A 107063-nucleotide genomic window follows, 5' to 3' on the forward strand; every position below is an offset into this window, starting at 1 on the left:
GAGGAAAAATCCAGATTTTTATCTTTCACCGTGTTGTTTCCTTTAGTTTTGTCTATTCCTTTAATATTGTTAGGATTACTTTTTTTTGATGATATTTTATTCTTTGTAACAAAGAAAAACCCGGTAGTTAAGGATTTCATTTGGCTTATTCCATTTGTAGGGTTATGCATGGCTTATTTCGAAATTTTTTATGCTTGGGCCAAAGTTCACATGCATTCGGTTTTTGGTAATTTTGTGAAAGAGGTAGGATTGCGATTGTTTTCATTATTTGCGTTGATTGGCGTTTATTACAGATGGATAACAGTTGTGGAGTTCGTTTACGTGACTGCAGGAATTTACTTTTTGGCATTAGTTATTACAATGGGTTATGCTTATTATATTAAAAAGCCTGATTTCCAATTTGCAATACCTTCTAATGTAAAAAATATAATGGAGTATACTTTTTATATTATTTTATCAGGTAGTGTAGCTAATTTGCTGTTGGATGGGGATAAAATTATGCTTAACCAATACATGATTATTGAGAATATAGCCTATTACTCCGTTGCTACTTATATTGCTTTGGTTATTTCTGTTCCAAGTCGCGCGATGCACCAAATTGTCTATCCAATTACGGCCCGACTGATGCATGATAACAAATTTGAGGAATTAAATATTTTGTATAAAAAGACATCCATTAATTTACAAGTCGTGGGTGGATTTGTAATGTTGGGTATATTTGTTAATATCAATCAGTTATATGAAATGGTTCCCAAAGAGTATAGCGGTGGTATTTTAGTTGTATTTATGATTGGATTGTCTAAATATTTTGATTTAATATTAGGGAATAATAATGCGATAATTTTTAATACAAAATATTACAGAGCAGTGTTGTTCCTCGGTGTTTTTTTAGTTGCTTTAGCGATTGGATTGAACGCGATTTTTATTCCTTTGTACGGGATTATGGGATCTGCGTTTGCAACATTATTATCAATAACATTATATAGCATAGCCAAGTTGCTTTTTGTGGTGAAACGTTTGCATTTGTATCCATTTACAAAGCAAACATTGTATTCTCTGGGAATCACATTGCTATTGTTTCTTTTGTTTTATTTTTGGGAATTTCCTTTTGACCCTAAAATAGCAATAATATTAAAATCAGTTTTATTAACTATTTCTTACATTTACATTAATTATAAATTTGTTATTTCGGTCGAAATTAATCAAGCTATCGATGTTGTTTTGAAAAAGCTAAGATAAATTAGGAGCGTTTCTGTTGGATAATAAAAAAAAATAACTGTTTCATTTCCTATTACTTATCGAAAGTTACTTTAGCTTTTTTAACAAAAAGAAATCAAATATCACTAAAAGTGGGTATTGTGGAATTTTAAATTTACTATTATTTTTGCAAAGTCAGTTTTAATAAAGACAGCAAAAAAGTATTTAAATTTCAATGATAAGCATGAATAGTAATAAAAGTACAAGCGATGATAATTTAATCAAATTTTTATCTATTATAGCCGATAAAACCAATGATGGGTTTGTAGTATTAGAGCGAAACGATAAGTTACCTTTTGTCGTTTTATTGAAAAAGAAAAAAAAGGTTGATCATGTTTTTAATTTTTGCATCTTTTGCGCTACTCTTGGACTTTGGTCTATAGCTTGGATTTACATTTCGCAAGTTTCATCAAAAGCTAAAAAGATTTTAATAGCAATTGATGAAGACGGAAATCCTTTTGAAGAAAAATGTTATATGGGATAATATTTATAATTTATCTTTCAAATATTTTCCCGTAACAGATTCTTTTATTTTTACAACTTCTTCCGGAGTTCCTACTGCAAGTAATTTGCCACCATTTTCCCCACCCTCGGGACCTAAATCTATGATCCAATCCGCGCACTTTATTAAATCAAGGTTGTGTTCGATAACAATAATCGAATGCCCTTTATCAATTAATGCATCGAAGGAAGCTATTAGTTTCTTGATGTCATGAAAGTGCAATCCAGTTGTAGGTTCGTCAAAAACAAATAAAGCTTTATCTTTTGTAGCTCCTTTTACCAGGAATGAAGCGAGCTTTATTCGCTGTGCTTCTCCTCCGGAAAGTGTAGAAGACGATTGTCCTAATTGCACATAACCCAAGCCCACATCTTGCAAAGGCTGCAATTTTTGAGTGATTTTAGTCTGTTTATTTGCTATAAAAAAGGCAATAGCATCATCGATTGTCATCGTTAGTATATCGTGAATGTTTTTACCTTCAAAAGCGACTTCGAGAATTTCTTTCTTAAATCGTTTTCCGTTACAGGTTTCACACGGTAATTGTACATCAGCCATAAAAACCATTTCTACGTTTATAGAACCTTCTCCTTTGCAGGTTTCGCATCTTCCGCCATCAACATTAAAAGAAAAATGTTTGGCCTGATACCCTCTTATTTTTGATAGTTTTTCTTTGGCATACAATTCCCGAATGTCATCATACGCCTTAATGTAAGTCACAGGATTTGAACGGGAACTTCTTCCTATTGGGTTTTGATCAACGTATTCAATGTGTTTAATTTGCGAAAATGAACCTTTCATTTCTGTAAACTGTCCTGCTTTTTCACCTACGTTTTCCAATTTTTTTTGCATGGCCGGAAAAAGGATCTTCTTAACAAGAGTACTTTTTCCACTTCCAGAAACTCCTGTAATTACCGTCAATACATCCAGCGGAAAAGTAACATCAATATTTTGTAAATTATTTTCTCGTGCTCCTTTTATGTCGATAAAATTCTTAAATAATCTTCTTTTTTTAGGGACGGTAATTTCTAAATCACCATTTAGATATTTCGCTGTAAGTGAAGTCGATTTTAATATTTCGTCGTAGGTTCCCTGAGCGACTAAATTCCCGCCTAAAGTTCCTGCCTCCGGCCCAATATCTATAATCATGTCAGCAGCTTTCATGATGTCTTCATCGTGTTCTACAACGATAACCGTGTTTCCTAAATCACGTAAGGAAAGTAATACTTTTATCAGGCGTTCTGTATCTTTTGGGTGTAAACCAATACTTGGCTCATCCAAAATATACATGGAACCAACTAAACTGCTTCCAAGCGAAGTTGCTAAATTAATACGTTGCGATTCTCCTCCGGAAAGTGTGGCTGAATTCCTGTTTAATGTCAGATAATCCAATCCTACTTCAGTTAGAAAAGACAAACGGTTGTTGATTTCCACCATTAGTCGTTTGGCAATTTGTTTTTCATAAACATCTAAATCAATGTTTTTGAAAAAAGTAACTAAATGTTTTATCGGTAAATCAACTAAATCAGAAACTGTTTTTTCATTAATTTTCACGTATGAAGCTTCAATTCTCAGGCGTTTTCCTTTGCAGGAATGACATTTAGTTTTTCCTCTGTAACGCGAAAGCATCACTCTGTTTTGGATTTTATAATTCTTTTCTTCCAATTCTTTAAAGAAATCATTCAATCCTTGAAAATAGGTATTTCCATTCCAGATTAATTCTTTTTGGTCTTCAGATAATTGGTAATATGGTTTGTGTATTGGAAAGTCAAATTTGTACGCCTTATTTACTAGTTCGTCACGAAACCAACTCATGCTTTCTCCTCGCCAAGGGAAAATAGCATTTTCAAAAACGGATAAAGTCGTGTTTGGCACTACTAATTCGGCATCAATACCGATAATATTTCCATAACCTTCACAAACGGGACATGCTCCGTATGGATTATTAAAACTAAATAAATGAACGTTTGGTTCCAGAAATGTAATGCCGTCTAATTCAAAATTATTAGAGTAGGAATACTTTTTATCAGAGTTTAATTCTTGTAAATGGCAAATTCCTTTTCCTTCAAAAAAAGCAGTTTGAACCGCATCAGCAAGACGATTGTAAAACTCTTCTTCTGCGGAAGTGTCGTGATTAACCACTATTCGGTCGACTATTAAAAAGATTTCTTTTTTATCTAATGAGTCTGGTAAATCGTCTAAACGAATCATTTCATTATTTACCAATATTCGGGCAAATCCTTGTTGCAAAAGGACTTTTAGTTTGTCTTCCAATTTTCGTCCTTCTTCCAAATGAATAGGCGCAAGCAACAACCATTTGCTATCCAATTCAAAATTTTTCACATCGGAAACGACATCAGTGACGGTATTTTTTTTGACTTCACGACCGGAAATTGGGGAATAAGTTCGTCCTATTCTGGCAAAAAGTAATTTTACGTAATCATATATTTCTGTTGAGGTTCCTACCGTCGACCGCGCGTTTGTCGTATTCACTTTTTGTTCGATAGCAATCGCAGGAGCAATTCCCTTAATATATTCTACTTTTGGTTTGTCCAATCGTCCAAGAAATTGTCTCGCATACGAAGATAAACTTTCTACATAACGGCGCTGTCCTTCGGCATATAAAGTATCGAAGGCCAAACTTGATTTTCCTGAACCCGAAAGTCCTGTGATAACCACTAATTTATTTCGGGGAATAGCAACATCAACATTTTTTAGGTTATGTACCTGTGCACCTTTTATGATGATATTTTTCCTTGGATCCAATTTCGAAAGGTCAACTTGCATAAAAATGATAATTTTTACAAAAGTAATCAATTTTCAACAGAGAAAAGGGAATGAACAACTCACAAATAATCATTAAAAGCACGGTTGAAAACTGATTTTTCTTCTGGTATAGTTTTTATGTTTTCCATGCAATAAATAAATGCTATTTTTAGGTTTATTTTTGAAAAAATTAACATCAACATTCCATTGAAAACAAAACTGTCCATTTTTCTTTTTTTAATGTCTTTCTGTGCTTTTTCGCAAGAGTTACCGCCAATTGTAAAATATCCCTCTACCACTTATGGTGCGGGAAATCAAAATTGGATGATTTCTCAAGATCAAAATCATTATGTTTTCTTTGCAAACAATGAAGGATTATTAGAATTTAATGGATCAAACTGGGAATTATACCCATCACCAAATGAAACTATTGTTCGTTCTGTAAAAGTCATTGGAAATAAGATTTTTACGGGTTGTTACATGGAATTTGGTTTTTGGGCACGTCAAGAAAATGGAAAACTAAAATACACTTCATTAAGTAAAACATTAAAAAATAAGATTCTTGATGACGAGCAATTCTGGAATATTTTAAATTATGATCAATGGGTTATTTTTCAATCCCTGAACAGAATTTACATTTATGATACTCAAACCGGAGGTTTCAAAATTATAGCGCCGAAAAATAATATAACAAAATCGTTCCGTACCAAAACTGCGATTTACTTTCAAACAATCAATGAGGGACTTTTTGAAATTGAAAGCGGAAAAGGACGTTTGGTTTCTAACAATCTAATTTTACAAAGCAATAAAATTGTCAATCTTTTTTCCATCGATGAAGGACTTTTGATCCAAACACAGCAGAATGGATTTTATAAACTCATAGGAACCGCTTTGACAAAGTTTTCTACTGAGGCTGATTCGGAATTAGCTGCCAGTAGTGTGTACAGCAGTCAATTACTTTCAGATGGAAGTTTTGCTTTGGGAACAGTTTCTAATGGAATATTTATCTTAAATAATATCGGGAAAATTAAATATCACATCAGTCAAAATAAGGGATTGAGTAACAATACAGCGCTGTCTTTGTACGAAGATGCCGATAAGAATCTTTGGGTAGGACTGGATAACGGAATCAATTGCATAAATCTGCAATCTCCGATACAAAATTTTGTTGACGATACAGGAATTCTTGGTACAGTTTATACTTCAAAACTATACAATGATAATTTGTATGTGGGAACCAACCAAGGTTTGTTTTATAAAAGTTATCAGAGTAACGATGAATTTAAATTTGTGACTGGAACAAAAGGACAGGTTTGGTCCTTGTTTGAGTATGATGGAACTCTTTTTTGTGGTCATGATTCAGGAACATTTGTCATAGAAAATGCTGTGGCAAAAAATATATTTTCAAGATCAGGAACTTGGAAATTTGAAACCATACCCAATCAAAAAGGACTTTTACTTCAAGGGAATTATTACGGAATTTCAGTTTTGGAAAAAACGAACAGTCAATGGGGTTTTAGAAATAAAATTGACGGATTTGATTATTCTTCAAAATATTTTGAAATCACAAACAACTTGAATGTGTTCGTTAGCCATGAATACAAAGGCGTTTACAGATTAGAGTTAGACAGAAAATTGTTAAAAACGAAAAATTTTGTAAAATATAATACACCTACAAAAGGGAAAAATGCCAGTTTGACAAAGTTTTATAACACCATTTATTATGCGAATAAAGAAGGTGTTTTTAAACTGAATGCGAAGACAAATCAATTTAGTAAAGATCATTTATTAAGTTCCGTTTTTGAAAAAGATGAGTATACCTCGGGGAAATTAATCGAGGATAACTCCAAAAAAATATGGCTGTTTTCAAAAAATTACATTCATTATTTCTCATTGAGTAAATTAAGCAGTCAATTGAAGCAAAATGTAATTCCTATTCCAGCATCACTGACCAATTCGATGTTAGGCTACGAAAACATTACTCAAATTTCTAATTCTAATTATTTGATAGGAACAACAGATGGCTATTATATTTTAAATCTTAATGATTTGAGTTTTAAAAACTATAGTGTTTTAATATCGGCGATTACAACAAATAAACTCAATGAAAACTCCGAAAACCGTTCTATTCTAAAAGAAGGCAGTTTTAAATATGATGAAAATAATATAACTATCAATTATACGGTTCCTGAATTTAATAAACACATCAATGCTGAATTTCAATATTTATTAGAAGGATTTCAAGAAGAGTGGAGCGAATGGAGTGCCAAATCAACAGTGAATTTTAAAAACTTGCCTCCAGGAGAATATACTTTTAGAGTTAGAGCTAAGTTTGCAAATTCTCCTTTGGAAGATGTAGCGGTATATACTTTTACAGTCCAAAAACCGTGGTATTTAATACATATTGCACTATTTGTGTATTTGATTTTTGTGATTATATTGGCTCGATTTATCCATAAGGCCTATAAAAGTTATTATCAAAAACAAAAAGAAAAATTGATAGAAGAGAATAATCTTTTATTGGAAATTAAAGAACTTGAGAACGAGCAAGAATTGATGCGCATCAGAAATGAACAACTTTCAAAAGATGTAGATACTAAAAATCGGGAGTTGGCTGTTTCTACAATGAGTTTGAATAGTAAAAACGAGTTTCTAACTTTTATTAAGGATGACTTAAAGAAAACACCGAACGATGGTTATAGAAGTATAAAATCAGTCATTTCTTCAATTAATAAAAACATTACCGAGGGCGATAGCTGGAGTGTTTTTAAGGAAGCTTTTGATAACGCCGACAAAGACTTTTTGAAAAAAATGAAAGTAGCTCATCCATCCTTGACTCCAAATGATTTGAGATTATGTGCCTACTTAAGATTAAATCTTTCCTCGAAGGAAGTAGCTCCCTTATTAAATATTTCTGTACGAAGCGTTGAGATAAAAAGATATCGTTTGCGTAAAAAAATGGAATTAACACATGAACAGGGACTTGTTGAGTATATTTTAGCTGTATAGTTCTCTACAATTTCTATAAATAGAACTATACAATACCACAACATTAACGTTATTGTTGTGGTTTGTTCCTTTTAAATATAATTAGAGTATCACAATTTCTTCTTAATTTTCAATGCTTTTTTAAGTATTGTAAATTAAACCAATAATTTTTTGCATTGTATGTTTTTTGTTGAGGTTCCTTTTGATTTATTATTTGAGGTTCCGATTAATTTTATAATTCACAAAAAACATAAATTATGAAGTCAAACTATTTATTAATCCTTTTTCTATTTCTGTCCTCTATTGGTTTTGCCCAAGGATATTATATGGCAGGAGTTGTTAAAGAAGCAGGTTCTGGTTTACCGATACCAGGAGTAAATGTTCAAGTTAAAAATTCAACAGTTGGGACATCTACAGATATGGATGGTCGTTTTTCTCTAAAAGGAGTTTCCTCTGGTGCAACTTTAGTTTTTACTTATTTAGGATTTAAAAATTTAGAATATAAAGTAGTTTCATCAATTAGCACTCTTTCTATTTCGTTGCAAGACGATTCTGAAATATTGGATGAAGTTGTAGTAATTGGATACGGAACTCAGAAAAAGCGAGAAATGACAGGAGCAGTTTCTGTTGTGGACAGCAAAACTTTAGAGGCTTTAAAACCAATTAAAATTGAACAAGCGTTGCAAGGAACTGTGTCCGGGGTGAATGTGACTACTACTTCTGGTGCTCCAGGTGCCGCTTTGGATATTCGTATTAGAGGTATTGCAACCAACGGTGAAAACAGACCTACAACAATCATTGATGGCTATGTTGGAGAACTTGGATTATTAAATCCAAATGATGTCGAGTCTATAACCGTTTTGAAAGATGCTCAAGCTGCTATTTATGGCACTATCGGTGCTAATGGAATTATTCTTATCACAACTAAATCGGGGAAAAAGAATTCGAAATCAAAAATTAGTTACAACACCTACACAGGTTTTCAGGAAACTTCACGAACATTACCGATGTTGAATGCCACCGAATACGCCTTATTATTGAACGAAAGTTATGCTAACGGCGGTAACACTATTCCTTTTCCTGATGTTTCCGGTTTAGGTAAAGGCAAAAACTGGCAAAATGAAGTTTTCAGCACTAGCGTTCCTGTAATCAATCACGATATCTCTTTTTCTGGTGGATCGGATAAAATTACTTACGCGGTAAGTGGTTCTCATTTGGATCAGGAAGGAATTATTGGCGAAAGTAAATCTGGTTTTTTACGAAATACTGCACGAGTTTCTGTAGGGGCAGATGTTACCGAACGATTAAAATTGAAAACAAACGTTATCTACACTTATTTTAATAGAAAATCATTAAACGAAGGTGGTTTAGGTTCTATTTTGTTCAATGCATTAAATATTCCATCAACCCTAACACCTTATGATGCGAATGGTGATTTTACAAAAGTGCCTACAAATACGGGATTAGGAATAGAAATTATAAATCCATTAGCTCAGATCGCCAATACGTATAATGACTATAACTTCAAAAAAGTAAATGGTAATTTTGGATTGGATTACAAGGTTTTTAAAGATTTTGTCGTTTCGAGTTCTATTGGTTTTAATACATCAAACAGTGAGTCTAAATCGTTTGCCAAGCAAATTTTATATTGGATAAATCCTTCAGATAAAGTATTCGATGTTTTGAGAAGTTCGGTTTCCCAAAGTGCAATTAATGATAATGACTATTCGTTTGATTTATTTGGAACTTATACTAAGAAAATTGGAGACAACCACAATGTTGTAGCCACAGTGGGAAATACTATTTTCAAACAATACGGAAACGGATTGTTTGCAACTGGATTTGATGTTCCTTATAATTCATGGGAATTTGCGGATATAGCCTTGACCAGAGGAATTTCTGAAACCGTACCAAACGGTTCTTACAATTATGATGAAAGAAGACTTTCTTATTTTGCGAGAGCACAATATGATTTTAAAGGTAAATATCTTTTTTCTACAATGATACGCCGTGATGCTTCGACAAAATTTGGACCTGGAAACAAAGTGGGATATTTCCCTTCTATTACAGCAGGTTGGGTAATTTCTGACGAAGGCTTTTTTGGAAAAGACAAACTCGTAAATTTTATGAAATTAAGAGGGAGTTATGGTATTTTAGGAAATGACCAAATTCCAAATAATGGTTATGTGTCTCAATTAAATGGGGAAGCTACCTATGTTTTTGATGATGTTTTAGTGAATGGTTTGGCAACAGGACAAATTCCAAATACAAATTTGAAATGGGAAGAAGCCAGAAAATTTGACGTTGGTTTAGACCTTAAATTAGCAGATAATAAGGTTTCTGTAGTTGCCGATTATTTTATTGACACACGAGCAGACTTACTAATCCCATTTATACCGGTTTCAGGAATCAACGGAACTGCAGCTCCAGGCGCAGGTTCTCCAACGGTAAATGCAGGAACAGTAAGAAATTCAGGTTTAGAGTTTGCGATAGATTACAAAAATAAATTCTCCGATGATTTTTCGATGAATGTGGGATATAATGTTACTTTCCTTAAAAACGAGGTATTAGAGGTTAACAACGGTATAGGATATATTGAAGGAGGTTCCTTCGGCGTAGGCCAGCAAGCGCCTTCGAGAATGGAAGTAGGATTGCCGATCGGTTATTTTTATGGTTATAAAACCGATGGGATTTTTCAAAATCAAGCAGAAGTTGCTGCACATCCATCTCAATTATCGTTAGGTGCTGATGCCAGTCCAGGTGATCTTCGTTTTGTAGATGTAAACGGTGACGGAGTTCTTAATGCGAGTGACAGATCGAATATTGGAGATCCAATTCCAGATGCCACAATGGGATTCAATTTACAAATGAACTACAAAAGTTTTGATTTTGCAGTCTATACTTTTGCTTCAGTAGGAAATGATATGGTACGAAATTACGAAAGAAACCTAACGGATGTAAATCGTCTAAATTATGTTTTGGACCGTTGGACCGGCGAAGGAAGCACGAATGCTACTCCAAGAGTGACTACAGGTGCTACAGGAAATTCTACTTTCTCCAATTATTTTGTTGAAGATGCTTCGTATTTAAGAATCCAAAACATACAATTGGGATATGCAATAAATCCTAGATATTCTGAAAAAGCGGGAATTACGAAACTACGATTGTATGCGGGTGTAAATAACTTGTACACGTTTACAAAATACAAAGGTTTTGATCCGGGCGCTTCTAATGGAGCTCCAATAGGAGGAGGAATTGACTATGGTTTTTATCCAATCCCAAGAACCTATTTGTTAGGTTTAAACATTAATTTTTAATTTGTATAAAAATGAAAAAGTATTTATTTATTACGCTCATAACGATAACAATCTTCGCAACGGTAACCATTTCTTGTAGTGATGATTTTGTGGATCGACCTATAGAATATTCGATTGATTCTGAGAATTATTTTAATTCAAAATCAGATTATGACAATGCTTTAATTGCAACCTATGATTTGTTGCAAACCACGTACCTCAATTCAATTTTGGGTGAGATAGCCTCAGACAATACTTTAGCAGGAGGAGAAAGTCAATCAGATACTCCTGGTTTTCAGCAAATTGATGACATGATTCATACGCCTGTTAATAGCAATCTAAAAAACTTGTGGGACTGGATGTTTGCTGGAGTTCAAAGAGCCAATTACATTTTGGAATTCAAAGACAAAACTAATTTTGAAGGAAAAAATCAAGTAATCGGTGAAGCTCGTTTTCTGAGGGCTTATTATCATTTTGAATTAGTAAAATGGTTTGGAGGTATTCCGTTGAAAGGGGATGCAAGATTTAATCCAGGGGACGAGAAAATAATTCCGCGTTCATCCGTTTCAGAAGTTTATGCTTCTATTGAAGCTGATTTAATCTTTGCTTCTGAAAACTTAACTGCGACCGCAGCACAAAAAGGAAGAGCAACTAAAGGTGCTGCATTAGCGTTATTAGGAAAGGCTTATTTGTACCAAAATAAATATGCACGAGCGGCTGCAACTTTCGAAAGTTTAATCGGATTTTCCACCTATTCGTTGGTTTCAGATTACAATACTATTTTTGAAAATGCAGGAGAAAATGGTTTAGAATCGGTTTTTGAAGTACAGTACACGGATGTGGAAGGAGCAGGTTTTGGATGTCTCCAATGTAGCGAAGGAAATGTAGCTGTTGGTTTTAGTGGACCAAGAAATTATTCAGGCGATTTATTTACATCAGGTTTCAGTTTTAATGTTCCAACTCAGAAAGTGGTAAACGCATTTGAAGCAGGAGATAGAAGAAAAGCGGTTGCAATATTAGACATTCAAGCTTGGGCGACCGCAACAGGCGCAACTTTTGGAAAAGGTTACGAGCACACCGGTTTTTTCAATAGAAAATATATTCCAAGAAAAAGAAGTGCTGGTGCACAAGGAGATTTAAACCTTACAAATCCTAATAATTACAGAGCCATCCGTTATGCAGATGTTCTTTTGATGGCAGCAGAGGCTTACAGTCGCGGTGGAATTGATGATACCAAAGCAAGAGGATATTTGAACCAAGTTCGAAGACGCGCTTTTGGTGATTTGAATCATGATATTTCATCTTCTGGAGCGGCTTTGACTGACTTTATTTTAGCAGAAAGAAGAGTGGAATTAGTTGGGGAAGGACACCGTTTCTTCGATTTAGTTCGAATTGGTAAAGCAGCTCAGGAAATTACTGGATTTAAAGCCAACAAAAATGAATTGTTTCCAATTCCTATCGAGGAAATTCAATTCGCAAATGGAAATTGGAAACAAAATCCTGGATATTAAAAACTAATATTATTTAAATATGAAAAACTTAAAATTAATACTAAGTCTTTTTGTTCTAACTATCTTTTTGGGATGTTCAGACGAAAATAATGACGTAGATCTTGCCGGTGTAAATGCACCTTCAAATATATCTGCCCTGACGACCATTATACAAGATAACTCAGGAAATGTTACTTTTTTACCAAAAGGAGAAGGAGTTACTCAATTCGAAATTTATTTTGGTGATGCAATTACAGCTCCTGTTTATATAAATCCCGGAGCCACTATTACCCACAAATATAAAGAGGGTAAATTTCAGGCCAAAATTATTGGGGTAACTATAAATGGAAAAAAAACAGAAACTATACAAGTGGTAACGGTTTCTTTTTTGGCACCAATAAATTTTGAACCAACCATAACTATTGGAAGTAATCTTTCGATTAATGTAATTGCGAAAGCAGAATTGGAGACTTTTTTTCAAGTTTATTTTGGAGATGTCTCGAATGAAGTTCCAGTAGATTTCATGGAAGGTGAAGTGATTACGCACACGTATTTAAATCCGGGAACGTATCAAGTGAAAGTGGTAGCCCTGAGCGGTGGCGTTGCTACAACTCAAAAAACGCAAAGCGTAACTGTAACTAATTTATTTGCCGCTCCAATTCCAACGATTCCTGCTGCGAATGTTATTTCCATGTTTAGTGATAGTTACACAAATGTTGCTGTCGATACATGGAGAACTTCTTGGTCACAGGCAAATCTGGAGGATATTGATATCAGTGGTAATAAAACTAAAAAATACAGTGCCTTGAATTTTGTAGGTATTGAAGCGACTGCTACTCCCATCAATGCGTCGGCAATGACCTTTTTTCATATTGATATTTGGTCATCAAACTTAACGGAATTTAAAGTTAAATTAGTCGATTTTGGAGCTAATGGAGTCTTTGGCGGCGGAGATGACAAAGAGCATGAAATCACGATTGCAAATCCTGTAAAGGAAAAATGGGTAAGTTTAGATCTTCCATTAAGTGACTTTGCCGGACTAACAACGCGTTCTCACATAGCACAATTAATTTTAGTTGGTGCACCATCAGGAAATACTACGGTTTATGTTGATAACGTTTTCTTTTACAACAAAGCCGGTTCTGTCACAGCAGCGCCAATACCAACTTTAGCGGTATCTAAAGTGATTTCTATGTTCAGCGACGCTTACACAAATGTACCTGTTAACACTTGGAGAACTTCTTGGTCAAGCGCCACATTGACGGATATGAGCATTAATGGAAATGCGACAAAAAAATACAGTGCATTGGATTTTGTGGGTATAGAAGCGACTACAAGTCCTATTAATGCCACAGCAATGACGCATTTTCACACGGACGTTTGGTCATCAGATTTTACTCAATTCAAAATAAAATTAGTTGATTTTGGAGCTAACGGTGCTTTTGGAGGAGGCGATGACGTAGAACATGAAATAACTATTCTGTCGCCAGCTAAAGGTTCATGGGTAAGTTTAGACATTCCGTTGAGTTCTTTTACAGGATTAAACACGCGAGCGCACATTGCACAGTTAATTTATGTGGGTGCGCCTGCTGGAAATAACACCGTTTATATTGATAATGTTTATTTTCATAATTAATAAAAGATAGATAAAATCAATTCTTTACAAATTTAAAATGAGTTTGTATAAAACGAGTATCACAACTGGATTTTTTAAAAAATAATAAAAATGAAAAAAATAATAATAAACATAGTATGCGTTTTTGTCCTTCTTTTAATGGTCAATTGTCAGGAGGATAATTTAGGTTTTGGAGCTTTAGATACACCAACAAATCTTCAGGTTACAACAGAAATTACAGGTAAATCGACAGCCTTTCCAAACGGAGACGGTTCTGGGAAAGTTAAATTTACCAGCACGGCAGAAAATACTATTTCGTATAAATACATTTTTAGCGATGGAACTTCTAAGAATTCGCCAAGCGGGATTCTTGAAAACACTTTTGCAACACCAGGTACAAATACGTACACAGTAACTGTTATTGCTTCTGGGGCAGGAGGAGTTGCAACAAATATGACATTGGAAGTAACTGTTTTCAGTGATTTTAAAGATGAACAAGCGGTACAATTCTTAACGGGTGGTGCGTCCAGAAAATGGTATTGGGCAAAATCTGAAGATGGTCATTTGGGCGTTGGTCCAAATGTAGCGTGGTCCGACCCTACCTTTGGAACAAAAAATTATTATCCGGATTTTTATTCCGCAAAAGCAAATGAAAAATCAGCGACCTGTTTGTACAATAGTGTAATGACTTTTTCTTTAGTTGGTCAACAAATGAAATTTGAATTGGATAACAAGGGGCAAACATATTATAACGGTGCTTTGAAAGGCGGTGGAGATGATGCCTGTTATAACTTAAACACCAGCGGTGCTAAAACAGTAACTTTAAGCAAGTCAGATTCTTTTATAACAAAGAATCCGAATAGTGCGACTCAAACGAGAGGAACTACAATGAATTTTGCAGAAAATGGTTTTATGGGGTATTTTGTTGGAACAAGTTCTTACGAGATTCTGTCAATTTCGGATAACCGGATGGTTGTTCGCGTGATACAGTCGGGAAATCCATTTTTGGCATGGTACCACACTTTTACCACTTCGCCTCCCGGAGCAATTGTAACGCCAACTCCTACAGTAAATTATACTGTTTTAAAATTTGCTGATGAATTTAATGTTGACGGTGCTCCAGATGCTACAAAATGGGGATATGACCTTGGCGCTGGCGGTTGGGGTAATGGCGAAGCTCAAACCTATACTAATGCTGCTGATAATGTAATTGTTCAGGGTGGAAATCTAAAAATTACGGCGAAGAAATCAGGAACAGGCTTCACTTCTGCACGATTGAAAACAGAGGATAAATATGAATTCACCTACGGTAAAATTGAGGTGAGAGCGAAATTGCCGGTTGGTAGTGGAACTTGGCCTGCAATTTGGTCTTTAGGACAAGATTATAAAACAAATGCATGGCCGAAATGTGGTGAAATTGATTTCATGGAACACAGAGGAAATGATCCAAATGTAATTCACGGGACATTACATTATCCAGGTAATTTTGGTGGAAACGCAAACACGGCTAAAACAACAATAATAAATGCAGCTACAGAATTTCATCTTTATAAAACTATTTGGAGTCCAACTTTAATTCAGTTTTATGTAGATGATAAACTGTTTCATTCTTTTGCCAATAGTAATTCAGTGCCTTTTAACAGTGATTTTTTTATGATTTTGAACGTGGCAATGGGAGGAACTTTTGGAGGAGCGATTGATCCTGCTTTTTTGCAGTCTTCAATGGAGATTGATTATGTAAGGATTTACCAGTAAAATACGTAATGGATTTATAAAGGTCGGTTTTTTACCGGCTTTTTAATTATGATAAAAAGTGTAGAGATGAGAAATAAATTCCTGTTAGCGTCCTTTGTAATAGCAGCTTTAATAGTTGCCGGGTGCAGTAATAAAATCTTGAAATCGTCTGTTTCTTACTCCAAAGAAAATGTTCTGGACACTAAAGTAGATTCGGTTCTCCAACTGATGACTTTGGAAGAAAAAGTCGGTCAACTTAATCAATATAATGGTTTTTGGGATATTACAGGTCCAGCTCCAAAAGAAGGTCAGGCAGCCAAAAAATACGAAGACCTGAAAAAAGGTTTAGTCGGATCGATGCTGAATGTAAAAGGGGTAAAAGATGTTAAAGCCTTGCAAAAAATAGCGATTGAACAAACCCGATTGGGGATTCCGTTACTCTTTGGGTTTGATGTGATTCACGGTTATAAAACGATTAGCCCAATTCCGCTGGCAGAAGCCGCAAGTTGGGATTTGGAAGCGATAAAAAAGTCGGCAGCAATAGCCGCTGAAGAAGCAGCTGCTGTAGGATTGAACTGGACTTTTGCTCCTATGGTTGATATTTCCAGAGACGCCCGTTGGGGACGCGTTATGGAAGGAGCGGGTGAAGATCCATTTTTAGGAAGTAAAATTGCCGTAGCTCGTGTACAAGGTTTTCAAGGCGAAGATTTAGCCGATACGAATACTATTTTGGCTTGCGCCAAACATTTTGCAGGATATGCTTTTGCAGAATCAGGAAGAGATTACAATACGGTTGATATAAGCGAAACCGTGTTACAAAACACTATTTTTCCGCCTTTTAAAGCGGCAGTTGATGCTGGTGTACGAACGTTTATGAACTCTTTCAATGAACTAAATGGAATTCCCGCAACAGGAAATGCCTATTTGCAAAGAGAAGTTTTAAAGAGAGACTGGAAATTTGACGGTTTCGTAGTCTCGGATTGGGGATCTATCAACGAAATGATTACACATGGTTATGCGAAAGACAGTAAACAGGCAGCTGAAATAGCCATCAATGCCGGTTCCGACATGGATATGGAATCCAGTGCGTATGTGGAGCATTTAGTGGCGTTAGTCAAAGAAGGCAAAGTCAAAGAGAGTGTCATTGAAGATGCGGCAAGACGGATTTTGAAGGTAAAGTTCGAATTAGGTTTGTTTGACGATCCGTATAGATATTGTGATGAAAATCGAGAATTGCAAACCTTAGGAAAACGGGAATTTCAAGAAGGAGTTTTGGATATGGCCAAGAAGTCGATCGTGCTTTTGAAAAATGAAAAGGAATTATTGCCTTTAAAAAAATCAGGTCAGAAAATTGCATTAATTGGTGCTTTGGCAAATGATAAAACGAGTCCTTTGGGAAGCTGGAGAATCGCTGCTGATGATGATTCGGCAGTTTCAGTTCTGGAAGGATTACAAAAATATTTGGGTAATCAACTTACTTACGCAAAAGGAGCTAATGTAACCGAGGGACGAACCCAGTTCATTTGGGAAACTAAAATCAACATGACGAATAAGAGTGAATTTGCAGAAGCCATTTCGGTTGCAAAACAAGCTGACATAGTAGTTATGGTTTTGGGAGAACACGGTTTACAATCAGGTGAGGGAAGAAGTAGAATTGATATTGGTTTACCCGGTGTCCAACAAGAATTATTGGAAGCAATTTTTAAAGTCAATCCTAATGTGGTTTTGGTTTTAAATAATGGCCGTCCATTAGCCATTCCTTGGGCAGATGAAAACATTCCTGCAATTGTTGAAGGCTGGCATTTAGGAACACAAAGCGGTAACGCAATTGCGCAGGTTTTATACGGGGATTACAATCCAAGCGGAAAACTGCCAATGACTTTCCCCAGAAATGTAGGTCAGATTCCTATTTATTACAATTATAAAAATACCGGAAGACCAGTAATGAACGAGCCCGAAAGTGTATTTTGGTCGCATTATGTTGATGAAAAGAACACACCTTTATATCCTTTTGGTCACGGACTAAGTTATTCTAAATTTGAATACTCTAATTTGCAATTATCATCAAAGACATTTGTTAAAAACGGTACAATTGAAGTTTCTGTAAACTTAAAAAATACGGGAAAAGTTGCTGGAAAAGAAGTCGTTCAATTGTATATTAGAGATTTGATAGGAAGTATTACTCGACCCGTAAAAGAGTTGAAAGGATTCGAAATAATCGAATTACAACCCAACGAAACCAAAAAAGTGATATTTACAATTGATGAAAAAACAATCGAGTATTTCACTGCCAACAGAAAATGGGAAGCAGAAGCTGGAGACTTTAAAGTATTCATAGGAGGAAGTTCAGTAACAAAATTGGAAGGTGATTTTCAATATTCTAATTAAAATAAAATGAAAAAAATAGCAGTATTATTACTTGTGATCAATTTTTCTTTTGCACAACAGAACAAACAAAAACTGGTTTGGGAAGAAAATTTTGTAGGGCAAACTTTAAACGAAAAGAGTTGGAATTTTGAGCTCGGCAATGGTTGTCCTAATTGCGGTTGGGGAAACAATGAAAGACAATTATACACGAAACAAAACCACAAGATTACTAAAAATAAGTTAGTCATCACTGCAAAAAAAGAAGGTGATAAATACACTTCCACACGGATTACTACCAAAGGTAAAAAGGAGTTTCAATACGGTCGTTTTGAGGCGAGAGCAAAGTTGCCTGTTGGACAAGGAGTTTGGCCGGCTTGGTGGATGTTAGGTTCTAATATCAGTGAAGTTGGTTGGCCAAAATCTGGTGAAATTGATATTTTAGAATATGTTGGTAAAGAGCCCAATATGGTTTTTACTTCTTTGCATACACAAGACAGCCACGGAAACACTATAAATACTCAGAAAACAAGATTTAATGCTATCGAGGAAGGTTTTCACATTTACGCAATGGAATGGACGAAAGACAAAATTGATTTTTTTGTGGATAATACATTAGTGTACACGTTTCAGCCTGAAAGTAAAACAGAAGCGATTTGGCCATTTAACCAGCCCTTTTATTTTATTGTCAATATGGCAATAGGAGGAAATTTTGGAGGACCAGAAGTGGATGATACCATTCTTCCGCAGGATTTTATTGTTGATTACATCAGAGTATATCAATAATTTGATTTTTTGAATGATTAAGTGAAACTAAAATAAAGTGTTTGTTTATTCGAATGAATAAATAAGCAGACCTTATTTTAGTTTTATTTTTATTAGAATTTTTAGATTAAATTAACTCTTTCTTAGGCATCGGCATGCTATTTGTGTGGTAAATGTGAAAAAAGAAGATAAATTTTAACAAATTTAAATTTTGAAATGTTAATTTTTATTAATTTTACTTGCATGGTAAAATAATAATTAGTTAAATTTGAAAACTGAACAAACCTAAACACACTTTAGCCTATAATAAAAAACTACTTTTTAGAGAAAACTCTCCAATTTTAATTAAAAACTAAAAAGTATTATTATGGTTAATATACAACTCCCAGACGCGTCATTAGTTAAGGAATATGTCGCAGGTAATGAGGATGCCTTAGCTAAACTAATAAAGAGGCATGAGGGAAAAATATATGGATTTATTTATTCTAAAATCCCGGATAGAGATATTACCAACGATATTTTTCAAGATACCTTTATCAAAGTAATAAAAACTTTGAAATCAAACTCTTACAATGAAGAAGGTAAATTTTTACCGTGGGTAATGCGTATATCCCATAATTTAGTAGTTGATCATTACCGAAAAACCAAAAAAATGCCAATGTTCAGGGAAACAGAGGAATTTTCAATTTTCTCTATTATGTCTGATAATTCCTTGACGATAGAAAATAAAATAATATCTGAACAAGTTGAAATGGATTTACAAAAGCTAATTGAAGGACTTCCTGCTGATCAAAAAGAAGTTTTAGTCATGAGAATGTATCAAGACATGAGTTTCAAGGAAATTTCGGAAATAACTGGAGTGAGTATTAATACTGCATTAGGAAGAATGCGTTATGCTTTGATGAATTTGAGAAAGGTAATTGATAAGCACCAAATTGTTTTAACCAATTAATAATATTTTGAAAAGTGCTGCGTTGTAATGTAAAACAAATACATATTACTTTATGGCAAAAACTTACTCAAAAAAATCATTATTTTCTCAAGTAATGAAACCAAGTAAAGAAACAATTTCTTTTTTATTAGGCTATTCAAAAGCGTTAACCATAATAGAAATAGAAAATATAAGTTTTGAAATTATATCAAATTAGAATCTATATAATTCCAAAAGAAATAAATTTTAGTAGCCCAATTCGGTAATGAAAAAAAAACCACTGATTTTAAATAGAATTAGTGGTTTTTTTGTTTGTCTTCAGTTTATTTTTTATAATATGCATCGAGTACCGTTTTTCGGCCAATTGTTTTGGTAATACTATCCTTTTCTAAATCCCAGCCCCGAGCCGGAGAATATTGTCTTCCGTACCAAATAATCTGAAGATGCAGGTCATTCCAGATTTCTTCAGGAAAAATGCGTTTCGCATCTTTCTCCGTTTGAACTACGTTTTTTCCATTGGTTAAATTCCATCGATACATTAAGCGATGAATGTGTGTGTCAACAGGAAACGCAGGAACTCCAAAAGCTTGCGACATGACGACACTAGCCGTTTTATGTCCTACGGCAGGTAGTTCTTCCAAAAATTCAAAGCTTTGCGGAACTTTTCCATCGTGTTTATCAATTAATATATGAGACAAACCATGAATACCTTTTGATTTCATTGGAGATAAGCCACAAGGTCGAATGATTTCCTTTATTTCTTCCACAGACATTTTTATCATATCATGCGGATTATCTGCTTTTGCGAAAAGTAAAGGCGTAATTTGATTCACGCGCACATCGGTACATTGGGCAGAAAGTAAAACCGCAATCAATAAAGTATAAGGATCTTTATGATCCAATGGAACTAGAATTGTAGGATAAAGTTCTTTTAACGTATTTATAACAAAAGTTACACGTTCTTGTTTATTCATTATTAGTTAAATTTGATTTGCAAAGAAAAACAATTTCAATAGCAAAAGCAAAGTGCAACTTTAATTCAAATAAATAAAAAAATATAAATAATGACAACATTAAAAAAAGGAGACAAAGCCCCTAATTTTTCTGGTCTAGACCAAGAGGGAAAATCACATCAATTAGCAGATTACGCAGGAAAAAAACTGGTGGTTTTCTTTTATCCCAAAGCAAACACGCCAGGTTGCACAGCTGAAGCTTGTGATTTGAGAGACAATTTCGAACGTTTTCAAGCCAATAATTACGCATTGTTAGGCGTAAGTGCAGACAGCCAAAAAGCACAGGCAAAGTTCAAAGACAAGTATGAATTTCCTTTTCCATTACTTGCAGATGAAGATAAATCCATAATTCAGGCTTTTGGTGTTTGGGGACCTAAAAAATTCATGGGTAAAGAGTATGACGGAATCCACAGAACTACATTTGTAATAGGCGAAAACGGAATTATTGATGAGGTGATAGCTGATGTAAAAACCAAAGCACATGCTGCGCAGATACTAAAATAAGCGTTCAGTTACTACTCGTTTCAAATTATGTTTTCATAAACTGAATTTAAATTAGAAAAGACAAAAGAAAGTCCAGAGTTGAGGTTAAAATTGACCGCAGTTCTGGACTTTTTTTATAACTTGAATCATAATTCAATCCTGATTCTGATGTTAATGAGAGTTAAAACTGATTATTGACTATTATCAATTAATTGCTTTCATTCAAGACTTTATGTGGATCAAAGCCAAAAAGTCTGTGTTCTTTAATTATTTCTGCAATACCAGATGGAAGCATTTGTTCCCAGCCCGGTTTTCCATGATTTATCATATTCAAGACTTCACGGGAGAAAACCTCTAAAATCGTAGGATCATAATCATCAATATCAACTACTTTTCCGTTGAATTTAAAGAATTTATAGAGTTCTTTCATTCTTGGATGTACTTTTAAATTCTCGGATGTAATAATTTCTCCATTTTCTCCGATCATTGGATATAGGAATACTTTCATATCGCGATAAAATAATTTTCCAAAAGCTTCCAGAATTCCACCACTTAAATGACGGTAATATTTTTCGTCAAAGATATCTACTAAATTATTTACGCCCATGGCTAATCCCATTCGGGCTTTGGTATAATTAGCAAAATACTCGACCACTTTATAATATTCTTGAAAATTAGAAATCATAACTGTTTGTCCAAGAGAACACAATAATTCAGCTCGATCCATAAAATCCCTTTCGTCTATTTCTCCATCAGAACGCAAGTTGGATAATGTAATTTCAAAAACAACTAAAGTATTTTCGGCATTTACCTTATTTTCATTCAGGAACATTTTCAATGATTTCTCATACATGTCCATATTTACTTTTGTAACGGGACGGAAACTCCCTCTAAAAGCTAAAATGTTTTTCTTATAAAGTATGGCTGCAGGAAGAATGTTTTTTCCATCAGGATTAAACATTACAGCATCAGTCATTCCATTTTTAACTAATTGTAAACTCATCAAACGATTGTCTACATCAGCAAAACGGGGTCCTGAGAAATTAATTGTATCTATTTCTAATTGGTCTTTGTCTAAATGATCATATAAATAACGCAATAATCGCTTAGGGTCATTGTATTTGTAATACGCACCGTAAATCAAATTTACGCCAAGGATTCCCAGTGTTTCTTGTTGTAAACGAACATCAGTTTCTTTAAAGCGAATGTGAAGAATAATCTCGTTGTAATCCTCATCCGGTTCAATTTGATAACTGATTCCAACCCAGCCATGTCCTTTAAATTGTTTAGCAAAATCAATAGTAGCTACGGTATTGGCATAACTAAAAAACATTTTGTTGGGATGTTTTTCTCTGCTCAGTCGTCGTTCTATAAGATTTACTTCATGAGAAAGCATTTTTTTTAATCGGCTTTCCGTTACGTATCGGCCGTCTTCTTCTATTCCATATACAGCATCACTGAAGTCTTTATCATAGGCTGACATTGCTTTTGCAATTGTACCTGAAGATCCACCAGATCTAAAAAAATGTCTTACAGTTTCCTGTCCTGCTCCAATTTCTGCAAAAGTTCCATAAATATTTTCGTTCAAATTGATACGGAGCGCTTTATCTTTAGTAGAAGGAATTTGTTCGATGATTTTATCACCTTTTAATTTAATTTCTGTATCCATTTTCTTTTAATATGGCTAATATTTGTCAAAGTTAATGAATTAGGTTTCTAATGAAAGAGAATTAATCCTATTTTTGTAAACAAAATCAAGAAAGTTGAAGGTATATTTTTTAGGAACTGGTACGTCACAAGGGATTCCCGTTATTGGGAGTAATCATCCCGTATGCAAAAGCACTGATTTTAAAGACAAAAGACTACGCGTTTCTGTATGGATTTCTTGGGAAAATTATTCTTTTATTATCGATTGCGGACCTGATTTTAGACAGCAAATGCTTTCGTCTAATTGTCAAAAGGTGAACGGCATTCTTTTTACCCATGAACATTCAGATCATACTGCTGGAATTGATGATATTCGACCTTTTAATTTTAAACAAGGAGAAATACCAATTTATGCACACCAGCGAGTGATACATAATTTAAAAAAGCGTTTCGATTATGTTTTTGAAACGGTTAATAAATATCCCGGTTCCCCTTCCGTAAAAACAATTGAAGTTATTAACGACCAGCCATTTGCTATTGGAAACAAAACTGCTGTTCCAATAAATGTTTTGCATGGAAATCTTCAGGTTTTTGGGTACCGAATTGATGATTTTGCTTATTTAACAGATGTGAAAACTATTGAAAAAACAGAAATAGCCAAGCTAAAAAATTTAAAAGTTTTGGTTGTGAATGCGTTACGGGAAGAACGGCATGACACACATTTCAATTTGAAAGAAGCGTTAGAATTCATAACTTTGGTGCAACCAGAAAAAGCGTATCTCACGCACATCAGTCATATAATGGGATATCATGAAGAGGTTCAAAAAAATCTTCCCGCAAATGTTTTTCTTGCCTACGATAATTTAGAAATTAAAATTTAATTTTATTAAAAATGAAACGATCATTATTCCTTTATCTCACTATTCTAGCTGTTCTTTCTTCAATTTTTACGTATATGTTTTTGAGTAAACAAGTAGCTTTCGAACAAAATAGATACAAAAAAACAACAACAAAGTTAAAGGACAGTTTAGCCTCGGTTACTAAAAAATTAGCGGATGCCAACTATTTTTCTTTGGAAAAAAATGAAAATGCGCAAAACTATTTTGATTCTGCAAGTTCTGAAAAAACAATCCAATACGAGAAATTAATTCCTTACGTCACTGAAAAATTATTAGATTTTAATTCCAACCCAAAAGGAAATCCTTATACTGGTCAAGATCAAATTGGTGCCAATAAATTTATTATCAATAAGGCAAAAATACTAAATCACAGATGGATTATTGCTGACTTTAGTGATGGTGAAATTTGGGGTGAGGTTTTATTAAAATATTTTGTAAATGCAGATGACAGTATTTCATTTGAAGTAAATCAATCCTTATTATATCAAAAATAAATATTCAGTCGCAGCTTTCAGAAATTGTCAGTATTGAAAACTGCGACAGCTTACTGAATACTACTTTTCCTGAAGCCAATTTTTAAAGTCATAAAAATTTTGTGGAGCTACACCATGACCCACAGGATATTCTTTGTACGTGATATTTATTCCTAAATTTTCTACTATTGCAGGTGTTTTCCTGGCCCATTCCACTGGGATTACTTGATCTACAGTTCCGTGTGAAGCAAATATTTTCAAGTTTGTAAAACTATTTTTAAGATAATCATCAGCCATAATCTCTAAATTCAAATATCCACTCATAGCTACTACTTTCTGAACTTTTTCTGGGTATGAAAGTGCCACAGCATAACTTAGGATGGCGCCTTGGCTGAAGCCAACTAAAGCAATTTGTTTCTCATTAATTGGATAATTAGCAATTAGCTCATCAATAAATCCAGCAATTACATCCCTTGAAACTTTAGCTTGTTCGTGGTCAGAAAATTTGTTTTCATCCGCATCGAAGTTGATTGCGTACCACGCAAAAGCACCGTATTGCATATCATAAGGCGCACGTGCCGAGATTATGTAATATTCTTCCGGAAGTTCAGTAGCAAATGAAAATAAATCATCTTCATTGCTGCCGTACCCGTGCAATAAAAGGATAAGCGGATTTTTGTCTAATTTTATTTTAGGTTCTCGTATTTTGTATTTTAAGGATAAGTTCATTGTAATTATGATATGTTTGATAACCATTTTTGATAATAAGTTCCCAGTAAAGGAACTGGTTTTGTTTCTCCTTTTATAGCAGTAGTAATTCCATAAGACCACAAAACAAAGACGAAAATCCACATTGGAGCCGAAATCAGTAAGCTGTCAAAATTACTGATGATTAATCCCAATGATATAAAAGTTAACGTGAGTCCAAGTCCTTGGCGAATGTGAAAAGAAGCAAACTCATTTTTGTCTTCGGAGTTCATGGACATCGCTATAAAAACACCAATTCCTAAAATATAACTGGTTATGGCAGCGGTCTTTCCTGACTCTGAATTGTTATTATTATTATTATTATTATTATTATTCATTTTTTTTTGATAAAATTAATTTTCCTTGATTGATAATCCCATAAACTTTTCCTTTCATTTCTGTTTGCAGAAATGCGGAGTTTTTTGATTTTGATAAAATTGATGATTTTGTGAAAATGCTTTCTGGTTCCGGATTAAACAAGGTAATATTTGCTTTAGACCCTTCACTAATCTTTTCTGTTTCGATACCAAAAGTTGTTTTTCCGGATGTCAATTTATCTACTACGATTTCTAAAGGTAAGACTGTCATTAAAGCACTAAAAGCACTTTCCAATCCAATTGTTCCATTTTTCGCACAATCAAATTCCATTTTCTTGTGTTCAATATCTATCGGATTATGGTCGGATGTAATCATATCGATCGTACCGTCTTTTATTCCTTTCAACAATGCTTTTCTATCAGTTTCAGTTCTAAGTGGCGGCGAAACTTTATAGCGGGTGTCAAAACCTTCCAGTTTTTCATCGGTTAAAACCAAATGATGCACTGCTACGCTACACGTTACATTAAGTCCATTGGCTTTAGCGTCTTTGATTAATTGAACTGATTTTTTAGTCGAAATTGTTGGAATGTGTAGTTTTCCGCCGGTATATTCTAACAAAAATAAATTTCTGGCAATTTGTAATTCTTCAGCAAGATTTGGAATTCCTTTTAGTCCTAATCGGGTAGAAACAATGCCTTCATTCGCCACTCCGTTTCCTTTTATATTTTCGTCTTGTGAAAAAGCGATGAGTAATCCATCAAAATCCTGAACGTATTGTAAAGCAATTTTTAGCAAATTAGCATTGTCTAAACTTTTATTATAATCTCCAAAGGCAACTGCTCCAGCTTTTTTCATATCATACAATTCAGCCATGTCTTTTCCTGCACTCTCTTTGCTCAAAGCGCCAATAGGGTAGAGTTGTGTTGCAAATCCTTGTGCTTTATTTAAAACAAAATTCACTTGGGATTGATTGTCAATAACAGGGAAGGAGTTGGGCTGTAATGCGATTGCCGTAAAACCGCTTTTGGCAGCTACATTAAGTCCGTTCGAAATGGTTTCTCTATCTTCAAAACCAGGTTCTCCAAGCGAAACGCTACTGTCAAACCAGCCTTGTGATACGTGAAGATTGTCAAGTTGTATTTCGTCTGCTTTATCTGGATTTGGAATCGAAGTTCCAATTTTTTTTATAAAACCATCAACAATTAAAATATCTAGAGTCTTGTTATGAAAGGGACTTTTCGAATCGATAATTTTGGCACCTCTGATAATTAATTTCATATATAGATAATATTTGTTTTTTTGATGGAATATGAAATTCGCAGAGCTGTATTAACTCTTACGACCAATTGATGGTCATGCTTATTTCATATTAATTTTTTAAATATCGGAACTTCGTTATTCACTTTACGAATCGTATAATTGCCATTTCGGCTATTACAAATAACAGCGCAAAGATAATAAACCATTTCCAAATTTGATTATCAGTTCTGTCAGTTTGTAAAGTGTCAAATAGCGATGAAATAGATTCGGTTGTTTTATATTTCGAAAGAATATTTTCATTGGCTGAAGCCAAATCACTTTCAGTTCTGTTGTAATTGAAACTGATGTTTTCAATCCATTCTTTTTTATTATAAATGCTGAAATTTCCGGCTTGTTCAGGATAATCATTGAAAGTCATTTTGACTTTATTATTCAGAATTTGTTGGATAGGAATAAATTGTTCGTCCAAACCTTTTACAGTTAAAATAGCGTCTTTGTTTAATGATGCTTCTGTCAAATGCGGGTTGTTATTTCCTATTATCAAAGCATTTACGCCGTTGTTACGATTGTTCATCGCCATCTTGTAAAATGTAGGCACAATTAATGGCGATTGCTGGAAATTTGAATTTTCGATGTTGATAGGAGCTGCAAAAACAGCAACAGTTGAAACCGAATTCGCTATCGAAGTCAAAAAAATACTTTGATCTTCATAGGACAAAGCCGCAGGACTGGAACTGGATAATAAAAACGAACTTTTTGTCTTTGGATATTGGAAATTAGTCACTTTATTTTCAAAAACACCTGTAAATATAGGATGATTAAAGTTGATTTTAGTTATCAGCTTTTCTCTGTTTTCTAAAGAATTAAATTTTAGATTCCCAAAATTCGATACAAAAGAATTCATACTAGTGGTTGAAATTATTGCCGAAGGAATTACAATTAAATTACCGCCTTTTTCTACAAAAGATTTCAAAGTGGTAGCCAAAGCTTGCGGAATTTCATCCAATTCATTTAAAACAATCGCATCTTGTTCTTCCAAATTATTGTAATCTAACGCGCTTAAAGTATAATTGTTATAATTGAATTCTTCACTGGTGTAAATTCGGGAAAGGAAATTGCTTTTTGTCGGTTCTCCAATGCTGATTATGCTGGTTTTATTAGTTTTAGAAATACTAAAAAACAACGTATTGTCATAAGATAATCCATTGTCAACTATGGAAAAATAGCCATGAAAAGCTTGTTTTGGAATCGTAAAATTCAGCTTTTTTTTCTTGCTGTTCAATGGTACTATTGTCTTTGCAATAAGCTTGTTTTCATTGTACAAAGAAATTGGAATCGGGTTGAAATCATTTCCATAACCGGATATTTGGACACTGATTTCATAAAAATTGTCTAATGTTTTATTGATGAAAACACTATCAATAGAAACGTTGTTTTTTTGTTCTGCTTTTGGGATTATAAAGAAAAGAGAATTAGTAGCATCACTGTTTTTCAGTTGTTTTTCATTCAGACCTACAGCATCGGTAATGACAATGATATCTTTTTTAAAAGCTGATTTATGCGCTTTTAACTTCGCTAACATATTGTCTAATTGAAAAGGAGTAGCACTGTATTTTAGATTTTGCAAAGCACTACGAACAGACTTAATATCTGTGTTCCAATAATTTTCGGAAGTGGTGAGCAAAGAGAAATTCACGTTTTCCGGAGTTTCTTCGAGTAGTTCCTGAACGGCTCTTTTCAGCAATTCACCTTTTTTACCTTTGGCTTGCATGCTAAAAGAATTGTCCAAAATAATGTAAAGTTCATTACTGGCATTTTTGCTGTCTTTTGACTCAAAGAAAGGTTGTGCAAATGCTGTAATGATAAACGTTAGCAATAATAATCGGCAGGCGAGAAGTAGCCATCTCTTGATTTCAGAACTTTTTCTGGTTTGAATCGAAAGTGCTTTTAAGAAACGAACATTGGTGAAATATTCTTTTTTGAAACGGCGTAATTGAAATAAATGAACCAAAATTGGAACAATCAACAAGAACAGAAAGTAGAAAATTTCGGGATGTTTAAAATGCATTCTGAGCTTGAGTTTACTTCACTGAATTTGGTTTTCAATGGAATTCATTGAACTTCGTGAGTCAAAAATACAAATTTGTTGACAGTTTTAGATGAAGTTGTTAAAAATTTTCAAAGGAATAAACAATTGAAATTCTTTCTGAATATAATGTGTATTTTAGCTGTACAATAAAATTTAAAGACATGAAAAAACCATTTGCTGTTGTTCTATTAATTTTCATTTTTACAAGTGTTCAATCACAAAAGAATAGATTTAATCTACTGATTGGAACCTATACCCAAAGCTGCGATAGTAAAGGAATTTATGTGTATGAATTTGATTCAAAGACAGGTGATTTCAGTTTTAAAAATGCGACTGAAAAGGTTATAAATCCAAGTTATTTGTCAGTTTCAAAAGATAATAATTTTGTTTATTCCGTGAATGAATTTGGGGCTGAAAGTACCGTAAGTTCTTTTAGTTATAATCCAGCAAGCGGAAAATTAGACTTAATTAACAAACAAAGTTCAAAAGGTGCTAATCCTTGTTACATTATAAACGACGACAAAAATGTAATTGTTGCAAACTATTCTGGCGGGAACATCTCCGTTTTTAATAAAAACAACGACGGAAGTCTTGCTGAAGCAAAGCAAGTTATTCAACATTATGGAAAAGGTACTAATGCGCAAAGACAAGAAGGTCCTCATGTGCACATGGTTCATTTTTCTCCAGATAAAAAGTTTGTTTTGTCCAATGATTTAGGTAATGACAAATTATATTCATATGCTTACAATCCTAATGCTGCACGTACTGTTTTAGAAATTAAAGATAGCATTTCAGTGAAGTCTGGAAGTGGACCGAGACATTTGACGTTCAGTAAAGACGGGAAATTTGTTTATCTATTACAAGAACTTGACGGAGCTTTAACCGTATTTAGGTACTCAAACGGAATATTAAAAAAGATTGATGAAACCACTGTTCTTGCAAAAGACTATAAAGGGAATTTTAGTGCTGCGGATATCCATATTTCGCCGGACGGAAAGTTTTTATATGCTTCTAATCGCGGGGAAGCCAATAACATTACAATTTTTAGAATTCTAAAAAACGGAAAATTACAATTGAAGGGACAAACCAGCACTTTAGGAAAAGGACCTAGAAATTTTGCCATTGATCCAAGCGGCAATTTTCTTTTGGTAGCACATCAATTTACAAATGATATTGTAATTTTTAAGAGAAATAAAAAGACTGGTTTACTTGATGATACTGGTAAAAAGATTGCGTTGTGTTCTCCGGTTTGTTTGGTTTTCACAAAGAATTAAACTAAAAAATTCAATAAAATTCATAGAAAAAGGGTTGGGAAATGATTTCTATTTTCCAACCCTTTTTTACTATTTGTTTTTTGTCTTCCAATTTCAGAAAAAAAAGAGGACAAAGAAACGAAACACTAAAAACGGAATACTGATCGTTATTTGTTCTTGTCTTTTCTCTTTTTGTCTCTGGTTTTTAGCATGTTTCTGTTTACAGAACCGTGTGTTTTTTTCTTGGTAACACCAGGTCCTCCCAAATTGACTTTCTTATTCTTTTTACTTTTCTCTTGAAAAGCACCATCTCCGTCAAGTTTCTGTTTTTTCATCATAAACTTAATCGGTTGTCTGTCTTTTTCAGGCTCGATTAATTTGGATGAAACTTCAACGCTTTCCGGGAAAGACTCAATCGCCACTTCCATATTCATAAGTACTTCAACCTCTACTTTAAATTCTTCCTCACGTGGCGCGATAAAACTTATGGCGATTCCTGAAGCATCAGCACGACCGGTTCTACCAATTCTGTGCATATACAATTCAGGCATTTCGGGCATTTCAAAATTGATAACGTGGGTAATATTCGAAATGTCTAAGCCTCTAGCCATAATATCAGTGGTAATCAGACCACGCAAATTTCCTTCTTGAAAGGACGCCATCGTGCTCAAACGATAATTTTGTGATTTATTAGAGTGAATTACTCCAAACTGACCGTCAAAATCTTCCTCGATTCGTTCGAGAACCATATCCGAAATCTTTTTATTATTGACAAATACCAGAACACGACTCATGTCTTCGTTGTTTTGCAACAAGTGTTTTAGAAGGTTTATTTTGGTATTGAAATTAGGAACCTTGTAAGATAATTGTTTGATGTTTTCTAATGGAGTTCCTGATGCTGAAAGTGTAACTTCTTCTGGATAATCAAAATAATCATTCAAAATTGCATCTACTTCATCGGTCATTGTAGCGGAAAAAAGAATGTTTTGACGCTTTTTAGGCATCATCGCTAAGATAGCTGTCAGTTGGGTACGAAAACCTAAATTAAGCATTTCATCAAACTCATCGATGACCAGCTTTTGCATTTCTTCAAAACGAATTACATTGTCCAGCGTTAAGTCCATGATTCTTCCCGGGGTTCCCACCAGTATGTCGCAACCTTGATAAACAGTCGTTTTTTGAGTATTAATATTGACACCACCAAAAATCCCAATAGTTCGAACCGACATGTATTTTGTCAGTTTTTCTACTTCCTCAACTACCTGAACCACAAGTTCGCGAGTAGGTACCAGAATAACTATTTTTGGAGTATGTCCGAGTGTGAATTTATATAATTTTAATAAAGGCAATAGGTAAGCAAATGTTTTACCGGTACCCGTTTGAGCGATTCCCATCATATCTCTTCCGGACATTATCACAGAAAAGGTTTTTTCTTGAATAGGAGTGGGTGTTGTAAATCCTAAATCGTCGATCGCTTTTTGTACGGATTTAGGAAGGTTGAATTGCTCAAAAGTAGTCATTTGCTTAAATTTTTTGCAAAGATAGTCTTTTTGAAAGTAAAACTATAAAATCTACTCTATTCAAGGAACGAGCAATTTGTTTTGCACTATTTTATTTGAATTTTAAATCCCACGATAGAGCTAAGGAATAAATCCAAAAGAAATTCCCTTGGTCAAATATTATTTCTTGGTGTGAAACCGCAAATTGTGCACCCCAGGCGTTTTGTTTATTTGCAGAAGTAAAATAATAGCCCAGATTGATTCTCTGAGATTCTAAATCAACAAATTTGGCTGCATTTTCATTGATATTGAATTGATTAATTTCCGGTGAAAAACCCACACTGACAGCTACACCTAAATAATTATCAGCATCACTTCGGTATTTTCGATAGGTTAAAGTCCCGGATTTGCTAATTCCTGTTTCTCCTGGAGTAAAATAGGGACGGAACGATAAATAACTATTTCCGGTGTACCAGCCTATTGATCCAGTGTAGATATTGGTGGTAGTATTGTACTTCAAGGTCCGGAATCCCAATGAAACTTCGAAGCTTTTAGGCAACGATTTGAATAATTCAGCACCATATTTTACGTCAGGAAACAGAAAAGTATTAGCAATACCAACATTTACATAGGCGTACAGTCCTTTTGCAATTTTTGGGTACAAATCCACTTCATATTGCAATCCATTTTCGTTAAATCTCCTATTGAAATTTACTCTTCCTATAATACTTCCATATTTTGTTTGTCTCCTGTACGTCAACGCATAATACTGCATTGGGTCAAAAACATCGGAATAAATATCCACTGAAGAGGTTATTCCAATCGCGTTTCGGCTCAAGCCATTGTTTAACGTCGCTTTATAATCTTTGGCTTTCTGGTCGTCAGGATTTTGATCCAACACGAATTGAATCGTACTTAATGCTTCTAATGGATTATTTGTATTTTCTTGCGCACTTGCTTTCAATAACAATAACTCGGAGTCATTAGGGAACGTTTTTAACGCGTTATTCGTCATTTCTATTGCTGCAAACGGCAAGTCACCCCACAATTCATTTTTTATGGCTGCCATCCAAATAGTTTTATTCTCTTTGTCTTTCTCCAGAACATAATTAAATTCTTTTCTGGCTTTTTTATATTCACCGTCCCAAGAGTATGTCGTTGCCAAAAATGATCTTACGTCATGGTAATCAGGATATTTTGTCAGGATAAATAATAAGGTGTCCTGCGCTTGTTTCCGCTTAAGGTTGAATGCTAGATTACGAGCATTTTCGAAAGAAGCATCCGGATCACCATCAAATTTAATTTCTTGTCCGGACACTTGAAAGCTGCCAAAAAGTACGAACATAAAAGTTAATTTTATAATTATTTTTGCCATCATTTTTTTAAGGAATTTTTAAAATTTGAGTATTCTTTATTTTTAGGATATAGCACCAATAGGCTATCCATAATTTTGTTTGAATCTTTATAATTCTGCATTCTATTGTATGCCTGAGCCAATTTATAACCCAATTCGGCATCATTTATTTGATTGCTTAATGCTTGTTTGCCAATAGCCACTGCTTTTTTATTTTGGTTTGACCACCAATACACATCAATCAGCGCTAAATAGGAATCACCAAAAAAAGGGGTTCTGTTGATTACTTCCAACAATTCTTTTTCCGCATTTTTATAATCGCCATCCCAAGCTAATATTCGCCCTTTCAGAGTTCTGACGTCGCCATAATTAGGAAGGTCATTCAGAACATAATTGCATAATAATCGTGCTTTTTCGCGCTCTTTTTTGAATGCTAAATCTCGTGCTAAAAAGAAAATGCGGTCGTGATCCAGTCCTTTTGTTAATTTCTTAATGGTCGAAAATTCTTCAGCAGTAAACGTATATGTCGGTTTCTTATACCCTGAAACAGCGTTGGTGATTTTGTTTTTTGTTGTCAAATAAGCATTTAATTTTTTAAAATCCGTGAAAGAGCTACTTACCGTTTCCGTCATATCGTTGTCCGTTTCAATCAGATTGAAATTTTCATCAATTTTAAACAAAGTCCCATCAGAATAGAAATAATCTTTATAAATATAATCATTGATGCTTCCTTTGTATCGCATCAAAGGAATATTGTGAATATTTCTAAATTGTTTCACAGTGTCGAGTCCCTTACCAAGCCAGGTTGTTTTTTCTAATACATTGAATTTGTGATTATTTGTTAAGAAAGAAACTAAACTTGGCGTTACATCACTGTGTGAAGAAATAGATTTGAATTTTGCCGTTTTTTTCAGCATAGGGCTGTAAATGTAAAAAGGAACATGAAAACGCGATAAATTATCTTTTTGCGGTACCGGAATTAGCCTGTGATCACCTGTAATTATAAAAATGGTATTTACATAATCAGGTCTTTTAGAATAGGCTTCCATGAAATTTTGGATAGAATTGTCCGTGTACAACAAACAGGCAAATATGTCTTTGTATTCATTTAGTTTGTTTTTCTCAAAATATGATTTGTTTTTTAAAATGTGTTCCACTTTTTCTAAATACACTTTTTTAGAAGGGAAATCAAAAGGTTCGTGATTGGTGAGCGTCATTATAATATCCAGACTAGGTTGCTTGCTACCTTTTAACTCAGTTAATGCTTTACGATATATTTCAGCGTCGGGATAACCCCATGAAAATCCACCGGAATTTTCTTTTGTTTTAACGTATCCGGGGCCAAATTTATTGATATCTATTATTTTATCGATACCATTGTATTCTAAGAAATTACTTTTTCTGTCAAAACTGGATTCATCACCACAAAAGTAATTGGTAGTGTATCCGTTTGATTTCAGTATACTGATAAGTGAATTGTGTTTTGGTAACGGATTTAATTCCATAAAGCCATTTTCGCCAAAAGGCAACGAACCTAATAACGAGGGCAGTGCGCCAAATGTTCGACCAGAAGTACTTACGAAATTCTCCCAATAAAGGGATTTCGAAGTCAACGAATCCAAGTACGGCGTGAAACCTTTGTACTCACCGTCATCCGTAAAATCACTACCAAGTCCTTCGACAATTATAAAAACAACATTTGGTTTTTCTTTGCTGATGTTGAAAAATGGCGCCAGAACATCTTTAGTGTTTTCTGAAGATTGTTCTAAAGGGTATTCTTTTCTAAAAGTGGGATTGTCCTGAGTAGCCAAAGATTTATCATTTTCAGCACGAATGATGTCACTTAACAAGAAATTCAATTTGTTTTGAGTAGCAGGTTTACCGCTTCCGGCAAGTACTAAATTTAAACTTCCAAAAAAGAATACAGCTACAAGTAAAATTTTAGAGTTGATTTTATGTCCAAAAAAATGCAACAACCAGGTCATTCCCAAATAAATAACAGGCAAAATTATCAACGGTAAAAATAGAAGGAATGAAATGGATATAGATGCAGTAACAGTAGTGTAGATATCACTCAAAGAATACCCTAAAAGATCTGCACCAAGATTAATATGAGTGGTTAGGCTGTATCCTATTAGTCCAAGTTGAATGAGCGCAATAATAGAGAATAATATTTTGATGACAATTATTCCCACAGAATTTTTAATGTATTTTAAAACTAAATACAATGGAAAAAACAACAATCCAATTAACATACCGGTGAAAAAATCATTTAATATTCTATACGCAAATGACAGTTTATCAAAATTTTTAATTACTTCAATAAAACTCAACAGGCAAAAAACAAGGATTAACGAAACCGTTGCATATAGGTATTCTAAAATGTCTTTATAAGTAAATTTCATTTTCATTGATCTGTGGTTTATTATTTTATCCTTTCGTCATTCCTTTTCGGGTCATTTCTCCCCATTTCTTATTTTTGTTAAAATAGTAATCTATATTTCCTCGAATTGCCGCATATAATATAAAGGGATGAGTAACGATTGGTTCTAAAAAAGCAATCCGTAATAAGCGAAAACCCGTTCCTTTCTTTTTATACTGATGATAGGTTAATTCTTCAGTAACTAAAGCTATCAGCGAAAAGAAAACGGTAAATAAATAGGCTAAAGTAATAAAGGCAATTGAATAATCCCATCGTACTAGATTCAGCAAAATAAGGATTCCAAAATAAAACAGACCAACCACTTCAATTACCGGTGCCAATCTTTCGAAAAAAAACCAATATGGATAACTCAGCATTCCCAGCGCTTTATATTTTGGATTAAAGCCAATTTTACGATGTCTTCTTAAGGTTTCAATAGTTCCGCGCGTCCATCTGTTTCTTTGGGAAATAAATATTTTATAATTATCAGGAGCTTCGGTCCAGCACAACGGATCAGGAATATACGCTACTTTATATTTTTTTTTCAGCTCCTCCATGTGGCCTCTCATTCTCACCACAAGCTCCATATCTTCTCCTACAGTTTTAGTGTCGTAACCGCCAACCCTAATTGCAATTTTTTTATCAAAAAGACCAAAAGCTCCAGAAATAACTAACAAACCATTGAGTCTGCTCCAAGCCATTCTTCCTAATAAAAAAGCACGAATGTATTCTAGAATTTGTCCTTGCTCTAATAGTTTTTTAGGAAAATTAACGTCATGTAATTTACCGTCGATGACAACACAGGAATTCGAAATTCTGATCACTCCACCGGCAGCAATAACTCTCCTGTCAGTGGTCTCCAGAAATGGCTTTATCATTTTTTGAAGAGAATCTTCTAATAATAAGCAATCCACATCGATACAAGCTACATATTTACTGTTGCTTATATTAAGTCCCATATTCAAAGCATCAGATTTTCCTCCGTTTTCTTTATCAACGATAATCAGTTTTTCAAATGCGGGATTTATTGATTTGTAAATTCCTTTTCTAAGGGGTTTGGTCGGAATTTGTTCGTTGATGAGATAATCTACCAGTACCAAATCATAAACTTCAATCAGTTTTTCCAAGCTATCATCTTTACTTCCGTCGTTTACTATGATTACGTTGTAATTTACATAGTGATTAGACAATAAGGAACGCACGTTTTCAACAATATTTAAGCTTTCATTATACGCCGGTGCGATGATAGAAATTGAAGGTGAAATGTTTGAGGACATTATTTCTTTGTAATTGACAAAACTGTTTTTTCTTTTGTATTCAACCGTCTCCACACCAGAAATGGCGGCAAGTAAAAGATAAGATCCTATTGCCGCAATGCTGTAAATAAAAAATAAATAATGAATTACCTCAAGAATAATTTGATATGTAGTTACACCCATCTTTAATTGTTTTCTATAAAATTAACAATTCTCAAAAATTTTGGCTCTGAAGATTCGAATTTAATAAGATTGAATCTTTCTCTGTTAAGTACTTTTAAAATTTTTAAAGTAGAAACTTTAATTTCAAAAATTTCGTGATGGATGTATTTCACTACAAAAGATTCATCCGTTTGTTCATACAAATCCTCCATCATTTTAAAAAATGCAATTTGTTCCTCCGGACTGCGTTCTTCTATATTATTTTTCAAAATTTCTTTGGCTTCCAGAGCATTCAAATAACTTAATACATGTATTGCCTCCAGTCTGATTTTTTTATTAATGTGGTACAGCAAAATAATCAGTTCATCTTTTGCCTCGAACTGATTGTAAATTTTTGCAAGTTTTAAAGCAAAAATGATAACGGAATCATTATCGGAATTCAACCAAGATTTAATATTAGAAATATTTTGGTTTTCCATTCGTTGCAATACTTCTAATAATTGAATCTGGTCCCACTCTGATAATTGCGTTTCTAAAATATCTAAAAAATCAAGTCCTTCAAAATAAAATAAATTGACCATGTACAATTGCATTTCTTTTCGGACTTCTTTTCTGTGATGATTGATGTGAACAATAACTTCATCATGTGCTTCCTTGACATGAAATTGCTTTAGTTCGCGAATTCCTTTAGCTATGACGTACCATTTTTTATGTTTTAATCGTGATAAAGCAAAATTGACAAGACCGGTATGAAAGTACAGTTTCTGAATAGATTCAGCAATTTCCCCTGAAACTTCATTTTTTAATTTTAACAAAACAGCAATTAAAATTTTTCGTCTGAAAGGGTCTGGAATACATTCTTTTAATTGATTAATAATTACTTTTTGCTCTGCGCTTATCTCCTCTTCGTCATTTCCAGAATACAAATATTTAATAAGAGACGATTCGTAATCATTCTCAAATTCAGCAGTCACTCTCTCTTTTTTTCTTAAATGTCCTCTCAAAAATTTTAGATAAAGAATCAATGGAGTGAGAATTATAAAAAACACACCACTAATGCTCCATGCTACTTGAATAATAGATGGCGATTCATGAAAATAATCAATCAAATAGTAATTTGTATTCATAGTGTAATATCTGGCAATTTAAATTATTACGGCAGTAATCTTTTTATTCTAATGACCAGTTCATTAGGGCTTAAAGGTTTACTCATAAAATCAGTAGCACCTAAATCAAATGCTTTAAGGACTATTTCCTCTTGACCGGCTGATGAAAAAACAATAATAGGAGTTTGCATGTTCAGTTTATTTCTTACATGACTAATGACTTCTAATCCGCTGATGAAAGGCATCATAATATCGGTCAAAATTAATTCTGGACTGTGTTCTTCAATTAATTCAATTGCTTCTTTGCCATTTACAGCGGTCAGAATTTTATAACCTTCTTTTTCTAACCTAAATTTTAACAACAACAAAAAAATAGAATTATCTTCTGCTAAGACAATTTTTTTGGCATCAATCATGGTACATTAATTTTAATTCTAGTAAAAATGTATACGACTGCTTCTTTAAAATTAATTGGTAGAAATTTATGACTTCTGCAATTTTATTTCGTAGTTTTTCTCTGAGTAATTTTTTTGTCATAAAGTGAATCTCTAATTTATTCTACTTGGGAATGCCAAATAGGAATGATTGGTCTAATACCTAACATTTATATCTACGAAAAGTCATCAACAATGGTTTCTGACTTATGATAATTTAATGAAGTTATTTAAAACTTGTTGATTTCAGTAAATTATCAAAGTACGTAAACAAAGATTACACCCATTATGATGAAAGCTTATTTATAATTTTTGTTACAAACTAATACAATCTATGTTAAAAAAAGACTTGTTTTGACGACATCATTAAATATGTCTTTGTTGTCAAATCCATTATTTTTTAGATCTAGTAACAGCTTGAAGCTTGGAAAGATAAAAAGCAAGTTGTGTTTGATAAAATGCCGAATCAAATTACTAGGTAATTTGAGTTTATAAAAAGAATTATTGGGAAAATTAAATTCAGTTTTTAATTTTTTTAGGCTATTGAAAAATATTAATTCAGCTCGGAAAATAATGTTGACGTCAATATTATCTCGCAGCAAAACATAGAAGTAGGTTTTCATGTTTTTGTTCAGTTTAAGTTCAATTTTTGTAAAGGCATTTGTCGTAAATAAAATAGCGGGAACTGTTCTAAAACAACTTTCGGTTTAAATATATAAATAAAAATTACACAAACAATAAAATACCGTTTCAGGAAGTCAAAATCCTTCGAAAACCCCTAATCCAAATAAAGCAAAATCGTACTTTACGGGATCTTTTGCATCAAATTCACGAAGTTTTAAATCCAATTCTGACAAAGCTTTGCCGTCATTTTGTTTTCGTGTCAATATTGCTAATTTGCGTGCCACATTTCCGGAATGTACGTCCAAAGGGCAAGATAATGAAGCTGTTGAAATACTTTTCCAAATTCCTAAATCGACTCCTTTGTTGTCTTGGCGAATCATCCAACGAAGATACATGTTGATTCTTTTTGCTGCCGAATTATTCAGCGGATCCGAAATATGTTTTTGGGTTCTGTACTGGTGTGGAATTTCGAAGAATATTTTCTTGAATTCATGGATGCTTTTTTGCATCGAATGGGTTTCCTGATGTTTGCTGAACACTGCTTCTAAACCGCCATGATTGGTGTAGATGTGCTGTAGACTTCTAATAAAACTGGCAAAATCGATTCCGTTGAACGTGCGATGTACAAAAGTTTCCAATCGTTCCAAATCATTTTCGGTGTGCGACATGACAAAATCAAACGGGGCGTTTCCCATTAAATCCATCATACGATGTGAATTATTTATAATCATCTTGCGATTTCCCCAAGCAATAGTGGCACTGAGAAAACCGGCAATTTCAATGTCTTCTTTTAGTGAGAATAAATGTGGAATTTGTACCGGATCACTTTCTATGAAGTCGAGTGTGTTGTATTGCAAGACTTTTTCGTCGAGAAAATCTTTAAGTTCTGATGGATTCATTATTGATGATGACTTATGATACTAATTTTTTTTAGGAAGTACAGCTTGTTCTTGCAAGGTTTAGCCCAGATAGAAACGGCATCCTTTTTATTTTTTCTTTTAAAATAAAAAGATATAGTGAATAGCTGGAAATAGCTCCTAATTACTAATTAATCCGTCAACCATTATTAGTTTTCTATCGGCCATATTGGCTAAATCTTCATTATGAGTAACAATGACAAAGGTTTGTCCCAATTCATCTCGCAGTTTGAAAAATAATTGATGCAGGTTCTCAGCGGAAGCCGTGTCGAGATTTCCGGAAGGCTCATCAGCAAAAATGATGGCTGGTTTATTAATCAGCGCTCTGGCCACCGCCACACGTTGTTGTTCCCCACCAGAAAGTTCATTTGGTTTGTGGTTCATTCGATGTGAAAGGCCAAGATATGTCAATAATTTTTTGGCTTCGACCTCAGTTTCCTCTTTGGATTTATTAGCAATAAATGCAGGAATACATACATTTTCCAGTGCGGTAAATTCAGGCAATAATTGATGGAATTGAAATATAAAACCTAAATTTAGGTTCCTGAATTTAGATAAGTTTTTGTCATTCATGGTCAGAATGTCTTCATTGTTGATGCGCAATTCGATTCCGTTTTCAACGGTTGGCTTGTCTAAAGTACCGAGAATTTGCAAAAGTGTCGTTTTCCCGGCACCGGAAGCACCTACTATGGAAACAATTTCTCCCTTTTGAATATGCAAATCTACTCCTTTTAATACGTGAAGTTGATCATAATATTTATGTAGATTTTTTGCTTGGATCATTTTAAAACTGTTTTGACAAAGAAACAAAGATTTTAGTGATTATTGAAAGCATCATAGTAAATTTTGATTTGACAAAGTATAAACTTTAGTTAAGAGGGAATATTCGAAGGATTTTAATGAATAACTTTGACTTTAAATCATATATAATGAAAAAAATAATTGGGTTTTTTTTGGCGCTGTTGCCTTTTTCATTTTGTGCAAAAGAAAAGAATGTTATTTTGCCTAAAAGTATAGAAACTAAAAATATGGAAATACAAAACGAAATTGAAGTTGCAACCTTTGCGGGAGGTTGTTTTTGGTGTACTGAAGCAGTTTTTTTAGAACTGGACGGTGTTAGTAAAGTGGTTTCAGGATACATTGGAGGAAACACGGTAAATCCTACGTATCAGGAAATTGGTACTGGAGAAACCGGCCATGCTGAGGCGATTGAGATTACATTTGATACTAATAAAATCAGTTTTGGTGAGCTTTTGGAAATATTTTTTGCTACACACGATCCCACGACATTGAACCGTCAGGGGAATGATATCGGGACACAATACCGCAGTGAAATTTTTTACCATAATTCTGTCCAGAAACAAATGTCCGAAGATTATATGGCTTTAATGACTACTGAAAATACGTTTGGCAAACCAATTGTTACCAAAGTTTCTCCAGCCCCCAAGTTTTATGTTGCGGAAAATTACCACCAAAACTATTACAATCAGAACAAAATGCAGGGATATTGCAGCTATGTTATCACGCCCAAAATTGATAAGTTGAAAAAATTATATCAAGCTAAGCTAAAAAAATAATTGGCATTAGATTTGTAAGTAGTTTGAAAATAATAATCAAAATACCATGACAGAACAAGTGTCCGTTAGTGCAGTAAATAACAAAACTAGAGATTTGGTGTTGGGAATTCTGTTTGATTCCATTGGAATGCTTTCATTTACCGTCCCCTTAATCGGTGAATTTTCAGATGTAATTTGGGCTCCTTTAGCCGGTTTTTTGATGACTTGGATGTATAAAGGAACAATAGGTCGAGTGGGAGGAGTAGTGACATTTCTGGAAGAAATTTCACCATTTTCGGATTTTATACCAACGTTTACCTTAACCTGGATTTATAATTATGTAATTAAAAACAAAAATGCCTCGTAATTCGAGGCATTTTTAGTTAGTCGTTAAAAAGAAATCCTAATCCCATGCGTTTCAGCAATTTTTTTTCGAAAGCCCAAAAGAATCTGAACTGTCCAAATAAAAAACCAATTAGAACCAAAAGTACTTGATAGATTGGGAAAATTAAAATTAATCTGATAGGAGTGAACCAATAGCTTAAATCTTCTTTTGTAATTCCAAGCCAAAAACAAAACGGTTTTGAAAGCCATGCCGATGCCGATCCGGTTATTGCAAAAACAATAAATATTAGGGTAAGTTGAAAATTAGTTTCAATTCCCCATCGCTGTTTAAGTTTGTTCATTTTTATTTATAATGAATACAAATATAGCAACATTATCTGATGGGGACAAAACCAAAAAGTTTTTGTTTGTACGTGTTTTGAAAATAAATCATATAATTGTATATCAAATAATTTACCTCGTACCCATAATCAATATTAGGGTCATAATTGATTGTCATTTCGTACAAATTGGGATCATATCGTTGCGGTTGCAACACCCGACTGTTCCATTCACTCACATAAAACTGGTTTTTGTTTTCAAAAAAAGATTGAGAATGATATTGTCGTGGGAATGCTCTTGAATTGAGCCAGGTATTAAAACCGGGATCAATAATAATCACTTCATATTCCAGTTTGTCATTGGCAATTCTTACCGTATCGCCTTGAGCCGCAACTGATTTTTCAGTATTTGGAAAAGCAGACTTTGAGGTAGTACAGCCCAAAAGCAAACAAAAAATGACAATTATTATGTAGTAGCTATTCTTCATGATAATAAAATTGAATTATAAAGTTACATAAAACAAATCATTGATTGGTATACTGTTAAGTAAAAAAAGAGGCTGTTTTTATCAAACAGCCTCTCATTAAATATTTAAGAAGGAAAAATTAACCTAATATACTAATAATTTGTGAGGCTAATTCAGTACCAATTCTATCTTGGGCTTCTCCTGTTGCCGCTCCAATGTGTGGAGTCAACGAGATTTTATGATTCATCAAAATAGCCATTTCAGGAGTTGGTTCGTTTTCAAAAACATCTAGTCCAGCAAATAATACTTTTCCGCTGTCTAATGCTTTTACTAATGCAACTTCGTCAATAACGCCGCCACGAGCGCAGTTTACAATACCTACACCGTCTTTCATTATAGCCAATTCTTTTTCTCCAATGATGTAACCATCTTGTGCGGGAACGTGTAACGTAATGAAATCAGCTTCTTTGAATAAAGATTCCAATGATTGAGAAACGATATTTGTTGTGATGGATTGTCCGTCAAAAAATTCAACTTTAACATCAACTTGCGGGATAAAACTATCGGCAGCAATAACTTTCATTCCTAATCCTAACGCCATTTTAGCGGTAGCTTGACCAATACGGCCAATTCCAACTATTCCAAGTGTTTTTCCTCTTAATTCGATTCCGTTTGCGTATGCTTTCTTCAAACCATCAAAGTTGGTATCTCCTTCAAGCGGCATGTTTCTGTTCGAATCATGTAAAAAACGAACACCAGAAAATAAGTGTGCAAAAACTAATTCTGCAACTGATCCTGAGGATGAAGCTGGAGTGTTTATTACGTGAATCCCTTTGCTTTTCGCATAATCCACATCAATATTATCCATTCCTACACCGCCCCGACCTATAATTTTCAATCCTGGGCAAGCATCAATGATATCTTTACGAACTTTAGTCGCACTACGAACCAAAACTACGCTTACATTATTTTCATTAACAAAATTAGCCACCTGTTCTTGCGCTACTTTAGTCGTTATAACTTCAAATCCACCTTTTTCTAAAGCTAATATTCCACTTTTAGAAATTCCGTCATTGGCTAATACTTTCATTTTTTATGTCATTGCGAGGAAAGAAGCAATCTAGTCCTCATATTATTTTTATTTTATTTTTCTGAAGCTATTTCCCGCTATCCGTTACAATCTTTCTAGTCCTGAACTTGTTTCAGGATCCTGAAACAAGTTCAGGACTAGAAAGGATTTTCACTGCTATCAGGGCTAGGAATCCAGAATTCAATTGCTATTTTGTATAACTGAAAAGTGCGGCTAAAAACTAGACTTTGGCTTCCAATTCTTTCATTACATCCACTAACACCTGAACACTTTCTAACGGAAGCGCATTATACATAGAAGCTCTGTAACCACCTACTGAACGGTGCCCCGGTAATCCAGATATTCCCGCTGCTTTCCACATTGTATCAAATGTCTCTGCATGCGCTTCGTCATTCAATAAAAAAGTAGCATTCATGTTCGAACGATCTTCAACAGCTGCAGCTCCTTTGAATAATGGGTTTCTGTCAATTTCTCCATAAAGCAATGCCGCTTTAGCATTGTTTATTTTTTCAATAGCAGCAATTCCACCAAGGTTTTTCAACCATTGTAGCGTCAATAAAGATGCGTAAACAGGGAAAACAGGCGGTGTATTGTACATGCTTTCGGCTTTGATATGTTTGGCGTAATCCAGCATACTTGGGATTATTCTACCATTTTTACCTAAAATTTCTTCTTTTACAACAATCAAAGTAGTTCCTGCGGGACCCATATTTTTTTGTGCTCCTGCATAAATCAAATCAAATATAGAAAAATCCAATTCTCTTGAAAAAATATCAGAACTCATATCGCATACAAGTGGCATATCAACTGATGGAAATTCTTTCATTTGCGTTCCAAAAATAGTGTTATTACTGGTGCAATGGAAATAATCAGCATCTGCTGATATTGTATATCCTTTTGGAATATGATTGTAATTTTGTTCTTTTGAGGAAGCGACAACAACTGTATCTCCAAAAAGTTTTGCTTCTTTTATAGCTGCTGCTGCCCAAGTTCCTGTATCAAGATAAGCCGCTTTTCCGCCTTCACTCATCAAGTTATAAGGAACCATTAAAAATTCTAAACTTGCTCCGCCAGCAAGAAATAATGCTTGATATCCTTTGCCTTCGAGACCTAAAAGTTCAAGAACGATGGCTCTCGCTTCATCCATTACCGCAACGAAGTCTTTGCTTCTGTGCGAAATTTCTAAAAGTGATAATCCGGAATCGTTAAAATTTAAAATTGCTTGTGCTGATTTTTCAAAAACTTCTTGCGGTAAAATACAAGGTCCTGCGCTGTAGTTGTGTTTTTTCATGGTGTAGTTTATGTCCAAAAAATTAAAATGCAAATTTCGACAATAGGAGTTTAAAAAGCGTTAATTTATTCGGAATAATTGAACTTTTTTTGGCTATATCGTTAACATAAATGAAATTGTATCTGTGTTATCTGCGTAATTCCATAATCGGGGATTTTGAGTTTGTCCAAATGTCACGCTGTTTTCTATAGTTTCATCAGCAACAATACATTGTAACAGTTCATTTTCAGACTTTAATCTCATTTTTAATTCATTTAGATCATCGTAAAACTCATAAAAAACACTCGAAATAGGCGAGGCATGACTTTGATCTTCTTTTAAAGTCAGAAATCCATTATCCAATAATTTAAAATTACTCATCAGGAAAACGGCTTTGTTGTAATCGTAATTGTTAGCGTATTTTTCGTAATGAATTACGTCTTGGTAGGCAAATATCGCTTCAAAAAAAGGAACAAAGGAATATCCTTTCGGCACAAAAAGTTTAGAAACATTGCGGCAACCTAATCCAAAATAGCGAAAAATATCTTCGCCCAAAGCAGTAAGTTGTTCTTTGGTTTCATTTCCGGTCAAAACCGCTACTGAATTTCTGCTTTTTCGAATAATGGAAGGTTTGTCTTTAAAATAATATTCAAAGTAACGAGCTGTGTTGTTACTTCCTGTAGCTATTACGGCATCAAAATTTTCTAATTTTCCATCTACGAAAGTGATAGTATTAGCAAATTCAGGATTAACCGCAATAATGTATTTCGCTAAAAAAGGCAATAAATGCTGATCGTTTGATGATGTTTTTACCAGCACATTATTTCCTGTAATCAAAACCGAAAGGAAATCGTGAAAACCTACCAAAGGAATATTACCGGCAAGAATCAACGCGACATTTTTAGGATCTCGGATCGGAATTGTGTAGCTTGAAAGCCATTTATTCAGATTCTCTTCTGTTAAAGCTTCTGCCCAAGAATGTATAGAGAAATAGACGTTTTCAGGAGTGTACCAGCCATTGTGCGATTGTGATAAATGTATTAATTCAACAAAAGCATCAAAAAACGTTTCGTTGCGCAAAACGGCCGGATTTTTTAAAGTGTTATTTTCAGAAAACTGACTTAAAAATTTTCCTAATTCAACAAAAACACTTTTTTTTGTTTCTAATGTCATAATGTTTGCTTATCAATAGTTTTGATTGTAATTTTGCACAAAAATAAGCTATAAAACGTATAGTTAAAAGATTAAAAGAGGAAAGATATGAGAATCTTAAATCCAAAATCTTATTTCCTTAATCCTAAATTAAAAAGATGGCAATTATAATTACAGACGAATGTATCAATTGTGGTGCTTGTGAACCCGAGTGCCCAAATACAGCAATATACGAAGGAGCGGACGATTGGAGATATAAAGACGGAACAAAACTAAAAGGGAAAGTGATTTTACCTGACGGAACCGAAATTGATTCTGATGAAGCTCAAACTCCCATTTCTGACGAAGTGTATTATATTGTACCGGGAAAATGTACTGAATGTAAAGGTTTTCATGATGAGCCACAATGTGCGGCTGTATGTCCTGTAGATTGTTGTATTCCGGATGACAATCACGTCGAAAGCGAAGAAACGTTACTGAATAGGCAAGCGTTTTTACACAACGAATAAAATAGTATTTGTTAGTACATCAAACCAAGAATCCTGAGTTTTACGCTCGGGGTTTTTTGTTTTATTTTTGTAGTGTGATCATACTACGCTAATCGGTAGCATATATTTTCCGTCAATAATAGCGGTTAGTATGAATTTAATTTTGGGAGAGTAAGCGAAATAAAAAAAGGGCTGTCATTGACAGCCCTTTTATAATCATTGGATAATTGAATTAGAAATTAAATCCCAATCGAGCATAATAATAGGCACCACTGAATCCCATTTGTACTGAATCCCAATATCCTCCTGCTTCAGTATTTCCTTGCTCATCTTGTTTGTCAGGGTAAATATTGAAAAGGTTATTGCTTCCAATGCTTAATTTTAATTGCTTCGATAATTTGTAGCCTAAAGTTAAATCAGTAACCGTTTTTGCGTTGTATACGTCATCTTCATCAGCATAATCCACAAGAACTACTTTACTAAAATGGGTGAAAGCTAGACCAGCATCGAATTTATTTTTAGAATAATTAAGATTTAAGCCAAATTTACTTTTTGGCGCTGAAGCCAATAAGAATGCTTTTTCACGTTTTCCAAAAAAAGTACCTTCGTCTAAACTTCCGTTTTTCACATTGTCAATTTTCATGTCATTAATATTTCCAACCAACGTCGCTCCCAATCTTGAATCGCCAAATGTTTTTTTCCATGCAAAAACTAAATCTAAACCAGCTGTTCTTGTATCAACACCATTGGTAAAAAATTGGGCAGCTGAAACACCAAGATTTAGTTGGCTTGCATCAAAATAGCCAGTTAAAACAATTCTGTCTTTTACCTTAATATAATATCCATCGACTGTAGCTGTAAAATCTCCAAAATTTGAAGTAAAACCTAATGATGCATTAACTGCTTTTTCCTCATTTAATTTCCCGATTCCAAATGCTTGCGTTACAGGGCTATTGTTTGGTGAGAGTAGCACTTCTGTTGCTCCTCCGGCATTAAAATTAGTAAAACGTAAGTTGTAGTAAATTTGTGCCAATGAAGGTGCTCTAAATCCTGTGCTTAACGAACCTCTAAAATTAATGTTTTTCGAAGCTTTAAGTCTAGTCGCTATTTTTCCATTAACAGTACTTCCAAAATCACTGTAGTTTTCAAAACGAACCGCTGCACTTACTAAAAAACTATCCGTTATATCAAATTCTGTATCCGTATATAAAGACAAGTTCGTACGACTTTTATCAACGACATTTGCGGGACTATATCCCGGAAACCCTTGAGAACCTCCTGGTCTTGGCTCTCCGGAAATAGGATCGATTGGAGCAGATTGAGTTGCAGGATTAGTTATAGGAAATCCATTGGTGTCATAAGTAGCGTAAGAACCTTGTTCTCCGGCAAAAATGTTGAATTTTTCAGTTCTGAATTCTGCTCCAAATGCAAGATTCATTCCTGATAAAACGGAACTGTAGTTTTTTGAAAAATCAAAATTAGTTGTGTTTTGGCTCAAACTATGCCCTCCGGCATCAAATTCTGTTGGAGAAGCATCTTCCACTGAAGCATTGATAGTTCCTTTGATGAAATAATGGAAAAGGTTTTTTCCAAATGTATTGCTAATGTCTATTTTCCAACCACTTGCCGTTTCAGTTCTAAAACCTGCAGCAATAGAGTTGTCAATAATATTTGACGTAATTCTAGGGGTGTAACCTCCAGGATATACGGATTCTACTACTCGTTCACCATCATTTCTTGTAAAAGCATATGCATCCGTATCTCTATAGTTTCTTCCGCCAAAAGCGTAAAATTCAGTTTTATCGGATACAGGAATAGCCATGTTTCCAAAAAAATTGAATCCTTGAATTTCTGCTTCACCAAAACCTTTTCTGAAATCATATCCAGGGCGTAAGGTTTTATTTTTACTTAAATATTCTGTGGTAAAATTAGCAAAACCGCCTTTTTCTCCAATCGCAACACCATAATTAGCTGCTACTTTTATAGAACCACCATCAAAACTTTTATTTTTGCCTTTAGAATTACCGAAACCATTTTGGTCTAATCGATTGCCATCTGTATTAGCGGTTCCGGGAAGAAAATCTCCTTTTGCATTTGTATTATAGGCACCGTAAGTTACGGCACCAGTTAATTCATTTACATTGTCATTCATAACAATATTGATCACTCCTGCTATAGCGTCAGATCCATATTGTGCAGCAGCACCATCTCTCAAAATTTCAATTCTTTTTATTGAAGATGCCGGAATCGCATTCAAATCTGTTCCGGTATTTCCCCTTCCACGAGTTCCAAAAAGATTGACAAGAGACGATTGGTGTCTTCTTTTTCCGTTTATCAAAACGAGCGTTTGATCGGGGCCTAAACCTCTTAATGAAGCTGGGTCAACATGATCTGCACCGTCGGAACCTGATTGTTTACTGGCATTGAATGAAGGTGCAACATATTGAAGTAATTCATTAATTTCTAATTTTCCGCTTTGTGTCGTTACGTCTCTTACGTTAATGATATCAATGGGGACCGCTGAATTTACCACCGTTCTTTTTGAGTTTCTGGAACCCACAATTACAATATCTTTCAGGACTTCTCCGCCCTCTTCTGATAAAACAACCTTGATAAAAGTGCCTGTAACCAATTTTTCGATAGTAGAGAATCCTACATAACTAAAAACTAAAGTGGCACCTTCTTTCACTTTTATTTTATATCCTCCATCGCTGTCGGTGGAAACCCCGTTGTTCGTTCCTTTCTCGATGATATTAACACCTGGTAATCCAGCACCAGTATTATCTTGTACTACACCCGAAACTTCCTTTTGGGCAAAAAGAAGCGTGACGTTTAATAGGAATAATAATAATATAAATTTTTTCATAATAAGATGTGTTTAGTCCTTTGTTTAGTTTTAAATTATTCGCAATATAATTTTTTTTAACAAAATATTAGAACATAATTTATTTTTTTTTTAAAAATGTATGATACCTGTTTAAACTGCGATTTTTATCAATTTAAATATTATTAAAATCTTATCTTTGCAAACTTTTGAGCGACCGCTGAATTCACAAATAGCGTGTGATACGTAAAAAAAGTTTCGTAAGATCGGTTGCGAAATAACAACAGGTTCACGACACAATATTCCATTAAAAATAAAATATTATCCACATATGAAAGCAGGAATTGTAGGATTACCAAATGTTGGAAAATCAACATTATTCAATTGTTTATCCAATGCAAAAGCGCAGAGTGCCAACTTTCCTTTTTGTACTATTGAGCCGAATATAGGTGTTGTAAATGTACCAGATCCGAGAATTGAAAAATTAGAAGAATTGGTGAAACCGGAACGCGTTCAAATGGCAACGGTTGATATCGTTGATATCGCAGGATTGGTAAAAGGTGCCAGTAAAGGAGAAGGATTAGGGAATCAATTTCTTGGAAACATCAGAGAATGTAATGCCATTATTCACGTTTTGCGTTGTTTTGACAACGATAATATCGTACACGTTGACGGAAATGTAAATCCAATTCGTGACAAAGAAACGATTGATATCGAATTGCAGTTGAAGGACTTAGAAAACGTTGAAAAACGTCTGGAAAAAGTAAATCGTGCCGCAAAAACAGGCAACAAAGAAGCGCAAACCGAAAAAGCACTTTTAGACCGAATCAGAGAGACGTTACTTCAGGCAAAATCTGCCAGAACGGTTACTCCTCAAAATAATGATGAGGAAATTTTGATGGAAGGGTTTCAATTGATTACGGCAAAACCAGTATTGTATGTTTGTAATGTGGATGAAAATTCAGCCGTGAGCGGAAACAAATATGTTGATCAGGTTCGGGAGTTGGTAAAAGATGAAGATGCCGAAGTGATTATCCTTTCGGTTGGTGCTGAAGCTGATATTACCGAATTAGAAAGTTACGAAGAGCGTCAGGTTTTCTTAGAAGACATGGGTTTGACGGAGCCTGGAGCGTCAGTTCTTATTCGTGCAGCCTATAAATTATTGAAGCAACAAACCTATTTTACAGCAGGTGTGAAAGAAGTTCGTGCTTGGACTATTGATATTGGATCCACTGCTCCACAAGCCGCAGGAGTGATTCACACTGATTTCGAAAAAGGATTTATTCGTGCCGAAGTTATTGCGTACGAAGATTTCGTTCAATATGGTTCAGAAGCTAAATGTAAAGAAGCCGGGAAATTTAAAGTAGAGGGAAAAGAATATGTCGTAAAAGACGGAGATGTAATGCATTTTAGATTTAATGTTTAGATTGTATGAAAAAAATTTTATTTACTATTTTTTTTGTTGCTTTTTTTAACAATTTAAATTTTGCGCAAAGTAAGTTTAGTTTAGGGATTATAGGTGGGCCTAATTATACTAGTTTTAGAGGAAGTGATTTTGTTCAAGAAACTAAACCAGGATATGGTTTTCAAGTAGGTATTAGTCTTGAATACAAAATAAATAAAAGTTTAACTCTTAGTACTGGCTTTAATTTAGAGCAAAAAATAGTTCATTATAATACTGACTTTACAGTTGATTACCTCAATGAATTTGGATTTATTCAAAGGGATAATATCAATGCAGAAACAAATAATAAGTTTAAGTATTTTTCAGTCCCTTTATTTTTGAAATATAGCTTTGGTCAAAACAAATCTTATTTTGTTAATGGAGGTGTTTTTATTTCGTTTTTGCAAAACTATAAAAAAGAGTCAAGTTTTGTGAATAAAAGTGGAGGTGATATTGTTTACTCCTCCGATTCAATATATAATTTTCCTTTAGCCGAATACGTTTCGGGAGATTATGGGGTGTCTTTTGGGTTTGGGAAATCTTTTGAATTAAATGAGAAGAATAAAATTTCAATAGAAATTAGGGATAATTTAGGATTGCAAAACACAGTTGATCGTACTTCTAATTATGGTGTATCGGGAGTTATTAAAACAAACTGTCTAAATTTAATTGCGGGTTGGTCTTTTGATTTGTAGAAAAAAATATCTCATTTTTATAAAACTGTTCAAGCAATTGGGCAGTTTTTTTTGTGCCTATTCCAGCTTTCCACTTCAAAATTTTACGATCAATCTTTTTTTTCTAAAACAATAAAGGAGCTTCCTCCAGTTGCTTTTTTTGGTCAAGAAAAAATGAGATTGATGCAAAAAATGCTTTCCATTGTAATCTGGGGTAAAATCGATTTAGATAAAAATGAAGTTTCGTAGTTTTTTATTAATTTCAAAATCGCTTAGCCTGCGATTAATTATTTTGTAGCAGAGCCAATTTTAAGTACTTTTAAAAAAAACTACTTCTTATGAAAATAATCGCTTTTGGCGCAAGCCCCAGCAAAAACTCCATCAATAAAAAATTAGCGATTTACACAGCAAATCTTTTCGAAAATGCAAAAGTGGAGGTTTTGGATTTAAACGATTTCCAAATGCCAATATATACCGTTGACATTGAAGAAGAAATTGGGGAACACGAATTAGCGAAAGCTTTTTTAGCTAAAATTGCCACCGCCGATGTTTTAGTGGTTTCAATGGCAGAAAATAACGGAAATTATTCTGCTGCTTTTAAGAATATCTTTGACTGGTGTACCAGAATAAATGCTAAAGTTTTTCAGGAAAAACCAATGTTATTGATGGCAACTTCGCCCGGAGCTAAAGGTGGAGCAAGCGTTTTAGGAATTGCAAAAAATGCCTTTCCATTTTACGGTGGAAATATTAAAACAACGTTTTCATTGCCTAGTTTCGAAGCTAATTTTGATGTCGAAAATGATAAAATTTCCAATGCCGAGTTGGATAATCAATTGAAAGAAATTATTAATAATTTTAAATTTTAATAGCAGTACTAATAGCAATTTGAAATCTGCAATCTAAAATCGTTACTCCTAAATCACGAATCGTTTGTCAATATCATTCTTGATAACTTTGGTGCTTTGGTATTTCAAAATGTATCGAATTACACTACATTAGCACAAAATCCACAAATTTTACAATGTCCGAACAAAATCAATATACCGAAGATAACATTCGGTCACTCGACTGGAAAGAACATATTCGCATGCGGCCCGGAATGTACATCGGGAAACTGGGTGATGGATCTTCTCCGGATGATGGTATTTATATTCTTTTAAAAGAAGTTCTCGATAACTGTATCGATGAATTTGTCATGGGTGCCGGTAAAACGATCGAGGTAACGATAAAAGACAAAACGGTTACGGTACGGGATTACGGACGGGGAATTCCACTGGGAAAAGTGATTGATGTAGTTTCCAAAATGAATACTGGAGGAAAATACGATTCGTTGGCATTTAAGAAATCAGTTGGTTTGAATGGAGTAGGGACAAAAGCCGTAAATGCGTTGTCGAACTATTTCCGTGTAGAATCCGTTCGTGATGAAAAACAAAAAGCAGCCGAATTCTCTGCTGGAAATCTTGTTCTCGAAGAAGATATTATTGAGACAACGAAGCGAAAAGGAACCAAAGTAACTTTTATTCCGGATGAATCGATTTTCAAAAACTATAAATTTAGATTTGAGTATATTATCAAAATGCTCAAAAACTATTGTTACCTAAACAACGGTTTGACTATCATTTTTAACGGAGAAAAATATTTTTCTGAGAATGGTCTGAAAGATTTATTAGAAGAAACCATTCACGCCGAAGATTTTGAATATCCAATCATTCACTTGAAAGGGGATGATATCGAGATGGCTTTAACACACAGTAAAACGCAATACAGCGAAGAATACCACTCGTTTGTAAACGGACAGAATACCACCCAAGGAGGAACGCACTTAGCGGCGTATCGGGAAGCCATAGTGAAAACTATTCGAGAATTTTACAATAAAAGTTTTGAAGCATCAGATGTTCGAAAATCGATTGTTACTGCGATTAGCATCAAAGTGATGGAACCCGTTTTTGAATCGCAGACTAAAACCAAATTAGGTTCAACAGATATGGGTAGTGAACCGGGAATGCCCTCGGTTCGTACTTTTGTAAACGATTTTGTAAAAACGAAATTGGATAATTATTTACATAAGAATCCTCCAACCGCAGAAGCATTATTGCGAAAAATTATTCAAGCCGAAAGAGAGCGTAAAGAACTATCCGGGATTCGCAAATTGGCAACAGATCGCGCTAAAAAAGCGAATTTGCACAACAAGAAATTAAGAGATTGCCGCGCGCATCTTCCGGATACTAAAAACCCTAAAAATTTGGAAAGCACGCTTTTCATTACTGAGGGAGATTCTGCTTCCGGATCTATCACCAAATCGCGTGACGTAAATACACAGGCCGTTTTTAGTTTACGTGGTAAGCCGTTGAATTCATATGGAATGAGCAAGAAAATTGTTTATGAAAATGAAGAATTCAATTTGCTTCAGGCCGCTCTCGATATTGAAGATGGATTAGAAAAATTGCGTTACAACAACATAGTAATTGCGACCGATGCCGATGTAGATGGAATGCACATTCGCTTGCTCCTGATTACTTTTTTTCTGCAGTTTTTTCCCGAGTTGATTAAGGAAGGTCATTTGTATATCTTGCAAACCCCACTTTTTAGAGTTCGAAACAAGAAAGAAACCATTTATTGCTACTCTGAAGAAGAACGTAGAAATGCTATCGAAAAATTAAAACCTAAACCAGAAATCACCCGATTTAAGGGATTGGGAGAGATTTCTCCAGATGAGTTCAAAAATTTCATAGGAGAAACCATTCGTTTAGATCCTATTATGATGGATAAAAATACTTCTATTGAACAATTACTGTCTTTCTACATGGGTAAAAATACACCAGACAGGCAAGAATTTATCATCAAGAATTTGAAAGTAGAATTAGATGTAATTGAGAAAGTTTAAATCTTTATAAAATGCCTACAAAAAACACACTGATTTTTATCGCCTTATTACTTGTGATTAGTTTTTCCTCTACCTTTTTTATCATAAGGAGTAATGATCATAAAGAGTGCGGTACGCTTATAAAAAGTGATATGGATAAAAATAAAAATCAAATTGCAAAAAAGGAACACCTTTGTAAAGAAAAATATTCTTTTTAGAATCTTTAGAACAAAATTAAATTAATTAGTATTCAATAGAATATATTTAATGAAAGACGAAGAAAATACAGTTTCAGATAATCCACAAAATAAAATTTTATTTTCACAAGTAATCGCGCTATTGCAAAATGCCCGTCAACAGGTTTTACGCACCGTAAATACAACAATGGTGTATACCTATTTTGAAATAGGAAGAATGATTGTTGAAGAAGAGCAAAGCGGAAAAGAACGAGCTGAATATGGAAAGCAACTACTAAAAGGACTTTCTGAACAGTTGACTATTGAGTTTGGAAAAGGATTTTCAATTGATGTTTTAGAAAGAATTAGAAAATTTCATTTAATTTATTCAAAATCCGCTACAGTGTTGCGGATTTTAGAAATTCGAAATACGCAATCACTGACTGCGGAATTCAAATCTGAAAAAACGCAGACGGTGTCTGCGGATTTAAATAAATTTGATTATCAAACATTTTCGTCATTTTTTAAATTGACATGGTCTCATTATTCATTCTTAATGCGAATTGACGATGAAAAAGAAAGACGTTTTTACGAAATAGAATCTGAGAAATACAATTGGAGTGTTCGGGAATTAAAACGACAATATGATTCAGCTCTTTATACACGATTGGCTTTAAGTCGGGACAAAGAAGCAGTTTTGAAACTTTCGGAGCAAGGTCAGATTATAGAGAAACCAAAAGACCTTATCAAAGATCCTTATATTTTAGAATTTTTGGGTTTACCAGAATTGCATCAGTATTCTGAATCGGAATTAGAGGAAGAAATTGTCAGTAAACTAGAACATTTTTTATTAGAATTAGGTCATGGTTTTACTTTTGTCGCAAGACAGAACAGAATTACTTTTGACGATAAACATTTTCGAATCGATTTGGTTTTTTACAACAGAATTCTTAGATGTTTTGTGCTGATTGACTTAAAAATAGGCGAATTAAAACACCAAGATTTAGGACAAATGCAAATGTATGTCAATTATTACGACAGAGAAATGCGTTTGGAAGACGAAAATAAAACAATAGGAATTGTTTTATGCCAAAACAAAAGTGATTTGGTTGTAGAATATACTTTACCAGAAAATAATGAGCAAATTTTTGCCAGTAAATACAAAACAATTCTGCCAAGCAGAGAGGATTTAATACAATTAATTTCGGAATCGAGATAATGAAAGACGAAGAAGACGACAACATATTACCGGAAGGTCAAGAAGAAGAAAATACAGTTGGAGAAGATGTTTTTGAAGATATAATTTCTACGGGAGGCCAGCATTTTTACGATAATCAAGAAGACGGAAACGATACCATTACCAAAGTTACGGGAATGTATAAGGACTGGTTTCTGGATTACGCTTCGTATGTGATTCTGGAACGTGCAGTTCCGGCGATTGAGGACGGTTTTAAACCGGTTCAGCGCAGAATTATGCACTCTTTAAAGGAATTAGATGACGGCCGTTATAATAAAGTTGCCAATGTTGTTGGACACACCATGCAATATCATCCTCACGGAGATCAGAGTATTGGTGATGCGATGGTACAAATTGGACAAAAAGAATTATTGATTGACTGTCAGGGAAACTGGGGGAATATCTTAACAGGCGATGGTGCTGCGGCTTCCCGTTACATTGAAGCGCGTTTGTCTAAATTTGCTCTGGAGGTTATTTATAGTCCAAAAATTACGGATTGGGGTGTTTCTTACGATGGTCGTCGTGCAGAACCCAACAATCTGCCTGTAAAATTTCCATTATTATTGGCTTCTGGAGCAGAGGGAATTGCGGTAGGTCTCTCCACGAAAGTGTTGCCTCATAATTTCAATGAGTTAATTGATTCGTCCATAAAAATATTAAAAGGAAAACCATTTACCTTATATCCGGATTTCTTGACACAAGGCATTGCTGATGTGTCCAATTACAATGATGGATTGCGTGGCGGACGTGTACGTGTACGTGCCAAAATTGGGCAGCTGGATAAAAATACTTTAGTCATTACCCAAATTCCGTTCTCGACAAATACGACCACTTTGATTGACAGTATTTTGAAAGCAAATGAGAAAGGTAAAATCAAAATCAAGAAAATTGAGGACAATACCGCAGCTGAGGTTGAGATATTAATTCACCTTTTCCCGGGTGTTTCTCCAGATAAAACGATTGATGCATTGTTTGCTTTTACGGCGTGTGAAACTTCGGTAGCACCATTAGGTTGTGTGATTGAGGATAACAAACCGTTGTTTATTGGGGTTTCGGAAATGTTGAAAATTTCAACGAACAGAACAGTTCAATTACTGAAAAGCGAACTCGAAATTCAATTGAGTGAATTGGAAGAACAATGGCATTTTCTTTCGTTGGAACGTATTTTTATCGAAAATAAAATCTATCGTGACATTGAAGAGCAAACGACTAGAGAAGGCGTACTGAAAGCGGTTGATGATGGTTTGAAACCGCATACAAAACACTTAAAACGAGCTGTTACCGAAGAAGATATCTTGCGTTTATTGGATATCCGAATTATGCGTATTTCCAAATTTGACAGTAATAAAGCGCAGGATAAAATCGAATCGTTGGAAGGGGATATTGAACAAGTAAAACACAATTTAGAAAATCTGATTGATTTTGCGATTGCCTATTTCACTAGATTAAAAGAGAAGTACGGCAAAGGTCGGGAACGTCAAACGGAGCTCCGTATTTTTGATGATATCGAAGCGACCAAAGTAGTTTTACGAAATACTAAATTATACGTCAATAAAGAAGAAGGTTTTGTGGGTACTAGCTTGAAGAAAGACGAATACGTTACAGATTGTTCTGATATTGATGATGTAATTGTTTTTCTGCGTGACGGGAAAATGATGATTACAAAAGTAGATGCTAAGACCTTTGTGGGAAAAGATATTATACACATTGCTATTTTTGACAAAAGCGACAAGCGTACCATTTATAACATGATTTACCGTGATGGAAAATCCGGGCCTTCGTATATAAAACGATTTAATGTTTCGGGAGTGACCCGAGACAAAGCGTATGATTTAACCAATGAAACGGCAGGTTCTCAAGTAGTGTATTTTTCATGTAATCCAAATGGAGAAGCGGAAGTTATTACGATTTTATTGCGTCAGGTAGGAAGTGTCAAAAAACTGAAATTCGATATTGATTTTGCCAGTTTAACGATAAAAGGGAGGGCTTCCAAAGGAAATTTGGTAACTAAATATCCAATTAAAAAAATAGAACTGAAGGAGAAAGGAATTTCTACTTTATTGCCAAGAAAAGTCTGGTTTGACGACACTGTGCAGCGCTTAAACGTAGATGCAAGAGGGGAGTTATTGGGGGAGTTCAGACCAAATGATAAAATTTTAGTCATATCGCAATCCGGGAAAATAAAAGTAATTACACCGGAACTATCTACTCATTTTGATGAAGATATGGTAGTTTTGGAAAAATGGGTTCCGAAGAAACCAATTTCAGCTATTTATTATGATGGCGATAAAGAGCGGTATTACATCAAACGTTTTTTGGTGGAAACCGAAAATAAAGAAGAAAGTTTTATCACGGAGCATCCTAATTCACAATTAGAGATTGTATCAACAGATTATCGTCCGGTAGCAGAATTAATTTTTACAAAAATAAAAGGAGTTCAAAAAGAGACTATAACGGTAGACATAGAATCATTTATTTCCGTAAAAGGATTTAGAGCTTTAGGAAATCAATTGACAACCGATAAGCTGAAACAAGTAAACCTGCTTGAATCGTTACCATATGAAATCCCTGTTGAGATTATCCCTGAGGATTTAGAAGTAAAAGGAGAAACGGATGCTGATGATGCGGGTATTCAATTAGACGATGACGGTCAGATTACATTATCTTTAGAATAAAAGAAGCTCCCGCAAGGGAGCTTTTTTATTAAATAAAAAATTTTATTATTTATTTTTCTTCATTTTCATGTTTAGTACTTCAACTAATAATGAGAATGATATCGCAAAGTACAAGTACCCTTTTGGTACTGGTGAAACGTGACTTCCAAAGATTAAAGCATTCGATAAATGAGCACTTTCAGTAAGCAGCATCATTCCAATAAGAATCAAAAACGATAAACCAAGTATTTGAATTGAAGGATGCTTGTTGACAAAGTTTCCAACAGGAACAGCAAATTGCATCATAATTAATACAGAAATAACCACAGCGGTAATCATAATATACAAAGCACCTTCAACGCCGTTAGTCATACCTACCGCGGTAAGAATACTATCAAAAGAGAAAACTAAATCAATCATTATAATTTGAAAAAGTACATTTTGAAACGATTTTGTGGCCGATTTTCCTAACTCTTTTTCTTCATGCCCTTTTTCGTCTACTTTTTCTCTAATTTCATTCGTACTCTTGTAAATTAAGAATAATCCACCCGCCAGTAAAATAAGGCTTTGACCTGTTATTCCCGCTGAAAACCAACTGAAATCAATATGAAACCAAGGTTCTTTCATTTGAATTAATAAATTAATACCAAACAAAAGCGCGATTCTCATGAACATGGCAAGAAACATTCCGATTTTTGTGGCTCTTTTACGTTGTTCGACAGGTAATTTTCCAGTGGCAATTGATATGAAAATGATATTGTCAATTCCTAACACAATCTCCAGAAATGTTAATGTTAAAAGGGCAATCCACGCATCCGGATTTAAAAATACTTCCATGATTATTTTATTATAGTTTATATTATTTAGTCAGCAATCTTTGTAACCGTTCCTCTTTGTTTAGCGTCAGAACCCACCATACCAAATTCAAAGATATATGAATTTTTTGTGGTTGTCAAGATTTTCATGCCAATGGCTTTTTCTTCTGCCATGTTTTTTGGATGTAATTTCAGTAAAACATATTCGCAATCGTTTACCCATCGTATCGAAGCGGTGTCAATCTTCCCTTCAAAAGTTTCTATTTCTATACTGTCGTTACGTTCAAAAACAGTTGTTTTCTGGATACCGTCAACTTCATATTCAAATTTGAATTTACCGGTTTTGAAATCTTTGCAATTGCGCTCCGCATCATAGCATGACAACAGTAGCAATAGTGGGAGGAGGAATGTTATTTTTTTCATTTTTAAATTATTTATTTTTTTAGGACCTAATCCAGCTGTACGTTGCAACTCCCAAGTCTAAAATCTTTTTTTCTATTGACAAAAAAGGAGCTTCCTTTGGTCGCTCTTTTTAGTCAAGAAAAAATAGCTTTAAGCCTTGCGGGTTTTCACTTCCATCCGGGGTAATGCATTATTGTATTTTAATATCGTATTTGTCCAGAAGACCAATAATTCCTTGTGTCGAAAATTTTGCTTTTTTCATCGGATTGAATTCAGGATCAATTTTAAAATCAGTTGCTTTCGAAAAATCGGCGCCGGCTAATTGTGTATTGTTAAAAACAGCACCATTTAAATTACTGTTGTCAAAAACAACACTCGTAAGATTGGTCCCAACAAAACTGACCTCTCGCAACGAACAAGAATTAAATTTTGTTTTTGGCATTTTTTTATTCATAAACGAAGAATAATCCAAAACGCATTCCTGAAAACTTACATTGAACAAGAAGTCATCGCATTCCTCAAACTGAATTCCCAGCAATTTACAGTTGTTGAATTGTACACCTTTTAAGCTAGTTCCGGATAATTTAGTCATGGCCAAATTACAATCAATGAACTCACAATCCATAAATGTGCTATAAGAGAAATCGCTATTTGATAAATCACAGTTTTTAAAAATGCAATCCTCAAATTCTCTATTGTTTACTTTTTTATCGATGTAAACTATTTTTTCAAATGTTTTATGAACGTGAATTAAGTTTTCCATTAGTCATTAAATAAGCTTTTCATAATTGTTTTTAAACCCAAGAACATCAAATACATTGCCCCCAGACAAGCAATTATTCCTATGGCTAAAATCGCATAATGCCACACATTCTGTTTGTTCATAAAGGCATTATATATTAAGGTCGGACCAATAAAGATCAACGGTAAAGCTCCTGATAAATATTTGATTCCTTTGGATAATAGTTCTTTGTTGGTTGCCATTGTTTAATTTATGGTTTAAAGTTTTTTGATGTACTCAAAAATGTTTGCCTGTAATCTGTTTATTGAGCTGTAAAATAATCGACTGCTTTTCGCACACTACCATGTTTTTTTAATAAGTCAGCGGCTTGTTCGTAGGAAACGGGAATTTCACCCATAATCATTTTTACGCCGCGATCCACGAGTTTGCTGTTACTGAGTTGCATATCGACCATTTTGTTGCCTTTCACTTTTCCCAGTTGAATCATGGTGGCGGTTGTTATCATATTGAGTACCATTTTTTGTGCCGTTCCTGCTTTCATTCGGGAGCTTCCGGTTACAAATTCGGGTCCTACAACCACTTCAATAGGGAATTTTGCCGTTTTCGAAAGTGGACTTTCGGCATTGCAAGAAATACTTCCTGTAGTAATATAATTTTCATTGCAAGCTTGTAATCCTCCAATGACATAAGGAGTTGTGCCTGAAGCGGCAATTCCAAGAACAATATCATTTTCATTTATATTGAAAGCTTTCAAGTCAATCCAGGCTTGTGTTGCGTTGTCTTCGGCATTTTCTACGGCTTTACGAATGGCGGCGTCACCACCGGCAATGATCCCAATTACTAAATCGAAAGGAACGCCAAAGGTTGGCGGACACTCCGAGGCATCAAGAATTCCAATACGCCCCGAGGTTCCGGCGCCAATGTAAAATAATCGTCCGCCGAGTTTCATTTTGGCAACGATTTCAGTGACTAAACGTTCTATTTCTGGCAAAGCTTTTTCTACGGCAAACGGAACGGTTTTGTCTTCCTGATTGATATTAGATAACAATTCTTGAACCGACATTTTTTCTAAATGTTCGTATTTCGAGGATTGTTCGGTGGTTTTCGTGAATTCCATATTCATGTTTTTTTTGAAGGGAAAACTCGCGAGTTGTCCGTGCATTTATTTTTCTTCGGTGAGGGATAATAGCGGAAATCCTTTTTATCATGTAGATTTAGCGAAATGAAAAAAGATTACCTCATTTTACTTTTATTTTAGTCGGAATTCGGTCAATTTCATTTACAGCGAATAGCCCGACTCTTGCGGTCACGCCCAAATTATAAAATTATATAAAATACGCCAACGCAATTCCTATTACAATCATCGAAACCTTTGCGATATTGAACTTGTGTCCTTCGCTGCTTTCGAAAATAATGGTGGATGAAATATGAAATAAAATTCCTATTACTATGGCTGTGATTTCAGTGTAATAAACGTTTAATATTGGCAGATAATCAGATAAAATGGTTCCCAGCGGCGTCATCACTGCAAAGGTGATCATGAAGAAAAAAATGGCTTTTTTATTCAAACTGGCATTGGTAAAAAAGGTAGTCAGAATGATAGCAATAGGCAAGTGATGAATGGCAATTCCTATCGCTAAATCATGATGATGGCTTACGGGAAATCCTTCCAGAAACGCATGTATACAAAGACTAATAAATAATAACCAAGGGATTTGCGTCATTGTTTCCTGTCCGTGAACGTGACCGTGTTCCGCTCCTTTTGAGAAAAATTCCAATATAATCTGGAACAATATTCCCAGCATGATAAAGAGTCCGATGTTTCGGTTCGCACTTTCATAAATTTCAGGTAATAAGTGCATTACCGTCAATGAAAGTAAGAAAGAACCACTGAAAGCCAACAGCAATTTTAGGTTGATTTTGTTCTTTGGTCGGATACTCAAGGCGACAATATATCCGATGATTACGGAAAGTAATGGTAAAAGGTAATTCATTTACTTAAAAATCATGATTAGGCGTTCACTATCTGTTTTATGGAATTTTTTTAATTTATAATCACCAAAAATATCCAATAGATAAATTCCGGCTTCTTCCATTAATTCCTCAAAATCTTTTAATGTTAAAGCTTTTACTTTTTCAGTAAAATGAAATTTTTGGCCTTTATCTTCAAAGTCAATTTCTTTGTAAATATGACCTTCTTTTAAATAACGTTTGATATAAAAATCGATGCCTTCAACCGTTTTTGTCTCTTCCGGAATAAGCGTTTGGATGACCTGAGCAACATTCATAAAGTCAATCACGGCAAAACCATATTCCGTCAGGCTTTCTTTGATGGCCTTTAATGTAGTGAGATTGTCTTCGTCATTTTCGAAATAACCAAAGCTGGTAAATAAATTGAAAATGGCATCGAATTTTTCTTCAAAAGGTTCACGCATGTCGTGTACTTTAAAATGAAGGGTTTCATTCGTATTTTTAGTGGCTTCGGCAATGCTGTTTTCAGATAGGTCAGCTCCAAGTACCGTAAAACCTAATTGGTTCAAATAAATAGAATGGCGGCCTTTACCACATGCTAAATCCAGTACTTTTGCGTTTTCAGGAAGATTTAAGTAATGGGTAATATTATCCATAAAAACCTGAGCTTCTCCATAGTTTCTATCTTTGTAAAGGATGTGATAATATGGAGTGTCAAACCAGGAAGTGTACCAGTTTCCAGTTGATTTCAGTTGATTTTCAGTCGGTGGATTTTGTGTTGCAGACATTTATTCTTTTTCAATTAATTCGATTAATGCAAATTTAGTGTATTTTTGCCGAATATAACGATAACAATTTCCCCTTTAGGGGACAGAGGGGGCAAATGGAAAATAATTATAAAATGGTTGCCAAAACCTTTTTTGGTTTTGAAGAAATATTAGCAAAAGAACTGCAAAACCTTGGCGCGCAAAGCGTAGAGCAAGGTGTGAGAATGGTTAGTTTTAAAGGAGATAAGGGGTTTATGTACAAAGCAAATTTGTCTTTGCGTACCGCTTTGAAAATCCTGAAACCTATTTATTTTTTCAAGGCAAATAACGAACAGGCTTTATACAAAGGTATTTCTGGGGTGAATTGGTCTAAATTACTGACTGCCAATCAGACTTTTGTGATTGATACCACAGTACATTCGGAATATTTTAATCACTCGGAATTTGTTTCCCAAAAATGTAAAGACGCGATTGTCGATCAGTTCAGAGAAAGAACCGGACAACGTCCAAGTATTGATAAAGTACATCCTGATTTAAGAATCAACATCCATATCGATAAAGACCAAGTTTCAGTTGCATTGGATACTTCAGGAAATGCATTGAACCAACGTGGGTACAGAACCGCAACGAATATTGCTCCTATAAACGAGGTTTTGGCAGCAGGAATTCTATTGCTTTCCGGTTGGGACGGTCAAACAGATTTCTTGGATCCAATGTGTGGTTCGGGAACGTTCTTAGCCGAAGCTGCCATGATTGCCTGCAACATTCCGGCAAACATCAACCGTAAAGAATTTGCTTTTGAAAAATGGAACGATTGGGACAATGATTTGTTTGATAGTATTTCCGACAGTTTATTAAAACGCGTTCGTGAGTTTCATTACACCATAAAAGGCTACGATAAAGCACCAAGTGCGGTTCAAAAGGCCAAAGACAACATCAAAAACGCCAATCTTGACGAGTATATTTCTATTGAAGAAAAGAACTTTTTTGACACTGAAAAAACTTCGGAAGGAAAACTGCAGATTGTTTTCAATCCGCCGTATGATGAGCGTCTGGATATTCACATGGAAGAATTCTACAAAAATATTGGGGATACCTTAAAGAAAAATTACCCTGGAACGAATGCCTGGATGATTACAGCGAACTTGGAAGCACTGAAATATGTAGGACTGAAACCTTCGAGAAAAATTAAACTTTTTAATGCTGGTTTAGAGGCACGTTTGGTCAAATACGAAATGTATGAAGGAAGTAAAAGAACGAAATTTCAGGCTGTTCAGGATTCAGATTCTACGAATCAGACTTTAGAAGATGGTCAGGAGTAATCAACTAAAAATTTATAATTCATAACTCACAATTTATAATTTATTATGACCAAATTACAAATACGAGCATTTATATATCAACTTGGATGTTTTGCAATATTATTTATTTCCGCCAGGTATTTAGTGGAACATTATACTAATTTAACCGGATTTTGGATTCCGTTAACTGCATTTTTCATTGGGACACTCTTATCGCCAAAATTTCATGCGGTAAAAACCAAAGATGGAGAGAAATTATTCATGAAGTGGATTTTCATGAAAGGAATTAAGGAAATTGAATAGCTTAAAAATCCTAAGACATTCTACTTTTAAAATACTGACCGCCAATTCACTAATTTTCACCAAAAATAAAAATTAGCGAATTGGCGGTTATTTTTTCTCTACTTTTTTTGGAGCAACTTTCTTCTTGTAAATAGGAACAAAATAAGTTACTGTATAATTGAATCCTACTCCAAAACTACCATCGTAGGTTCTGTTGAATCCTGGAATATATAAGTTGGAGAAATTTTCAGGTTCTTTATTGGTTACCAATCGGTTCAATCGAAGACTAAAACCCACAAACACATTATCAAATACTTTGGCTTTTACTCCTGCCACGACTTCAATCCAACTAGCGGACAATCCATCAAACTTTTTACCAGAAGGAATTACAGGGACTTCTCCAAAATATGGATTCGCATTGTAAATTCTGTAACTGTTCAATTGCTGATTAAATGTGCTAAAACCGTAACGCATACCTATAGAAATGATATTTTCCATATCCAGCCAATTTTCGTAAGCATTATAATCAAAACCCGCTTTTATGTATGAACCTTTAGTAGTGAAATTGACGCGATCATCATCCGTAGTTTTATTTTCATTCCCTAATTCTGCAGCCAAAAAATATTTTTTAGTCAATCGATAATCTCCCACTAATTCAATTCCTTTATAATTTTTGTCATAAAGAGCGCGTGTCAATTTATATAAATCAACACCCACACGTACGCCATAACGATCGGTCTTTACAGGAATTGAATCGTTCTTTTTCAAAGCTGGTTTAATTTCTACTAATGGTATAGGTGCTTCAGGAATAATCTGGTCTGTTTTGGTGGTTTTTGGATCGCTTTTGACAGGAGTAGTCTCTTGCCCCTGCACCAAATTCAATGACAATAGGAGACAAATACTAAAAAAAGATCTTAATGTGTGTTTCATTTTCATTTTCGATGTTACTTTTTTCAACCGATATAAATTTTATCCATTTTTGATTTTCTGCTGTTGCATCGGTATGCGTATATGGATTTGTTGGATCTAATGTGAAAATTGTTTTGTAACCACACGCTCTGGAAACAAAAAGTTCCTGTGTGGTATAATTAAATTTTATAATGTCTTCATCAACCAATGCACGATTAGGATTTCCTGAATTTAATGTGAAACTATAGGTTGTGCTTGTTCCAACAGTTTTTAACGGAATTGAAATGGTATTTCCGCTGGTTGTTTGGCTGCCGTTAAAAAGAATTCCATCGGTCATTCCTTCACCAACAACTTTCAGATTAGATACGTTTTTTAAAACTGAAGGATTCAAAAAATCATAAAAACTAATCACCAATCGTGGCGTTGTGGGAGTATTTGCATCGCAAATGTCGTCTTTCTCACAACTGGAGAAAGTGAAAGCAAAAAACAATAACAATAAAAATATCTTTTTCATACAATAATATTCAGTGTTTAGTGTTGTGGATTACACTTTCTGGAATCTTAAAACTGCAAACGGACTACTATTTTCTTCTTTCCAAAAGTACAACATTTTCCACGTGATGCGTTTGCGGAAACATATCCACAGGACGTACACGAGTTACTTTGTATTTTTCGTCCATTAAAGCCAAATCACGCGCTTGTGTAGCCGAATTACAACTTACATAAACCACCTTTTCAGGAGCAATTTTCATTATTTGTTCAATTACATCTTTGTGCATTCCATCTCTTGGCGGATCGGTAATAATCACATCAGGATGACCGTGTTGTGCGATGAAATCATCGTTGAAAACCACTTTCATATCGCCGACAAAAAACTCACAATTCTTGATTTCATTGCGTTCTGCATTCAGTTTAGCATCTTTAATCGCTTCAGGAACACTTTCTACACCAATTACTTTTTTTGCTTTTTTAGAAACAAACTGTGCAATAGTTCCCGTTCCTGTATATAAATCATAAACAATTTCATTTCCGGTAAGACCGGCGAAATCACGCGTTATTTTATACAATTCGTAGGCTTGATCAGAATTGGTTTGGTAAAAAGATTTTGCATTAATGCTAAATTTCAACCCTTCCATTTCTTCCAAAATGTAATCTCTTCCTTTGTATAATTTAATATCAGTATCGTATAAAGTATCGTTCGCTTTGTTGTTCACTACGTATTGCAGCGAAGTAATTTGAGGGAATTTCTCGTAAAGATGATCTAAGATTAATTCTCTATTGGCTTTGTCGTTTTCAAAAAACTGAATCAAAACCATGATTTCACCAGTCGAAGATGTACGCAACATCAAAGTTCTCAATAAACCTTCATGAGCTCTTGGATTAAAGAAAGTCAGTCCATTTGCATTAGCAAAATCTCTCACTTCGTTTCTAATTGCATTCGATGGATCTTCCTGCAAATGACATTTATTAATATCGAGAATTTTGTCCCACATTTTCGGAATATGGAAACCAAGCGCATTCCTGTTTCCTAAATCTTCGGTGCTGTCAATTTCTTTTTCAGTCAACCAACGGCTGTTCGAAAAAGAAAACTCCATTTTGTTTCTGTAAAAAAACTGTTTTTCTGAACCAAGAATCGGTTCAAATTCAGGAAGTTCTATTTTCCCAATGCGTTGCAAATGATTTTTCACCTCATTTTGCTTGTAATACAACTGTTGACTGTATTTCATATTCTGCCATTTACAACCACCGCAAACACCAAAATGCTCGCAAATAGGTTCTATACGATGCTCGGAATATTCATGAAAATGAACCGCTTTACCTTCGTAATAGGCTTTGCGCTTCTTGAAAGTTTGCACATCAACCACATCACCCGGAACTACATTCGGGATAAAAACTACTTTTCCATCGGGAGCCTTTGCTACCGAAACGCCTTTTGCACCAGCATCAAGGACTTTTATTTGATGAAAGACAACTTTGTCTGTATTTTTCTTTGCCATAGCGCAAAAATAAGTGTTTGAATGGTTTTAAAAATTCAAATTGGGAAATATTTTTACTTTTAGGTGTTTTTATTTGAGTCCATTAACGCTTTATGCTGTAATCACGAAGTTTTTGGAGTAATTATTTAATGCAAAGCGTTGCAGAGCTTTGGTAACTCTTGTTTTTTAGCTGCAATTGGAGAAGGAGTTGTACTTAAGAATTGAATTTATTCTGGCTTTTGAAACTCAATCATAATGTGCTCTAAATTTATTTTTTGTTTGACCAAGGAAAGTCCATATTTTTCTTTTAATTGCTTTTTTATACTTATAAAATCCTTCGTTTTAAGTGTAATGTTATAATTGTCTTTGCTACCTGTTTTATCCAAAATCATTTTATTGCTTTTTGGCATCAGAGCATTGATAAGCGCATTAATTTTGGATTTTTTGATGATGATTTCCTCTGGATTTATAGTAATCATGTTTCCATAAGCGTTTTTGTTTGATTTATATTTCAGTAATAGCGCTGGATTTATAACTTCTAGATTCCAGACTTCAGTTGCTTTGGTACTTTTTTTGATTTTAAAATCATAGCTTTTAGCCAATTGATTCAAGGCAATACTTTTGGTTCGAGAACTGTCTTTCGATTTGTTTTTAAAGTTTAAGTTCAGCGTATTGTCTAACATTTCTTTATCATTGGTTTTCAGCAATATTTCATTTGTTTTCAATAAATAGGTTAAGGTAGTTTTCAGACTTACATTTTTATAAACAATGCTGTCAGAATAGTTTTTTTTGGTACTTGGAATAGCTATATCATTGGTTTCTTCGATTTTTATCGAATATAAACTGGTTTCGGCGTTTAGTTTTTCCGTATCGTTAAACATGAAAAATAACGGGATGCCGATAAAGAAAGCATTGTGAAGTGAATGCATCAGTAGTCCTGAAACAAATCCATTGCGAACTCTTACATAGCCGATAATGAGACCTAAAATTATTTGTGGTGCCACCAATATTGGTGATAAAAGTAAAATCGTGTACGAAAATTCAAAATTACTGATGTGGATCAACCCGAAAATTACAGCAGAAAAATAGAATATGAACTTGTATCTTTTTTTCCAAAGAGAAATCAAAAACGTTTCTGCCTTTTGTTCATTCCGAACGCCCGTGAGGGAAACGAATGAAATTAAAAAATGCAGCGCATAATTATTTTTATAACGCAGATATAGCCTGAAAATTAATTCTTCAATTAAAGGACCAATTACAACGGTTAACACTAATAACAATACAACTGGATACGAATTGATCATATCCAGAATTTTGTGGTTATCTGGATCAACAAGTTCCAATGTTTCCAAACCACTTATCAGAAGTATCAAAACTGCCATTAGAGGAATTTCAATAATTAATAAAGAAATTAGTGTCTTAAGTTTTTTATTTACTGATAATTCGGGACCCGCTTCGTCTACAGGATTTTTCAGAAAAGAGATTAAATCAATAAAGGTTTCTTTTAAGTTGTTCAGCATAATATTGTTGCTCATGTTTAATTTTAGTATTTTAGTTTTTCGTAAAAAATATTTTAATCATTGCGCAATTGGTTTGCATTGTTGAGTAGTTTTTGCGCTTTATGCATTTATAATCTTTCGTAACAAACTACGTCGAGTTGATAAAGAAAAAAACAATTGTTTTGAGATGGACTAAATCTTATTGATGAATTAGTTGTAAATACATTTTTGTGGCTTTAGATCCAGTTTCGACATTAAATTCATAGATTTTCTTTCTTTTATTAGATTGACACCTTTCAATAAGATTCGGAATTCTATCTGCTCCAAGCACTCAAAAAAGCTTCTTCTTTAAAAGGAAAATCACTGACATCCGTAAAATAAGCGTAACTTTTTTGACTGCCGGAATATTCATTTCTAATAGCTAAAGCGCTATAAATGTCTGCGAAGTAACGTTTTACCAAAACATTTTGAACTAATTGAGTTGCTGTTCGCGAGTCGGTTACTGTAATAGATTGTGAGGGTGCATTAATTGAAATTCAAAAAATGAAAAGACAAAACAGTATTGTTCTCGCACCGCTCGTAGAGATATAAAATACTACAAATCTCTATTTTTTAATAATCGGTAGGAAAGGAAAATGAAAATTACGGTCCAGCACAAAACAATACCAACGGAGGAATAATGTACACCATAATCTTTTATGTTGTCTAAACCAATTTGTGTTCCCAAGTTTTTTACCACTGACAATCGAGAAAACGGTTCAACTATTAAATTGGACATGGATTCTAAAGGAAAAAACTGCATAATTGAAGCCGCAGTTTTGCTATTTGGGAATATTTTGAAAGTCAAAATTCCTTTGATAATTCCTTCAATAATATTCCAAACTAAAAGAAATCCCAACGCAAATGCGGAACGTTTCACTAGTATTCCTAAAAATAAACAGAAGGAGAAAAAACCAACTAATTTAAGGAAATAAGCCAACAGGTATTCTAAATTTGAAAAAACAATGCTGAATTCAGTATAAGAAGAAAAACTTAACCCTAAAAGAAGTGACATTATGAAGATAAAAAGCGTAGAAACTGTTGCAAATAAAATGACGGTTAGAAATTTAGACTGAATAAATTCTCTTTTACTCATTCCGTCAATTAAATTTTGTTTCAAAGTTCCATAACTATATTCGTTTGCCATCATGGACACGATTACGATAGCCAAAAATAATTTTAATATCGCTGCGATATAAGTGTTAAAATGCCAAATAAAAGGGAAGTTAAATATTCCCATCTCTGCCAAATGAAACTTAAAAATACCCAAGTCAAATTTTATTGAGGCTATTAATGCAATGAAGGTTAAGAGAATAAAATATGTTAAAGTCAAAATCCGACTTGCTTTATTTTTCCAGATTTTTTGAAGTTCTATAGAAAGGAGTCTTTTCATTTTTAGATTGATATTTATGATTTTAAGGTTGTGAGAAAACGAGACGGTATTATTTATTTTTCGTCAATTCTAAAAATTGTTCTTCCAAACTGTTTTTTCGTTTAACCAAATGATTTAATAGTATGTTTTTTTCAAAAAGAAAACGATTCAATTCTTTAGCCTCTAAATTATCTTTCAAATACACTAAAACTTTTCCATCCTCGTTCGCAACATTTTTAACTGCCGGATGCATTTTAACAACTTCAATTAAATTCGTATTGTCATCAGCCTGTAATTCAAAGAATCCCTCATTTGCTGACATACCATCAACTAATCCCGTGTATAGAATCTCTCCTTTTCTTAAAATTAAAACATGTGTACACACTTTTTCTACCTCGTCCAATAAATGAGACGCAAGTAGTATAGTCGTTCCTTTCGCGGCAATTTGTTTGATAATGTCTCTAATTTGATGAATTCCTTGGGGATCTAAACCATTTGTGGGCTCATCAAGAATCAAAATTTCAGGATCGTTCAGCAATGCAGAAGCTATGGCTAATCGCTGTTTCATTCCTAAAGAAAAAGTGCTGAATTTGCTGTGTTGTCGATCTGTTAAGCCCACTAACTCTAACTTTTCGGTGACTTTAGTGTAACTAATTCCTTTAATTTTGCAGACCAATTCTAAGTTTTCCTTAGCCGTCATATACGGATAGAAATTGGGTCTTTCGATAATTGCGCCCACTTTTTTTAGTGCTTCATGGGTTTTCATTGCACCACCAAACCAGCTGTATTCTCCGGAAGTTTTATTGACAACATTTAGTACGATCCCTAAAGTAGTTGATTTTCCGCTACCATTAGGACCTAGAATTCCGTATACATTACCTTTGTGGATATTGAAAGAAACATTTTTTAGCGCTTGAAGAGCACCATATCGTTTGTTGAGATTTTTGATAGAAAGTATCGTTTCCAATGAGTTCATCTTTTACTTTTTTATATTGGACGATCAAGGAAGCGTTTTGTTACTAATTAATAAGATTTAGTTTAAATCACCGATTAATTTGCATAAAACATCTAATTTTTGGGTAGTTATAGGTTTCATAATATATTCTCTAACCACTCTGTATTTCGCGGCCATTTCAATATCAACTGGGTCAATGGAGGAAGTCATTATGAAAATATGAATATCTTTCTTTAATGGTAATGAAATAAATTCATCTAAAAACTGCCATCCATCCATGACAGGCATATTTAGATCCAGTAAAATTGCATCCGGCAGAATTGCATTATTTTCCGCATTTTGTTTTAATTTAGTAATAGCATCTTGAGCGTTATAGAACGATTCTATTTCTTCACAAAAATCATTTTTAGAAATGAGGATACTCATTAGTTTTACGGTTAATTTGTCGTCATCTATGATGTATGTTAATTTATTTTTCATTTAAATAAATTTTAAAATTAGAACCTTGACCCACTGCACTCTCAACTTCAATTCTGCCGTCCATAGCTTCCAGTTGGTTTTTAGTAATAAATAATCCAATTCCTTTCGCATCTTCGTTACCGTGGAAAGTTTTGTACATTCCAAAGAGTTTATGGCCGTTTTTTTCTAAATTTAATCCTAACCCATTGTCTTTAAAATGTATAACAATACAATCCTCAATAATTTCGAACCCTATTGAAAGGGTTGCAGTTCGCTCAGGTGACTTGTATTTTATGGCATTTGTAAACAAATTTATTAAAATACTGTCTAAATAAGCGGGAATGGCAGTAACAACTAAATCTTCGGGAATAGTATCAGTAATGATTATTTTGCTCTCTTTTATGGCCAAGCTTAATGCCATTTTTGTTTTTTCGATTTCGTGTTTTAAGCGAATCCCTTTTTTTTCAATATTTGTATTTTGCTGAATGCATATAATCTCATTCAAATATTCTATTGATTCTGACAGTTTATTAGTTCCTTCTTTGAATAAATCAAAATAAGAAAGTTTATCCTCAATGTTGTCAGTATTTTCTATAACATCAACAATCATAGAGAGGTTACTGGTATGAGACCGAATATTATGGGAAACAATATGTGTAAAGTTAAATAATTTATTGTTTTGACAACTAGTGATTTCTAACAATCTTTTGAGTTCTAATTCTTTTTCAATTCTTAAAGTCACATTTCGGCCTACGCCCACAAAGTTTATGAAATTATTATCACTGTCGAATACTGTAGTAATATTCAACTCAAACCAATATTTTTCTTTATTTTTATTATAATTGAGTATCGTGGTTTTTATGCTTTCTTTATTCTTGATTGCTTTTTGCATTAACAAGGTGGTCTTCAAGTCAGTTTCAGGTCCTGTGGATAAAGAACCTGGTTTTCGGCCTATTACTTCGTCCATATTCAGACCTGTAAGATCTAAATAAGCCTGATTTGCCCAAACCGCGTCTCCGTTTAAATTTGCAATTACTATTGTATCTGTTGTTTCGGAGGCAGCGAGCGAAAGTAAATTTAATTTATTTTCGACGTTTTTTCTTTCGCTTATATCTCTAATGAAACAAACTAGATAGGTGATGTTATCTACCTGAAATTTTTTACCCGAAGCTATTTCTACAGGTATTGATTTTCCGCCTTTTGTTTTTATATACGTTTCGTCTACGGTATATTCATTCCTGTATAAATTATAATTTAAAATAAAACGGACTTGTTTTCTAAATTCTTCCGGGAAAAGTTCAGAATTGTGTAAACCCTTTAATTCAAAAAGATCATATCCGGTAAGGTCGGATGATCGTGGATTACAATCTGTTATAACTCCATTTGAAGTGTCAATGATAAAAATGGCGTCGTTGGCGCTAGAAAAAATAGACGAAAATTTTTCTACATTTAACCGCAGTTCATTAATTAAATTTTGCTCATTTGTAATATCCTGAAAAGTGCCTAATAAATTTACAGGTTTTCCATCAATGATTTCTACTTGGCAAATACATTCGATGAATCTGATATTATTTTTAGCTGTGGTAATTTGAAATTTATCTTCAAAAGAAATTCCTTGGTGCATAGCACTTTCCATACGACTTTTAATTCTATCTCTATTTTCACCTTCCGTGTAAAAATTTATTCCGCTACCGTTTACAGGTTCAAAATCATCAGAAACTTCAAGAATACATTTTGTAACTGCATCCCAAAAAATATGATTAGTCAGTAAATTCATTTTCCAAATACCAATCTTAGCTGATTGTGCAGCCTTGAAATAGAGGTCAAGTTTATCTGTCATTTGTAGATTTTAAATATTTAAAAATAGCGAGGCTTTCAAATATAAAGTTTATATCAAGGAATTTATTTTTTTAACAAAAATATAGATATTTTCCCTATATTTTTATAATTATTTATGAGAACTTTCTTAAAATTAACTGTTTGTGTGTTTTTATTGATTTTATTGTTGTTAAACAAAGATTAAAAAGATTAAATCGTATCCATTAATTAAATATTAACAAACGCGATGGGAAGGATTTTCCGTTTTGCAATAGTAAGTTTTCTATTTCATTTAACATTTTTAGAGAAAAGTAAATTTACTGAGTTTATTACTTTTTAAATTAGCTCATTAACCTTGTTATGCATAAATTTTAAATATTTTCCTCTAAGAATTGTTCTGGTATATGGAACTTTATATTTCTAAACTATTCCAATTCAACAGCTTAATTTATTGTAATTTTGTATTAAATTTTGCCAAATGAGTGAGCCAATAATGCTTTTCAAAAAACCATCCTATCCTATAAATGATTCCCTTTTGGAGTACTTAGAACGATTTGATCGATTATCTAAAGTTTCTGTTTTTTACGATGATTTATTACGCTTTGCAGGCTCTGTAACAGTGTATGATAAAAACGATGAGGACACCTTGTGGATTAGAGTCTATTATAATGAGTATGAAAGGGAAGAAATTGATTTAAATCTAAAAAAAATCTACTCGCTGTTGCATTCTGATGGAAATTTGGGAATTATTAAATTCCTAAATGTAGATGCTATTGATTATTGCACTTTTGGAAATTCCAAGCCTTTCCGAATAAAAGTCAGAAATATTCTTAATGACAATTACACCCATTTTTACATCAAGAAAGCGGATGCTTCCCGCGTTTATGGGTTAGAGCTGGAACACATACTGTCACCCGATAAAATAAATTTTTTAGTGTACCAAGACACTTTGATAGAAGAACATATCATGGGAATTCCAGGAGACGTCTTCATAAAAACCTTGCTAGCAGATTGTACTGAAACGGAAAAATCGCAAATAGCCAAAGAATTTGTAAAGTTCAATGAGCGCTGTATGATTCGATTATTGGGCGATATGCGTTCCTATAATTATGTGATCGTTCCTACACATGATTTTGATCATGTCGTTTATAAAATACGCGCCATCGATTTTGACCAACAGTGTTACGAAGGGAATTTCAAAGTGTATCGTCCTCAGTTTTTTAAAGAAAATTATCCGATGGTTAAGTTGGTCAAAGATAAACTTCAAAACAGTTCTATCGAACAATACAAAGATGAGGAACGATCAGTACTGGCCAAAAGAATTCTTTCGGCTGAAAACAGAATCAATAGATTATTGGAAATTATGGGTGAAGATGAACTTTCGCCAGAATCTCATTTGAAACAATTACAGATGGAACTTTACCGTTATACTAATGATTTGAATTTTAAAAAGGCAAAATCAATGGGAAATATCATGAGTGCAGCCTTTGAATTTATTACCCGAAATTTTAAAAGCAGTACCTTATTCAAAAGAAAAATTTAAAAGACCTTACATTTGAATGATACCTCTTCAGAAATAAATTGTACTATAAATAACATGAGTAAATATTCCTCCTTTTTAGTTGTTTTTATACTTTTTGCTTGTCAGCAAGAATCGGATTCTTTAACAACACTTTATGCGCTGCCCAATAAACTAAAAGAAGTTTCCGGAATAGTGTATACTCCAAATACCAATTTACTTTGGACTTTGGAAGACCATGGGAATACCAATGCAATTTATGGGATAGATTCGAATGGCCAAATCGAGAAAACGATTACCATTGAAAACACGGCGAATATCGATTGGGAGGACATTACAAAAGACGTCGAAGGAAACTTGTATATTGGAGATTTTGGCAACAATGATAATGAACGAATGGATTTGACTATTTATAAAATCGATAAAAACGCATTAACTGCTGAAAGTACAAATCCGGTTTACAAAGTCTCATTTGCCTATCCGGAACAAAAAAATTTCCCTCCTAAAAAAACCGAAATGTTTTATGACGTGGAAGGTTTTTTTGAGTTTAAAAACAATTTTTATCTTTTTACTAAAAACCGTAGTAAAGGGTTTGTCGGAACCGCATTTTTGTATAAAATTCCCAATACGCCCGGTTTTCATCAAGCCGTTTTAATGGAGGAATTCAAAACCTGTAGCGCGTACAATCATTGCGCTATTACAAGTGCAACGATAAGCCCGGATGAAACAAAAGTTGCTTTGTTAACGCATGATAATCTCTTTTTATTTGAAAACTTTCAAAAAGATCAATTTTTAAATGGAACAAAAACAGTGTTGGAATTGAATCATTTTTCCCAAAAAGAAGCGGCTTGCTTCATCGATAATGAGCGTTTGTTGATTGCCGATGAAAGAACCAAAAGTGTCGGAGGAAATGTCTATGAAGTCACTATAAAAATGTTAAAATCCAAATCCTAAACCAAAAGCAATTCTCGCGTCTTCACCGGCACTTTTAAAATAAGTCAGTCGTGCCGTTAGCGCATTTAGTCCGTTGAGCCATACTCCTCCACCAATAGACTGATGCCATTTTTCGGAATTTTCGCCTTTTAACCAAACCCTACCGTAATCAAAACCACCTAAGATTCCGTATGACATGGGTATGATGCTTCGCTTAATTTTGCCCAAATTCCAGCGTACATCACTACTCTGGTAAAAAGATTGATTCCCTAAAAAGCGTTCATTTCTAAAACCTCTCAAATCATAGTCACCACCTAAGTTGGCACCTTGGTAAAAATCAAAATTGTTGTTCAATACCATTTTTCCTCTCAGGATAGTGGCTAAAACTAATTTTCCGTTGGCATCAATTTTATGGTTGAAATTAAGTTTACTTTCTATTGCGGGGAAATTTCTTTTGGTATTTTCTAAATTCATTTTCCACGTACCAGCAATAGAAAATCCCATACCCATAGTCGGGAAGGAGGGAACATCGTAATTTTCAAAACTATATTTTAAAGTTGCTCCTGCAAATTGTTGGTTTTTAAAAACAGCAGGATTTATATTGGCAGAAATGTCTACAAATCGATTCATCGTTTCTTCGACGGTGATTCTTTCAAAACTAGTTTGAAAATGAATTGCACTTCCGTACTTTCCAACTTTTTTTATGGATGGCATAACTTTCAGCATTTTGATGCGAACGCGATTGAAATCCATTCCAAAAGTATCATCATTATTTACTGTCTCATTTCCGTATCCAAAATAATTAATGGTAAAATTCGGACTCGTGAATCGGCTTTCAAAATCTAAATCCCATTTGCCAAATAATTTAGGAAAATTACCAGTGTAAATAAGTTCATACCCTTTTGTGGCAAAAAAATAATTGGCTTTCAAACTGTGTTTTTGGGTGTAAGGATTTTGTTTAAAGTCATTAACAACATAACCACTGACAATTCCTAATTTGATACCGTCATCAGGATTAAAACCAATATTAGGCAGCGCTGAAAAGGAATTGTATTTTGGTTTTTTATAATCGTACAAATTCGTTTCATAATCATCAGATAATAAAAGTTTGGTTTTAGAATCTAATGTGTACGTGTTGTTTTTTGATTTAAAATCATGGATTTTTATTTTTCTGCCATTTTCAACAACATACGAATCTTCATTTTGACCTCCAATTAATCGCACTTTAATTCCTGATTTTGTAGCTCCTATTACTTCAAAAATATCATCATCATCTAGGCCGTAAATCCATATTTTTTTTGTTTTTTTCGCGGTGAAATTCTTAATGTATTGCAATTCTTCACCACTGCTTTTTATACGATACACTTGAATTTTAAGCTTATTTTTTTCGTTGTTTTGAATGACAAATTTGTCTTTTTTATCCGTTCCAACAAGCAAAACAGTGTGTTGCAACACGGAATAATACGTTGAGGCAGAACGATGCAATTCATTTCGTCTTAATTTTAGTTTGCGTTTGATATCACTGATTGTCTCGTCCTGAACTTCTTTTGGCAAATTAGTAAACGCACCATCAATAGCTGCATCCGATAAGTTTTCCTGAATATATTTTGCTTGTTTAATCCACTCGTTTTCATCGGCAATTTTTATAAAAGCGAGATCTAGGGGATAAGGTTCCCGGTTCATCAATTTGACATTTGACATTTTTTCTTTAAAAGGTTGCATGTGACGCAATTGTGCCTTTTTCATTAAAACAAACAGTAACGCACCGTCATACTTTGGAAACGCCTGATCTCGGTCTCGCGGAATAGGTTTGTAAATTACTTTTTCACCTACCTTATATTCGCCCCAGCTCCATTGATCTTCATGTCTGTCCCAATCTCCTACAAGCATGTCGAACAGTCGAGCTTTGATATAGGCACTTTCATCAACCGAATATTTTTCGTCTTTGTGAAGATTTTTGATAACGTCTTCCGTGCTGATAATGGCAATTGGATTTCCAAAACTTTTCACGCTAATTTGGCTGTCCGTTGGTCGTTCTTCAACAAGGTACAATTCATCTCCAAAATTTGCATTAAAATTTTTTAGTGCTCTATGTTTTGGAATATAATACAGTGCTGGGTTAGTATGCGCTACGCCAATTTTTGCTGCTAAATTCCCAACAGCAAACGGAGTGTAAGGGTGTGCAGTGGTGTAAAAATCAGATAAAAGATCTTCAGCGTAGGTATCTTCAAATTCGTCTTGGATAAACTGATTTTTGAAAGCTACTGTTTGCAGGAAACGCGTAGTGCTTTTTTTCATGGCATGCATCACATATTCCTTCCCTTTTTTGTCAATAAGTTGTAATGAATTTGACTGATTACCGCCTCCAGAACGTTTGGGTTGCAGTCCTCCAAAAAGGGTATCTATGGTAGTTGTTTTTGCCGCTATCGGGAGGCTGTAATATTTTCGAAAATGATTTCCAAAAAAGAATTTATAAAATACTGATTTTTGGGTTTGTTTCGTTGTATAAATGCTGGCAGTGGTCGTTTTAGGAAATGTGGTTGGGAATACTTTGGTTATGTAATCGTCTTTTTGATCCAATACCAATTGCTCATAAATCAGTTTTTCTTTGTCATTTTCCTTGCCGTAAAAAGAAACTTTTGCAGAACCATTTTCATAAACAGCTAATGTGGCATATCCATTGCGGCCATAAGAAAAATCATTAGGGTAAATTGCTTTTGCAGCCTCTGATTTAGAACCAGCACCACTGATAATTTGTTTGATATTATCTTTTTCAATGTATTGTAAATTGTGGTCATGACCTGAAACAACAATAACATTATCTTGATTTTGCAATATGGTTTTTACTCTTTTAATAAAAATGGTGTATTGTTTATTTTGAATATCTTGAGGACTTGCTCCAGTTGTTTTTCGGAAAAAATTAGCCAACGAACCTAAAACTGGAAGTGGAATTTTTTGTTCTAAAGGGAAAAGTTGTTTCTCCACTGAAAATTGTCCACCGTGAGAGCCATTGCTCATTAATGGATGATGCAGTGCTAAAACGACTATTTTTTCTTGGTTTTTAATCAAAAGATTTTCCAGCTCGACAAAAAAAGCTGCACGAGTTTTGATGGTGCAATCATCGTTAATAGTGGGACTGTCATCCCAATCTTCCAGAAACCATTGGCTGTCAATGGTGATTAGCACTACATTTTCATTTATTTCTAAATCATCAATACCACAACTTTTTCTGGGAAGGAACGACTTTTTATCGTTGAGGTATTCGGATACAAATTTAGCCTGACGTCCCAATCCTTCAATTCCGCTGTACCAGTCATGATTTCCAGGAATGAAAATAGTTTGCCCTTTGAAATTTTTAGACAATTTCAGTTGGTTTGTCAGTTTACTTTCGGCAATAATTCGTTCGTTCGTAAGTTCAGTATTGGGCAATCCTTTCGGATAAATATTATCACCCAGGAATAAAAGAGTAGCATTTTTTGAAGCCTTTTTTAATCGGTCTCCCAAAGAACCAAGCATCTGCTGTGCCGTTTTTTCATTGGTATTTCCAGCATCGCCAATTAAATAAAAGGTGTGTGCAATTTGCGAACTGTCTGTTGCATTTAGAGCAGTTGGTTTTTTGATGTTTTGTCCAAATTGTGCATGATGAGTGGCGCATGACTGCAACATTAATCCCGACAAGAGTACTATTAAACCTGCTTTATTGAAAGTAATAAAACAATTATCCGAAAATAATTTCATAATTTAGTTGTATAAAATAGGTCCATAAATTTAGTAGAATAGGCCAAAGACTTTTTTGAAAAATTGTTCAAAGATAAACTTTCTTTCTTGCATAGTTATTATAATTTTAATCTCAAAAGACACTACTTGTCTTCCTTTGAAACAATACAATATCTTTATGATATAAATATATCATAAACAGTAGATTACATCTTTGTTGATGAGTAAATGGGCCTACACGATAACTGTAATTCAAAAAAAATCTCCAGCTACTTTCGTAATTGGAGATTAAAATATTTATAGATGTATAACCTGCGCCTGAACACTGATATTTAACTTTTTTCCTCTTTATTAAAATAAACTAAGTAATAGTACATTTGTTTTTCCTCATCCCAACCTTTTTCCACATATTTTTCAGCGCTTTCAGGATTGATGAAATCCATTTTAATTTGGATGTGTGTATCTAAATTTATGACGTTTTTGATTGATTTTCTGGCATCAGAAACTGCTGCATTTGCAATAGGAAAAGAAGTTACATCTTCAATGCTGTATTTTTCGCCTTTGTCAATTTTGTAATTTTTGAACTCAGGAATTAAGTCTGGGTTGTCTAAAACTTCATTTAGGAAATTAGTTTCTTCGAATTGATCATTTTTGGCAAAATAGTTTACCGAACGGTTCATGAACATCACTTCCTCTTTCTTGTCTTCTGCAGGAAAAACGACATCTTTAGCGAAATTCTGACAAAATTTTAAATATTTCTTTGTAATGAAGTTTTCATCTTCAAAAGCATCTACTGATAAGAAATGTTCCAGCCAATATCTGGCATCGTAGCGGTTGCTGTCAACAGTCAGGATCTTATATCCTTCCTCTTTTTTATAATTAAAGATGATACAACCTTTGTCCAGCTTATTCAGACTAACACCTTGCTGCAGAATCATTTCCAAGTGCGTTGCTTTTTCTTCAAACTGCAAAAAGTCAGCTTGAATTTCACTTTTGAAAATTCCAATCGCGTCCACTATATTATTATCAATACTGACGTTTGTCAAATAAGTAACATAAACTTCACCATTCTTGATATGCGGGTGATTGGACTGCTCAAATAAGTGCGTAGTGATTTTTTTAGAAACGTCATGAATAGCACCCGGATTATCAAAAACTTCTGTTGCAAACTTGAACATGTCGTTGTAATCCAAATCAATTTCATGAGCAAATTGAAAATAATTTTCTTCTTTTTCTCTAAAAGGTTTAAAGAAGAATTCTTTCATCAAAGGCACAATCTCATCGTTCAAACTAAAAGGTTGTTCCGATAGAAAAATAGCTTCATTTCTACTTTTATTACCCACTCTGTGTATGGATAAGTTCTCGATGTGCGTATTATATAAGTTGATCATGTTTTATATTTTTTAAGATAAAAGAACCAAGATGAAAGGTAGAAAAAAGATCTTTTATCGTGACTTTTGATTCTTTATCGTCTCGTTTTTTAATTCCAATTCTCCTCAAATCCGTAGTCCTCAAAACTGTCATCGCCTTCAAACATATCCAAATCATCTTGGTCTAAATCATCTTCAAAACCACTGTGGTAATCATCGGCATTATCCGTTTCAAAGTTTTTTTCCATCGCTTCGTCCGGCATTTCTCCGTGAGAAAAAATAGTTTCAGGATATAAATTTCCAATCACCTGATCTTCAATAGCAGCAAGTTCTACAAGGAAAGTCCACATATTGATGAAATCATAAACGTATAAGATTTTAGTGTTTTCCTTATCTAAAATATCTGATAATTGATAATCGCTCATGATTTTTTGCTCGCCTGGAACATCTCCGGTATCAAAAAGTGAAATTTCCTCTTCTTGGTTCCAAGTTTCATCACAAGTATAAAAAGACGCCACTTCCATTCCGTCAAAACCAAAGGAATTGAAAATAGCATTGTGTAAATCTTCTAAAGTATCGTCTTCAAGTATTGTGATGTCTCTAAAAACATCTTCTTCCGCGTCTAGAATCACTCTAAATTTATATACCATAATCTTTGTTTTTATTGAAAGCTCAAAGGTAAAATATAATTTTAGATTTAGATTTCAGATTTTCGATTTGTTGATAAGATTTTTGCGTATCTATTAATAGTCAATAGGACAATAGGAAAGTTTTTTAAGAATCATATTTCGAAGAATGACATGCGTCAGCAAACTGTCAAAATAAGGTTTCGTTTTGAAAAAATAGTCATAAGTTGACAATCAATCTACAAACAAGAATCGTTTAGGTAGTAGTAAATATATGCTATTACGGCCGAAGAAATAATGAAAGATTGGAAATTAAAATTTACCAGAAATTACTCCTCGCTAAAAAAGCGGAAGATTACAGTCTGCTATATTGTATTAAATAGTAAAGTGCTGTCAGATTGTAGAAGAAATTCTCACAATCATAAAAAAACTACTTCGTTTACAAAAAAGTGAATATTTCAAGGCAAAGCAGTGCGCAAATTATGTTTAATGATGTTAGAGATTAGTTTCAAGTTATTTATCATGCAAATAGCCTGCGCAACGAAAGAAGAAATGAATTTAAGGATTTTCTTTTCAGCAAAAGAAATAAATGGCTTGGAATTAAAAATACAATTGTCAGAAGGTAAAACCCAAAATTGAAAATCCATGTTAAATTTCTACTTAAAACGGTGCACATACTTAATTTCTAGGTTGCTTGGGTGTAAATTACACCTATTTGAAAGAAAATAAGATGTAACAACTTTTTGGATTGTTCGTTAACAATTTTACACTATTATCCAAGGCTATATGTTCTTTTGAGATGTGCACAAACAATAGGCTTTTATCCTATTTTTTTATAAAATAATTTCTCCATTTATGATTATGGTATCAATCAGATTACTGCCAAAAGCATACGGTAATTGATAATAGGAATGAATGTGTTTCGTAATAATTAGATTTGCTTTTTTACCTAAGGTGATACTTCCGTGGGTTTCAGAAATTCCCATGGCGTAAGCTCCATTTATCGTGGCAGCATTTATGGCTTCTTCGGGAGTCATTTTCACTTTGATGCATGCAGTTGCCACTACAAAATTCATGTTTCCGGATGGAGTGGAACCAGGGTTGTAATCGCTTGCGAGCGCAATTGGAAGTCCAGCCGTGATCATTTCTCGTGCTGGAGTGTAAGGAATACTCAAAAAATAAGAACAAGAAGGTAATGCAACAGGCATTGTTTCAGTATTTTTCAACGCTTCAATATCTTTCGGCTTCATAATTTCAAGATGATCTACGGAAAGCGCATTGTATTTTACTCCAGCTTGAATTCCGCCAATGGAGTTGAACTGATTGACATGAATCTTTGGCTTTAAGCCAAATTTAATTCCGGCTTCCATAATTTCTCGGGTTTCTTCAACAGTAAAATAACCCGTTTCACAAAAAACGTCTATAAAATCCGCCAGTTTATTTTCAGCAATTTCAGGAAGCATTTTGTTGATGATTAAATCGATATAACCTTGATGGTTTTTTGCGTATTCCGATGGGAAAGCGTGAGCACCCAGAAAAGTTGCTTTTATGGTGATTGGATAATTTTGAGCTAATCGCTGAATCACTCGAAGCATTTTCAATTCACCGTCAACGGTTAATCCGTATCCCGATTTGATTTCAACTGCTCCAGTTCCCAAACGCATGACTTCCTCTAGTCGCACTTTGGATTGTTGGTAAATTTCTTCTTCAGAAGTTTCGTTCAGTTTTTTAGCTGAATTTAGAATTCCACCGCCACGATTGGCGATTTCTTCATAAGTAAAACCAGTGATTCGATCTACAAATTCCTGTTCCCGATTGCCGGCATAAACAATATGAGTATGACTGTCACACCAAGACGGTAAAACCATTTTTCCGTCTGCGTCAATGCACTTTTCTGGATTTACGTTGGGCAAATCCTCCATAAAACCAAAATCAGAAATAACTCCATTTTTAAGTATTAAATAGGCGTTTTTGATTGTTGGTAGAACTGCCATTTCAGCACCTGATACTTTTAAAATTGAAGAATCCCGGACCTGAAGCAACTCTTTAATATTGATGATTAATGTAGTCATGTTACCTGATAATTATTCAGAAACTTTGATTTCAAACATTTTGTCCCAATTTTTCCCGGTTACAAAAATGGTTTTTGTTTTTGGGTTGTAAGCAATTCCGTTTAGAACGTCAGTATCTTCTAATTTTGCAATTTTTGTAGTCAAATCTGCGAGATTAATTATTCCTTCTACGGCTCCATTTTTCGGATTGATGACAGCGATAGCATCTTTTTGGTACACATTTCCATAAATTTTCCCGTCAATCCATTCGAGCTCATTGACTGCTTTTATTTTTGTTTCAAAAGAATAAACGTTTAAGTAACCTACTTCTTTAAATGTGGTCGGGTCAATAATCCAAATTTTTTCGGTTCCATCGGATTGGTATAAATATTTTCCGTCATTGGTCAATCCCCAACCTTCTATGGGCTTGAAATAGCTAAACGTTTTTTCTTTTTTGAAAGTATCAGCGTTGTAAACGTACCCTTCATTATTTTGCCAAGTCAGTTGGTATACTTTGTTGTTTAAAATCGTAATTCCTTCACCAAAATAGTTGTCAGCTAATTCGACTTTCTTGTAAACTTCTCCCGTTCTATAATTTGTTTTTCTTAAGCTGGAAATCCCTTTTTTTCCGGATGGACCTGAACCGTTTCCTGTTCCTTCATACAGCGTATCTCGGTAAAATTCTAATCCTTGCGTGTATGCTTGAATATCGTGCGGATACGTATTTAGGATGGTGTATTTTAATAATTTTGGCTGAATATTAGAAACTAATTCTACTCTTGTAGTAGCTTCTGCGTTTTGCCCTTCGTAAAAAACTAAAGCTTTTAGGTTTTGATAACCCAATTTTTGCTCTTTCAATTGAAAAGTTAATTTGTCAACTCCTTTTTTTGAACCAATTTTTTTGTCATTTACATAATAGACAACGCTATCTATAGTTTTGCTATTAGAATTCAGAATTTCCAAAGAAAGAGCTTCCTGTGGTTTATATTGTTCTTTAAATTTGGAATTATCAAAGGAAAATAAAGTATTCGCACCTTTTTTTGTTTCGTTGCAACTTGTTAAAGTGATTCCTAATAAAATGATAGATAGGAAGTTATAATTTTTCATAGTTTTAATTTTGGATACCCCAATATACAACGTTATTTTTAATGATTAAAGCTCTTGTAAAAATATAAAAAGATTGTATATTTGCACCGGCAAGTCCTACACGACCAGCTCCTGCAGACTCCCCCAGGATGGGAACATAGCAAGGGTACGTGGTTGAGCGGTGCGATGTAGGTCGCTTGCCATTTTTTTTATTTATTACAAAAGTAGTCTTCCTTCGGGAGGATTTTTTTATTTTTGGACCTTTCGTACACCAAACATCAACAATCATGAAAAAAGTAGTTTTAATTACAGGAGCTTCTTCGGGAATAGGAAAATCTATTGGCGAATTTTTGCACCATAAAGGTTTTGTTGTGTATGGAACCAGCAGAAATCCGGAACGAATTTTAAATTCGGTTTTTCCTTTAGTGGCTTTGGATGTACGGGATGCGGATTCGATTCATGCGGCTGTTGCCAAAGTTATTGAGACCTCCGGAAGATTGGATGTTGTTATTAACAATGCTGGAGTTGGGATTACGGGACCATTAGAAGAAATTCCGATGCATGAAATTAAGAATAATTTTGAGACTAATCTTTTTGGCCCAATTGAAGTGATGAAAGCAGTGTTGCCACAAATGCGAGTGCAAAAATCAGGATTAATTATCAATGTGACTTCCATTGCGGGTTATATGGGTTTGCCGTATCGAAGTGTTTATTCCGCTTCAAAAGGAGCATTAGAACTCATTACAGAAGCGATGCGTATGGAAGTGAAGTCTTTTGGTGTTCGTATTACCAATGTGGCTCCGGGTGATTTTGCGACAAATATTGCGTCGGGACGTTTTCATGCTCCGGTTCTAAAAGGTTCGGCTTACGAAACTCCATACGGAAATACATTGAAAACAATGGATGAACATGTGGACAGCGGCAGTAATCCTAATGAAATGGCCGAAGCGGTATATCAAATAATCCAAACTCCGGAACCTAAAATTCATTATAAAGTGGGTGTTTTTATGCAAAAGTTTTCGATTGTTTTGAAACGAATACTTCCTGATAAAGTATATGAAAAAATGTTGATGAACCATTATAAGTTGTAATTTTGCACGAAATTTGTGAGCGTGAGGGATTGCAGTGAAAATCCTTTTATTTTTTCTTTAAAAATAAAAGATTGAAGCGGAAAGCCCGACCCTTGGGTCACGCCCAAAGAATTAGAAACACACAATTAAATTAGATAATATGAAATTTTTTATTGACACGGCTAATTTAGCTCAGATTAAGGAAGCACAGGCGTTGGGCGTTTTGGATGGTGTTACAACTAATCCAACATTAATGGCAAAAGAAGGAATCACAGGAAAAAACAACATTTTGAAACATTATGTTGACATTTGTAATCTTGTTGATGGTGATGTTAGTGCCGAAGTAAATGCTTTGGATTACGACGGAATGATAAAAGAAGGTGAAGAGTTGGCGGATTTACACGAGCAAATCGTGGTAAAATTGCCGATGACTAAAGAGGGAGTGATGGCGGCTAAATACTTTTCGGAGAAAGGTATAAAAACAAATGTAACTTTAGTATTCTCGGCTGGTCAGGCTTTATTGGCTGCTAAAGCGGGAGCTACTTATGTTTCTCCGTTTATTGGTCGTTTAGATGATATTTCTACAGACGGTTTGGCTTTAATTGAAGAAATAAGATTAATTTATGATAACTACGGTTACGAAACTCAGATTCTTGCAGCTTCAGTACGTCACACGATGCACATTGTAAACTGTGCGAAAATTGGTGCTGATGTGATCACCGGACCACTTTCTGCCATTTACGGCTTATTAAAACACCCATTGACTGATATCGGATTGGCGCAATTTGTGGCCGATTTTGAGAAAGGAAATAAATAGATTTAAGATTGAGATCACCGATTGTTGATTTCGGTATAAATAAAAACTCCCATTATGCTTAGCAAAATGGGAGTTTTTTTGTTGGTTTGGTTTTGATTAGTTTATGTTGAAATTAGTGTGCTCCACCAACTTCTATTTCTTTTCCGATTCCTTGTTTTTCTAGAATTCCAATTACTTTCCATCCGTAGAATGCTATGAATGCAAAACATAAAACTGGAATAAAGTAAGAAGCATGAATTCCGATGATATCCGCTAGTTTTCCTTGTAACGGTGGGATAATTCCACCACCCAGAATCATCATTACCAAGAAGGCAGAACCTTGAGACGTGTATTTTCCTAATCCGGCGATTGCCAATGAGAATATAGAAGGCCACATAATACTTAAGAATAATCCACCGCTCATAAAAGCAAAAATAGCTATTGTTCCAGTAGTGAATAAACCAATAAGCATGGCTGTCATTCCCATTAAACCAAAAATCATTAAGGTCCTAGACGGTTGGTCTTTTCCTAAAAAGAAACCAGCGATTTGAAATAAAATTACAAATGCATAAGCATATAAAGGCGTTACATCTTGTCCGGAAATAGCATTAGCAGCTAATACCACTCCAAAAGCTACATAAGGAACTACGATCAGTAAAATTTTCTTTAATTGTGATGATGGGTTGAAAACCGTAATGGCTCCTGCCCAACGTCCGATCATTAAACTTCCCCAGTACATAGACATGTAAGGTGCTAAAGCTGGTCCAGAAATAGAACCAAAATCAGCGGTGACCAATAATTCACCAAGGTTACTCCCTATAGTTACTTCGACACCTACGTAAGCGAAAAGGGCTAACATTCCCAAAACTAATTGTGGGTATTTCATGGCTCCCCATCCTTCAGGATTTTTTTGAGCCGTGGTATTTGCAAAGAATAATCCAATAACAACCACTAAAAGTGTGGAAACTGTTAAGGCTAATCCTAAGTAATCTTTCTCTTTATTCTCAATAAAACGAGTAATAAATTCAGGTTCTTCATAACGGGAAAAGATGTACGCAAATATAGCGACCAAAATTACAGTGATGGCAATTTGGGTTTTCATTGCTTTGTTCGCGGTTTCAAAAGTAGAATCACTTTTTCCAGCCGGTAACTTTTTAGAAAAATGGAATAAAGCCGCTGCCAATAAAAACAGCCCTCCAACAAATACATACAGGATTCTCATTGAATCCAATGAATCTGGTTTTTTAGCATATTCTTCAATATTTACACCAGCAATAACGCCAAATAAGGCGATAGAAACCACTATCGGTCCTATTGTGGTGCCCAATGAATTAATTCCTCCGGCAAGATTCAGCCTGCTTGATGCTGAATGTGGTTCACCCAGTGAAGCGGCAAACGGCTGTGCCGATGTTTGTTGTAATGAAAAACCAAGTGCTACAATGAATAATGCACCAAGAATAAACAAATAACTTCCTTGTGTTACCGCTAAAATCATAAGCAGAGCTCCAAAAGTACTTATCAATAATCCGTAAATAATTCCTTTTTTGAATCCCCAACCGTTTAGAATATCTTTTTTGGCGATGCTGCTAAAAATAAAAAGCAATAATGCACCGATGTAATAAGCACCATAAAAAGCAAAATCGATAAGTTGACTTTGAAATTGATCTAAGCCAAATTTAGCTTTGCAAAATGGAATGAAAATCCCGTTTGATGCTCCAATAAAACCCCAAAAGAAAAATACGGTTATAAGCGTGTAAAGCGCGGAATTGTTAGACTTTGTTTGTTCTGAATTCATAAGTATAAATTGGTTAGTGATGATTGTAAAATACTTTTATAACTGTAAGACCGTAAATATATTTGTTAAGTAAATTAAAAAAAAATAATTTAGACTAAATATTGTTATAATTATTGAATAACCATTTTTTGTTGAATTTGCCTGCTTTTTTTTCAAACATTTTGCTATTTCTAAAACAAGTAGAAATAAGAAATGCGGTTTGATATTTTCTAAATTGGTAAAAACGGGCTATGATTTCCGTGATTCAATAAATTTTGGGATCCAAAAGTAATTATTTAATTGTAGGGTGTTGATTTTTCTCTGCTCTTTTAAAAAAACCTATCTTTATAAATCAGTATAAAAAACGCAATATGAAAAGTGATCTAGAAAGAAAAACGGATATCAGTTATGAAAGTGCCGGAAAATTTGAGGAAACACGATTTGAAAAAATTCATAATAAAATTTTCAAAAACGCTTCGGAAGCATCTTTAATAGTTGCTCACGAAATTGCTCAATTGATTAAATCCAAACAAACCGAAAACAAAGCTTGTATTCTTGGTTTGGCAACTGGTTCTTCTCCGATTAAGGTATATGAAGAATTGGTTCGAATGCATCAAGAAGACGGCCTTAGTTTTAGCAATGTAGTCGCTTTTAATTTGGATGAGTATTATCCCATGAAGAAAGAGAACCACCATAGTTATCATCACTTCATGCACGAGCATTTGTTCAATCACATTGATATTAAACCGGAAAATATAAATATTCCTGATGGAACAGTGCAAGCTGATGCGCTCAAACAATATTGTATCGATTATGAAAATAAAATAAAAATTGCTGGTGGCCTTGATTTTCAATTGCTGGGAATTGGTCGTACAGGTCACGTAGGTTTTAATGAACCGGGTTCTCACATCAATTCCGGAACCCGAATAATTACTTTGGATTACATTACAAGAGTCGATGCTTCTTCTGATTTTAATGGAATCGAAAGTGTACCAAAAAGAGCACTTACCATGGGTGTTTCAACAATTCTTAAATCCAAAAGAATTGTTTTGATGGCTTGGGGCCAAAATAAAGCTGAGATAATAAAGAGAACTATTCAGGGCGATAGCAGTCCTGATATTCCGGCAACCTTCTTGCAAAATCATGACAATACCACTTTTGTTTTAGATCAATCGGCAGCTTCGGAACTAACCCGGTTCAAAACACCATGGCTCGTTCAAGATTGCAATTGGACATTGGAACTAAAATGTAAAGCGATTGTTTGGCTGTGTTTAAAGACAAATCGCTCCATACTAAAATTGACCGACAGGGATTATAACAATAACGGCATGTCTGATTTGCTGGCTTTAGAAGGTTCTGCATACGATTTGAATATTAATATGTTCAATGTATTGCAACACACCATAACGGGATGGCCGGGAGGAAAGCCCAATACGGATGACTCCAATAGACCTGAAAGAGCAAATCCCGCAAAGAAGCGAATTATCCTTTTTAGTCCGCATCCGGATGATGATGTGATTTCCATGGGAGGAACTTTTTCTAAATTGATACGACAAGGACATGATATTCATGTCGTTTATCAAACCTCAGGTAATATTGCGGTTACAGATGAGGAAGCTCTGAAATTTGCGGAAGTTTGTAATGATTTTGTTGACAATGAAGCGACAAAAATTGATTTTCATTCGGTTATTGATTTTTTGAATAATAAATCAGAAAATCAAATGGATTCCCCAGAAGTTAGAAAGCTAAAAGGACTTATCAGACGCAGAGAATCGTACGCAGCAGTGCGGTACATTGGATTGAATGAATCGAATATCCATTTTCTGGATATGCCTTTTTATGAGACGGGGCTAATAAAGAAAAACCCAATCCATGCGGAAGATATCGCTATTATAAAAGCGATTATAGAAAAAATAAAACCGCATCAGGTTTTTGCGGCCGGTGATCTTGCGGATCCGCACGGAACGCATGAAGTTTGCCTTAACGCTATTTTTGCGGCAATGGCCGATTTGAAACCACAACCGTTTATGAATGATTGTTGGCTATGGTTATACCGCGGCGCATGGCATGAGTGGGGAATACATGAAATAGACATGGCCGTTCCGTTAAGTCCGGAGGAAGTAATGTTAAAACGACACGCTATTTTGTACCATCAATCGCAAAAAGACCGCGTGATGTTTCAAGGTAATGATTCCAGAGAATTTTGGGTGCGTGCCGAAGACCGCAATAAACATACTGCAAAATTGTATGATGATTTAGGATTGGCAGAGTATGAAGCCATCGAAGCTTTTAAACGTTTTGACTATTAAGAATATATTGAAGACCTGCAAACTATGAAATACTTTTTAATCCTATTATTTGTAACTTTTGTTTCGAATGCTCAAATCACCACCGAGCAATTAAACCTAATGCCTTGGCCACAAAATATAAAGTTGACCACTGGCACTTTTGCTTTAAGCAAAAATTTTAAAGTGAATATTACCGGGAATCCTAATCCCAGAATTTTTATAGGCGCAACCAACTTTGTACGACGATTGGATGGCAGAACGGGATTGTTTCTGGAGCAAAGTTTTTTGACAAAAGTTAACGAAAGTCCGGAAGCGGAATTGCAAATAAATTGTGTTCGCAACGGAAAAATAGAAATAAATGAAGATGAAAGTTACGAATTGAAAATTTCTTCTAATCAAATAACCATTAATGCTACTAGCGATTTAGGGGCTTTGCATGGTTTGGAGACGTTATTACAATTGCTTCAAAATAATAGTACATCATATTACTTTCCGGTTGTTGAAATCTCGGATTCGCCGCGTTTTACCTGGAGAGGCTTGATGATTGATGCGGCCCGACATTTTCAACCGGTAGATGTTATCAAAAGAAATCTGGACGCTATGGCTTCGATGAAAATGAATGTTTTTCATTGGCATTTGGCGGATGATCAAGGTTGGAGAATTGAATTGAAAAATCATCCTAAATTGACAGAATTAGCTTCAGATGGAAATTTTTACACTCAGGAAGAAATCAAAAATATTGTAAAATATGCTGATGAAAGAGGGATTCTGGTTATTCCTGAAATAGATGTTCCGGGACACGCATCGGCGTTGCTGACTGCTTATCCGGAAATAGGAAGTAAAGTAGGCGAGGGGGAAATTACGTATGAAGTGCAAAGAAATTCAGGAATTTTTAATGCGACTTTAGACCCTACAAATCCAAAAACATACGAAGTTATAAGTTCGATTTTTGACGAAGTGTGTACATTATTTCCGAGTAGTTATTTTCATATTGGCGGTGACGAAAATAATGGAAAAGAATGGAATGCAAATCCTGCTATTCAGCAATTTAAGAAAGATAATAATTTAGTCAACAACCATGATTTGCAAACTTATTTTAATATGAAGTTGATTCCAATCTTGAAAGAATACAACAAAAAATTAATGGGTTGGGAAGAAATAATGACTGAAAACATGTCAAAAGACGCCATAATTCATGCTTGGCGAGGAACTAATGAAGGTCAAGAAGCCGGCGGAGCATTGATCAAAGCCGCAAAGAGCGGTTACAATACTGTGTTGTCCAATGGGTATTATATTGATTTGATGCTTGGTTTAGAAAGTCATTATTTGAATGATCCCATACCCAAAAAGATTATTCTTAGTCCAGAGGAAAAAGCAAGGGTTTTAGGAGGAGAAGCCGCAATGTGGAGCGAACTCGTAACGCCATTAAATATAGATTCCAGAATTTGGCCACGAACCGCCGCGATAGCCGAGCGATTATGGTCTGATGAATCCGTTACAAATATGAACAGCTTACGCAAAAGGTTGAAAACAATTTCTTTTAGATTAGAAGAACTCGGAATTACGCACATTAGAAACAAAGAAGTGATTTTAAGAAACATCAGCAACAATCAAGATACGCGTGCATTGAATGATTTTTCGAATCTTTGTGAACCACTGAAAAATTACAAACGCAATGGTGGCGGAAAGAAATACCGCATGCATTCTCCACTAACCTTATTTGCGGATGCTTGTAATGCTGATGCTTCGGAAGCACTAGATTTTAATGCTGCTGTAAAAAATTATTTATCGGATAAAAGCAAGGAGAATAAAGGGATTGTAACTGACTTTTTTAAGAAATGGATTACCTTAAATTCCGATTTAATTGCTTTAGGTGCAAATGCACCGCTTGTGCAACCGCTATTGCCTTTGTCTAAAAGTTTGAGTGATGTATCGGAACAGTTGTTGCTTTTAATAGATAAAAAACAGAAAGTTAGTCAAACGGTATTGGAAGATTTATTAGAAAAATGCAATACCAGAAGTCTTGCTGATGTAGAATTAGCAGTTTACGGCAGTTTGAAAAAGTTGCTGTAAACAAGAAAATGTAATATTGTTTTTACCAAATAAGAATTTTGAAATCCTGACAACTGTGTCAGGATTTTTTTTAAACTATTATTCTAATCCATAAATTAAAACCGTTAAAAATCGATTTTTTGGGAATTCAGTAAATCAGTATTTTTTTCGTATTTTTGCAAAAATTTTATAAAATAAATATTCATGTTAACAGTAAATAATTTATCAGTTCAGTTTGGCAAACGAATTTTGTTTGACGAAGTAAATACTACCTTCACTCACGGTAATATCTACGGAGTTATCGGAGCCAATGGTGCTGGAAAATCTACTTTTCTTAAAATAATTGCCGGTGAAATGGATCCAACTTCGGGACATATTCATTTGGAACCAGGAAAACGTATGTCGGTTTTAAACCAAAACCACAATATGTTTGACGAAAGCACCGTATTGGAGACCGTTATGATGGGAAACAAAACCCTTTATGCGATTAAAAAAGAGATGGATACTTTGTATTTAGATTACAATGATTCAAATGCGGACAGGATAGGCGAGTTACAGGTGCAATTTGAAGAGATGAATGGATGGAATGCTGATTCCGATGCGGCATCGATGTTATCAAATCTTGGAATTTCAGAGGAATATCATTATACTTTAATGGGAGATCTTGAGGGAAAAATTAAAGTTCGTGTCCTTTTGGCACAAGCGCTTTTTGGAAATCCGGATTTACTTATTATGGATGAACCTACCAATGATCTGGATTTTGAAACCATTGCTTGGTTAGAGAATTTCTTAGCTAACTATGAAAATACCGTAATTGTCGTTTCTCACGACAGACACTTTTTGGATTCCGTTTGTACGCATATTTCTGATATCGATTTCAGTAAAATAAATCATTATTCCGGAAACTATACATTCTGGTATGAATCAAGTCAATTAGCAGCAAAACAACGCGCGCAACAAAACAAAAAAGCAGAAGAAAAGAAGCAGGAATTAGAAGAATTTATTCGTCGTTTTAGTGCGAATGTAGCCAAATCAAAACAAGCTACTTCGCGTAAAAAAATGATTAGTAAATTGAATATTTCCGAGATAAAACCATCAAGTCGTCGTTATCCGGCTATTATTTTTGACCAAGAGCGTGAAGCAGGAGATCAAATTTTGAATGTGCAGAATTTAAGCGCTTCGATTGAAGGAGATGTTTTGTTTAAAGGCGTAGATTTGAATATGGCCAAAGGTGATAAAATCGTTCTTTTCTCCAAAGATTCACGTGCTACAACAGCTTTCTATGAAATTTTGAACGGAAATAAAAAAGCGGATTCCGGAACTTATGACTGGGGAGTTACAACAAACCAGGCGTATTTGCCAGTAGAAAATCATTCATTTTTTGAGAGTGATTACACGCTTGTAGACTGGTTGCGTCAATGGGTAAAAACGGAAGAAGAACGTGATGAGGTAAATATTCGTAGTTTCCTTGGAAAAATGATTTTCTCTGGTGAAGAAGCGCTGAAAACCTGTAGAGTATTATCCGGAGGAGAAAAAGTGCGTTGCATGTTGTCTCGAATGATGATGGAAAGAGCTAATGTTTTAATGTTGGACGAACCTACCAATCATTTGGACCTAGAGTCGATTACGGCTTTTAATAATTCCTTGAAAAACTTTAAGGGATCTGTAATTTTCACCACTCATGATCATGAATTTTCTCAAACGGTTGCCAATAGAGTAATTGAATTAACACCTAATGGAGCGATTGACCGTTACATGACTTTTGATGATTACCTTGATGATGAAAAAGTTCAGGAATTGAGAGCTAAAATGTATGTAGTGTAAAGAGTAATTTATATTTAAGACTAAAAATATCCCGCAATTGCGGGATATTTTTATTAAAAGAAGTTTTTGATTTTCGAGTTTAATTAAACGATCATTATTTCTTACCGAAAATTTTACTAATGATAAAAATGATAATAGCGATAACGACAACAACTATAAATATACCAACACCTACTCCAGCTTTGAATATCCCCTCTATTATTGAACAACTTGAAAATGATATTAATACTATAAAAAGCATCAATAATCTGGTGAGTCTTTTTTGCATGATTTTATGTTTTTTATGTTAAATGTTAAAAAGTAAAATTAGGGTATCACTGCGGGTCTCTGTTATAGAATTTTTATTGATTGTTGTAAAATTATTTAATATGAATATACTGTTTTTATAGAATTATTGGAATTAGCATTTTCTCTCTTTTTAATTATAAAATCATAAATTGGAATTTGTATATTTGTCCAACCAAACAATAAAATTACTATGAGTCAAAAAGTATTACTTACTGCAAAAGAAGTTACTATCATATTACATCGTTTGGCCTGTCAATTAATCGAAAAACACTTAGATTTTTCAGATACAATATTAGTTGGAATTCAACCAAGAGGTGTTTTTTTGGCGGAGCGTTTAAAAGAAATTTTAGAAAAAGAATATCAAACTCCTGAAATTCAGTTGGGTTATCTGGATATTACTTTTTTCAGGGATGATTTTAGAAGAACCGAAAAGCCATTAGAAGCCAATAAAACCAAAATTAATTTTATCGTCGAAAATAAAAAAGTCATTTTCATAGATGATGTTTTGTTCACTGGACGAAGCATTCGATCTGCGTTGACTGCTATTCAATCTTTTGGCCGACCATCGGAAATTGAACTTTTGGTTTTGATAGACAGACGTTTCAGTCGCAATTTACCCATTCAACCGGATTATAGAGGAAGACAGGTTGATGCGATAAATAATGAAAAAGTTAAAGTGAGCTGGAAAGAAAATGAAGGTGAAGATGGGGTGTATTTAATTACAAGTTAGATTAAAAACAAACGCTAACTATTAAAAACTATAATCGTAAACAAAAATGAAAGAATTAAGCGTAAATCATTTATTAGGCATAAAATACATCAACAAGAATGATATTGACCTGATTTTTGAAACTGCCGATCATTTTAAAGAAGTCATCAATCGACCCATTAAGAAAGTGCCTTCGTTACGAGATATTACCATCGCCAATATTTTCTTCGAAAACAGTACCAGAACAAAACTCTCTTTTGAATTAGCGCAAAAACGTTTATCAGCAGATGTTATTAGCTTTTCGGCAGCGCAATCATCTGTCAAAAAAGGAGAAACATTAATAGATACCGTAAATAATATCCTTTCGATGAAAGTAGACATGGTAGTGATGCGACACGCTAATCCCGGGGCCGCTTATTTCTTGTCCAAAAACGTAAAAGCCAGTATCGTAAATGCGGGAGATGGCGCACATGAACATCCTACACAAGCATTATTAGACAGCTATTCCATTCGGGAAAAACTAGGTGAAGTAGCCGGAAAAAAAGTAGTTATTGTAGGCGATGTTTTGCATTCCAGAGTTGCATTGTCCAATATTTATGCTTTGCAAATGCAAGGGGCTGAGGTGAAAGTTTGCGGGCCTAAAACGCTTATTCCAAGATATATTGAATCACTTGGCGTTACCGTGGAACCTAATTTACGAAAAGCATTAGAATGGTGTGATGTTGCGAATATGTTGCGCGTCCAAAATGAGCGTATGGATGTCAATTATTTCCCATCCACAAGGGAATATGCGCAGCAATATGGAGTTGATAAACCGCTTTTGGATTCTCTTAATAAAGAAATTATAATCATGCATCCTGGACCTATTAACCGTGGTGTTGAAATTACAAGTGAAGTGGCTGATTCAAACCAATCCGTGATTTTAAACCAAGTAGAAAATGGTGTGGCAATAAGAATGGCAGTTATTTATCTTTTGGCTTCAAAAATTCAATAAATAAACATAATACTTTGTAAATTAGCTATTTATAAACTACTCTGCCTTTAAGCAGTCTCTGAAATTTAATATAATGAAAGTAGATCAAAAAGGACATACGATAACAATTAGAGATACTCAGGGCGATTTTACTTCTTTTTTAATGAAGGTTACCCACCAATATAAAACATTCGAAAAACACAACATAATAATTGATCTTTTGCTGCATAAAGATTTGTCATCGAATGATATTAAGTTATTTCTGCCGTTATCAAAACAACATAAAAAAGCTAAAAAGTCATTTGTTATCGTCACTTCAGATTTTGATTACAACGCTGTACCTTCTAAATTAACAGTTGTACCTTCACTATTAGAAGCGCATGACATCATAGAAATGGAAGAGATTGAAAGAGATTTAGGTTTTTAAATTGGTTTATTCGGTTATGTTTAACCGTTTAATTGATTTAAGAAAAATAAGAAATAACCGAATAAGCAAAAACTTGAAACTAACAATCCTTGGTTGCTATGCCGCAACACCCCGAACGTTTACCAATCCTACTTCTCAGATTTTAGAAATAAAAAACAGACTTTTTCTGATTGATTGCGGGGAAGGAACGCAAGTACAATTGCGGAAGAATAAAATCCGATTTTCTAAAATAAACCATATTTTTATTTCCCATTTGCATGGGGACCACTTTTTTGGATTAGTGGGTTTAGTATCAACATTTACTTTGCTGAACCGAACTACGGATTTGCATATTTATGGTCCAAAGGGCATCAAAGAAATTATCAAGCTGCAATTGCGATTGTCTAATTCCTGGACCAATTACGGTTTATTTTTTCATGAATTGGAATCTCTTGAAAGCGAGATTATTTTTGAAGACGACAAGGTTTTGGTGAAAACCATTCCATTGAAACATCGCGTGTACACCAACGGTTTTTTGTTCCAAGAAAAAATAGGTGATCGAAAACTAAACTTGGATGCCGTTCAAAATTATGAAATAGAAAGTTGTTATTACCAAAAAATAAAAAACGGAAAAGATATCACGTTAGAAGACGGAAGAATTATAGCAAACGACAACTTAACATTTGATCCTATTCCGGCAAAGAATTACGCTTTTTGTTCGGATACAGTTTATAATGAAGCAATAATTCCAATTATAGAAAATATAGATGTACTGTACCATGAATCTACTTTCCTGCAATCTGAGGAAAATCTGGCCAAAAAAACATTACATTCTACAGCAAAGGAAGCGGCAACCATTGCTTTGAAAGCAAATGCCAAACAATTAATTTTAGGACATTATTCTACTCGATATGAAAGTATCCAATTGTTTAAAGAAGAAGCCGAAACTATTTTTCCTGAAGTGCTCTTAGGCGATGATGGAAAAAGCTTCGAGTTTTAAATACAGAAATTAATTTAGATTGTAAAAATTGCCAATAGGATTTTTTATTTTAATTGAATTGAATCATCAAATGATCTAACATTTTTAAAAAACAAAATTATGAATGACTTAAGTAATTACAGAAAATCATACGAGAAGAGTGAATTGTTAGAATCCAATATTCCGGAGGATCCAATTAACTTGTTTAATCGCTGGTTTCATGAAGTAGAAGATCTTGGTGGCGACAGCGAAGTAAATGCGATGACAGTGGCAACAATTGGATTAGATGGCTTTCCGAAGTCCCGAGTTGTCTTATTGAAAAAGTTTAATGAAGAAGGTTTTATTTTTTATACCAATTATAATTCAGAAAAGGGTAAGGCTATTGCTGAAAATCATAACGTTTGCCTGTCTTTTTTTTGGCATACCATGGAGCGTCAGGTTATCATAAAAGGAATAGCAAAAAGGACATCGGAAATAAATTCTGACAGTTATTTTGAATCCAGACCAAACGGAAGTAAATTGGGAGCAATTGTATCTACTCAAAGTGAAGTAGTTCCGTCCAGAGAATATTTAGAGGAAAACCTGAAGCAGTTAGAAAAAGATTTTGAGAGTGTCGTAATTCCGAGACCCAAACACTGGGGCGGATTTTTAGTAACTCCTTTAGAAGTAGAGTTTTGGCAAGGGAGACCCAATCGATTACATGACAGAATTCGTTATACAAGTCAACAAGATTATTCTTGGAAAATTGACCGTTTGGCTCCATAGTGTAAGAAATATACACATTTAATTATTTTTATAATGTAGTTCATCGATTTTTTTTGGTATTTAAACGGTAAAATGCTTACGTTTGAGTAAGAAACAAAAAACATAGTATTATATATTAAAGTTGTTTGCCCCACAATCTACTTTAAACCTAACCTGCTAAAATTATGAAGCTAAAATTACTTCGTGCATTATTGCTCGCTACTGTAATATGTACTATGAATTCCTGTTCTTCAGAAGATTCCGAAGTTGAAGCTACTACTGTAAGTCTCCAAAAAGTAGCTAATTACTCGTACAACTCTATTGAATTGAAGACAATGGAATTAATCAATGCACACAGAGTTAGCAAAGGTTTAAATCCTTTGCAAAATATTAATCACATGTCGTACAAATCTGAAGAACATAGTAATTATATGATTGCTAATAATGTTGTAAACCACAATGGTTTTTCAGCCCGATCAGAGAATATAATGCAAACCTTGGGTGCCACGTCTGTGAGTGAAAATATAGCATACAATTACAACACGCCGGAAGCCGTTTTAAATGCATGGTTAGCCAGTCCTGGTCACAAAGAAAATATTGAAGGTAATTTTACACATTTTGGAATCGCTATTAAAGAGAATCCCGCAACTGGTAAAAAGTATTACACAAATATTTTTGCAAAAATATAAGTTGAGTTTTTTATAATTAAAAGGCTGTCTTATCCCCAAAAGACAGTCTTTTATATTTTAAAATATCTCACATATTTAACCTTATTTGAAATATTTAAAAAATTGTATTTGTATTTTTTTTTAAGTCCAATGAATTCTTTTTCATTGGACTTTTTTAATATTGTTATTTATGTCAAAGATTAACCAAATATGCTCTTATATAGTTGTTAATCCCTTTAAAGCTTTAGATTTTGCATTACTTGATTAACATGAAAGTGGTATTAAATCAAATCCTGATTTATGAAATAACTAAAAAAATAGGCTGCCTTTATCAGGCAGCCTGCTAGGTTTAACCATGATCGTTTTTTACAAAGCAGTAATAATAAATTCACTTCTTCGGTTCAATTGGTGTTCGTCCTCAGTACATTTTACATCATCAGCACATTTATTTACCAGTTGTGTTTCACCATATCCTTTTCCAGTCAATCGGTTTGCATTTACGCCATTTTTGATTAACCAATTAATAGTAGATACAGCTCTTCTATCAGATAATGCTTCATTATATTTAAATGTTTGCCTGCTATCCGTATGGGAACGAATATCAAGTTTCATTGTTGGATTTTGGTTTAAAACATCTAATATTTTTTCTAAATCAAACGCTGCTTCTTGTCGGATGTTTGATTTATCTAAATCAAAATAAATCATTTTTATATTAAAACATTTACCTAAATCATCACCAATTGTTACTTTGCATTTCGCGTTTTCTAATGCTATTGGCACGTATGTTTTTCCATTTTCATTCGCTATTACAATCATCTGTTCCTTAGTTGTATATTCAGGTTTTTGAGCTCTTACATAATATGTTTTGCCGCATTCAACAGTAAAAGAATAATTACCCTTATCATCAGAAATAGTTGTGTTAAGGATATTAAATTGATTGTCAAATAAAGTTACTTTAGCATCAGGAAGTAATTCTGCTGTAGCAAGATCAGTAATCTCACCATATAATAATTGTTGACATGTGATTTTTTTTTGCTCTAAAAATTTATAAATATCATCGTATCCCAGACCACCATCCCTGTTTGAGGTGAAAAAACCTCTTCTTGATTTTGTATCTATTAAATAAGCGAAATCATCTTTTGGAGAATTAATATCAGCACCTACATTTTGTACCTCTTCAAAAGTTCCATTGGGATTAATAGTCGAAACAAAAACATCTAAACCTCCTAAGCCGGGATGTCCGTCTGATGCAAAGTAAATTTCGTTTTCATCATTTACAAATGGAAAAGTTTCTCTTCCTTCAGTGTTGATTGTATTTCCTAAATTCACCGGAATACCGAAGGTTCCATTATCGTTTATTTGTACTTTATATAAATCGGATAGACCAACTGTTCCCGGCATGTCAGATGCAAAATATAATGTTTTGCCATCGGGACTTAACGCAGGATGTGCAACACTGTAATTATCGCTATTAAAAGGAAGTTCAGTTATATTTGACCAAGAATCATTTTCTAAAATGGCTTTATATATTTTTATTAAAGTAATTTTATTAGCATCTTTTCCTTTTTTGCCATCGAGATAATTGTTTCGGGTAAAGTACATTGTTTTCCCGTCTTTTGTAAAAGCAGGGGTAGACTCATGAAATTTAGAATTTATTTTTTTGTCAAACTTTTGTGGTTTTTCAGGGATCATATTTTCCCCTAAATTGGCGGCATATAAATTAGTGAAATATTGATTTGTCCATTTGTGTTTTCTTTGTCCTAAACTTCCCGTGTCCCTTGCTGATGCGAACACGATTTCATTTGAAAAGAATGCCGTCCCATAATCGGAATAAATAGAGTTTATTCCGGCATCCTCAATTTTATATCTTCCAGAGTTGGCTTTTATAGCGTCAAGATAATTCACATTTTTCATGAAAAGACGTCCGCGGCTATCGTTTCCCGATTTTTGATTAAACAATTCCAATAGTTCGTTAGCTTTATCATTTTGACCAATGGATCTTAACGATTGCGCATAACGGAAATAATATTCAGGTTCCAAGTCGGTAGTATATACAGCAAATAATTCACCATACCACTTGGCCGCTTGTTCTAACTCAGCATTGAAGTAATAGGAATTGCCTAATTTTTTAAACATATCTGCCGATTTATATCCTTTTTCGGCTACTTTTTCGTAGGTTTTTATAGCGTCAATGTAGGCATAGTTGTCGTATTTTTTGTCTGCAATTTTTACCTTTTCTTTTTGCGGGTATACATTAAATGAAAACGCAATAATTAATGTTATACAAAAGAGTATATTATTTTTCATATTAATTGTTTTAGAAGAATCTTGGAGTTGTAATTTTACCATTATTTTTAAATATTTCATAGCGCAAGAATATTTCATGAGAACCAGAATTATAATTTCTTAATCGGGTTGTCTCCCTGTCATATCCATACCCTATGTACATTCCATCAGAAACTTGAAAACCAACCATGGCACTGAGCGCTGCACTCCATCTGTAAGCAACTCCCACTACAAATTTTTCATTAAACATAAAGTTACCAGAAACATCAACTTGTAGTGGCGCCCCTAAAACCATTTTAGTTAGTAATGCAGGTTTAAATTTTAATGAACTATTGATATCGAAAACATAACCGCCTATTAAATAATAATGTATTTTTTCTCTAAAGATTGCAATTTCATTATCATCATAACGGTCTGATTCAATAAAATTTGGAATGGAAATACCAACGTATGCTTTATCAGAATGAAGATATAAACCTGCTCCAATGTTAGGCGAAAATTTATTCTCGATATTTTGCATCGTGGGATCAAGTGGATAGGAATCAACAGGATTTAATTTTGAAATATCTAAATTGAATAAATTTGCAGTTGCCTTTAAACCAAATGATAGTTTATAATCTTCCGATATAGGAATGGTGTAGGAGAAATCAGCAGAAATTGTACTTTCATTTGTGGGTCCAATTTTATCACTAATAAAAGAAACTCCTAAACCAAGATTAGTATCATTTAGCGGGGTGTTGATTGAGGCAACATTTGTAACAGGGGCACCGTCCAACCCTACCCATTGTGTACGATGCATGGCGAAAATACTCATTGCTCCTCTAGATCCTGCATAAGCGGGATTGATGTTAATGGTATTGTACATGTACTGAGTATATTGTGCATCTTGTTGTGCAAAACCAGTAAATGATGTAAACATTAACAATATTAAAAATATTTTTGTTCTCATAGTAGATTTTTTTGTTGTGATTGAACTACTTCTTTTTTTAGATTCAAAAGATCTGTTTCGAAAAATTTCAACACTATTTATATTAAAGAATAGGGCTAATTCATTTTTTTACCTGAAGACTTTTAACTGTCCTCAGGATTTACATTAATTCAAAATTATTTAGTAAGGTATAAATACCCGTCTAATTTTTTCATTTCTACTTTACCATTCGCATCAATAGTACTGTAATTTAAGATGTAAAAATAGGTTCCTGTCGGTAAACCAGAAGACTGATTAACAGTTGATCTTCCACGAGAGATACCTTCAAAATTATTAGTTTGATTATTGTAATTTTTAGTTTCAAAAACTAATACACCCCAACGGTTATATATTTCAACAGTGTTTTCCGGATAACAAGCAGTATCATCAATATTATCGATAACGAACACTTCGTTTATACCATCTCCATTTGGTGAAAAAGCATTGTGTACCTTTATGTCACCACATCCTAAAACAATACAATCATCGTTAATATTTATAGTCAGTACTATTTTTCTTGGACAATTATCGTTGTTGATTCGATATTCAAAAACTTTGTTGCCCAAACTTAATCCAAAAGGGTATAGGATGTTTCCTTGTAATGCTCGTGTGTTATCAACATCTACCCAAGTTCCGTTTGTTGGTGTTCCGGCAGGTAATAAATTAAAGATATTGATTGCTGAAGAGTCTCCACTACATGCAGAGCTTGCAATGGATATTTCGCTATTTGCCACAGATACATTAACCGTTTGAGTAAATATAGAAATGTTTCCACAAGAATCTGAAACAGACCATTTTCTTATAATTGAATAAGAGTTTTGAGAACTATTAGTGATTGTCTCGGTATATATTGCTGGCGAAGCCGTTGAACAATTATCAGCAAAAATAAGTTCGGGTTTCAAAGGAATAGCTTCACAATTCACATTGATAATCGCAACAAATTCAGTTGTCGTAGTTGGACCATTAGTATCTTGCACTCTGATGATTTGAGAAGCAGTTGTCGAATTACCTGCTAAATCTGTCGCTGTCCAAGTTCTTGTTGAGGTGTATGAACCAATACAACTTCCTTGAACAATTGTGTCAGCGAATTTTAACGTCACAGAACTACATGTATCGGTTGCTGTTGCTTGAGCAAAATTTGGAGTAGCACTACAATTTATGGTTGATGGCACTGGCAATGATGTAAAGACGGGTCCAGTACTATCTTTAATAATTATTGTTATTGTAGCGGTATCACAGTTTTTAGGGTTTAATTTTTCGCATATTTGGTACGTTAAAACATAAGTTCCAGGAATTGTTCCGTTTAATGTTATGATGTTTCCAAGGTTATCCAATTGAATGTTTGGATTTTGTACAGAAACCAAAGTGATATTTACCGCTGAAGCTACGACGAGGTTACCATTATTCAGATCGTTTATTAATACATTTCCTAACAATCCGGACGATGTACAATTTTCGATTGAAAAAACATCATCATTAGCGACAATAGCAGGCGCTGAAACGGTAACGCTGACCGTAGCAGTATCACAATTGGTTGGATTGCGTATTTCACAGATTTGGTATACCAACGTATAGTTTCCAGCAGGCGTACCCGGAGCAACAATAACATTAGTACCAGAAAGCGTGATTCCAGCATTTGAAGAAGAAATAAAAGTTGTATTCACTTGCGAAGCCAAAACAGGAATTCCGTTTAGGGTATCATTGATCAAGACATTAGTGAAAGCCGTTCCGCCGTTTGAACCATTTACAGCAGTTCCCGTATCATCATTAGCGACAATAGCAGGCGCTGAAACGGTAACACTAACTGTAGCAGTATCACAATTGGTTGGATTGCGTATTTCACAGATTTGGTATACCAACGTATAGTTTCCAGCAGGCGTACCCGGAGCAACAATAACATTAGTACCAGAAAGCGTGATTCCAGCATTTGAAGAAGAAACAAAAGTTGTATTCACTTGCGAAGCCAAAACAGGAATTCCGTTTAGGGTATCATTAATCAAGACATTAGTGAACGCCGTTCCGCCGTTTGAGCCATTTACAGCAGTTCCGGTATCATCATTAGCGACAATAGCAGGAGCTGAAACTGTAACAATAACCGTAGCAGTATCACAATTGGTTGGATTAAGTATTTCACAGATTTGATATACTAATGTATAGGTACCGGCAGGCGTACCCGGAGCAACAAGAACATTAGTACCAGAAAGCGTGATTCCAGCATTCGAAGAAAAAACAAAAGTTGTTATTAGATCCTCTGTTTTAGCTTCTTTACAATTTAGTAAATCATTTATTAAAACATTACTTACTGATATTCCACCTGCTACTCCATTTATTTGTATTCCTGTGTCATCATTAGCTATAATTTCTCCGACCACCGTTACAATTTGAGTACAAGTAGCGGTGTTTCCTGCATGGTCTGTTACAGTCCAAGTTACGGTTGTGTTTCCGATAGGGAAAACGGTAGGCGCATCGTTGGTTACAGATTTTACCTCACAGTTATCAGCAGTAGTTGGATTTCCGAGAGTTACATTGGCTTTAGTCGCAGTACAGGAAGCCACGTCCACAGGCACCGTTACCGGCGCTGCACAGGTTATAGTTGGATTGATATTGTCTACCACCGTTACAATTTGAGTACAAGTAGCGGTATTTCCTGCATGGTCTGTTACAGTCCAAGTTACGGTTGTGTTTCCGATAGGGAAAACGGTAGGCGCATCGTTTGTTACAGATTTCACCCCACAATTATCAGTAGTAGTTGGATTTCCAAGAGTTACATTGGCTTTAGCCGCAGTACAGGAAGCCACGTCCACAGGCACCGTTACCGGCGCTGCACAGGTTATGGTTGGATTGATATTGTCTACCACCGTTACGATTTGAGTACAAGTAGCAGTGTTTCCTGCATGGTCTGTTACCGTCCAAGTTACGGTTGTGTTTCCGATAGGGAAAACGGTAGGCGCATCGTTGGTTACAGATTTCACCTCACAGTTATCAGTAGTAGTTGGAGTTCCAAGAGTTACATTGGCTTTAGCCGCAGTACAGGAAGCCACGTCCACAGGCACCGTTACCGGCGGTGCACAGGTAATAGTTGGATTGATATTGTCTATCACCGTTACGATTTGAGTACAAGTAGCGGTATTTCCTGCATGGTCTGTTACAGTCCAAGTTACGGTTGTGTTTCCGATAGGGAAAACGGTAGGCGCATCGTTGGTTACAGATTTCACCTCACAATTATCAGTAGTAGTTGGATTTCCAAGAGTTACATTGGCTTTAGCCGCAGTACAGGAAGCCACATCCACAGGCACCGTTACCGGCGCTGCACAGGTGATAGTTGGATTAATATTGTCTACCACCGTTACGATTTGAGTACAAGTAGCGGTATTTCCTGCATGGTCTGTTACAGTCCAAGTTACGGTTGTGTTTCCGATAGGAAAAACGGCAGGCGCATCGTTGGTTACAGATTTTACCTCACAGTTATCAGCAGTAGTTGGATTTCCAAGAGTTACATTGGCTTTAGCCGCAGTACAGGAAGCCACATCCACAGGCACCGTTACCGGCGCTGCACAGGTGATGGTTGGATTGATATTGTCTACCACCGTTACAATTTGAGTACAAGTAGCGGTATTCCCTGCATGGTCTGTTACAGTCCAAGTTACGGTTGTGTTTCCGATAGGGAAAACGGTAGGCGCATCGTTGGTTACAGATTTCACCTCACAGTTATCAGCAGTAGTTGGATTTCCAAGAGTTACATTGGCTTTAGCCGCGGTACAGGAAGCCACATCCAAAGGCACCGTTACCGGCGGTGCACAGGTGATGGTTGGATTGATATTGTCTACCACCGTTACAATTTGAGTACAAGTAGCGGTATTTCCTGCATGGTCTGTTACAGTCCAAGTTACGGTTGTGTTTCCGATAGGAAAAACGGTAGGCGCATCGTTGGTTACAGATTTCACCCCACAGTTATCAGCAGTAGTTGGATTTCCGAGAGTTACATTGGCTTTAGCCGCCGTACAGGAAGCCACATCCACAGTCACCGTTACCGGCGCTGCACAAGTGATAGTTGGATTAATATTGTCTACCACCGTTACAATTTGAGTACAAGTAGCGGTATTTCCTGAATGGTCTGTTACAGTCCAAGTTACGGTTGTGTTTCCGATAGGAAAAACGGTAGGCGCATCGTTGGTTACAGATTTCACCTCACAATTATCAGCAGTAGTTGGATTTCCAAGAGTTACATTGGCTTTAGCCGCAGTACAAGAAGCCACGTCCACAGGCACCGTTACCGGCGGTGCACAGGTGATGGTTGGATTGATATTGTCTACCACCGTTACAATTTGAGTACAAGTAGCGGTATTTCCTGCATGGTCTGTTACAGTCCAAGTTACGGTTGTGTTTCCGATAGGGAAAACGGTAGGCGCATC

The 107063-nt window shown here is 34.4% G+C and carries 87 protein-coding genes and 1 other RNA gene (1 of these 88 only partly in view); 41 read left to right on the forward strand and 47 right to left on the reverse strand.

Annotated elements, in window-relative coordinates; translation table 11 throughout:
- Positions 1 to 1239, forward strand: partial view of a lipopolysaccharide biosynthesis protein gene (locus ACP7AT_RS13035; RefSeq protein ID WP_426064775.1) — the 3' portion only. 222 nt of this gene lie to the left of the window's left edge; the window shows 1239 of its 1461 coding nt (coding positions 223-1461); the start codon falls outside the window, past its left edge; the stop codon is at positions 1237 to 1239.
- A 202-nt stretch (positions 1240 to 1441) separates the two neighbouring features.
- On the forward strand, positions 1442 to 1741 hold the full coding sequence (locus ACP7AT_RS13040; RefSeq protein ID WP_426064776.1) for a hypothetical protein: 300 nt from the start codon (positions 1442 to 1444) through the stop codon (positions 1739 to 1741).
- A 3-nt stretch (positions 1742 to 1744) separates the two neighbouring features.
- Here the strand turns inward: ACP7AT_RS13040 and uvrA are convergent, their stop codons facing one another.
- Positions 1745 to 4540 carry an excinuclease ABC subunit UvrA gene (uvrA, locus tag ACP7AT_RS13045; RefSeq protein WP_426064777.1) on the reverse strand — a complete coding sequence of 932 codons (2796 nt, stop codon included), beginning with the start codon at positions 4538 to 4540 and terminating at the stop codon, positions 1745 to 1747.
- A gap of 186 nt (positions 4541 to 4726) precedes the next feature.
- Here uvrA and ACP7AT_RS13050 point away from each other — a divergent pair, with 186 nt between their 5' ends.
- The 9 genes from ACP7AT_RS13050 (at position 4727) to ACP7AT_RS13090 (ending at position 19919) form a co-directional block, all read left to right on the forward strand.
- On the forward strand, positions 4727 to 7528 hold the full coding sequence (locus tag ACP7AT_RS13050; protein WP_426064778.1) for a triple tyrosine motif-containing protein: 2802 nt from the start codon (positions 4727 to 4729) through the stop codon (positions 7526 to 7528).
- A 236-nt stretch (positions 7529 to 7764) separates the two neighbouring features.
- Positions 7765 to 10824: a SusC/RagA family TonB-linked outer membrane protein gene (locus ACP7AT_RS13055; RefSeq protein ID WP_426064779.1), complete on the forward strand. Its 3060-nt coding sequence runs from the start codon at positions 7765 to 7767 to the stop codon at positions 10822 to 10824.
- 11 nt (positions 10825 to 10835) lie between these two features.
- Positions 10836 to 12314, forward strand: coding sequence for a RagB/SusD family nutrient uptake outer membrane protein (locus ACP7AT_RS13060; protein WP_426064780.1), 1479 nt, complete (start codon positions 10836 to 10838; stop codon positions 12312 to 12314).
- A gap of 19 nt (positions 12315 to 12333) precedes the next feature.
- Positions 12334 to 13929 carry a PKD domain-containing protein gene (locus tag ACP7AT_RS13065; RefSeq protein ID WP_426064781.1) on the forward strand — a complete coding sequence of 532 codons (1596 nt, stop codon included), beginning with the start codon at positions 12334 to 12336 and terminating at the stop codon, positions 13927 to 13929.
- Positions 13930 to 14019: 90 nt separating this feature from the next.
- On the forward strand, positions 14020 to 15663 hold the full coding sequence (locus tag ACP7AT_RS13070; RefSeq protein ID WP_426064782.1) for a family 16 glycosylhydrolase: 1644 nt from the start codon (positions 14020 to 14022) through the stop codon (positions 15661 to 15663).
- A 66-nt stretch (positions 15664 to 15729) separates the two neighbouring features.
- A complete protein-coding gene (gene bglX, locus ACP7AT_RS13075) occupies positions 15730 to 18030 on the forward strand; it encodes a beta-glucosidase BglX (RefSeq protein ID WP_426064783.1) in 2301 nt (766 codons plus the stop codon).
- A 6-nt stretch (positions 18031 to 18036) separates the two neighbouring features.
- Positions 18037 to 18792 (forward strand): glycoside hydrolase family 16 protein, encoded by a 756-nt coding sequence (locus ACP7AT_RS13080; RefSeq protein ID WP_426064784.1) that lies wholly within the window; start codon positions 18037 to 18039, stop codon positions 18790 to 18792.
- A 346-nt stretch (positions 18793 to 19138) separates the two neighbouring features.
- Complete coding sequence (locus tag ACP7AT_RS13085) at positions 19139 to 19723, forward strand: RNA polymerase sigma factor (RefSeq protein ID WP_426064786.1); 585 nt, start codon at positions 19139 to 19141, stop codon at positions 19721 to 19723.
- A gap of 52 nt (positions 19724 to 19775) precedes the next feature.
- On the forward strand, positions 19776 to 19919 hold the full coding sequence (locus ACP7AT_RS13090) for a hypothetical protein (protein WP_426064787.1): 144 nt from the start codon (positions 19776 to 19778) through the stop codon (positions 19917 to 19919).
- Positions 19920 to 20025: 106 nt separating this feature from the next.
- On the opposite strand, the gene ACP7AT_RS13095 is transcribed toward ACP7AT_RS13090, so the two are convergent.
- Positions 20026 to 20676, reverse strand: coding sequence for an endonuclease III domain-containing protein (locus tag ACP7AT_RS13095; RefSeq protein ID WP_426064789.1), 651 nt, complete (start codon positions 20674 to 20676; stop codon positions 20026 to 20028).
- 90 nt (positions 20677 to 20766) lie between these two features.
- On the opposite strand from ACP7AT_RS13095, the gene bcp reads away from it, so the two are divergent.
- Entirely contained in the window at positions 20767 to 21219 is a 453-nt protein-coding gene (gene bcp / locus ACP7AT_RS13100) for a thioredoxin-dependent thiol peroxidase (RefSeq protein WP_426064791.1), read from the forward strand.
- Positions 21220 to 21406: 187 nt separating this feature from the next.
- Here bcp and ACP7AT_RS13105 read toward each other — a convergent pair whose 3' ends face one another.
- Positions 21407 to 22867, reverse strand: coding sequence for a TonB-dependent receptor (locus tag ACP7AT_RS13105; RefSeq protein WP_426064792.1), 1461 nt, complete (start codon positions 22865 to 22867; stop codon positions 21407 to 21409).
- A 94-nt stretch (positions 22868 to 22961) separates the two neighbouring features.
- On the opposite strand from ACP7AT_RS13105, the gene ACP7AT_RS13110 reads away from it, so the two are divergent.
- Positions 22962 to 23726, forward strand: coding sequence for an MBL fold metallo-hydrolase (locus tag ACP7AT_RS13110; protein WP_426064793.1), 765 nt, complete (start codon positions 22962 to 22964; stop codon positions 23724 to 23726).
- Between the two features lie 11 nt (positions 23727 to 23737).
- Positions 23738 to 24238 carry a hypothetical protein gene (locus ACP7AT_RS13115; protein ID WP_426064794.1) on the forward strand — a complete coding sequence of 167 codons (501 nt, stop codon included), beginning with the start codon at positions 23738 to 23740 and terminating at the stop codon, positions 24236 to 24238.
- Between the two features lie 60 nt (positions 24239 to 24298).
- Here ACP7AT_RS13115 and ACP7AT_RS13120 read toward each other — a convergent pair whose 3' ends face one another.
- The 4 genes from ACP7AT_RS13120 to ACP7AT_RS13135 form a co-directional block, all read right to left on the reverse strand.
- The gene (locus ACP7AT_RS13120; RefSeq protein ID WP_426064795.1) at positions 24299 to 24946 is read right to left on the reverse strand and encodes an alpha/beta hydrolase; all 648 of its coding nucleotides are present in this window, start codon (positions 24944 to 24946) and stop codon (positions 24299 to 24301) included.
- A gap of 5 nt (positions 24947 to 24951) precedes the next feature.
- Positions 24952 to 25302, reverse strand: a complete 351-nt coding sequence (locus tag ACP7AT_RS13125) for a hypothetical protein (protein WP_426064797.1) — start codon at positions 25300 to 25302, stop codon at positions 24952 to 24954.
- A complete protein-coding gene (locus ACP7AT_RS13130; RefSeq protein WP_426064798.1) occupies positions 25295 to 26560 on the reverse strand; it encodes a dihydroorotase in 1266 nt (421 codons plus the stop codon). Before ACP7AT_RS13130 ends, ACP7AT_RS13125 begins: the two co-directional genes overlap by 8 nt.
- Positions 26561 to 26681: 121 nt before the next feature.
- Positions 26682 to 28610, reverse strand: a complete 1929-nt coding sequence (locus ACP7AT_RS13135; protein ID WP_426064799.1) for a BatA domain-containing protein — start codon at positions 28608 to 28610, stop codon at positions 26682 to 26684.
- Between the two features lie 182 nt (positions 28611 to 28792).
- Between ACP7AT_RS13135 and ACP7AT_RS13140 the strand changes: the two genes are divergently transcribed.
- Entirely contained in the window at positions 28793 to 29905 is a 1113-nt protein-coding gene (locus ACP7AT_RS13140) for a lactonase family protein (protein ID WP_426064800.1), read from the forward strand.
- A gap of 146 nt (positions 29906 to 30051) precedes the next feature.
- Here the strand turns inward: ACP7AT_RS13140 and ACP7AT_RS13145 are convergent, their stop codons facing one another.
- The 8 genes from ACP7AT_RS13145 to ACP7AT_RS13180 form a co-directional block, all read right to left on the reverse strand.
- Positions 30052 to 31404: a DEAD/DEAH box helicase gene (locus ACP7AT_RS13145; RefSeq protein ID WP_426064802.1), complete on the reverse strand. Its 1353-nt coding sequence runs from the start codon at positions 31402 to 31404 to the stop codon at positions 30052 to 30054.
- Positions 31405 to 31495: 91 nt separating this feature from the next.
- Positions 31496 to 32728, reverse strand: a complete 1233-nt coding sequence (locus ACP7AT_RS13150; RefSeq protein ID WP_426064803.1) for a YaiO family outer membrane beta-barrel protein — start codon at positions 32726 to 32728, stop codon at positions 31496 to 31498.
- Positions 32729 to 32757: 29 nt separating this feature from the next.
- The gene (locus tag ACP7AT_RS13155; protein WP_426064805.1) at positions 32758 to 35148 is read right to left on the reverse strand and encodes a sulfatase-like hydrolase/transferase; all 2391 of its coding nucleotides are present in this window, start codon (positions 35146 to 35148) and stop codon (positions 32758 to 32760) included.
- A 19-nt stretch (positions 35149 to 35167) separates the two neighbouring features.
- Entirely contained in the window at positions 35168 to 36598 is a 1431-nt protein-coding gene (locus ACP7AT_RS13160) for a glycosyltransferase family 2 protein (RefSeq protein ID WP_426064806.1), read from the reverse strand.
- Positions 36599 to 36600: 2 nt separating this feature from the next.
- On the reverse strand, positions 36601 to 37704 hold the full coding sequence (locus ACP7AT_RS13165) for a hypothetical protein (RefSeq protein ID WP_426064807.1): 1104 nt from the start codon (positions 37702 to 37704) through the stop codon (positions 36601 to 36603).
- A 26-nt stretch (positions 37705 to 37730) separates the two neighbouring features.
- Complete coding sequence (locus ACP7AT_RS13170) at positions 37731 to 38099, reverse strand: response regulator transcription factor (RefSeq protein WP_426064809.1); 369 nt, start codon at positions 38097 to 38099, stop codon at positions 37731 to 37733.
- A 776-nt stretch (positions 38100 to 38875) separates the two neighbouring features.
- On the reverse strand, positions 38876 to 39640 hold the full coding sequence (locus tag ACP7AT_RS13175; protein WP_426064810.1) for a TIGR02757 family protein: 765 nt from the start codon (positions 39638 to 39640) through the stop codon (positions 38876 to 38878).
- 138 nt (positions 39641 to 39778) lie between these two features.
- Positions 39779 to 40441 carry an ABC transporter ATP-binding protein gene (locus ACP7AT_RS13180; RefSeq protein WP_426064812.1) on the reverse strand — a complete coding sequence of 221 codons (663 nt, stop codon included), beginning with the start codon at positions 40439 to 40441 and terminating at the stop codon, positions 39779 to 39781.
- 245 nt (positions 40442 to 40686) lie between these two features.
- On the opposite strand from ACP7AT_RS13180, the gene msrA reads away from it, so the two are divergent.
- Complete coding sequence (gene msrA / locus ACP7AT_RS13185; RefSeq protein WP_426064884.1) at positions 40687 to 41235, forward strand: peptide-methionine (S)-S-oxide reductase MsrA; 549 nt, start codon at positions 40687 to 40689, stop codon at positions 41233 to 41235.
- A 46-nt stretch (positions 41236 to 41281) separates the two neighbouring features.
- Positions 41282 to 41581 carry a hypothetical protein gene (locus ACP7AT_RS13190; protein ID WP_426064813.1) on the forward strand — a complete coding sequence of 100 codons (300 nt, stop codon included), beginning with the start codon at positions 41282 to 41284 and terminating at the stop codon, positions 41579 to 41581.
- A gap of 16 nt (positions 41582 to 41597) precedes the next feature.
- Here ACP7AT_RS13190 and ACP7AT_RS13195 read toward each other — a convergent pair whose 3' ends face one another.
- The 5 genes from ACP7AT_RS13195 to ACP7AT_RS13215 all read right to left on the reverse strand — a co-directional run bounded on the left by ACP7AT_RS13195 (position 41598) and on the right by ACP7AT_RS13215 (position 45879).
- Positions 41598 to 41900 (reverse strand): DUF6787 family protein, encoded by a 303-nt coding sequence (locus tag ACP7AT_RS13195; protein WP_426064814.1) that lies wholly within the window; start codon positions 41898 to 41900, stop codon positions 41598 to 41600.
- 32 nt (positions 41901 to 41932) lie between these two features.
- Complete coding sequence (locus tag ACP7AT_RS13200; protein ID WP_426064816.1) at positions 41933 to 42367, reverse strand: DUF6146 family protein; 435 nt, start codon at positions 42365 to 42367, stop codon at positions 41933 to 41935.
- A 118-nt stretch (positions 42368 to 42485) separates the two neighbouring features.
- Positions 42486 to 43436, reverse strand: a complete 951-nt coding sequence (locus ACP7AT_RS13205; RefSeq protein ID WP_426064817.1) for a D-2-hydroxyacid dehydrogenase — start codon at positions 43434 to 43436, stop codon at positions 42486 to 42488.
- 220 nt (positions 43437 to 43656) lie between these two features.
- Entirely contained in the window at positions 43657 to 44727 is a 1071-nt protein-coding gene (gene serC, locus ACP7AT_RS13210) for a 3-phosphoserine/phosphohydroxythreonine transaminase (protein WP_426064819.1), read from the reverse strand.
- A 93-nt stretch (positions 44728 to 44820) separates the two neighbouring features.
- The gene (locus tag ACP7AT_RS13215) at positions 44821 to 45879 is read right to left on the reverse strand and encodes an acyl-CoA reductase (protein WP_426064820.1); all 1059 of its coding nucleotides are present in this window, start codon (positions 45877 to 45879) and stop codon (positions 44821 to 44823) included.
- Positions 45880 to 46016: 137 nt separating this feature from the next.
- Here ACP7AT_RS13215 and ACP7AT_RS13220 point away from each other — a divergent pair, with 137 nt between their 5' ends.
- Entirely contained in the window at positions 46017 to 46367 is a 351-nt protein-coding gene (locus ACP7AT_RS13220; protein ID WP_091171992.1) for a 4Fe-4S dicluster domain-containing protein, read from the forward strand.
- 211 nt (positions 46368 to 46578) lie between these two features.
- On the opposite strand, the gene ACP7AT_RS13225 is transcribed toward ACP7AT_RS13220, so the two are convergent.
- A complete protein-coding gene (locus ACP7AT_RS13225) occupies positions 46579 to 49212 on the reverse strand; it encodes a TonB-dependent receptor (protein ID WP_426064821.1) in 2634 nt (877 codons plus the stop codon).
- Positions 49213 to 49501: 289 nt separating this feature from the next.
- On the opposite strand from ACP7AT_RS13225, the gene ychF reads away from it, so the two are divergent.
- The 7 genes from ychF to ACP7AT_RS13260 all read left to right on the forward strand — a co-directional run bounded on the left by ychF (position 49502) and on the right by ACP7AT_RS13260 (position 58239).
- Positions 49502 to 50596 (forward strand): redox-regulated ATPase YchF, encoded by a 1095-nt coding sequence (ychF, locus tag ACP7AT_RS13230; protein WP_426064822.1) that lies wholly within the window; start codon positions 49502 to 49504, stop codon positions 50594 to 50596.
- A gap of 5 nt (positions 50597 to 50601) precedes the next feature.
- On the forward strand, positions 50602 to 51309 hold the full coding sequence (locus tag ACP7AT_RS13235; RefSeq protein ID WP_426064823.1) for an outer membrane beta-barrel protein: 708 nt from the start codon (positions 50602 to 50604) through the stop codon (positions 51307 to 51309).
- Positions 51310 to 51626: 317 nt separating this feature from the next.
- Complete coding sequence (locus ACP7AT_RS13240) at positions 51627 to 52154, forward strand: NADPH-dependent FMN reductase (protein WP_426064825.1); 528 nt, start codon at positions 51627 to 51629, stop codon at positions 52152 to 52154.
- Positions 52155 to 52309: 155 nt separating this feature from the next.
- Positions 52310 to 54172, forward strand: a complete 1863-nt coding sequence (locus ACP7AT_RS13245) for a DNA topoisomerase IV subunit B (RefSeq protein ID WP_426064826.1) — start codon at positions 52310 to 52312, stop codon at positions 54170 to 54172.
- Positions 54173 to 54183: 11 nt separating this feature from the next.
- Positions 54184 to 54369 (forward strand): hypothetical protein, encoded by a 186-nt coding sequence (locus ACP7AT_RS13250; protein ID WP_426064827.1) that lies wholly within the window; start codon positions 54184 to 54186, stop codon positions 54367 to 54369.
- Positions 54370 to 54418: 49 nt separating this feature from the next.
- Entirely contained in the window at positions 54419 to 55546 is a 1128-nt protein-coding gene (locus tag ACP7AT_RS13255; RefSeq protein WP_426064828.1) for a PDDEXK nuclease domain-containing protein, read from the forward strand.
- Positions 55546 to 58239 carry a DNA gyrase/topoisomerase IV subunit A gene (locus tag ACP7AT_RS13260; protein WP_426064829.1) on the forward strand — a complete coding sequence of 898 codons (2694 nt, stop codon included), beginning with the start codon at positions 55546 to 55548 and terminating at the stop codon, positions 58237 to 58239. Before ACP7AT_RS13255 ends, ACP7AT_RS13260 begins: the two co-directional genes overlap by 1 nt.
- Before the next feature lie 45 nt (positions 58240 to 58284).
- Here the strand turns inward: ACP7AT_RS13260 and ACP7AT_RS13265 are convergent, their stop codons facing one another.
- The 7 genes from ACP7AT_RS13265 to ACP7AT_RS13295 form a co-directional block, all read right to left on the reverse strand.
- Positions 58285 to 59055 carry a TerC family protein gene (locus ACP7AT_RS13265; protein WP_426064830.1) on the reverse strand — a complete coding sequence of 257 codons (771 nt, stop codon included), beginning with the start codon at positions 59053 to 59055 and terminating at the stop codon, positions 58285 to 58287.
- Between the two features lie 26 nt (positions 59056 to 59081).
- Entirely contained in the window at positions 59082 to 59456 is a 375-nt protein-coding gene (locus ACP7AT_RS13270; protein WP_426064831.1) for a DNA topoisomerase IV, read from the reverse strand.
- A 169-nt stretch (positions 59457 to 59625) separates the two neighbouring features.
- Entirely contained in the window at positions 59626 to 60198 is a 573-nt protein-coding gene (locus tag ACP7AT_RS13275) for a pentapeptide repeat-containing protein (protein WP_426064832.1), read from the reverse strand.
- Positions 60198 to 60419, reverse strand: a complete 222-nt coding sequence (locus tag ACP7AT_RS13280; protein WP_091206510.1) for a DUF6095 family protein — start codon at positions 60417 to 60419, stop codon at positions 60198 to 60200. The genes ACP7AT_RS13275 and ACP7AT_RS13280 overlap by 1 nt, the downstream gene beginning before the upstream one ends.
- A 59-nt stretch (positions 60420 to 60478) precedes the next feature.
- Positions 60479 to 61294, reverse strand: coding sequence for an N-acetylmuramic acid 6-phosphate etherase (murQ, locus tag ACP7AT_RS13285; protein ID WP_426064833.1), 816 nt, complete (start codon positions 61292 to 61294; stop codon positions 60479 to 60481).
- A 208-nt stretch (positions 61295 to 61502) separates the two neighbouring features.
- A complete protein-coding gene (locus ACP7AT_RS13290; RefSeq protein WP_426064834.1) occupies positions 61503 to 62171 on the reverse strand; it encodes a ZIP family metal transporter in 669 nt (222 codons plus the stop codon).
- Complete coding sequence (locus ACP7AT_RS13295; protein WP_426064835.1) at positions 62172 to 62936, reverse strand: class I SAM-dependent methyltransferase; 765 nt, start codon at positions 62934 to 62936, stop codon at positions 62172 to 62174.
- Positions 62937 to 63031: 95 nt separating this feature from the next.
- Between ACP7AT_RS13295 and ACP7AT_RS13300 the strand changes: the two genes are divergently transcribed.
- Positions 63032 to 64237: a THUMP domain-containing class I SAM-dependent RNA methyltransferase gene (locus ACP7AT_RS13300; RefSeq protein WP_426064837.1), complete on the forward strand. Its 1206-nt coding sequence runs from the start codon at positions 63032 to 63034 to the stop codon at positions 64235 to 64237.
- Positions 64238 to 64282: 45 nt separating this feature from the next.
- Positions 64283 to 64519 (forward strand): hypothetical protein, encoded by a 237-nt coding sequence (locus ACP7AT_RS13305; RefSeq protein WP_426064838.1) that lies wholly within the window; start codon positions 64283 to 64285, stop codon positions 64517 to 64519.
- Between the two features lie 87 nt (positions 64520 to 64606).
- Here ACP7AT_RS13305 and ACP7AT_RS13310 read toward each other — a convergent pair whose 3' ends face one another.
- From ACP7AT_RS13310 to ACP7AT_RS13350, 9 genes are all read right to left on the reverse strand, one after another.
- Complete coding sequence (locus ACP7AT_RS13310) at positions 64607 to 65428, reverse strand: DUF6048 family protein (protein WP_426064839.1); 822 nt, start codon at positions 65426 to 65428, stop codon at positions 64607 to 64609.
- Positions 65400 to 65921, reverse strand: a complete 522-nt coding sequence (locus ACP7AT_RS13315) for a DUF6452 family protein (RefSeq protein ID WP_426064840.1) — start codon at positions 65919 to 65921, stop codon at positions 65400 to 65402. The genes ACP7AT_RS13310 and ACP7AT_RS13315 overlap by 29 nt, the downstream gene beginning before the upstream one ends.
- Positions 65922 to 65988: 67 nt before the next feature.
- Positions 65989 to 67404 carry a 23S rRNA (uracil(1939)-C(5))-methyltransferase RlmD gene (gene rlmD / locus ACP7AT_RS13320; RefSeq protein ID WP_426064842.1) on the reverse strand — a complete coding sequence of 472 codons (1416 nt, stop codon included), beginning with the start codon at positions 67402 to 67404 and terminating at the stop codon, positions 65989 to 65991.
- 206 nt (positions 67405 to 67610) lie between these two features.
- Complete coding sequence (locus ACP7AT_RS13325; protein ID WP_426064844.1) at positions 67611 to 68918, reverse strand: CPBP family intramembrane glutamic endopeptidase; 1308 nt, start codon at positions 68916 to 68918, stop codon at positions 67611 to 67613.
- A gap of 278 nt (positions 68919 to 69196) precedes the next feature.
- On the reverse strand, positions 69197 to 69343 hold the full coding sequence (locus ACP7AT_RS13330; protein WP_426064846.1) for a hypothetical protein: 147 nt from the start codon (positions 69341 to 69343) through the stop codon (positions 69197 to 69199).
- Between the two features lie 134 nt (positions 69344 to 69477).
- On the reverse strand, positions 69478 to 70314 hold the full coding sequence (locus ACP7AT_RS13335; protein WP_426064848.1) for an ABC transporter permease: 837 nt from the start codon (positions 70312 to 70314) through the stop codon (positions 69478 to 69480).
- Positions 70315 to 70363: 49 nt separating this feature from the next.
- On the reverse strand, positions 70364 to 71260 hold the full coding sequence (locus tag ACP7AT_RS13340) for an ABC transporter ATP-binding protein (protein ID WP_426064886.1): 897 nt from the start codon (positions 71258 to 71260) through the stop codon (positions 70364 to 70366).
- A 66-nt stretch (positions 71261 to 71326) separates the two neighbouring features.
- A complete protein-coding gene (locus ACP7AT_RS13345; RefSeq protein WP_426064850.1) occupies positions 71327 to 71728 on the reverse strand; it encodes a response regulator in 402 nt (133 codons plus the stop codon).
- Positions 71718 to 73547, reverse strand: a complete 1830-nt coding sequence (locus ACP7AT_RS13350; protein ID WP_426064851.1) for a PAS domain S-box protein — start codon at positions 73545 to 73547, stop codon at positions 71718 to 71720. Before ACP7AT_RS13350 ends, ACP7AT_RS13345 begins: the two co-directional genes overlap by 11 nt.
- Before the next feature lie 456 nt (positions 73548 to 74003).
- Here ACP7AT_RS13350 and ACP7AT_RS13355 point away from each other — a divergent pair, with 456 nt between their 5' ends.
- Both ACP7AT_RS13355 and ACP7AT_RS13360 read left to right on the forward strand, forming a co-directional pair.
- Complete coding sequence (locus ACP7AT_RS13355; protein ID WP_426064852.1) at positions 74004 to 75068, forward strand: hypothetical protein; 1065 nt, start codon at positions 74004 to 74006, stop codon at positions 75066 to 75068.
- Positions 75069 to 75080: 12 nt separating this feature from the next.
- A complete protein-coding gene (locus tag ACP7AT_RS13360) occupies positions 75081 to 75998 on the forward strand; it encodes a hypothetical protein (protein WP_426064854.1) in 918 nt (305 codons plus the stop codon).
- On the opposite strand, the gene ACP7AT_RS13365 is transcribed toward ACP7AT_RS13360, so the two are convergent.
- The 5 genes from ACP7AT_RS13365 to ACP7AT_RS13385 all read right to left on the reverse strand — a co-directional run bounded on the left by ACP7AT_RS13365 (position 75981) and on the right by ACP7AT_RS13385 (position 84848).
- Entirely contained in the window at positions 75981 to 79715 is a 3735-nt protein-coding gene (locus tag ACP7AT_RS13365; protein WP_426064856.1) for a metallophosphoesterase, read from the reverse strand. The genes ACP7AT_RS13360 and ACP7AT_RS13365 overlap by 18 nt on opposite strands.
- A gap of 311 nt (positions 79716 to 80026) precedes the next feature.
- A complete protein-coding gene (locus ACP7AT_RS13370) occupies positions 80027 to 81085 on the reverse strand; it encodes a nucleoid-associated protein (RefSeq protein ID WP_426064858.1) in 1059 nt (352 codons plus the stop codon).
- 89 nt (positions 81086 to 81174) lie between these two features.
- Positions 81175 to 81714, reverse strand: coding sequence for an IS1096 element passenger TnpR family protein (locus ACP7AT_RS13375; RefSeq protein WP_426064859.1), 540 nt, complete (start codon positions 81712 to 81714; stop codon positions 81175 to 81177).
- An 809-nt stretch (positions 81715 to 82523) separates the two neighbouring features.
- Positions 82524 to 83762 (reverse strand): imidazolonepropionase, encoded by a 1239-nt coding sequence (gene hutI / locus ACP7AT_RS13380; protein WP_426064861.1) that lies wholly within the window; start codon positions 83760 to 83762, stop codon positions 82524 to 82526.
- A gap of 12 nt (positions 83763 to 83774) precedes the next feature.
- The gene (locus ACP7AT_RS13385) at positions 83775 to 84848 is read right to left on the reverse strand and encodes a glutaminyl-peptide cyclotransferase (RefSeq protein WP_426064862.1); all 1074 of its coding nucleotides are present in this window, start codon (positions 84846 to 84848) and stop codon (positions 83775 to 83777) included.
- Between the two features lie 87 nt (positions 84849 to 84935).
- Here ACP7AT_RS13385 and ffs point away from each other — a divergent pair.
- The 3 genes from ffs (at position 84936) to fsa (ending at position 86714) form a co-directional block, all read left to right on the forward strand.
- Positions 84936 to 85033: signal recognition particle sRNA small type (ffs, locus tag ACP7AT_RS13390), an RNA gene on the forward strand.
- A gap of 81 nt (positions 85034 to 85114) precedes the next feature.
- Entirely contained in the window at positions 85115 to 85918 is an 804-nt protein-coding gene (locus ACP7AT_RS13395) for an SDR family oxidoreductase (protein ID WP_426064863.1), read from the forward strand.
- A 139-nt stretch (positions 85919 to 86057) separates the two neighbouring features.
- Positions 86058 to 86714 carry a fructose-6-phosphate aldolase gene (fsa, locus tag ACP7AT_RS13400; RefSeq protein WP_091206595.1) on the forward strand — a complete coding sequence of 219 codons (657 nt, stop codon included), beginning with the start codon at positions 86058 to 86060 and terminating at the stop codon, positions 86712 to 86714.
- 112 nt (positions 86715 to 86826) lie between these two features.
- On the opposite strand, the gene ACP7AT_RS13405 is transcribed toward fsa, so the two are convergent.
- Positions 86827 to 88488: an MFS transporter gene (locus ACP7AT_RS13405; RefSeq protein WP_426064865.1), complete on the reverse strand. Its 1662-nt coding sequence runs from the start codon at positions 88486 to 88488 to the stop codon at positions 86827 to 86829.
- A 350-nt stretch (positions 88489 to 88838) separates the two neighbouring features.
- Here ACP7AT_RS13405 and nagB point away from each other — a divergent pair, with 350 nt between their 5' ends.
- From nagB to ACP7AT_RS13420, 3 genes are all read left to right on the forward strand, one after another.
- Positions 88839 to 90776 carry a glucosamine-6-phosphate deaminase gene (gene nagB, locus ACP7AT_RS13410; protein ID WP_426064867.1) on the forward strand — a complete coding sequence of 646 codons (1938 nt, stop codon included), beginning with the start codon at positions 88839 to 88841 and terminating at the stop codon, positions 90774 to 90776.
- Positions 90777 to 90800: 24 nt separating this feature from the next.
- Entirely contained in the window at positions 90801 to 92828 is a 2028-nt protein-coding gene (locus tag ACP7AT_RS13415) for a beta-N-acetylhexosaminidase (protein WP_426064869.1), read from the forward strand.
- A gap of 183 nt (positions 92829 to 93011) precedes the next feature.
- Complete coding sequence (locus ACP7AT_RS13420; RefSeq protein ID WP_426064871.1) at positions 93012 to 94631, forward strand: ABC-F family ATP-binding cassette domain-containing protein; 1620 nt, start codon at positions 93012 to 93014, stop codon at positions 94629 to 94631.
- A gap of 94 nt (positions 94632 to 94725) precedes the next feature.
- Here ACP7AT_RS13420 and ACP7AT_RS13425 read toward each other — a convergent pair whose 3' ends face one another.
- Positions 94726 to 94899: a hypothetical protein gene (locus tag ACP7AT_RS13425; protein WP_167547457.1), complete on the reverse strand. Its 174-nt coding sequence runs from the start codon at positions 94897 to 94899 to the stop codon at positions 94726 to 94728.
- A 210-nt stretch (positions 94900 to 95109) separates the two neighbouring features.
- Here ACP7AT_RS13425 and pyrR point away from each other — a divergent pair, with 210 nt between their 5' ends.
- The 6 genes from pyrR (at position 95110) to ACP7AT_RS13455 (ending at position 99419) form a co-directional block, all read left to right on the forward strand.
- The gene (gene pyrR, locus ACP7AT_RS13430; RefSeq protein WP_091206609.1) at positions 95110 to 95649 is read left to right on the forward strand and encodes a bifunctional pyr operon transcriptional regulator/uracil phosphoribosyltransferase PyrR; all 540 of its coding nucleotides are present in this window, start codon (positions 95110 to 95112) and stop codon (positions 95647 to 95649) included.
- Positions 95650 to 95695: 46 nt separating this feature from the next.
- Positions 95696 to 96622 (forward strand): aspartate carbamoyltransferase catalytic subunit, encoded by a 927-nt coding sequence (locus ACP7AT_RS13435; RefSeq protein WP_426064872.1) that lies wholly within the window; start codon positions 95696 to 95698, stop codon positions 96620 to 96622.
- A gap of 73 nt (positions 96623 to 96695) precedes the next feature.
- Entirely contained in the window at positions 96696 to 97028 is a 333-nt protein-coding gene (locus ACP7AT_RS13440; RefSeq protein ID WP_426064874.1) for a ribonuclease Z, read from the forward strand.
- 73 nt (positions 97029 to 97101) lie between these two features.
- Positions 97102 to 98007: a ribonuclease Z gene (locus tag ACP7AT_RS13445; protein WP_426064875.1), complete on the forward strand. Its 906-nt coding sequence runs from the start codon at positions 97102 to 97104 to the stop codon at positions 98005 to 98007.
- Between the two features lie 99 nt (positions 98008 to 98106).
- Positions 98107 to 98751: a pyridoxamine 5'-phosphate oxidase gene (pdxH, locus tag ACP7AT_RS13450; protein WP_426064877.1), complete on the forward strand. Its 645-nt coding sequence runs from the start codon at positions 98107 to 98109 to the stop codon at positions 98749 to 98751.
- Between the two features lie 164 nt (positions 98752 to 98915).
- Positions 98916 to 99419: a CAP domain-containing protein gene (locus tag ACP7AT_RS13455; RefSeq protein ID WP_426064878.1), complete on the forward strand. Its 504-nt coding sequence runs from the start codon at positions 98916 to 98918 to the stop codon at positions 99417 to 99419.
- 345 nt (positions 99420 to 99764) lie between these two features.
- Here ACP7AT_RS13455 and ACP7AT_RS13460 read toward each other — a convergent pair whose 3' ends face one another.
- The 3 genes from ACP7AT_RS13460 to ACP7AT_RS13470 all read right to left on the reverse strand — a co-directional run.
- On the reverse strand, positions 99765 to 101705 hold the full coding sequence (locus ACP7AT_RS13460; RefSeq protein WP_426064879.1) for an OmpA family protein: 1941 nt from the start codon (positions 101703 to 101705) through the stop codon (positions 99765 to 99767).
- Between the two features lie 10 nt (positions 101706 to 101715).
- Positions 101716 to 102633 carry a PorP/SprF family type IX secretion system membrane protein gene (locus tag ACP7AT_RS13465; protein ID WP_426064881.1) on the reverse strand — a complete coding sequence of 306 codons (918 nt, stop codon included), beginning with the start codon at positions 102631 to 102633 and terminating at the stop codon, positions 101716 to 101718.
- Positions 102634 to 102788: 155 nt separating this feature from the next.
- A partial coding sequence (locus ACP7AT_RS13470; protein ID WP_426064883.1) for an HYR domain-containing protein occupies positions 102789 to 107063 on the reverse strand: 4275 nt, incomplete at its 5' end.

The organism is Flavobacterium sp. DSP2-3-1 (genome assembly GCF_049896865.1).
In the GTDB taxonomy this organism is placed as follows: Bacteria; Bacteroidota; Bacteroidia; order Flavobacteriales; family Flavobacteriaceae; genus Flavobacterium.

What these genes read in the sequence shown, in the direction of transcription:
- ACP7AT_RS13220 (WP_091171992.1), top strand. Translation starts at nt 46,017, where the DNA reads ATGGCAATTATAATTACAGACGAATGTATCAATTGTGGTGCTTGTGAA.
- ACP7AT_RS13335 (WP_426064848.1), bottom strand. Translation starts at nt 70,314, where the DNA reads ATGAAAAGACTCCTTTCTATAGAACTTCAAAAAATCTGGAAAAATAAA.
- ACP7AT_RS13440 (WP_426064874.1), top strand. Translation starts at nt 96,696, where the DNA reads ATGAAAGTAGATCAAAAAGGACATACGATAACAATTAGAGATACTCAG.
- bcp (WP_426064791.1), top strand. Translation starts at nt 20,767, where the DNA reads ATGACAACATTAAAAAAAGGAGACAAAGCCCCTAATTTTTCTGGTCTA.
- pdxH (WP_426064877.1), top strand. Translation starts at nt 98,107, where the DNA reads ATGAATGACTTAAGTAATTACAGAAAATCATACGAGAAGAGTGAATTG.
- nagB (WP_426064867.1), top strand. Translation starts at nt 88,839, where the DNA reads ATGAAAAGTGATCTAGAAAGAAAAACGGATATCAGTTATGAAAGTGCC.
- ACP7AT_RS13420 (WP_426064871.1), top strand. Translation starts at nt 93,012, where the DNA reads ATGTTAACAGTAAATAATTTATCAGTTCAGTTTGGCAAACGAATTTTG.
- ACP7AT_RS13350 (WP_426064851.1), bottom strand. Translation starts at nt 73,547, where the DNA reads ATGACAGATAAACTTGACCTCTATTTCAAGGCTGCACAATCAGCTAAG.
- ACP7AT_RS13465 (WP_426064881.1), bottom strand. Translation starts at nt 102,633, where the DNA reads ATGAGAACAAAAATATTTTTAATATTGTTAATGTTTACATCATTTACT.
- ACP7AT_RS13415 (WP_426064869.1), top strand. Translation starts at nt 90,801, where the DNA reads ATGAAATACTTTTTAATCCTATTATTTGTAACTTTTGTTTCGAATGCT.
- ACP7AT_RS13345 (WP_426064850.1), bottom strand. Translation starts at nt 71,728, where the DNA reads ATGAAAAATAAATTAACATACATCATAGATGACGACAAATTAACCGTA.
- ACP7AT_RS13300 (WP_426064837.1), top strand. Translation starts at nt 63,032, where the DNA reads ATGGAAAATAATTATAAAATGGTTGCCAAAACCTTTTTTGGTTTTGAA.
- ACP7AT_RS13205 (WP_426064817.1), bottom strand. Translation starts at nt 43,436, where the DNA reads ATGAAAGTATTAGCCAATGACGGAATTTCTAAAAGTGGAATATTAGCT.
- ACP7AT_RS13130 (WP_426064798.1), bottom strand. Translation starts at nt 26,560, where the DNA reads ATGAAATTAATTATCAGAGGTGCCAAAATTATCGATTCGAAAAGTCCC.
- ychF (WP_426064822.1), top strand. Translation starts at nt 49,502, where the DNA reads ATGAAAGCAGGAATTGTAGGATTACCAAATGTTGGAAAATCAACATTA.
- ACP7AT_RS13105 (WP_426064792.1), bottom strand. Translation starts at nt 22,867, where the DNA reads ATGGATACAGAAATTAAATTAAAAGGTGATAAAATCATCGAACAAATT.
- ACP7AT_RS13135 (WP_426064799.1), bottom strand. Translation starts at nt 28,610, where the DNA reads ATGCATTTTAAACATCCCGAAATTTTCTACTTTCTGTTCTTGTTGATT.
- ACP7AT_RS13305 (WP_426064838.1), top strand. Translation starts at nt 64,283, where the DNA reads ATGACCAAATTACAAATACGAGCATTTATATATCAACTTGGATGTTTT.
- ACP7AT_RS13180 (WP_426064812.1), bottom strand. Translation starts at nt 40,441, where the DNA reads ATGATCCAAGCAAAAAATCTACATAAATATTATGATCAACTTCACGTA.
- hutI (WP_426064861.1), bottom strand. Translation starts at nt 83,762, where the DNA reads ATGACTACATTAATCATCAATATTAAAGAGTTGCTTCAGGTCCGGGAT.
- ACP7AT_RS13225 (WP_426064821.1), bottom strand. Translation starts at nt 49,212, where the DNA reads ATGAAAAAATTTATATTATTATTATTCCTATTAAACGTCACGCTTCTT.
- ACP7AT_RS13370 (WP_426064858.1), bottom strand. Translation starts at nt 81,085, where the DNA reads ATGATCAACTTATATAATACGCACATCGAGAACTTATCCATACACAGA.
- ACP7AT_RS13270 (WP_426064831.1), bottom strand. Translation starts at nt 59,456, where the DNA reads ATGAAAAAAATAACATTCCTCCTCCCACTATTGCTACTGTTGTCATGC.
- ACP7AT_RS13375 (WP_426064859.1), bottom strand. Translation starts at nt 81,714, where the DNA reads ATGGTATATAAATTTAGAGTGATTCTAGACGCGGAAGAAGATGTTTTT.
- fsa (WP_091206595.1), top strand. Translation starts at nt 86,058, where the DNA reads ATGAAATTTTTTATTGACACGGCTAATTTAGCTCAGATTAAGGAAGCA.
- ACP7AT_RS13160 (WP_426064806.1), bottom strand. Translation starts at nt 36,598, where the DNA reads ATGGGTGTAACTACATATCAAATTATTCTTGAGGTAATTCATTATTTA.
- ACP7AT_RS13200 (WP_426064816.1), bottom strand. Translation starts at nt 42,367, where the DNA reads ATGAAGAATAGCTACTACATAATAATTGTCATTTTTTGTTTGCTTTTG.
- ACP7AT_RS13065 (WP_426064781.1), top strand. Translation starts at nt 12,334, where the DNA reads ATGAAAAACTTAAAATTAATACTAAGTCTTTTTGTTCTAACTATCTTT.
- ACP7AT_RS13455 (WP_426064878.1), top strand. Translation starts at nt 98,916, where the DNA reads ATGAAGCTAAAATTACTTCGTGCATTATTGCTCGCTACTGTAATATGT.
- ACP7AT_RS13215 (WP_426064820.1), bottom strand. Translation starts at nt 45,879, where the DNA reads ATGACATTAGAAACAAAAAAAAGTGTTTTTGTTGAATTAGGAAAATTT.
- ACP7AT_RS13435 (WP_426064872.1), top strand. Translation starts at nt 95,696, where the DNA reads ATGAAAGAATTAAGCGTAAATCATTTATTAGGCATAAAATACATCAAC.
- ACP7AT_RS13165 (WP_426064807.1), bottom strand. Translation starts at nt 37,704, where the DNA reads ATGAATACAAATTACTATTTGATTGATTATTTTCATGAATCGCCATCT.
- ACP7AT_RS13125 (WP_426064797.1), bottom strand. Translation starts at nt 25,302, where the DNA reads ATGAATAATAATAATAATAATAATAATAATAACAATTCAGAGTCAGGA.
- ACP7AT_RS13040 (WP_426064776.1), top strand. Translation starts at nt 1,442, where the DNA reads ATGAATAGTAATAAAAGTACAAGCGATGATAATTTAATCAAATTTTTA.
- ACP7AT_RS13265 (WP_426064830.1), bottom strand. Translation starts at nt 59,055, where the DNA reads ATGGAAGTATTTTTAAATCCGGATGCGTGGATTGCCCTTTTAACATTA.
- ACP7AT_RS13385 (WP_426064862.1), bottom strand. Translation starts at nt 84,848, where the DNA reads ATGAAAAATTATAACTTCCTATCTATCATTTTATTAGGAATCACTTTA.
- ACP7AT_RS13425 (WP_167547457.1), bottom strand. Translation starts at nt 94,899, where the DNA reads ATGCAAAAAAGACTCACCAGATTATTGATGCTTTTTATAGTATTAATA.
- ACP7AT_RS13255 (WP_426064828.1), top strand. Translation starts at nt 54,419, where the DNA reads ATGAAAGACGAAGAAAATACAGTTTCAGATAATCCACAAAATAAAATT.
- ACP7AT_RS13365 (WP_426064856.1), bottom strand. Translation starts at nt 79,715, where the DNA reads ATGAAATTATTTTCGGATAATTGTTTTATTACTTTCAATAAAGCAGGT.
- ACP7AT_RS13355 (WP_426064852.1), top strand. Translation starts at nt 74,004, where the DNA reads ATGAGTGAGCCAATAATGCTTTTCAAAAAACCATCCTATCCTATAAAT.
- ACP7AT_RS13060 (WP_426064780.1), top strand. Translation starts at nt 10,836, where the DNA reads ATGAAAAAGTATTTATTTATTACGCTCATAACGATAACAATCTTCGCA.
- ACP7AT_RS13140 (WP_426064800.1), top strand. Translation starts at nt 28,793, where the DNA reads ATGAAAAAACCATTTGCTGTTGTTCTATTAATTTTCATTTTTACAAGT.
- ACP7AT_RS13155 (WP_426064805.1), bottom strand. Translation starts at nt 35,148, where the DNA reads ATGAAAATGAAATTTACTTATAAAGACATTTTAGAATACCTATATGCA.
- ACP7AT_RS13405 (WP_426064865.1), bottom strand. Translation starts at nt 88,488, where the DNA reads ATGAATTCAGAACAAACAAAGTCTAACAATTCCGCGCTTTACACGCTT.
- ACP7AT_RS13095 (WP_426064789.1), bottom strand. Translation starts at nt 20,676, where the DNA reads ATGAATAAACAAGAACGTGTAACTTTTGTTATAAATACGTTAAAAGAA.
- ACP7AT_RS13250 (WP_426064827.1), top strand. Translation starts at nt 54,184, where the DNA reads ATGCCTACAAAAAACACACTGATTTTTATCGCCTTATTACTTGTGATT.
- murQ (WP_426064833.1), bottom strand. Translation starts at nt 61,294, where the DNA reads ATGGAATTCACGAAAACCACCGAACAATCCTCGAAATACGAACATTTA.
- ACP7AT_RS13085 (WP_426064786.1), top strand. Translation starts at nt 19,139, where the DNA reads ATGGTTAATATACAACTCCCAGACGCGTCATTAGTTAAGGAATATGTC.
- ACP7AT_RS13190 (WP_426064813.1), top strand. Translation starts at nt 41,282, where the DNA reads ATGACAGAACAAGTGTCCGTTAGTGCAGTAAATAACAAAACTAGAGAT.
- ACP7AT_RS13175 (WP_426064810.1), bottom strand. Translation starts at nt 39,640, where the DNA reads ATGAATCCATCAGAACTTAAAGATTTTCTCGACGAAAAAGTCTTGCAA.
- ACP7AT_RS13395 (WP_426064863.1), top strand. Translation starts at nt 85,115, where the DNA reads ATGAAAAAAGTAGTTTTAATTACAGGAGCTTCTTCGGGAATAGGAAAA.
- ACP7AT_RS13310 (WP_426064839.1), bottom strand. Translation starts at nt 65,428, where the DNA reads ATGAAACACACATTAAGATCTTTTTTTAGTATTTGTCTCCTATTGTCA.
- ACP7AT_RS13070 (WP_426064782.1), top strand. Translation starts at nt 14,020, where the DNA reads ATGAAAAAAATAATAATAAACATAGTATGCGTTTTTGTCCTTCTTTTA.
- ACP7AT_RS13280 (WP_091206510.1), bottom strand. Translation starts at nt 60,419, where the DNA reads ATGGCAACCAACAAAGAACTATTATCCAAAGGAATCAAATATTTATCA.
- ACP7AT_RS13120 (WP_426064795.1), bottom strand. Translation starts at nt 24,946, where the DNA reads ATGAACTTATCCTTAAAATACAAAATACGAGAACCTAAAATAAAATTA.
- ACP7AT_RS13150 (WP_426064803.1), bottom strand. Translation starts at nt 32,728, where the DNA reads ATGTTCGTACTTTTTGGCAGCTTTCAAGTGTCCGGACAAGAAATTAAA.
- ACP7AT_RS13235 (WP_426064823.1), top strand. Translation starts at nt 50,602, where the DNA reads ATGAAAAAAATTTTATTTACTATTTTTTTTGTTGCTTTTTTTAACAAT.
- ACP7AT_RS13055 (WP_426064779.1), top strand. Translation starts at nt 7,765, where the DNA reads ATGAAGTCAAACTATTTATTAATCCTTTTTCTATTTCTGTCCTCTATT.
- ACP7AT_RS13290 (WP_426064834.1), bottom strand. Translation starts at nt 62,171, where the DNA reads ATGAATTACCTTTTACCATTACTTTCCGTAATCATCGGATATATTGTC.
- ACP7AT_RS13275 (WP_426064832.1), bottom strand. Translation starts at nt 60,198, where the DNA reads ATGGAAAACTTAATTCACGTTCATAAAACATTTGAAAAAATAGTTTAC.
- ACP7AT_RS13315 (WP_426064840.1), bottom strand. Translation starts at nt 65,921, where the DNA reads ATGAAAAAGATATTTTTATTGTTATTGTTTTTTGCTTTCACTTTCTCC.
- bglX (WP_426064783.1), top strand. Translation starts at nt 15,730, where the DNA reads ATGAGAAATAAATTCCTGTTAGCGTCCTTTGTAATAGCAGCTTTAATA.
- ACP7AT_RS13145 (WP_426064802.1), bottom strand. Translation starts at nt 31,404, where the DNA reads ATGACTACTTTTGAGCAATTCAACCTTCCTAAATCCGTACAAAAAGCG.
- ACP7AT_RS13080 (WP_426064784.1), top strand. Translation starts at nt 18,037, where the DNA reads ATGAAAAAAATAGCAGTATTATTACTTGTGATCAATTTTTCTTTTGCA.
- ACP7AT_RS13460 (WP_426064879.1), bottom strand. Translation starts at nt 101,705, where the DNA reads ATGAAAAATAATATACTCTTTTGTATAACATTAATTATTGCGTTTTCA.
- serC (WP_426064819.1), bottom strand. Translation starts at nt 44,727, where the DNA reads ATGAAAAAACACAACTACAGCGCAGGACCTTGTATTTTACCGCAAGAA.
- rlmD (WP_426064842.1), bottom strand. Translation starts at nt 67,404, where the DNA reads ATGGCAAAGAAAAATACAGACAAAGTTGTCTTTCATCAAATAAAAGTC.
- ACP7AT_RS13295 (WP_426064835.1), bottom strand. Translation starts at nt 62,936, where the DNA reads ATGTCTGCAACACAAAATCCACCGACTGAAAATCAACTGAAATCAACT.
- ACP7AT_RS13260 (WP_426064829.1), top strand. Translation starts at nt 55,546, where the DNA reads ATGAAAGACGAAGAAGACGACAACATATTACCGGAAGGTCAAGAAGAA.
- ACP7AT_RS13090 (WP_426064787.1), top strand. Translation starts at nt 19,776, where the DNA reads ATGGCAAAAACTTACTCAAAAAAATCATTATTTTCTCAAGTAATGAAA.
- ACP7AT_RS13240 (WP_426064825.1), top strand. Translation starts at nt 51,627, where the DNA reads ATGAAAATAATCGCTTTTGGCGCAAGCCCCAGCAAAAACTCCATCAAT.
- ACP7AT_RS13170 (WP_426064809.1), bottom strand. Translation starts at nt 38,099, where the DNA reads ATGATTGATGCCAAAAAAATTGTCTTAGCAGAAGATAATTCTATTTTT.
- ACP7AT_RS13325 (WP_426064844.1), bottom strand. Translation starts at nt 68,918, where the DNA reads ATGAGCAACAATATTATGCTGAACAACTTAAAAGAAACCTTTATTGAT.
- ACP7AT_RS13245 (WP_426064826.1), top strand. Translation starts at nt 52,310, where the DNA reads ATGTCCGAACAAAATCAATATACCGAAGATAACATTCGGTCACTCGAC.
- uvrA (WP_426064777.1), bottom strand. Translation starts at nt 4,540, where the DNA reads ATGCAAGTTGACCTTTCGAAATTGGATCCAAGGAAAAATATCATCATA.
- msrA (WP_426064884.1), top strand. Translation starts at nt 40,687, where the DNA reads ATGGAAATACAAAACGAAATTGAAGTTGCAACCTTTGCGGGAGGTTGT.
- ACP7AT_RS13115 (WP_426064794.1), top strand. Translation starts at nt 23,738, where the DNA reads ATGAAACGATCATTATTCCTTTATCTCACTATTCTAGCTGTTCTTTCT.
- pyrR (WP_091206609.1), top strand. Translation starts at nt 95,110, where the DNA reads ATGAGTCAAAAAGTATTACTTACTGCAAAAGAAGTTACTATCATATTA.
- ACP7AT_RS13195 (WP_426064814.1), bottom strand. Translation starts at nt 41,900, where the DNA reads ATGAACAAACTTAAACAGCGATGGGGAATTGAAACTAATTTTCAACTT.